103 protein-coding genes, 3 tRNA genes and 1 pseudogene (2 of these 107 only partly in view) are annotated in these 115,343 nt (G+C 56.5%); 55 read left to right on the top strand and 52 right to left on the bottom strand.

Going from position 1 to position 115,343, the window contains the following annotated elements; genetic code table 11:
- The 6 genes from AB7E06_RS01830 to AB7E06_RS01805 form a co-directional block, all read right to left on the bottom strand.
- On the bottom strand, positions 1-73 hold the 5' portion of the coding sequence (locus tag AB7E06_RS01830) for a TRAP transporter small permease (protein ID WP_108727913.1). It extends 434 nt beyond the left edge of the window; 73 of the gene's 507 nt are visible here — the first part of the coding sequence; it begins with the start codon at positions 71-73; the stop codon falls past the left edge of the window.
- A gap of 20 nt (positions 74-93) precedes the next feature.
- Positions 94-1,086, bottom strand: a complete 993-nt coding sequence (gene dctP / locus AB7E06_RS01825; protein ID WP_094195964.1) for a TRAP transporter substrate-binding protein DctP — start codon at positions 1,084-1,086, stop codon at positions 94-96.
- A gap of 48 nt (positions 1,087-1,134) precedes the next feature.
- Positions 1,135-2,460: an NAD(P)/FAD-dependent oxidoreductase gene (locus tag AB7E06_RS01820; protein WP_094195963.1), complete on the bottom strand. Its 1,326-nt coding sequence runs from the start codon at positions 2,458-2,460 to the stop codon at positions 1,135-1,137.
- Positions 2,457-2,822 carry an ethanolamine utilization protein EutQ gene (locus AB7E06_RS01815; protein ID WP_230019153.1) on the bottom strand — a complete coding sequence of 122 codons (366 nt, stop codon included), beginning with the start codon at positions 2,820-2,822 and terminating at the stop codon, positions 2,457-2,459. Before AB7E06_RS01815 ends, AB7E06_RS01820 begins: the two co-directional genes overlap by 4 nt.
- Positions 2,823-3,085: 263 nt before the next feature.
- A complete protein-coding gene (locus AB7E06_RS01810) occupies positions 3,086-4,567 on the bottom strand; it encodes a SulP family inorganic anion transporter (protein ID WP_427954867.1) in 1,482 nt (493 codons plus the stop codon).
- Positions 4,568-4,941: 374 nt separating this feature from the next.
- Positions 4,942-6,996: an ATP-dependent DNA helicase gene (locus AB7E06_RS01805; RefSeq protein WP_094195961.1), complete on the bottom strand. Its 2,055-nt coding sequence runs from the start codon at positions 6,994-6,996 to the stop codon at positions 4,942-4,944.
- A gap of 160 nt (positions 6,997-7,156) precedes the next feature.
- On the opposite strand from AB7E06_RS01805, the gene AB7E06_RS01800 reads away from it, so the two are divergent.
- The 3 genes from AB7E06_RS01800 to AB7E06_RS01790 all read left to right on the top strand — a co-directional run bounded on the left by AB7E06_RS01800 (position 7,157) and on the right by AB7E06_RS01790 (position 10,908).
- Positions 7,157-9,505 (top strand): Tex family protein, encoded by a 2,349-nt coding sequence (locus AB7E06_RS01800; RefSeq protein WP_427954864.1) that lies wholly within the window; start codon positions 7,157-7,159, stop codon positions 9,503-9,505.
- Positions 9,506-9,508: 3 nt separating this feature from the next.
- Positions 9,509-10,021, top strand: a complete 513-nt coding sequence (locus AB7E06_RS01795; RefSeq protein WP_094195959.1) for a hypothetical protein — start codon at positions 9,509-9,511, stop codon at positions 10,019-10,021.
- Between the two features lie 236 nt (positions 10,022-10,257).
- Positions 10,258-10,908: a CatB-related O-acetyltransferase gene (locus AB7E06_RS01790; RefSeq protein WP_094195958.1), complete on the top strand. Its 651-nt coding sequence runs from the start codon at positions 10,258-10,260 to the stop codon at positions 10,906-10,908.
- Positions 10,909-11,197: 289 nt separating this feature from the next.
- Here the strand turns inward: AB7E06_RS01790 and AB7E06_RS01785 are convergent, their stop codons facing one another.
- The 5 genes from AB7E06_RS01785 to AB7E06_RS01765 form a co-directional block, all read right to left on the bottom strand.
- Positions 11,198-12,520 carry a tryptophan--tRNA ligase gene (locus AB7E06_RS01785; RefSeq protein WP_121738434.1) on the bottom strand — a complete coding sequence of 441 codons (1,323 nt, stop codon included), beginning with the start codon at positions 12,518-12,520 and terminating at the stop codon, positions 11,198-11,200.
- 75 nt (positions 12,521-12,595) lie between these two features.
- Positions 12,596-13,687, bottom strand: coding sequence for a cell division protein ZapE (zapE, locus tag AB7E06_RS01780; RefSeq protein ID WP_162496938.1), 1,092 nt, complete (start codon positions 13,685-13,687; stop codon positions 12,596-12,598).
- 217 nt (positions 13,688-13,904) lie between these two features.
- On the bottom strand, positions 13,905-15,332 hold the full coding sequence (lpdA, locus tag AB7E06_RS01775) for a dihydrolipoyl dehydrogenase (RefSeq protein WP_094195955.1): 1,428 nt from the start codon (positions 15,330-15,332) through the stop codon (positions 13,905-13,907).
- Between the two features lie 161 nt (positions 15,333-15,493).
- Positions 15,494-16,711, bottom strand: coding sequence for a 2-oxoglutarate dehydrogenase complex dihydrolipoyllysine-residue succinyltransferase (odhB, locus tag AB7E06_RS01770; RefSeq protein ID WP_094195954.1), 1,218 nt, complete (start codon positions 16,709-16,711; stop codon positions 15,494-15,496).
- A gap of 34 nt (positions 16,712-16,745) precedes the next feature.
- Positions 16,746-19,613, bottom strand: coding sequence for a 2-oxoglutarate dehydrogenase E1 component (locus tag AB7E06_RS01765; protein ID WP_108727918.1), 2,868 nt, complete (start codon positions 19,611-19,613; stop codon positions 16,746-16,748).
- A 520-nt stretch (positions 19,614-20,133) separates the two neighbouring features.
- Here AB7E06_RS01765 and AB7E06_RS01760 point away from each other — a divergent pair.
- Positions 20,134-22,428 carry an NADP-dependent malic enzyme gene (locus AB7E06_RS01760; protein ID WP_108727919.1) on the top strand — a complete coding sequence of 765 codons (2,295 nt, stop codon included), beginning with the start codon at positions 20,134-20,136 and terminating at the stop codon, positions 22,426-22,428.
- 95 nt (positions 22,429-22,523) lie between these two features.
- Here the strand turns inward: AB7E06_RS01760 and AB7E06_RS01755 are convergent, their stop codons facing one another.
- On the bottom strand, positions 22,524-24,287 hold the full coding sequence (locus AB7E06_RS01755; protein ID WP_094195951.1) for an L-lactate permease: 1,764 nt from the start codon (positions 24,285-24,287) through the stop codon (positions 22,524-22,526).
- Positions 24,288-24,507: 220 nt separating this feature from the next.
- On the opposite strand from AB7E06_RS01755, the gene lldR reads away from it, so the two are divergent.
- Positions 24,508-25,287 (top strand): transcriptional regulator LldR, encoded by a 780-nt coding sequence (lldR, locus tag AB7E06_RS01750; protein WP_094195950.1) that lies wholly within the window; start codon positions 24,508-24,510, stop codon positions 25,285-25,287.
- 178 nt (positions 25,288-25,465) lie between these two features.
- Here lldR and gltA read toward each other — a convergent pair whose 3' ends face one another.
- From gltA to AB7E06_RS01715, 7 genes are all read right to left on the bottom strand, one after another.
- A complete protein-coding gene (gene gltA, locus AB7E06_RS01745) occupies positions 25,466-26,770 on the bottom strand; it encodes a citrate synthase (protein ID WP_094195949.1) in 1,305 nt (434 codons plus the stop codon).
- A gap of 18 nt (positions 26,771-26,788) precedes the next feature.
- Entirely contained in the window at positions 26,789-27,049 is a 261-nt protein-coding gene (locus AB7E06_RS01740) for a succinate dehydrogenase assembly factor 2 (RefSeq protein ID WP_003802528.1), read from the bottom strand.
- An 18-nt stretch (positions 27,050-27,067) separates the two neighbouring features.
- Positions 27,068-27,784, bottom strand: a complete 717-nt coding sequence (locus AB7E06_RS01735; protein ID WP_094195948.1) for a succinate dehydrogenase iron-sulfur subunit — start codon at positions 27,782-27,784, stop codon at positions 27,068-27,070.
- Positions 27,785-27,797: 13 nt separating this feature from the next.
- Positions 27,798-29,576 (bottom strand): succinate dehydrogenase flavoprotein subunit, encoded by a 1,779-nt coding sequence (gene sdhA, locus AB7E06_RS01730; protein WP_094195947.1) that lies wholly within the window; start codon positions 29,574-29,576, stop codon positions 27,798-27,800.
- A 3-nt stretch (positions 29,577-29,579) separates the two neighbouring features.
- Positions 29,580-29,963, bottom strand: coding sequence for a succinate dehydrogenase, hydrophobic membrane anchor protein (sdhD, locus tag AB7E06_RS01725; RefSeq protein WP_094195946.1), 384 nt, complete (start codon positions 29,961-29,963; stop codon positions 29,580-29,582).
- The gene (gene sdhC, locus AB7E06_RS01720) at positions 29,963-30,376 is read right to left on the bottom strand and encodes a succinate dehydrogenase, cytochrome b556 subunit (RefSeq protein ID WP_094195945.1); all 414 of its coding nucleotides are present in this window, start codon (positions 30,374-30,376) and stop codon (positions 29,963-29,965) included. The genes sdhD and sdhC overlap by 1 nt, the downstream gene beginning before the upstream one ends.
- 102 nt (positions 30,377-30,478) lie before the next feature.
- On the bottom strand, positions 30,479-31,249 hold the full coding sequence (locus AB7E06_RS01715) for a GntR family transcriptional regulator (RefSeq protein ID WP_094198283.1): 771 nt from the start codon (positions 31,247-31,249) through the stop codon (positions 30,479-30,481).
- A 289-nt stretch (positions 31,250-31,538) separates the two neighbouring features.
- On the opposite strand from AB7E06_RS01715, the gene AB7E06_RS01710 reads away from it, so the two are divergent.
- Complete coding sequence (locus AB7E06_RS01710; RefSeq protein WP_427954856.1) at positions 31,539-32,528, top strand: malate dehydrogenase; 990 nt, start codon at positions 31,539-31,541, stop codon at positions 32,526-32,528.
- Positions 32,529-32,755: 227 nt separating this feature from the next.
- Here AB7E06_RS01710 and AB7E06_RS01705 read toward each other — a convergent pair whose 3' ends face one another.
- Complete coding sequence (locus AB7E06_RS01705) at positions 32,756-33,571, bottom strand: helix-turn-helix transcriptional regulator (RefSeq protein ID WP_427954854.1); 816 nt, start codon at positions 33,569-33,571, stop codon at positions 32,756-32,758.
- 101 nt (positions 33,572-33,672) lie between these two features.
- Here AB7E06_RS01705 and AB7E06_RS01700 point away from each other — a divergent pair, with 101 nt between their 5' ends.
- Complete coding sequence (locus AB7E06_RS01700; RefSeq protein WP_427954852.1) at positions 33,673-35,133, top strand: MFS transporter; 1,461 nt, start codon at positions 33,673-33,675, stop codon at positions 35,131-35,133.
- A 44-nt stretch (positions 35,134-35,177) separates the two neighbouring features.
- Here AB7E06_RS01700 and prpR read toward each other — a convergent pair whose 3' ends face one another.
- Positions 35,178-37,091 carry a propionate catabolism operon regulatory protein PrpR gene (gene prpR, locus AB7E06_RS01695; RefSeq protein ID WP_094195943.1) on the bottom strand — a complete coding sequence of 638 codons (1,914 nt, stop codon included), beginning with the start codon at positions 37,089-37,091 and terminating at the stop codon, positions 35,178-35,180.
- Positions 37,092-37,344: 253 nt separating this feature from the next.
- Here prpR and prpB point away from each other — a divergent pair, with 253 nt between their 5' ends.
- The 11 genes from prpB to efp all read left to right on the top strand — a co-directional run bounded on the left by prpB (position 37,345) and on the right by efp (position 50,323).
- Entirely contained in the window at positions 37,345-38,244 is a 900-nt protein-coding gene (gene prpB, locus AB7E06_RS01690; protein ID WP_346549119.1) for a methylisocitrate lyase, read from the top strand.
- Between the two features lie 104 nt (positions 38,245-38,348).
- Positions 38,349-39,512: a bifunctional 2-methylcitrate synthase/citrate synthase gene (gene prpC / locus AB7E06_RS01685; protein ID WP_094195942.1), complete on the top strand. Its 1,164-nt coding sequence runs from the start codon at positions 38,349-38,351 to the stop codon at positions 39,510-39,512.
- A gap of 88 nt (positions 39,513-39,600) precedes the next feature.
- On the top strand, positions 39,601-40,002 hold the full coding sequence (locus AB7E06_RS01680; protein ID WP_094195941.1) for a hypothetical protein: 402 nt from the start codon (positions 39,601-39,603) through the stop codon (positions 40,000-40,002).
- Between the two features lie 11 nt (positions 40,003-40,013).
- On the top strand, positions 40,014-40,289 hold the full coding sequence (locus AB7E06_RS01675; protein ID WP_094198281.1) for a GNAT family N-acetyltransferase: 276 nt from the start codon (positions 40,014-40,016) through the stop codon (positions 40,287-40,289).
- 139 nt (positions 40,290-40,428) lie between these two features.
- The gene (acnB, locus tag AB7E06_RS01670) at positions 40,429-43,014 is read left to right on the top strand and encodes a bifunctional aconitate hydratase 2/2-methylisocitrate dehydratase (RefSeq protein ID WP_094195940.1); all 2,586 of its coding nucleotides are present in this window, start codon (positions 40,429-40,431) and stop codon (positions 43,012-43,014) included.
- Positions 43,015-43,330: 316 nt separating this feature from the next.
- Entirely contained in the window at positions 43,331-44,491 is a 1,161-nt protein-coding gene (locus AB7E06_RS01665; RefSeq protein WP_094195939.1) for a TRAP transporter substrate-binding protein, read from the top strand.
- Positions 44,492-44,635: 144 nt separating this feature from the next.
- Entirely contained in the window at positions 44,636-45,268 is a 633-nt protein-coding gene (locus tag AB7E06_RS01660; RefSeq protein ID WP_094195938.1) for a TRAP transporter small permease subunit, read from the top strand.
- Positions 45,265-47,187, top strand: a complete 1,923-nt coding sequence (locus tag AB7E06_RS01655) for a TRAP transporter large permease (RefSeq protein ID WP_125276947.1) — start codon at positions 45,265-45,267, stop codon at positions 47,185-47,187. The genes AB7E06_RS01660 and AB7E06_RS01655 overlap by 4 nt, the downstream gene beginning before the upstream one ends.
- A 153-nt stretch (positions 47,188-47,340) precedes the next feature.
- Positions 47,341-48,552 (top strand): DUF2863 family protein, encoded by a 1,212-nt coding sequence (locus tag AB7E06_RS01650; RefSeq protein WP_230019144.1) that lies wholly within the window; start codon positions 47,341-47,343, stop codon positions 48,550-48,552.
- 1 nt (position 48,553) lies between these two features.
- Positions 48,554-49,693, top strand: coding sequence for an elongation factor P maturation arginine rhamnosyltransferase EarP (earP, locus tag AB7E06_RS01645; protein WP_427954846.1), 1,140 nt, complete (start codon positions 48,554-48,556; stop codon positions 49,691-49,693).
- Between the two features lie 72 nt (positions 49,694-49,765).
- On the top strand, positions 49,766-50,323 hold the full coding sequence (gene efp / locus AB7E06_RS01640; protein ID WP_003802564.1) for an elongation factor P: 558 nt from the start codon (positions 49,766-49,768) through the stop codon (positions 50,321-50,323).
- A 161-nt stretch (positions 50,324-50,484) separates the two neighbouring features.
- Here efp and AB7E06_RS01635 read toward each other — a convergent pair whose 3' ends face one another.
- Entirely contained in the window at positions 50,485-51,633 is a 1,149-nt protein-coding gene (locus tag AB7E06_RS01635) for an iron-containing alcohol dehydrogenase (RefSeq protein WP_125276948.1), read from the bottom strand.
- 134 nt (positions 51,634-51,767) lie between these two features.
- On the bottom strand, positions 51,768-53,294 hold the full coding sequence (exaC, locus tag AB7E06_RS01630) for an acetaldehyde dehydrogenase ExaC (RefSeq protein ID WP_427954843.1): 1,527 nt from the start codon (positions 53,292-53,294) through the stop codon (positions 51,768-51,770).
- 242 nt (positions 53,295-53,536) lie between these two features.
- Here exaC and AB7E06_RS01625 point away from each other — a divergent pair, with 242 nt between their 5' ends.
- Complete coding sequence (locus AB7E06_RS01625; protein ID WP_264672571.1) at positions 53,537-55,414, top strand: sigma-54-dependent Fis family transcriptional regulator; 1,878 nt, start codon at positions 53,537-53,539, stop codon at positions 55,412-55,414.
- On the opposite strand, the gene AB7E06_RS01620 is transcribed toward AB7E06_RS01625, so the two are convergent.
- The 8 genes from AB7E06_RS01620 to AB7E06_RS01585 form a co-directional block, all read right to left on the bottom strand.
- A complete protein-coding gene (locus tag AB7E06_RS01620; RefSeq protein WP_094195932.1) occupies positions 55,365-55,841 on the bottom strand; it encodes a DUF1178 family protein in 477 nt (158 codons plus the stop codon). The two genes, AB7E06_RS01625 and AB7E06_RS01620, sit on opposite strands and share 50 nt — an antisense overlap.
- Positions 55,842-55,925: 84 nt before the next feature.
- Positions 55,926-57,611, bottom strand: a complete 1,686-nt coding sequence (locus AB7E06_RS01615) for an ABC transporter ATP-binding protein (protein WP_427954840.1) — start codon at positions 57,609-57,611, stop codon at positions 55,926-55,928.
- Complete coding sequence (locus tag AB7E06_RS01610; protein ID WP_094195930.1) at positions 57,608-59,062, bottom strand: ABC transporter permease; 1,455 nt, start codon at positions 59,060-59,062, stop codon at positions 57,608-57,610. Before AB7E06_RS01610 ends, AB7E06_RS01615 begins: the two co-directional genes overlap by 4 nt.
- 7 nt (positions 59,063-59,069) lie before the next feature.
- Positions 59,070-60,047, bottom strand: a complete 978-nt coding sequence (locus AB7E06_RS01605; RefSeq protein ID WP_094195929.1) for an ABC transporter permease — start codon at positions 60,045-60,047, stop codon at positions 59,070-59,072.
- Positions 60,047-62,233 carry an ABC transporter substrate-binding protein gene (locus AB7E06_RS01600; protein WP_427954837.1) on the bottom strand — a complete coding sequence of 729 codons (2,187 nt, stop codon included), beginning with the start codon at positions 62,231-62,233 and terminating at the stop codon, positions 60,047-60,049. Before AB7E06_RS01600 ends, AB7E06_RS01605 begins: the two co-directional genes overlap by 1 nt.
- Positions 62,227-62,799 carry a thermonuclease family protein gene (locus AB7E06_RS01595; protein ID WP_264672569.1) on the bottom strand — a complete coding sequence of 191 codons (573 nt, stop codon included), beginning with the start codon at positions 62,797-62,799 and terminating at the stop codon, positions 62,227-62,229. The genes AB7E06_RS01600 and AB7E06_RS01595 overlap by 7 nt, the downstream gene beginning before the upstream one ends.
- A 102-nt stretch (positions 62,800-62,901) precedes the next feature.
- The gene (locus tag AB7E06_RS01590; RefSeq protein WP_427954834.1) at positions 62,902-64,503 is read right to left on the bottom strand and encodes an acyl-CoA dehydrogenase family protein; all 1,602 of its coding nucleotides are present in this window, start codon (positions 64,501-64,503) and stop codon (positions 62,902-62,904) included.
- 41 nt (positions 64,504-64,544) lie between these two features.
- Positions 64,545-65,549, bottom strand: coding sequence for a magnesium and cobalt transport protein CorA (locus tag AB7E06_RS01585; RefSeq protein WP_427954832.1), 1,005 nt, complete (start codon positions 65,547-65,549; stop codon positions 64,545-64,547).
- Between the two features lie 92 nt (positions 65,550-65,641).
- Here AB7E06_RS01585 and AB7E06_RS01580 point away from each other — a divergent pair, with 92 nt between their 5' ends.
- From AB7E06_RS01580 to AB7E06_RS01550, 7 genes are all read left to right on the top strand, one after another.
- Positions 65,642-66,022 carry a DUF423 domain-containing protein gene (locus tag AB7E06_RS01580; RefSeq protein WP_125276954.1) on the top strand — a complete coding sequence of 127 codons (381 nt, stop codon included), beginning with the start codon at positions 65,642-65,644 and terminating at the stop codon, positions 66,020-66,022.
- A gap of 58 nt (positions 66,023-66,080) precedes the next feature.
- On the top strand, positions 66,081-67,118 hold the full coding sequence (locus tag AB7E06_RS01575) for an adenosine deaminase (RefSeq protein ID WP_427954830.1): 1,038 nt from the start codon (positions 66,081-66,083) through the stop codon (positions 67,116-67,118).
- Positions 67,111-67,728 carry a DNA-3-methyladenine glycosylase gene (locus AB7E06_RS01570; RefSeq protein WP_427954828.1) on the top strand — a complete coding sequence of 206 codons (618 nt, stop codon included), beginning with the start codon at positions 67,111-67,113 and terminating at the stop codon, positions 67,726-67,728. The genes AB7E06_RS01575 and AB7E06_RS01570 overlap by 8 nt, the downstream gene beginning before the upstream one ends.
- Before the next feature lie 58 nt (positions 67,729-67,786).
- Positions 67,787-68,101 carry an I78 family peptidase inhibitor gene (locus AB7E06_RS01565; RefSeq protein WP_094195922.1) on the top strand — a complete coding sequence of 105 codons (315 nt, stop codon included), beginning with the start codon at positions 67,787-67,789 and terminating at the stop codon, positions 68,099-68,101.
- Positions 68,102-68,107: 6 nt separating this feature from the next.
- Positions 68,108-68,515: a PaaI family thioesterase gene (locus AB7E06_RS01560; protein WP_108727936.1), complete on the top strand. Its 408-nt coding sequence runs from the start codon at positions 68,108-68,110 to the stop codon at positions 68,513-68,515.
- 179 nt (positions 68,516-68,694) lie between these two features.
- Entirely contained in the window at positions 68,695-69,294 is a 600-nt protein-coding gene (gene wrbA, locus AB7E06_RS01555; protein WP_427954825.1) for an NAD(P)H:quinone oxidoreductase, read from the top strand.
- Between the two features lie 14 nt (positions 69,295-69,308).
- Positions 69,309-70,322: a glutathione S-transferase family protein gene (locus AB7E06_RS01550; RefSeq protein ID WP_427954823.1), complete on the top strand. Its 1,014-nt coding sequence runs from the start codon at positions 69,309-69,311 to the stop codon at positions 70,320-70,322.
- Here the strand turns inward: AB7E06_RS01550 and AB7E06_RS01545 are convergent.
- Positions 70,316-71,485, bottom strand: coding sequence for an alpha-hydroxy acid oxidase (locus AB7E06_RS01545; RefSeq protein ID WP_094195918.1), 1,170 nt, complete (start codon positions 71,483-71,485; stop codon positions 70,316-70,318). The genes AB7E06_RS01550 and AB7E06_RS01545 overlap by 7 nt on opposite strands.
- A 275-nt stretch (positions 71,486-71,760) precedes the next feature.
- Between AB7E06_RS01545 and AB7E06_RS01540 the strand changes: the two genes are divergently transcribed.
- The 4 genes from AB7E06_RS01540 to AB7E06_RS01525 all read left to right on the top strand — a co-directional run bounded on the left by AB7E06_RS01540 (position 71,761) and on the right by AB7E06_RS01525 (position 73,760).
- Positions 71,761-71,837 (top strand) — tRNA-Arg (locus AB7E06_RS01540).
- A gap of 528 nt (positions 71,838-72,365) precedes the next feature.
- A tRNA-Arg gene (locus AB7E06_RS01535) sits at positions 72,366-72,442 on the top strand.
- Between the two features lie 515 nt (positions 72,443-72,957).
- Positions 72,958-73,341, top strand: a complete 384-nt coding sequence (locus AB7E06_RS01530) for a hypothetical protein (RefSeq protein WP_094195917.1) — start codon at positions 72,958-72,960, stop codon at positions 73,339-73,341.
- Positions 73,342-73,427: 86 nt separating this feature from the next.
- Positions 73,428-73,760: a hypothetical protein gene (locus AB7E06_RS01525; RefSeq protein ID WP_026484259.1), complete on the top strand. Its 333-nt coding sequence runs from the start codon at positions 73,428-73,430 to the stop codon at positions 73,758-73,760.
- 83 nt (positions 73,761-73,843) lie between these two features.
- Here the strand turns inward: AB7E06_RS01525 and AB7E06_RS01520 are convergent, their stop codons facing one another.
- The 3 genes from AB7E06_RS01520 to AB7E06_RS01510 are packed head-to-tail and all read right to left on the bottom strand — an operon-like array spanning position 73,844 to position 76,720.
- On the bottom strand, positions 73,844-75,280 hold the full coding sequence (locus AB7E06_RS01520) for an NAD(P)(+) transhydrogenase (Re/Si-specific) subunit beta (protein ID WP_094195916.1): 1,437 nt from the start codon (positions 75,278-75,280) through the stop codon (positions 73,844-73,846).
- Complete coding sequence (locus AB7E06_RS01515; protein ID WP_009457776.1) at positions 75,277-75,597, bottom strand: NAD(P) transhydrogenase subunit alpha; 321 nt, start codon at positions 75,595-75,597, stop codon at positions 75,277-75,279. Before AB7E06_RS01515 ends, AB7E06_RS01520 begins: the two co-directional genes overlap by 4 nt.
- A 4-nt stretch (positions 75,598-75,601) precedes the next feature.
- Entirely contained in the window at positions 75,602-76,720 is a 1,119-nt protein-coding gene (locus AB7E06_RS01510) for an NAD(P) transhydrogenase subunit alpha (RefSeq protein WP_395029479.1), read from the bottom strand.
- 655 nt (positions 76,721-77,375) lie between these two features.
- Here AB7E06_RS01510 and AB7E06_RS01505 point away from each other — a divergent pair.
- From AB7E06_RS01505 to AB7E06_RS01495, 3 genes are read left to right on the top strand one after another with little or no spacing between them, the layout of a single operon-like run.
- Positions 77,376-78,425 carry an ABC transporter ATP-binding protein gene (locus AB7E06_RS01505; protein WP_094195914.1) on the top strand — a complete coding sequence of 350 codons (1,050 nt, stop codon included), beginning with the start codon at positions 77,376-77,378 and terminating at the stop codon, positions 78,423-78,425.
- 5 nt (positions 78,426-78,430) lie between these two features.
- Positions 78,431-80,098, top strand: coding sequence for an ABC transporter permease (locus AB7E06_RS01500; RefSeq protein ID WP_094195913.1), 1,668 nt, complete (start codon positions 78,431-78,433; stop codon positions 80,096-80,098).
- A gap of 16 nt (positions 80,099-80,114) precedes the next feature.
- The gene (locus AB7E06_RS01495) at positions 80,115-81,119 is read left to right on the top strand and encodes an extracellular solute-binding protein (protein ID WP_125276961.1); all 1,005 of its coding nucleotides are present in this window, start codon (positions 80,115-80,117) and stop codon (positions 81,117-81,119) included.
- Between the two features lie 169 nt (positions 81,120-81,288).
- On the opposite strand, the gene AB7E06_RS01490 is transcribed toward AB7E06_RS01495, so the two are convergent.
- Positions 81,289-81,477 carry a hypothetical protein gene (locus AB7E06_RS01490; RefSeq protein WP_395029478.1) on the bottom strand — a complete coding sequence of 63 codons (189 nt, stop codon included), beginning with the start codon at positions 81,475-81,477 and terminating at the stop codon, positions 81,289-81,291.
- A gap of 133 nt (positions 81,478-81,610) precedes the next feature.
- The gene (locus tag AB7E06_RS01485; RefSeq protein ID WP_094198279.1) at positions 81,611-82,201 is read right to left on the bottom strand and encodes a phenylacetic acid degradation protein PaaY; all 591 of its coding nucleotides are present in this window, start codon (positions 82,199-82,201) and stop codon (positions 81,611-81,613) included.
- Positions 82,202-82,314: 113 nt separating this feature from the next.
- On the opposite strand from AB7E06_RS01485, the gene AB7E06_RS01480 reads away from it, so the two are divergent.
- From AB7E06_RS01480 to AB7E06_RS01465, 4 genes are all read left to right on the top strand, one after another.
- The gene (locus tag AB7E06_RS01480) at positions 82,315-82,572 is read left to right on the top strand and encodes a hypothetical protein (protein WP_094195910.1); all 258 of its coding nucleotides are present in this window, start codon (positions 82,315-82,317) and stop codon (positions 82,570-82,572) included.
- Positions 82,573-82,791: 219 nt separating this feature from the next.
- Positions 82,792-83,862, top strand: a complete 1,071-nt coding sequence (locus AB7E06_RS01475) for a nitrilase (protein ID WP_395029476.1) — start codon at positions 82,792-82,794, stop codon at positions 83,860-83,862.
- A 210-nt stretch (positions 83,863-84,072) separates the two neighbouring features.
- The gene (locus tag AB7E06_RS01470; protein ID WP_427954814.1) at positions 84,073-84,819 is read left to right on the top strand and encodes an AraC family ligand binding domain-containing protein; all 747 of its coding nucleotides are present in this window, start codon (positions 84,073-84,075) and stop codon (positions 84,817-84,819) included.
- Between the two features lie 18 nt (positions 84,820-84,837).
- Positions 84,838-85,056, top strand: coding sequence for a helix-turn-helix transcriptional regulator (locus tag AB7E06_RS01465; RefSeq protein WP_427954924.1), 219 nt, complete (start codon positions 84,838-84,840; stop codon positions 85,054-85,056).
- Between the two features lie 24 nt (positions 85,057-85,080).
- Here AB7E06_RS01465 and AB7E06_RS01460 read toward each other — a convergent pair whose 3' ends face one another.
- The 10 genes from AB7E06_RS01460 to cysS form a co-directional block, all read right to left on the bottom strand.
- Entirely contained in the window at positions 85,081-85,440 is a 360-nt protein-coding gene (locus AB7E06_RS01460; RefSeq protein WP_094195907.1) for a DUF4870 family protein, read from the bottom strand.
- A gap of 89 nt (positions 85,441-85,529) precedes the next feature.
- Positions 85,530-86,453, bottom strand: coding sequence for a prohibitin family protein (locus tag AB7E06_RS01455; protein WP_094195906.1), 924 nt, complete (start codon positions 86,451-86,453; stop codon positions 85,530-85,532).
- Positions 86,443-86,583, bottom strand: coding sequence for a hypothetical protein (locus AB7E06_RS01450; protein WP_022983530.1), 141 nt, complete (start codon positions 86,581-86,583; stop codon positions 86,443-86,445). The genes AB7E06_RS01455 and AB7E06_RS01450 overlap by 11 nt, the downstream gene beginning before the upstream one ends.
- 172 nt (positions 86,584-86,755) lie before the next feature.
- Positions 86,756-87,316 carry a hypothetical protein gene (locus AB7E06_RS01445; protein WP_230019130.1) on the bottom strand — a complete coding sequence of 187 codons (561 nt, stop codon included), beginning with the start codon at positions 87,314-87,316 and terminating at the stop codon, positions 86,756-86,758.
- Between the two features lie 381 nt (positions 87,317-87,697).
- A tRNA-Ser gene (locus tag AB7E06_RS01440) sits at positions 87,698-87,790 on the bottom strand.
- 60 nt (positions 87,791-87,850) lie between these two features.
- A complete protein-coding gene (locus AB7E06_RS01435; protein ID WP_094195904.1) occupies positions 87,851-89,104 on the bottom strand; it encodes an aspartate kinase in 1,254 nt (417 codons plus the stop codon).
- Positions 89,105-89,274: 170 nt separating this feature from the next.
- Entirely contained in the window at positions 89,275-90,222 is a 948-nt protein-coding gene (tilS, locus tag AB7E06_RS01430; RefSeq protein WP_395029509.1) for a tRNA lysidine(34) synthetase TilS, read from the bottom strand.
- 130 nt (positions 90,223-90,352) lie between these two features.
- Entirely contained in the window at positions 90,353-91,318 is a 966-nt protein-coding gene (locus AB7E06_RS01425) for an acetyl-CoA carboxylase carboxyltransferase subunit alpha (RefSeq protein WP_042483971.1), read from the bottom strand.
- Positions 91,319-91,344: 26 nt separating this feature from the next.
- Entirely contained in the window at positions 91,345-92,016 is a 672-nt protein-coding gene (locus AB7E06_RS01420) for a DNA-3-methyladenine glycosylase family protein (protein WP_094195903.1), read from the bottom strand.
- Entirely contained in the window at positions 92,001-93,452 is a 1,452-nt protein-coding gene (cysS, locus tag AB7E06_RS01415; protein ID WP_395029474.1) for a cysteine--tRNA ligase, read from the bottom strand. Before cysS ends, AB7E06_RS01420 begins: the two co-directional genes overlap by 16 nt.
- A 265-nt stretch (positions 93,453-93,717) precedes the next feature.
- Between cysS and AB7E06_RS01410 the strand changes: the two genes are divergently transcribed.
- From AB7E06_RS01410 to AB7E06_RS01400, 3 genes are all read left to right on the top strand, one after another.
- A complete protein-coding gene (locus AB7E06_RS01410; protein WP_230019128.1) occupies positions 93,718-94,329 on the top strand; it encodes a tetratricopeptide repeat protein in 612 nt (203 codons plus the stop codon).
- Positions 94,330-94,498: 169 nt separating this feature from the next.
- The gene (locus AB7E06_RS01405; RefSeq protein ID WP_199827856.1) at positions 94,499-95,008 is read left to right on the top strand and encodes a peptidylprolyl isomerase; all 510 of its coding nucleotides are present in this window, start codon (positions 94,499-94,501) and stop codon (positions 95,006-95,008) included.
- Positions 94,998-95,804 carry a UDP-2,3-diacylglucosamine diphosphatase gene (locus tag AB7E06_RS01400; RefSeq protein ID WP_395029472.1) on the top strand — a complete coding sequence of 269 codons (807 nt, stop codon included), beginning with the start codon at positions 94,998-95,000 and terminating at the stop codon, positions 95,802-95,804. Before AB7E06_RS01405 ends, AB7E06_RS01400 begins: the two co-directional genes overlap by 11 nt.
- A gap of 1,065 nt (positions 95,805-96,869) precedes the next feature.
- Here AB7E06_RS01400 and AB7E06_RS01395 read toward each other — a convergent pair.
- From AB7E06_RS01395 to AB7E06_RS01385, 3 genes are read right to left on the bottom strand one after another with little or no spacing between them, the layout of a single operon-like run.
- Positions 96,870-97,730: an undecaprenyl-diphosphate phosphatase gene (locus AB7E06_RS01395; protein WP_094195899.1), complete on the bottom strand. Its 861-nt coding sequence runs from the start codon at positions 97,728-97,730 to the stop codon at positions 96,870-96,872.
- Between the two features lie 26 nt (positions 97,731-97,756).
- The gene (locus AB7E06_RS01390) at positions 97,757-99,340 is read right to left on the bottom strand and encodes a TerC family protein (protein WP_094195898.1); all 1,584 of its coding nucleotides are present in this window, start codon (positions 99,338-99,340) and stop codon (positions 97,757-97,759) included.
- A gap of 58 nt (positions 99,341-99,398) precedes the next feature.
- Positions 99,399-100,190, bottom strand: coding sequence for an inositol monophosphatase family protein (locus AB7E06_RS01385; RefSeq protein WP_009457824.1), 792 nt, complete (start codon positions 100,188-100,190; stop codon positions 99,399-99,401).
- Positions 100,191-100,298: 108 nt separating this feature from the next.
- On the opposite strand from AB7E06_RS01385, the gene AB7E06_RS01380 reads away from it, so the two are divergent.
- The 3 genes from AB7E06_RS01380 to AB7E06_RS01370 all read left to right on the top strand — a co-directional run bounded on the left by AB7E06_RS01380 (position 100,299) and on the right by AB7E06_RS01370 (position 102,694).
- Positions 100,299-101,147, top strand: coding sequence for an RNA methyltransferase (locus AB7E06_RS01380; protein ID WP_094195897.1), 849 nt, complete (start codon positions 100,299-100,301; stop codon positions 101,145-101,147).
- A gap of 136 nt (positions 101,148-101,283) precedes the next feature.
- Positions 101,284-102,054: an IclR family transcriptional regulator gene (locus AB7E06_RS01375; protein WP_094195896.1), complete on the top strand. Its 771-nt coding sequence runs from the start codon at positions 101,284-101,286 to the stop codon at positions 102,052-102,054.
- A 523-nt stretch (positions 102,055-102,577) separates the two neighbouring features.
- Positions 102,578-102,694 (top strand): DUF3363 domain-containing protein, encoded by a 117-nt coding sequence (locus tag AB7E06_RS01370; protein ID WP_427954922.1) that lies wholly within the window; start codon positions 102,578-102,580, stop codon positions 102,692-102,694.
- Here AB7E06_RS01370 and AB7E06_RS01365 read toward each other — a convergent pair.
- Complete coding sequence (locus AB7E06_RS01365; RefSeq protein ID WP_427954805.1) at positions 102,691-103,596, bottom strand: LysR family transcriptional regulator; 906 nt, start codon at positions 103,594-103,596, stop codon at positions 102,691-102,693. The two genes, AB7E06_RS01370 and AB7E06_RS01365, sit on opposite strands and share 4 nt — an antisense overlap.
- A 96-nt stretch (positions 103,597-103,692) precedes the next feature.
- Here AB7E06_RS01365 and AB7E06_RS01360 point away from each other — a divergent pair, with 96 nt between their 5' ends.
- Genes AB7E06_RS01360 through AB7E06_RS01350 form a run of 3 tightly spaced genes read left to right on the top strand, consistent with a single transcriptional unit; the run spans position 103,693 to position 106,279 of the window.
- On the top strand, positions 103,693-104,676 hold the full coding sequence (locus tag AB7E06_RS01360; protein WP_249461388.1) for an aldo/keto reductase: 984 nt from the start codon (positions 103,693-103,695) through the stop codon (positions 104,674-104,676).
- Positions 104,673-105,092, top strand: coding sequence for a carboxymuconolactone decarboxylase family protein (locus AB7E06_RS01355; protein ID WP_427954803.1), 420 nt, complete (start codon positions 104,673-104,675; stop codon positions 105,090-105,092). Before AB7E06_RS01360 ends, AB7E06_RS01355 begins: the two co-directional genes overlap by 4 nt.
- Entirely contained in the window at positions 105,089-106,279 is a 1,191-nt protein-coding gene (locus tag AB7E06_RS01350; protein WP_427954801.1) for an MFS transporter, read from the top strand. The genes AB7E06_RS01355 and AB7E06_RS01350 overlap by 4 nt, the downstream gene beginning before the upstream one ends.
- A gap of 35 nt (positions 106,280-106,314) precedes the next feature.
- Here the strand turns inward: AB7E06_RS01350 and AB7E06_RS01345 are convergent.
- Positions 106,315-106,542, bottom strand: a pseudogene (locus AB7E06_RS01345) (integrase); the annotation flags it as partial.
- Positions 106,543-106,990: 448 nt separating this feature from the next.
- Here AB7E06_RS01345 and AB7E06_RS01340 point away from each other — a divergent pair.
- The 9 genes in view from AB7E06_RS01340 to AB7E06_RS01300 are tightly spaced (at most 57 nt apart) and all read left to right on the top strand, a layout consistent with a single transcriptional unit that may run on beyond the window.
- The gene (locus tag AB7E06_RS01340; RefSeq protein ID WP_427954799.1) at positions 106,991-108,400 is read left to right on the top strand and encodes a short-chain fatty acid transporter; all 1,410 of its coding nucleotides are present in this window, start codon (positions 106,991-106,993) and stop codon (positions 108,398-108,400) included.
- A 9-nt stretch (positions 108,401-108,409) separates the two neighbouring features.
- Positions 108,410-109,690 carry an amidase gene (locus tag AB7E06_RS01335; RefSeq protein ID WP_427954797.1) on the top strand — a complete coding sequence of 427 codons (1,281 nt, stop codon included), beginning with the start codon at positions 108,410-108,412 and terminating at the stop codon, positions 109,688-109,690.
- A 57-nt stretch (positions 109,691-109,747) separates the two neighbouring features.
- Positions 109,748-111,430 (top strand): malonate decarboxylase subunit alpha, encoded by a 1,683-nt coding sequence (gene mdcA, locus AB7E06_RS01330; RefSeq protein ID WP_264672559.1) that lies wholly within the window; start codon positions 109,748-109,750, stop codon positions 111,428-111,430.
- 34 nt (positions 111,431-111,464) lie between these two features.
- Entirely contained in the window at positions 111,465-111,815 is a 351-nt protein-coding gene (gene mdcC / locus AB7E06_RS01325) for a malonate decarboxylase acyl carrier protein (protein WP_230019120.1), read from the top strand.
- The gene (locus AB7E06_RS01320; RefSeq protein WP_427954794.1) at positions 111,812-112,714 is read left to right on the top strand and encodes a biotin-independent malonate decarboxylase subunit beta; all 903 of its coding nucleotides are present in this window, start codon (positions 111,812-111,814) and stop codon (positions 112,712-112,714) included. The genes mdcC and AB7E06_RS01320 overlap by 4 nt, the downstream gene beginning before the upstream one ends.
- Complete coding sequence (gene mdcE / locus AB7E06_RS01315) at positions 112,711-113,424, top strand: biotin-independent malonate decarboxylase subunit gamma (protein ID WP_346549099.1); 714 nt, start codon at positions 112,711-112,713, stop codon at positions 113,422-113,424. Before AB7E06_RS01320 ends, mdcE begins: the two co-directional genes overlap by 4 nt.
- Positions 113,424-114,128, top strand: a complete 705-nt coding sequence (gene mdcG, locus AB7E06_RS01310) for a malonate decarboxylase holo-[acyl-carrier-protein] synthase (protein WP_427954792.1) — start codon at positions 113,424-113,426, stop codon at positions 114,126-114,128. Before mdcE ends, mdcG begins: the two co-directional genes overlap by 1 nt.
- A complete protein-coding gene (locus AB7E06_RS01305; RefSeq protein ID WP_427954790.1) occupies positions 114,118-115,080 on the top strand; it encodes a triphosphoribosyl-dephospho-CoA synthase in 963 nt (320 codons plus the stop codon). Before mdcG ends, AB7E06_RS01305 begins: the two co-directional genes overlap by 11 nt.
- Positions 115,081-115,082: 2 nt before the next feature.
- A protein-coding gene (locus AB7E06_RS01300) for an acyltransferase domain-containing protein (protein WP_427954788.1) crosses the window boundary here: on the top strand, positions 115,083-115,343 show its beginning. 669 nt of this gene lie beyond the right edge of the window; 261 of the gene's 930 nt are visible here — the first part of the coding sequence; the start codon lies at positions 115,083-115,085; the stop codon falls past the right edge of the window.

The following is a 115,343-nucleotide window of genomic DNA, read 5'->3' as shown; positions in this document are numbered from 1 at the left end:
ACACAATGGCCAGCCATTCCAGGGCAACCAGGGTCGGCCCGCGCTTCATTGGGATACCCTCACTCACGCTCATACTCCCTTGATCCAAGGTGTTCACTTGAGAGCCGAGGCGTTTTTCTCGATATGCGCCATGATGTTCTCGCCTACTTCAGCGTGCATCGATGGCCAGACTTTGGCGCGGACATGCGTACCCAATGCGGCCAGCTGATCCTTGTCGAGTTCAATGTAGTTTTTGCCCAGCGCCTTCCACTTCTCCACAATAGCCGCGTCCGCTAGCTGGGCCTTGGCAAACTGCTCTTGCATGATGCTGGTGGCGGAGGCTTGAATCACTTCCTGTTGTTCGGGTTTCAGGGCCTCCCAAGCTTCCAGGTTCATGGACAGCACACCAGTAATGAATTGCTGCTTGCTGCGCACGTAATAATCCAAGGTGTCGCGGAAATACTCGTAGTCGTAATAAATGACATTGGCCGCGTCGCCATCGACCACGCCAGTTTGAATGGAAGTGAACACCTCCCCCCAATCAATGGCGGCCGTTTGGTAACCCATGGCTTGCACAGACTGCTGCATTATGGAGATTGGAGGTACCCGTACCTTGATGCTCTTGGCATCCTCCACCGTCAACGCATGTTTGCCTTTGGTAGCAACGCCATTAAAGCCTTCAGGCCAGGCACCAAAGAACTTCAGACCATTTTCCTTGTAAACACTATCCAGCGTTTCATTCAGCCAGCCACCAGGCTGGTAAGCAGCCAGGGCTTCTTCCCAGGTGGTGAACATATAAGGCGTATAGATCACCGCAATGCGCTTGTCATAGGAAGTCATGGGCCAGTTCAACATCAACTGCACATCCCCCGCTATGTGCTGATCGAACACCTCTTCCTGACCTCCTAACTGGTTCTGATAAAAAACGCGTGGCGACAAAGCGCCTTGCGTGCCCTCTTTAATCAACGCGGCCCATTTTTCGATAGCGTCACCGCTAGGCGAACCCTGCGCGCCCGAGTCTGTTGCAATGCGCATGGTTTGTGCGGACACGGTGGCCACACTCAGGCTGAACATCACCGTCAGCAAAGTCTTGCTCAAAAGCGTCATAACTCCTCCTGGGTATCTCTTTTAAATTTGTTGTTCAAACTTCACTTGTCAGGCTTCTGCTCGGTGTCGCCACAACTCCCAGCCCAAACGGGCCCGGACCCCCACATCCAGAAACGGCCGTGGCGGCAAAGCATCGGGTTGCCCCAGAGCCTGCATGTCAGCAATCAAAGGGTTATCCACGCCACAGGCCAGATCCGCCACCAACATGCCGGAGATCGTACCTTTGGTCAGCCCCACCCCGTTCTGACACACCGCGCAGTACACATGTGGCGCCACCTGCCCAAAGCCGGGCGAGCCGTTACGGGACAAGCAGATAAAGCCCGTCCAGGTGTGCTCCATTTCCACGTTCTTCAGATTCGGGAAACGCTCATCAAACAGGGTTTTGTGCTCGATGCGAACACGGCGACGGCTCTGGTCATCGCTACGCAAATTAGGGGCGTACGTCATGTGCTGGCGAATCAGAATGCGCTGGTCATTGGTGCGGCGCATGGTGATACCTACAAACGCATTGGCGGGCGTCAAACCCCAGCTGGGCAAACCGCCCAATTCACGCTGTTCGCTTTCAGTCAGGCAACGAGTCAAGCTGGCATGAGCGGCCATCGGCATCAGCTTGCCGCTATAAAACCCAAACTGCTCCGCGAACACGTTCACGGCCAGAATCATCTTTCCTGCACGAACTTTGCCGCCGGGGGTGTACAGCGTGACGCCATCACCTTGCTGCAAAGACAACACCGGCGTTTTTTCGTAGACGGTGACGTTGGGAGGCATATTGTCAGCCAGGCCACGCGATAAAGCAGCCGGGTTCAGCAGCACCGTGCCTGGGGTGTAAATACCTGTACGGAAATGCTTGAATCCCAGCTTATCGTGCAAAGCCTTCCCGTCCAGCCACTCATGCGGTTCCTTCAAGGACTCCAGCACCTGAAGCGTAGGCTTCAGGGTTGTGCGTACGCCTTCCTCGGAAACCGCCGCATGGAATTTCCCGATGGGGCTCCAATCACACTCAATGCTGTAACGCTCTACCTGAGCTTTCAGATAAGCAATTGCCGTACGCGCCAAGCGCACGTGCGAGCGGGCGGCGTCCAGTTCGCCCATGGAACTACCAACGTTATGAGGGCTATCAATCGCAAAGCCGGAGTTTCGGCCTTGAGCCCCTTCACCCACCTGATCCGCTTCCAGCACCACGATGCTGTCATCGGGACGATTCTCTGCCAGGCGACGAGCTGCGGCCAAACCGGCCAGACCACCGCCAACAATCACCCAATCGGCTTGTATATCTTTACCTAAGGCTGGCTTGGCCATGCGAGGCGCCAGAAGCCGACTCCACCCATTGGTCTTGTCGTTCTCCGGCAGGTGCATAATTTTCTTGGTGCTCATGCGGCCGTCCGTGCGCTGGCCCAGTTGCTGGGATGCAGGCAATAATGGATCAGAGCAGACTCTGCTTCGTAGATCAGGGGAGTACCTGCGGGCAGCCAAACGCAGTCAAGGGGCCCTGCTTTCAAAACACCTTGCGGGGTATGAATATTGATGCTGCCTTCAATTACCGTGACCACTTCGTCGTAAAGCACAGTCCATTCAATTCGCGCCTTGCTCAGACGGGCATAACCAGCACTGAGAGGCGTGCCATCTTGTTCACCCACAATCTCCGCCAACTGCGCCATCTCGGGCTTTTCCTGTCGAGGCTGGAACGCCAAATCATTGAAACGCATCACCCGCGGCATCGTTTTTTCTGTCGTCATTCGCTTCACCAAACATAAGTGGATTCATAACATACATATCTGTATGTTGTGATGGTAGTTAGCTTGATGTAGAGCGTCAATGTCTTGAAGGATGGGGATTACCCTGCGTCGCACCCAGATTCTTGTTTAAGCTTGAATTATTATTTCCAGGCAATTGTGTGGGGCTGGAGGTGCACGACCGGGACTGAAATGTCCCCTTCAGAACCCAGGAAGGAGCAGACGATGGCAGTTAAGGCCGGCGCATCCAGCGCCGGCCACGCTATTTAATGAGGGTTTACGGGACTCGCACCGTCACTGCTGGGGTAACGAGCAAACTGTTCGATCATTGTCGTGCTACTGGCATCGAGCCCCTGCACCTGCACCTGGGCACCACCACGACGCAACTTCAACACAACCCGATCCAAGGCCGCAACCGAGCTTAAGTCCCAAAATCGTGTCTGGCTCACATCAATACAGATATGCGGCACTTTCTCTTGATAGTCGAACTTTGAAAAAAAGTTCTCTGCCGAGGCAAAAAACACCTGCCCGAAAACAATATAAGTACGTGTCTGGCCATCTTGGCTAAGGCTTGAGGTGATGTGCAAAATACGGCGCACCTTGTGTGCAAAGAATACCCCGGAGAACAGGACACCTGTCAGCACTCCTTTGGCCAGGTCGTGGGTGGCAACAGTGACCACCACCGTCGCCAACATGACAACACTGGATGTTCTGGGATGCACGACCAGGTCTTTGATTGAACGCCAATTGAATGTGCTGATGGACACCATCACCATCACGGCAACCAAGGCAGCCATCGGTATCTGCTTGACCCACTCCCCCAGAAAGACAACCAGTATCAACAGCACAACGCCCGCTGTTAAGGTGGACAGTCGGCCACGCCCACCTGATTTCACATTGATCACCGATTGCCCAATCATGGCACAGCCAGCCATCCCTCCTACAAAGCCCGTGGCGATATTGGCAATACCCTGTCCTACACACTCTCTGTCTTTGTTGCTCGTGGTATCGGTCATATCGTCCACGATAGTGGCCGTCATCAAGGATTCCAATAGACCCACAACACATAAGGTGACAGAGTAAGGAAAAATGATTTGCAGTATTTCCCATGTCCAAGGAACCTGCGGGATCAAAAAGCTGGGCAGGCTGTCAGGCAAGGCCCCCATATCACCCACGGTGCGGATATCCAGCTCAAAAACCATATAGACAATACTTAGAACGACAATGGCCACCAAGGGCGAAGGCACTGCCCTGGTGATATAAGGCAATCCATAAATGATGACCAGCCCAGCCGCCGTCATGGCATAAACAGGCCAGGTGACATTCGTCAACTCCGGCAATTGAGCCATAAAAATCAAGATCGCCAGGGCATTGACAAAGCCAGTGATGACCGAGCGCGAGACAAACTGCATAAGCTGCCCAAGGCGAAAAAAGCCAGCCAACATTTGCAGCATCCCTGCAAGAATGGTCGCCGCCAACAAATAGTCGAGCCCATGCTCTTTCACCAGCGTCACCATCACTAAGGCCATCGCCCCGGTCGCAGCCGAAATCATGCCTGGTCGGCCACCGACAAAAGCGATGAGCGTCGCGATAGAAAAAGAGGCATACAGGCCAACTTTAGGATCTACACCGGCAATAATGGAGAACGCAATGGCTTCCGGAATCAACGCTAATGCCACCACCAGGCCAGCCAGCAAATCACCCCGAACGTTGGAGAACCATTCCGTTCTGATTTTTTCAATAAACATAAACACCGCATTTAGCAAAGAAGAGAGACGCGCTTACCGTATCCAGCTAAACAGTCACCGTCTGGACACGCAAGGCAAAAACATGGGCATGCCCGTCGCGGCAAACAGCGACAGACAGAGAAAAGGACAAAGCAAGGAAAGAGCGCTCTTGCCGCGCTAGTGCCCCCTAAGGGGGTGTGACGGAATGAAAGTGTCCGCGAGGCATGGCTGCGCCCCGGTAATTAACCGGTTTCAGTGTGAGGTAAGCAAGGTTAACCATGGCCGTGATTGTACTCAGAAAACAAAACGCATTCCCTGCCCTTGGGAACAGACACCTCACCAGGATTGGCCTGGACTATGTTTGGGGGCAAGAAACCAGTCGGTCGACTGTCTCCTTACGGCTGCTCCAGGCCGTCCTCCATCGTCACTTGCCCTGCTTCATCGCTCTGCCGCTTGGCCTTTTGCTCCCGCAAAAACGCCAGCGCACGAGCAGGATCACGAGTCCGAGCGAAAGGTGGCAAACCACGCCACAGCAATTTGCCGTAGGGTTTCTCGACAATGCGGGTATCGCCCACCATCAGCACGCCCCAGTCGCGCTCGGTACGAATCAGGCGCCCAGCCCCTTGTTTCAAGGCAATGGCCGCTTCGGGCAACTGGTATTCCATAAAGGGATTACCGCCTCTGTCCTTGCATTCTTTGATACGGGCCTCCAGCACCGGATCATCCGGCGGAGCAAAGGGTAGCTTGTCGATCGCAACCAGTGTCAAGGCATCACCGGGCAGGTCAATCCCTTCCCAGAAGCTGGCACTGCCCACCAACACCGCATTGCCACGCGCACGGAACTCGTCCAGCAGAACCTGGCGCGAACGCTCCCCTTGGCGTAGCACATTGCGCTCTATGTCTTCCCGATCAAATCGGTCTCGCAGCATATCCGCAATCCGCTCTACCGAGCGCAAGGTGGTACAGAGCACCAACACACCGCCCTGACCCGCCTTGATCAGCGGAATGAGCGCATCCACGAAAGCCTGGTTGAAATTCGGATGGCTGGGAAGCGGCAAGGTGCTGGGCACATAGAACAGTGCCTGATTCGGATAGTCGAACGGTGAAGCCCAGGCTTCGGTGCGGGCATCGAACAAGCCCAGTTGCCGCTTGAAATGATTGAAATCCCCATGTACCGACAAGGTCGCCGAGGTCAGCACCCAGGACTGCTCCTTGCCTCTGTAACGCGAGAAAATCTTGGCCACCGATAAAGGCGCACTGTGCAAACGCAAATAGTGCTGGCCACTTTCTACCCAACGCACGAATTCGTCGGGCTGGTCTTCATCTTTTTCACTTTCAGGCAGATAGGCGTGGCGGCCCTGGCGATCTGGCTGACTCCACTGGAACAAGCGTGCACGTATCTCCAAGGCACTTTTATGCGCTGCTGCCAGATCAGGATGGCGCTCAGCCACCATAGCCAGCATCTTGATGACCTTATCGAAGGTCTCCAGCAAATTCTCCAGCGCCTCATCAAAAAGCTCAGGCTCGGGCAAGGCCTGGAAAGTGGCGCGGCCACCTTGAGCCGCCAGCGACGCGGTACGCAAATGCAAATCCCGAGCCGCTTGCTCCAGCTTGCGGGCGACCTGGCTCCAGTCCACGGTCTCACGGGCCTGGGCCAGACCCGCCGCTTCTATCTGCCGACACAAATCCGTCAGTTGATACAAGGACACGCTGCTACCCAAAAAACGGGTGGCCACGTCGGGCAGTTGGTGCGCTTCGTCAAACACCACCAGATCCACGCTGGGCAGCAAATCCGTTACACCCTCTTCGCGCAAGGCCAAATCGGCCATGAACAAGGCGTGGTTCACCACCACCACATCGGCATCCTGAGCATGACGGCGGGCCTTCATCACAAAGCAGTCGCGCACAAAGGGACAGTCCTGCCCCAGGCAGTTATCCCGCGTTGAGGTGACCCGGTGCCAAATATCCGCATCTTCGGGGACTTCGGCCAGCTCACCCTTGTCGCCGCTACGGCTGCGCTCTGTAAAGAGCTGGATAGCACGCAGATAAGCGATTTCCGCACGAGACTTCAGAGCCCGGTCATCCTGCCCCAACCGTTCCAAATGGTAATGACAGACGTAATTACTTCTGCCCTTGAGCAAGGCCACATCGACCGGCAAAGCCAGCGCTTTACGCAGGTGGGGAATATCCCGACGGAACAATTGGTCCTGCAAGGTACGCGTTCCGGTCGAGACCAGCGCTTTACCGCCTTGCATGAACACCGGAACCAGGTAGGCCCAGGTCTTGCCTGTGCCTGTGCCCGCCTCGGCGATCAGTACGCCAGAATCGGCGACCGTCTCGCTGATGGCTTGGGCCAGCTCCAACTGAGCCTGCCGCGGACGATAGTGCGGGACAGACTCTGCCAGAGGGCCTTGGGGAGAAAAGATATCGGAATAATCCTGCAACAACATGGGGCAAAACCGCTCAGGGAGAGGTGACGAATGACAGAACTGTCTACAATCACAGTGGAATACATACAAGATGATACCTGCCAATTCTGGGTCGCTGCCGGTCTTTATGGCAAAATGCGGCGCTTGCAGACCCTTTTACAACGATGGACCCATAACTGAAATGACTGTGGAAACCCTCGCCCAGCAACAGGATCACCAACAGATTCTGGCGCTACTGGCCTCTGAACTGAACATCCGCATCCAACAAGCCGCCTCGACGGTTGAGCTCTTGGACAACGGGGCCACGGTCCCTTTTATTGCCCGTTACCGCAAGGAAGCCACCGGTGGCCTGGACGATAATGTCCTGCGCGATCTGGAAGTGCGCCTGATCTATTTGCGCGATATGCAATCGCGTCGTCATGCCATTCTGGAATCGATCCGCCAGCAAGAAAAACTGACGCCCGAGCTGGAGCAAGCCATTTTGGCGGCGGACACCAAGCAGCGTCTGGAAGACTTGTACGCGCCGTACAAGCCCAAGCGTCGTACCCGTGCCCAGATTGCCCGCGAGGCCGGTCTGGAGCCGCTGGCGGACGCCATTCTGGCCCAGAAGGATGCCGACCCTGTGGCGTTGGCCGAAGGCTATCTGAATGCCGAAGCCAAGATCGACACGACCAAAGCTGCTCTGGACGGTGCCCGCGACATTCTGGCTGAACGCTTTGCCGAGCAAGCCGACCTGCTGGAAGCCATGCGCGACTATCTGTGGAAGTCCGCCCACCTGTACTCCAAGGTTGCCGAAGGCAAGGAGCAGGAAGGTGACAAATTCCGCGACTGGTTCGACTTTAACGAAGCGCTGCGCCAACTGCCTTCTCACCGCGTGCTGGCTTTGTTGCGCGGCCGTCAGCAAGGTGCGCTGGACCTGCGCCTGGGCCTGAACCCCGAACAGGATCAGCTCTTGCCCCACCCTTGTGTGCTGAAAGTGGCAGAGCTGACCGATATTGGCGCTGACTTTTCCGCCGACGCCAGCCCACGTGACCACTGGTTGGCCGAGGTCTGCCGCTGGACCTGGCGCGTCAAGTTGCTGACGGCGTTTGAATCCGAGCTGATTGGTCGTCTGCGCGAACAAGCTGAGCAGGAATCCACCCGCGTGTTTGCCGCCAATCTGCGCGATTTACTCTTGGCCGCCCCTGCGGGCAATAAAGCCGTTCTGGGCCTGGACCCAGGCATTCGTACCGGCGTGAAAGCCGCTGTGATCGATGCAACCGGCAAGGTGCTGGATACGGCCACCGTCTACCCCTTTGAGCCCCGTCGTGACCGCGAAGGCGCGATTCGTACCCTGGCCGGTCTGGCTACTCGCCACCAAGTTGAACTGGTCGCGATTGGTAACGGCACAGCGTCGCGCGAAACCGAGAAACTGGTGGCTGACCTGCAGTCGGCCTTCCCGCAACTGCCGCTGACCCGCGTCGTCGTGTCCGAGGCAGGGGCATCGGTGTACTCTGCTTCGGAAATGGCTGCCCAGGAATTTCCTGATATGGATGTCAGCCTGCGTGGTGCCGTCTCCATCGCCCGCCGCCTGCAAGATCCGTTGGCCGAACTGGTCAAGATAGACCCCAAATCCATTGGCGTTGGCCAATACCAGCACGACGTGAACCAGCGCGAACTGGCTCGCAGCCTGGATGCCGTGGTCGAAGATTGTGTTAACGCGGTGGGTGTGGACGTCAACACCGCTTCTGCTCCCCTGCTGGCGCGCGTCTCCGGCCTGAACAACACGCTGGCCAAAAACATCGTCACCTGGCGTGACGAAAATGGTGCCTTCCAAAGCCGCAAGCAGTTGCGTGACGTGCCCCGCTTTGGTGAAAAAGCCTTTGAGCAGGCAGCGGGCTTTTTGCGTATTCCCGGCGCAGCCAACCCTCTGGACGCCTCGGCGGTTCACCCCGAAGCCTATCCGGTTGCCGCCCGTATTCTGGAGCGTCTACAGACCGACGCCAGCGATGTCATGGGTAAATCCGACGCACTGAAAGGTTTGTCCCCTTCAGACTTCACGGATGAACGCTTTGGCTTGCCCACCGTGCGTGATATTTTTAACGAAATTGAAAAGCCCGGTCGCGACCCTCGCCCTGAATTTACGACGGCCAAGTTCCAGGAAGGCATCAACTCCCTGAACGATTTGACGCCCGGCATGATTCTGGAAGGCGTGGTCACCAACGTAGCCAACTTTGGTGCCTTTGTGGACGTAGGGGTACACCAGGACGGTCTGGTGCATATCTCGGCTCTGTCTGATACCTTTGTGAAAGATCCGCGTGATGTGGTTCGCGTGGGTCAGACGGTTAAGGTTAAAGTCCAGGAAGTGGATGTCGCCCGCAAGCGTATCGGTTTGACCATGCGCCTGAACGACGACAGCGCCCCAGTGCGTGGTTCCAACAGCACGAGCAACGCTCCCCAACGCCGCTCTGGAAACAATCGCCCCAACCGGCAAGCTGAACCAGCACCAACCGGTGCCATGGCAGCGGCCTTTAGCAAACTTCGGAGATAAGCCATGACTGAGACCGAGCGCCTTTCCCAACTGACGCGTCTGCTCAATCTGCTGACCGGATTTGATCAGAAGGAAGAGGATATTGCAGCCATCAGCCGGTCCGTGCTGACTGCCAGCGCCAGCCCGGCAGCGATGGGTGAGGCGTATGGAAAGCACGCGCAGAACCTGATGGAACACGATCCGGATGGTGCTCTGATCCTGGCCATCAGCTACGAACTGGATGATTATCTGGCCCTGGCCGATACCGTCGATGAACTGTGGGAAGAAATTCTGGCCGCGTTTGAAAATCAGGACCTGCCCGCCTTTCCCTACGACGACATGCCTTTTCAGGACGTAGATGGCTTTTTCCAATGGGCGAACGAGCAGTTGCAGGAGTTTCACCCCTCCTACTGTCTGCTGGAGTTTGCCCAAAGCTATGACGAGGAGTTTCAACTGATCGTGGTCAAACGCGAGAGCCTGGAAGAAATTCTGAGCCTGTGTGAAAAGCTGGATATTCCGGCCCAGCCAGCCGAATAAGGCGGCTATTCCTGCCGGCCTAAGCCCATCATCAAGCCCTGCATGAATGTTTACGCAGGGCTTGATGCTTTATGGCTGGTTTGAATACAAAGCGCCTCAACGCGCACTGGACGAGTCGCGCCATCAAGGTCAACCAAACGAGCCTCCTAGCCTCGCTTGGCTTCAATACGAACAGCCCACTTTGCCCTTACTGGCGCAAAGCCAGAACCAGCACGGCAAGGTCCAGAAGGAGAAGCATGGTGCAAAAGCACTGGTCGCAGGTCGAACTCCTGCACGAAACCGTATCCAATCCCAATATCCATATACGTGGCACACACAGCTACTACAGCCATGCCTGGACCGGCAGTTTTGAAGAAAGCGTGGTGCGTTACTTGTACGGGGACGAATACAGCCGCAAGACCTGGGACTCTCAATGGCCGGTGGACCAGCTACATATTGGCGACTACGTATGTATCGGTGCCGAGGCCGTGATTCTGATGGGCGGCAACCATACCCATCGCATGGACTGGTTCAGCCTGTATCCCTTCGTGGACAAGATTACGGACGCCTATGTGGGCAAAGGTGACACCCACATCCAGGACGGTGCCTGGATCGGTATGCGGGCCATGATCATGCCCGGTGTCGAGGTTGGTGAAGGCGCTGTGGTGGCCTCGGGGGCGATTGTGACCAAGAGCGTGGCACCGTATACCATCGTGGCCGGGAATCCGGCTGTGCCCGTGCGAAAACGCTTTGATGAGGCAAGCATTGAGCGGCTGCTGGCCTTGAGAATATATGACTGGCCAGAGGAAAAATTCACGGCCTTGCGCGACGTGATCTGTGCAGAAGATATTGCAGCATTGGAGCTGGCCAGCCAGAACTGGGATCAGCGGTCTACGACTCAGACCTGAACCCTTGCCTTAGGGAACTGCAAATGCAGAGCAGCCTTTGTAGCTGAAGCCAATACCCGGGATATCTCTGCCACAGGTTTTATCTTCAACCACCTTTCAAGGTATTGATTAAAAAGTAAAAAACAAAACAGCCCCAAACGTGAGATGAACATCTCGTTTTTGGGGCTGTTTATTTTCAAACGTGCTTCAAGGTAGGGTGCGGTGGCACAAAGAGACCTACTGCATCCAACCTAGGATCAATCCTGGGCAAGTTCTTTGCAAAGAATCAATCCTGCCACCGGCACACGACTTAGTCTCGCATCGAATCCAAAGCGGCTTCGAGTGCATCACGCAGATCTGCCGATACGCGAGCGACTTCCTCTCCGGCACAATGGATTTGCAGTTCCGAGCCATCTTGTTTGACGACCTCGGCGAACGCCGCAGTCTGCAAACCTTTGATCGCCACGCCCGCCTGTTTGGGATCAGCGTAGGAACGCGACAGGAACAACTCATGTCCGGCCGCATCCTGCAGGCGGAAACGGAACGTGCCATCTTCGTCGCGGAAATTCACAAACCGGGCTTTACGGGCCTTGGTTTCAGTCTTGGTAGCCGCCACACTGATCGGGTCACGCAGGCCCACAGCGGCCTTCAGTTCGTGAATAAAAGGTGTTGCATAGGCACGAGCCTTGCGGGCACCCACTTGCAGCAGTTCTTCAATGTCCTGAGGGCGAGCCATCAGAGATTCATAACGCTCGCGCATGGGGGCGATCATGGTTTCCAGAATCTGATGCAAAGCTTCTTTGGCCTCGCCCCAGGCCATCCCTTCGATCAGTTGCTGGCGGAAGATCTGAGTCTGCTCTGGCGTCGCAAAGGCCTTGTACAAGGCGGTCAGGTGGGAGTCATCCGGGTTCTTGGGTTCACCCGGGCCTTTGGAGTCCGTCACAATGCGGGCGATGGCGGACTTCAGCGCTTTGGCACCACCTTCAAACAGGGGAATAGTGTTGTCATAGCTCTTGGACATCTTGCGACCGTCCAGGCCCGGCAACAAAGCCACATCTTCCTCGACCTGCACCTCAGGCAGTACAAACAGCTCTTTGCCGCGACCATACAAATGGTTGAAGCTCTTAGCGATATCACGCGCCATTTCCAGATGCTGAACCTGATCACGGCCCACAGGCACTTTATGCGCGTTGAACATCAAGATGTCAGCCGCCATCAACACGGGATAGCTGAACAAGCCCATGGTCACGCCGTCGTCCGGCTCCATGCCAGCCGCCTCGTTTTTATCCACGGAGGCTTTATACGCGTGCGCACGGTTCATCAAACCCTTGCCCGTCACGCAGCCCAGCATCCAGGACAGTTCGGGAATTTCAGGAATATCAGATTGGCGATAAAACGTTACTTTTTCCACATCCAGGCCGCAGGCTATCCAGGTGGCGGCAATCGCACGGCGCGAAATGGCTACGCGCTCCGGGTCGTCACATTTGATCAGGGCGTGGTAGTCCGCCATGAAGAAAAATGCGTCGACATCGGCTTGCTGGCTAGCACGGATAGCAGGACGAATCGCCCCGGCATAGTTACCCAAGTGTGGAATACCGGTCGTTGTAACGCCGGTCAGTACTCGTGTCGTCATGATAAAAAATACGCTTATAAAACTACGTGTCAGGGTCAGGTATCAGGTGCATTGGCCACCGGCCGCGCCCAAGACCTACAAAATAACTGCCTGGCGCCGTTCTGACTCCAGGTACTCGCGCGATTGCATTTCCATCAACCGCGAGACAGTACGGTGGAACTCATTGGCCATGGGGCCATCTACATACAACTCTTCCTCAGGCACCGCCGCGGACATAATAAATTTGACTTTGTGATCGTAAAAAACGTCCACCAGCCAGGTGAAGCGCCGTGCAGCAGAAGCATCACGGGCTGTCATACGGGGAACGTCGGACAGGATCACGGTCTGGAAACGGTTGGCCAGTTCCAGATAATCATTCTGCGAACGTGCGCTAACGCACAGGGTCTCGAAATCAAACCACACAGCCGAGCCTGACAAGGCCACCGCTTTCACATCACGGTTCTCGATGCTAAGTACAGGCTCTTGGGGGGCGGTGTCCGATAAGGCCGTAAACATGGATTGCAGTTCGGCGGTGGTCTCTGGCCCCAATGGCGTCAGATAGGTTTTCACCTGCTCCAGCGCACGGCGGCGGTAATCCACACCGGTGTCCACGTTCATGATGTCCATATTCTTCTGGATCAGCGCAATGGCGGGCAAAATGCGGTCGCGATGCAAACCTTCCGGATACAGCGTGGAGGGCTCGTAGTTGGACGTCATCACAAAGGACGTGCCGCGCTCGAACAGGCCCAGCAACAGCTTGTACAGAATCATGGCATCGGCCACATCCGAGACATGGAACTCGTCAAAACAGATCAGACGATAACGCTTGGCGATACGCTTGGCGACCTCATCCAATGGGTCGCTCATGCCTTTGACCTGATTCAGTTCTTTGTGTACGCCACGCATGAACTCGTGGAAGTGAATCCGGGTTTTGCGCTTGAGTGGCACCGTCAGGTAGAAGGCGTCCATCAGGAAGCTCTTGCCGCGCCCTACGCCACCCCACAGGTACACACCACGCGGCACTTCCGGGCGGGAAAACATACGACGCAAGGCACCGGAGCGCATTTTGCGAAACTCCACCCACTCGTCGTAATAGCGTTGCAACCGGTCTATAGCTTGCTCCTGTGCCTGGTCGGCACGATAGCCTTTTTCCGCTAAAGCCTGATGGTAATACTCGCGAACATTCATATCACTGAAAATAAAAGAACCTGTCCAGGACAGGTGGTGGTCTGCCAGCATGCACTGCGATCCACTGCAGCACTGCTTTTGATGCAGGGCCTGAGCATACTGCGCGGTCAATTATCTCACGCATCACAGCCTGTACAGACTGCTTTGATCAGCCTTTCGTGACGAAAAAAAGGGCGAGCCTGTGCCCGCCCTTTTCCAACAACACCCTGAAAGTCTATCAGAAGTTCAGAGCGCGTTTGTCCACTGCCAAGGCCGCTTCTTTCAGGGCTTCGGACAGGGTTGGGTGAGCATGGCAAATACGGGCGATATCTTCAGACGCGCCACGGAATTCCATGATTGCTACGGCTTCAGCCACCAGCTCGGAAGCCACAGGGCCCACAAAATGTACGCCCAGGACTTCGTCAGTCTTGGCATCAGCCAGAACCTTCACAAAGCCGGTGGTGTCACCCAGCGCGCGGGCACGGCCGTTGGCCAGGAAGGGGAAGCTGCCCGCACGGTATGCACGGCCTTCGGTTTTCAACTGCTGCTCGGTTTTGCCAACCCAAGCAATTTCGGGGGAGGTGTAGATAACCCAAGGCACGGTATCGAAGTTGACGTGAGGTTGCTGACCAGCCAGACGCTCGGCCACCGCCACACCTTCTTCTTCGGCTTTGTGGGCCAGCATAGGGCCACGGACCACGTCACCCACCGCCCAGATACCTGGCAGGCTGGTGGCGCAATCGTCGTCCACAACCACGAAACCACGCTCATCCAGTTTCAGACCAATAGTATCTGCACCCAGACCGGCGGTATTAGGCACACGGCCAATGGAGACGATCAGCTTGTCGGCTTCCAGCTTGTGCTCGGCACCAGCGGCGTCCACGTAATTGATGGTGACCTGTTTGGCCGTCTTTTTGATTTCGCCAACTTTCACGCCCACATTGATCTTCAGACCTTGCTTGGTGAACGCTTTCAGGGCTTCCTTGGCAACATCGCGATCCACAGCGGACAGGAACTCGGGAGCCCCTTCCAGAATGGTGACTTCGGCACCCAGGCGACGCCACACGCTACCCAGTTCCAGACCAATCACACCGGCGCCGATAACGGCCAGCTTCTTGGGAACCTTGGGCAGACGCAGAGCGCCGTCGTTGGACAGAATCTGCTCTTCGTCGAACTCGGCGCCCGGCAAGGCACGAGCCGAACTACCCGTAGCGATGATGACGTTCTTGGCAACCAGCTCTTCGGCGTTGGCACCGGCCACGTTCACCGACCAGCCGCCATCAACCTTGCCGCCAAAGGAGGCGGTACCGTGGAAGAAGTTAACTTTGTTCTTTTTGAACAGGTACAAGATACCGTCGTTGTTTTGCTTGACGACGACGTCTTTGCGACCGACCAGCTTGTCCAGGTTCAGTGACACACCTTTGACATCCACGCCGTGCTCGGCCAGATGCAGATTGGCATGCTCGAAGTGCTCGGACGACTGCAACAAGGCTTTGGAAGGAATGCAACCTACGTTGGTGCATGTACCGCCAGGAGCGGGTTTGCCTTCAGCGGTGGACCAGGCGTCCACGCAAGCGACGCTCATACCCAGTTGAGCAGCACGGATAGCGGCGATGTAGCCACCAGGGCCGGCACCAATTACGACAACATCAAATTGCTTAGCCATAAAAATTCCATAAATGTGAAAAAGGCAGACTGGACCGTCCAGAAGTCAGGCGGGAAAGAATCAGGCGGTGTAAATCCGCCCCCAGGGCCTTAAACAAAGCCGGCCAAGGCTTAGAAACAAGCACTTGGCCGTAAACATACTAGACTGAAACGACCACGTGCTTAGACGTTCAGCAACAAACGCTGAGGATCTTCCAGCGCTTCTTTCATGGCTACCAGACCCAGAACGGCTTCGCGGCCGTCGATGATGCGGTGATCGTAGGACATAGCCAGGTAGTTCATGGGGCGAACCACGATCTGACCGTTCTCAACCACAGCACGGTCCTTGGTGGCGTGAATGCCCAAGATGGCGGACTGAGGTGGGTTGATGATCGGGGTGGACAGCATGGAGCCGAACACACCACCGTTGGAGATCGAGAAGGTACCGCCTGTCATTTCTTCCAGGGTCAGTTTGCCGTCACGAGCACGGGCACCGAAATCAGCGATTTGCTTTTCGATGTCAGCAATCGACATTTGATCAGCGTTACGCAGGATAGGCACCACCAGACCGCGTGGGCTACCAACGGCCACACCGATGTCGAAGTAACCGTGGTAGATCACATCTTTGCCATCGACCGAAGCGTTCAGCACGGGGTATTTCTTCAAAGCGGCCACAGCGGCTTTCACGAAGAAGGACATGAAGCCCAGCTTGACGCCGTGCTCTTTCTCGAACTGATCCTTGTACTTCTTGCGCAAATCCAGCACCGCTTGCATGTTCACTTCGTTGAACGTGGTCAGCATGGCGTTTTCGGATTGCGATTGCAGCAAACGCTCGGCGATACGAGCACGCAGACGGCTCATGGGCACGCGCTGCTCTGGGCGGCCGTCCAGGGACAACGTAGCAGGAGCAACAGGAGCGGCAGCAGGCTTGCTGGCAGCAGCGGCGTTGGCTTCCAGAGCGTCACCCTTGGTGATGCGACCGCCACGACCGGAACCTTCCACGGAGCTGGCTTCCACACCTTTCTCAGCCAGGATCTTGGCAGCGGCAGGCGAAGCAACCGAGGAAGCGGCGGAGCTGGCAGCAGGAGCAGCAGCGGCTGGGGCAGCCGCAGGAGCAGCTTCTTCAGCGGCAGCGGCAGGAGCAGCAGCGCTGGCCTTGCCTTCGGAGTCGATACGAGCCAGTACGTCGCCGGAGGTAACGGTGCTGCCGTTGGCCTTGACGATTTCGCTCAGCACGCCCGAGGCAGGAGCGGGAACTTCCAGGACAACCTTGTCGGTTTCGACTTCGATCAGGATTTCATCAGCCTGAACCATTTCGCCAGGTTGTTTTTTCCACTCCAGCAAGGTTGCTTCGGAGATGGATTCAGAAAGTTGGGGAACCAGAACGTCAGTAATTGCCATGATTATATTTTCCGTATTTAAAATTTGGGGTGCGTTATTTGGTCAGCATGAAGCCTTTGCGAGCGCCGAAAGCCTGCTCCAGCAGTGCTTTGTGCTGTTCCTGGTGTTTGGCCAGGTAACCAACAGCGGGCGAAGCGGACGCGGCGCGGCCGGCGTAACCCAACTTCTGACCTTCGGTCATGTTCTCGTAGATGTGATGCTGAACGTAGAACCATGCACCTTGGTTTTGAGGTTCGTCCTGAACCCAGATAACTTCCTTGGCGTTGCTGTACTTGGCCAGCTCAGCCTGGAAGGCTTTGTGGGCAAATGGATACAACTGCTCCACACGGATAATGGCAATATCGTTGCGCTCCAGCTCTTTGCGGTGGTTCACCAGATCGTAGTAAACCTTGCCCGAGCAAGCCAGAACACGTTTGACAGCGGCTGCATCAATCGCCTGATCCGTTTCACCGATCACAGGCATGAAGTGGCCTTCAGCCAGATCGCTCAAGGGCGAAGTAGCATCTTTATTACGCAGCAAGGACTTGGGTGTCATGATGACCAAGGGCTTGCGGAAAGGACGGATCATCTGACGACGCAGAACGTGGAAGATCTGGGCGCCGTTGGTGGGCTGAACAACCTGGATATTGTTGTCTGCGCACAGTTGCAAGAAACGCTCGATACGGGCCGAGGAGTGCTCAGGACCCTGACCTTCGTAGCCGTGTGGCAGCATCAGAGTCAGACCGCAATGACGGCCCCACTTGGCTTCACCCGACGTAATGAACTGGTCAATAACAACCTGGGCACCGTTGGCAAAGTCGCCGAACTGGGCTTCCCAGATAGTCAAAATATTAGGTTCTGCCGAAGCATAACCGTATTCAAAGGCCAGCACGGCTTCTTCGGACAAGACCGAGTCGATCACCGTGAAGGTGGCTTGACCTTCGGAGACGTTTTGCAAAGGAATGTAGGTACCGTCGTTCCAGCGCTCACGTTTTTGATCGTGCAGCACAGCGTGACGGTGCGTGAACGTACCACGGCCCGAGTCCTGGCCGGTAATACGGATGGCGTAGCCATTGTTCACCAAGGTTGCAAAGGCCAAGTGCTCGCCCATGCCCCAGTCCACTTGAGCTTCACCGCGTGCCATGGCACGACGATCGTTCAGCATGCGGTTAACCAGTGGGTGAACAGTAAAGCCCTCTGGCACGGTAGTCAGTTTTTCACCGATGCGTGTCAGCTCGGACATCGGCAAGGCGGTGTCAGCCTGGTCAGTCCATTTGGCGCCCAGGAAAGCGGACCAGTCGGTGGCGTACTTGTTCTTGTAGTCTGTCAGAACAGGTTCAACCGTGCGCTTGCCGTCTTCCATCAATTGACGGTAGCTCTTGACCAGATCTTCGGGCTCGTTCTCGGACAGAATGCCTTGAGCAACCAGCTTGTCGGCGTACAGCTTGCGCGTACCGTTGTGCTGACCAATTTTCTTGTACATCAGCGGCTGGGTCATCGAGGGAGTGTCTTGCTCGTTGTGGCCCAGTTTACGGAAGCAGACGATATCAACCACGACGTCGTGCTTGAACTCGCGGCGGAAATCCAGAGCCAGCTGAGTCACGAACACCACGGCTTCTGGATCGTCGCCGTTGACGTGGAAGACAGGGGCTTCAATCATCTTGACCACATCCGTGCAATACAGTGTGGAACGTGTATCGCGTGGGTCAGAGGTGGTGAAACCGATCTGGTTGTTAATCACGATGTGCAGCGTGCCACCGGTACCGTAGCCACGGGTCTGGGCCAGGTTCAGTGTTTCCATGACCACACCCTGACCGGCAAAAGCCGCGTCGCCGTGAACCAGCACAGGCAGAACCTGGCTGCCGTCCTCGTCGCTACGACGATCCTGACGGGCACGAACCGAACCTTCGACCACTGGGTTAACAATTTCCAGGTGGGAGGGGTTAAAGGCCAAGGACAAGTGAACCGGACCGCCACGGGTGGACAAGTCACTGGAGAAACCGTTGTGGTATTTCACGTCGCCGTCGGTCAGACCTTCAGCGTGACGGCCTTCAAATTCGGCAAACAGGTCACCGGGCATTTTCCCCATGATGTTGACCAACATGTTCAGACGACCACGGTGAGCCATACCCACAATGATTTCCTGAACGCCGTTCTCGCCTGCGTGGTTGACGACTTCATCCATACAAGCGATGAAGCTTTCACCCCCTTCCAGGGAGAAGCGTTTCTGACCTACGTATTTGGTGTGCAGGAAGCGCTCCAGGCCTTCGGCCTCGGTCAGCTGCTTCAAGATATTGCGTTTTTGCTCAACGTTGAAAGAGCCTGTGCCATGCACTGACTCCAGGCGCTGCTGGATCCAACGCTTGACCACCGGGTCGGTGATATACATGAACTCTGCGCCCACCGAACGGGAATACGTGTCACGCAAGGCCTTGAGCATGTCGCGCAGCGTCATGGTGTCGGCTTTGGTGAAGTAGGTGTTGGTGGCGGAGTAGACCTGGTCCAGATCTGCTTCGGTCAAGCCGTAGAAAGCAGGGTCCAGTTCAGGGATGCTGGGGCGTTCGGAGCGCTTCAGAGGATCCAGATCAGCAATGCGTGCACCCAGGGAGCGGTAAGCAGCAATCATGGACTGAATCGACACTTGCTTCATGGCAACTGTCAGGTCCGGTGCTTGCGCGCTGGTCAGGAAGGCATTGGCTTTGGCTCGTTGGGCGAAGGACTCGACAATAGGCGCGTGAGCTTGATCGCGGGTGCTGTCGCGGCCGTCAGTAGCTGGCTGATGCTGTAGTTGATCGAAGTACTCGCGCCATTGGTCGGCGACAGAGCCTGGGTTGTCGAGGTAGGACTCGTAGAGTTCTTCGACGTAAGGAGCATTGCTCCCGAACAGATAAGAGTTACTGAGCAGTTCTTTTTGCGATGACATTATTACGCTTCACCTATCCGAGTGTTTCACTCGTGTTGAGATGCAGGAAAACCTTCCGCGACACGGACCTCGCCGGTTAGCGGATAGCAGGAGCAGAAGGCAACGTAGGACGCCTTATACAAGCCGTATCGATCTAGTATAACGCCGCACACAAAAGGCGCAATTAATGACATCTAAAATGCTTAGGGACTACATCAGACCGTTGGCATTAACAAACACATCGATCTATCACAGGGGCGAATTCTTACAAAAGAAGCGCCTCAAATCATGATTGACACCTCTGGCCCGCCCCACATGAAGGAAAAATTCCGATATGCTAAACGGGTGCAGCAAGTACGCGCTTCGCGGGCCCCTTTTCCACCAAACTGAGCCCTGCCTGCCCTTGGTCACCTTGAGGCAGGCAGCCAGCGTTGCCATCACATATGCTGTCTATAACAAATCAGCACCTACCTGGTGACTGTATTTCTTATAAATTAGATTCACTTTTACACTAGAAAATCCTATCAGGAGCTTTACCAACATGGATGCCAACGCCGATCTGGCCAAACTTGCGCTGGACTATCACGCGTATCCCACGCCCGGGAAAATCTCGGTGGTCCCCACCAAGACCCTAGCCAATCAAGATGACCTCTCGCTAGCCTACTCCCCCGGCGTCGCATCTGCTTGCATGGCCATCCACGCCGAAGGCGAAGAAGCCGCCGCCAAGTACACCTCGCGCGCCAACCTGGTTGCCGTGGTCACCAACGGTACCGCCGTGCTGGGTCTGGGCAATATCGGCCCGCTGGCCGCCAAGCCCGTCATGGAAGGCAAAGGCTGCCTGTTCAAGAAATTCGCTGGCATCGATGTGTTCGATATCGAACTGAATGAAACCGATCCGGACAAGCTGGTCGACATCATTGCTGCGCTGGAGCCCACCCTCGGTGGTGTGAACCTGGAAGATATCAAGGCCCCCGAGTGCTTCTATATTGAGAAGAAGCTGCGCGAGCGCATGAGCATTCCCGTGTTCCACGACGACCAGCACGGTACAGCCATCATCTCGTCCTCCGCTGTCCTGAACGGCCTGAAGGTCGTCAACAAGAGCATCGCCGACATCAAGCTGGTTTGCTCGGGTGCGGGCGCTGCTGCCATTGCCTGCCTGGACCTGCTGGTGGCCCTGGGCGTGAAACAAAGCAACATTTTCGTGGCTGACTCGCGCGGCATCATCTGGAAAGGTCGCGACGAAAACATGGAGCCCAACAAGGCTCGTTACGCTCAAGAAACCGATGCCCGCACGCTGGCCGATGCCATGGTGGATGCTGACGTGTTCCTGGGTTGCTCGGCTCCTGGCGTTCTGAGCGCCGATATGGTCAAGACCATGGCCGACAAGCCACTGATTCTGGCCCTGGCCAACCCCGAGCCTGAAATTCGCCCTGAAGTGGCCAAGGCTGCCCGCCCTGACTGCATCATCGCGACCGGCCGTTCGGATTACCCGAACCAAGTCAACAACGTGCTGTGCTTTCCCTTCATCTTCCGTGGTGCCCTGGACGTTGGTGCCAGCGTGATCAACGAGGAAATGAAGCTGGCTTGCGTGAAAGCCATTGCCGAGCTGGCCCAGGTCGAGCAAAGCGACGATATGGCAACCGCTTACGGCGGCGAAGATCTGCGTTTTGGTCCTGAGTACATCATCCCCAAACCGTTTGATTCCCGTCTGATCGTTCAGATCGCTCCGGCCGTGGCCCAAGCGGCGATGGACTCCGGCGTTGCCGCCCGTCCTATCGAAGACATGGATGCCTACCGTCAGAAACTGATCGCCATGACCTACCACACCGGCCCGCTGATGCGTCCGTTGTACATGCAGGCCAAGGCCGCGCCCAAGCGCATCATTTACGCTGACGGCGAAGACGAGCGCGTATTGCGTGCCGTGCAAACCGTGGTGGACGAAAAGCTGGCTCAGCCAATTTTGGTTGGCCGCCCCAGCGTGATCGACATGCGCGTCAAGAAAGCGGGTCTGCGTCTGGAAGCCGGCAAGAACGTACAAATCGTTGATCCTGAAGACGACGATCGCTTCACCGAAACCTGGACCGCCTACTACAAGCTCAAAGCACGTGAAGGCGTCACTCCAGACATCGCCAAGGCCATGATTCGCAAGCACAACTCGCTGATCGGCGTGATGCTGCTGCAACGCGGTGACGCCGACGGCATGATCTGCGGCGTGGCCAGCAACTACGACAGCCAACTGAACTATGTCGAACAAGTCATTGGTCTGAAAAAAGAAGCCCAAACTTTCGCAGCCATGAACGTGCTGATGCTGCCTACACAAACCCTGTTTGTGTGCGACACCCACGTGAACGAGAACCCTACAGCCGAGCAAATCGCCGACATGACGATCCAGGCTGCTGAGGAAGTTCGCCGTTTTGGCGTGGTGCCTCGCGTTGCGCTCTTGTCGCACTCGAACTTTGGCAGCCGCCAGACCGAGTCCTCGCGCAAGATGGCCAAGGCTCGTCAGATCCTGGCTGAACGCGCTCCCGACCTGGAAGTGGACGGCGAAATGCACGCTGACTCCGCCTTGTCCGAGAAGATCCGCCTGAAAGCCTTCCCCGACAGCACGCTGCGCGGTTCGGCCAACCTGCTGATCACGCCTAACCTGGACGCCGGCAACATCACCTACAACATGCTGAAGATGACCGGTAGCAACGGTGTGGCCATGGGCCCCATCCTGCTGGGTGCAGCTCGCCCCATCCACATCCTGACCACCAGCGCCACGGTGCGTCGCATCATCAACATGACAGCCCTGGCTGTTGTGGATGCCCAGCAAGAAGCCCAGCAAAACAGCTAATCCTGTTTAGCTATAAAAAAACCGGATGTCGCATAAAGCGACATCCGGTTTTTTATTCCTTATTCAAGCCCTGTTATGTACGACAGGCGCTCGCGTTACGCCATCGCCGGAGCCATTTGACGGCCCCGAGACAAGCTCAAACCACCGATGGTCACGGCCAGAAAAACAGCGGCAGCCAGCCACCAACCTACGGCACCTGTAATCAAAGCCTGCCCAATCAAGCCGGCCTGAATAACGTAATAAACCATGGGAATCAGGGTCTTGCGCACAATTTCCCCTTCTCGTCCCAACATGCCAACCACGGCGCCCGCCGCCACGACGTTATGCACACAAATCATATTGCCAGCCGCGCCGCCGACTGCTTGCAGGGCCACAACGATGGCAGACTGATCCACACTCAAACCAATTTGCTGGGCTGTCGAGAACTGGAAGTACGAGAACATCATATTGCTGACCGTATTAGAGCCAGCGATAAAGGCCCCCAAACCACCTACCCAGGGTGAAATCGTTGGCCACGCTTGACCGGCAGCAGCAGCCGCACCTTGGGCCAGGACCAAGGGCATGCTGGCAATCGAGCCATCGGCAGCAGCCGAATTGATGAACACTTGCACCATAGGCACAGCCAGCAACAAGGCAGGCGCAGCACTGCCCATGGTGCGCAGCGATTGCGTGACCCCTTGCATATACTGCTGTCCATTCATACGAAAGATGGCGATACATGCCAGGGACACCAGAATCAAGATCGCACCTGGTGAAAACAACAACTGTACCGACGTTGTAATATTCGTACCAAACAACGCTTCAATCTTGATCGTCGCAGACGGACCGGTCAGCCAGGCTTTCACAGCAGGGACAGTCCGGGTAAAAATCAGCAGCAACACAACCAGCACATAGGGCGAGAAGGCTCGCAGCACAGAAAACGTCTGCTTGCTTTCAACATTGTCCATGGCAACCGTGCCCAGCCAATGGGAAGGCCACTGACTGCGATCGGGGAAGTCAAAGGTCTTGGATGGCGCAAACCAGCCCTTGCGTGCTGCCGTCACGACAATCACCAGCCCTACCATCGCGCCCAGCATGGACGGAAACTCTGGCCCCAAAACCACTGCAATCAAGTAATACGGAACAGTGAAAGCCACGCCGGCAAACAAGGCAAATTTCCAGGCGCCCAAGCCTTCCGCGAAGGACCGGCGCTCACCAAAGAAACGCGTCAACAAGCCGCACAGCAACAAAGGAATCACAAAGCCGGTCAAAGCATGAATCAGTGCCACGTTCTCGACAATCTGCTGCAAATACTCCATCGGCTGCATAGGAGCGATGGCCGCGGCCACATCAAGCTTGTTATCGACCCCCGAGCGCACACCGACCAGCATGGGTGTGCCAACCGCGCCAAACGAAACCGGTGTGGACTGAATGACCAGGACCGACATCACGGCCGCCATCGCGGGAAATCCCAAAGCCAGCAGCAAAGGGGCACCGACAGCAGACGGTGTTCCAAAACCCGATGAGCCCTCAATCAGGGATCCAAATAACCAGGCCACAATAATGACCTGCACACGACGGTCAGGTGAAATATCCATAAAACCCTGGCGAATGGCTGCTAGCGCGCCGCCCACCTTGAGGGTGTTCAGCAGCAGGATGGCTCCAAAGACAATGAACAGCAAGGTCAGAGCGATCATCACCCCGTTGAGCGTGGCTGCAGCAACAACCTCGGCCTGGCTGCCCCACGCGAACAAAGCCAGCAAGGCTGTCACAATATAGGCCGTACCCATAGACAGTTTCGCCGAGCGCCCCAGCACCACCATCAACAAAAACACAACCAACAATGGCGCCAGGGCCATCAGGGTGTATAAAAGATTCATCTCCAGTTCTCCTTCGTATCGATCGCACGTTGTGTGGAAAGCGCCCTAAGACCATGGTGTCAGCCTCGGCTTAGTGCAGCCCCCCTCTTGTTGTCGCTTGGAGAATGATAGAGGTATTACCACTTTTTATTTACCGGCATAAACCCTGATATTTTTAGCCTTTTTCACCCCTATACTGGCACTAAAAACAAGAATTGGTCTTACCACTTAGAATTAATTTATGACTACACACGCTAAAACACGTCTCTCAGACCAGATTACGGAAAAAATTATCCAGCTCATCCAGCAAGAGCAACTGCAGCCTGGTGACCGGATTCCCTCCGAGCGCCAGTTAGCCGACCAACTGAATGTGTCCCGCGTACCCATACGGGAAGCACTACGCACACTCAGTTCACAGGGTGTCTTGTTTACGCGTCGAGGAGGCGGCACCTTCGTGCAGAAAAGCGAATTGATCAATTGGCCCGCCCAAGCCATCGCTCCTTTGGAGCAACTCCTTAGCCAGGACCCCTTGTATCGCTACGATGTGCTGGAGGCACGGCGAGCCTTGGAGGCCAGTACGGTTTGGCACGCTGCCATGCGGGCCACACAAGAGGATAAAAAACGGATCAAGCAGTGCTTTGACATCATGGTTGAGCACCAACAAAATCAGGATACCGAGCTATCAGCCCGCGCTGATGCTCATTTTCACTTGGCGATTGCCCAAGCCTCTCACAACGTGGTGCTCTTGCAGATCATGAATGGCCTGTTCCAACTGGTCTTTTCCACCGTCAAGGAAAACCGCCGTGCCATGTTCGAGTTCGACAATGCACGCGAAGTAGAGATACTGACCCAACAGCATGAAGCCGTAATGAACGCTATTTTGGAAGGCAATGCTGATCTGGCCCGAGACCAGATCAACAGGCATCTGGATCATGTGCAGGCCAAAGTCCGGCAGTCAGAAGAAAATAGTGCCCGCGAGCAGCGGCTCTCCCGTTTCAACCACCAGCTCCTGCAGCCCTGAACCCTGGTCTGTACTGGATTCGTTGTATCAAGAGCATGTCTGAACAGTGCCCCGATAAAGAAAAAAAGGGCGAAAAAAAAGTGCACCACATATTGGTGCACTTGCGTAAAACCAGGGGCTCAGTTAGCACAATGACTACTGATACCTGGATTGATCCAGGCCTCTGAGCCCACCGTGATTAACGCTGATCAGGTACGTCGCGCTGGGTTGGGCCCACGTACAGCTGACGTGGACGACCGATCTTGTAATCTGGATCGGACAACATTTCGTTCCACTGAGCGATCCAGCCTACGGTACGAGCCAGGGCGAAGATAGCGGTGAACAAGGATGTTGGAATACCAATAGCACGCTGAACAATACCCGAGTAGAAGTCTACGTTGGGGTACAGCTTGCGTTCGACGAAGTACGGATCTTCCAGAGCAATACGCTCCAGTTCCATGGCCAGTTTGAACAGAGGATCGTTCTCCAGGCCCAGGGCCTCCAGAACTTCCTTGCAAGTCTCTTGCATCAGCTTGGCGCGTGGGTCGTAGTTCTTGTAGACACGGTGACCAAAGCCCATCAAGCGAACGCCCGAGTTCTTGTCCTTGACCTTCTCCATGAACTCGCCAACCTTGTCAATGCCGCCGTTGGCTTGCAACTCTTCGAGCATGTTCAGGCAAGCTTCGTTTGCACCACCGTGGGCAGGACCCCACAAGCAGGCAACACCCGCAGCAATCGCAGCGAAAGGATTGGTGCCAGACGAACCGCACAGACGCACGGTGGAAGTCGAGGCGTTTTGCTCGTGATCTGCATGCAGGATGAAGATACGATCCAGAGCACGCTCAACCACTTCGTTGACCTTGTAATCTTCGCAAGGGGTAGCGAACATCATGCGCAAGAAGTTGCCGGTGTAGGACAAATCATTCTTGGGATAGATGAAAGGCTGTCCCAAAGAATACTTGTACGCCATCGCAACCAAAGTAGGCAGCTTGGCGATCAAGCGGATAGCCGACACATGACGGTGATGAGGATTGGTGATGTCTGTGGAGTCATGGTAGAACGCCGACAGGGCACCGACCAGGCCAGTCAGTATTGCCATGGGGTGAGCGTCCGGACGGAAGCCACGCAGGAAATGCTGCATCTGTTCCTGAACCATGGTGTGGTTCGTGACCAGGGAATCAAACTCCTGCTTCTGATCTGCGTTTGGCAAGTCGCCGTTCAGGATCAGGTAGCACACATCCATGAAATCGCACTTTTGTGCCAACTGGTCGATCGGGTAACCACGGTACATCAACTGGCCTTTGTCGCCGTCAATGTAGGTGATACCGGATTCGCAAGCCGCCGTTGCCATAAAGCCGGGGTCATAGGTAAACATACCTGTCTGACCGTAGAGCTTACGGATATCGATCACGTCCGGACCTACGGTGCCCTTGTGTACAGGGAACTCAACCGAAGGGCTACCGTCGGAGAAGGATAGCGTGGCTTTTTTATCTGACAATTCCATCACTTTTTTCCTCAATGGTTATAGCTTTCGCATAATGTCTACTAGTCGCTGAATGTCCGGTGTGGCGTACTGCCCTTCTGGCTCGGAGCGAGCCAGAAGGACATCCAGCAAAACTGTATCGTCCATTTCGAACAAGCGGGTCAGGGCCGAGACGTCCTGATCAGTCAGCTCGTTTTCGTATTGATCCAGAAAACGGGTGATCATCAAGTCGTTTTCAAGCAAGCCCCGGCGCGCACGCCAACGCAGGCGCGCACGCTCCAATTCCGTCAATGTTCTCATCGGTACATACCCACCTTTTTAGATACCGCGACGCACCAGCATTTCTTTGATCTTGCCGATGGCATGCGATGGGTTCAGTCCTTTTGGACAGACGTCCGTGCAATTCATGATCGTGTGGCAGCGGAACAAGCGGTATGGATCTTCCAGATTATCCAGACGCTCACCCGTTGCTTCGTCACGCGAGTCAGCAATGAAACGATAGGCTTGCAACAAACCAGCAGGACCGACGAACTTGTCAGGATTCCACCAGAACGATGGGCAAGAGGTCGAGCAGCAGGCGCACAGAATGCACTCGTACAGACCATCAAGCTCCTCGCGGGCTTCAGGCGTTTGCAAACGCTCTTTCTCTGGAGGAGGCGCATCGTTGATCAGGAACGGCTTGACCGAATGGTACTGATCGAAAAAGTGGGTCATGTCCACGATCAGGTCACGGATAACCGGCAGACCTGGCAGTGGGCGCAAGACCACAGGTTCTTTCAAGTCGCGCATGTTGGTGGTGCAGGCCAGACCGTTCTTGCCATTGATGTTCATGGCATCGGAACCGCACACACCTTCACGGCAGGAGCGACGCAGCGCCAGGCTGTCGTCCATGTCGTTTTTAATGCGCAGGATCGCATCGAGCAGCATCTTGTCGGTAGGTTCCAGCTCGACTTCGATTTTCTGCATGTAGGGACGCTCGTCCTTATCAGGATCGTAGCGATAGATTTCAAATTTGACCTTACGTTTTTGGCTCATGTCAGTATCCTGCTTAGAAAGTCCGGGCCTTGGGCGGAATCGTTTCGGCTGTCAGAGGCTTCATCTGGACAGGCTTGTACTCCAGACGGCTGCCTTCCGAGAACCACAAGGTGTGACGCAGCCAGTTTTCGTCGTCACGTTCTGGGTGGTCGTTCAGGGCATGAGCACCGCGACTTTCCGTACGATTGGCGGCCGACTTCGTCGTGGCACGAGCCACTTCGATCATGTTGGCCACTTCCAGCGCTTCAATACGGGCGGTATTGAACACCTTGGACTTGTCTTTGAAGTAGATATCCTTGACTTCGGGAACCAGGGAATCGATCTGGTCGACCCCCTTGTGCAGCAGATCCAGAGTACGGAACACGCCGCAGTGGGCCTGCATGGCCACACGGATCTTGTTGCCCACGTCCTGCGCCTTTTCGCCCGACGTACGGGACTCCAGACGGTTGACGCGCTCCAGCGAGAACTCGATAGAGGACTCGTTGATTTCCTGGTGGGAGTGATCTTTCTCGGGGTGCGAATCCACAATATGGTTGCCCGCAGCACGACCGAACACGATCAGGTCCAGCAGGGAGTTCGTACCCAGACGGTTGGCACCGTGCACGGAAGTCGCGGCACATTCACCGATAGCGTACAGACCGTTGACGATCTTGCTCTCGCCTGTAGGTGTCTGGGTTACAACCTGACCGTAATAGTTCGTGGGGATACCGCCCATCTGGTAGTGGATGGTTGGAACCACGGGGATCGGGTCTTTGATGGGGTCCACATTACCGAACTTGATCGCGATTTCGCGAATCGAGGGCAGACGTTTCTTGATGACGTCGGCACCCAAGTGATCCAGTTTCAGAACCACGTAGCTGCCATCGCCACAACCGCGGCCTTCCTTGATTTCCTGGTCCATGGAACGGGACACGAAGTCACGTGGGGCCAAGTCTTTCAGGGTGGGAGCGTAACGCTCCATGAAGCGCTCGCCGTCTTTGTTCAGCAAGATACCGCCTTCACCACGCACACCTTCGGTAATCAGCACACCTGCACCGGCAACGCCAGTGGGGTGGAATTGCCAGAATTCCATGTCTTGCAAAGGCAGGCCGGCACGAGCAGCCATACCCAGGCCGTCACCGGTGTTGATGAAAGCGTTGGTGGAAGCCGCCCAGATACGGCCAGCGCCACCGGTCGCCAGCACCACGCGCTTGCCTTCCAGAATGTAGATTTCGCCGGTTTCCATTTCCAGAGCGGTCACGCCCAGAACGTCGCCAGCTTCGTTACGCAGCAGATCCAGCGCCATCCATTCCACGAAGAACTGGGTACGGGCAGCCACGTTACGCTGATACAGGGTGTGCAACATGGCGTGACCGGTACGGTCAGCAGCGGCACAGGCACGTTGAACCGGTTTTTCACCGAAGTTGGCAGTGTGACCACCAAATGGACGCTGGTAAATCGTACCGTCCTGGTTACGGTCAAACGGCATACCGAAGTGCTCGAGCTCGTACACAGCGTGAGGAGCTTCACGGCACATGAATTCGATGGCGTCTTGGTCGCCCAGCCAGTCCGAACCCTTAACGGTGTCGTACATGTGCCAGTACCAGTGGTCCTCGCTCATGTTACCCAAAGAGGCACTGACACCACCTTGAGCCGCCACGGTGTGGGAGCGGGTTGGGAACACCTTGCTGAGCACGGCAACGGACAAGCCGGCCTGAGCCAATTGCAGGGAACAACGCATACCGGCGCCACCGGCACCGACCACCACTACGTCAAACTGACGGCGGGGCAAAGATTTTGTGATGGAAGCCACGGTTTAGAGACTCCAGATAATTTTTGCAAAAAAGACGACACTGGCGACCAGCCACAGCAAGGTCAACACTTGCAGAAACAAGCGCAGGCCAGCGGGCTTGACGTAATCCATCCAGATGTCACGCACACCGATCCAGGCGTGCCAGGACAAGGACAGAAAGAACAAAGTTGCCAGCAACTGACCCAGAGGCAGGGAGCCGACCGTGAACGAGAACAGGCCGCGCCAGGTCTCGAAATTCAGTTCACTGCTAAACAGAATGCCGCCGATGATGACCACGGTGTAGATGGCCATGATGACTGCGGTAACACGCTGTGCCAGAAAGTCCAAGGTACCGTAGTGGGCACCCACTACCAGGCGGTTTACGCCAATGCGCTCACGATTAGCCATTACCACACCCCAAACAGTTTCAAACCAAACACAACGGTCAGCGCCAAGCTAACCCCGAACACCAGACCGGCCGATTTCTTGGCGGACTCTTTGTCGTTACCCAGGTGCAGGTCCAAGGTCAGATAGCGGATACCGGCACAGAAGTGGTGCAGGTAACCCCAGATGAGGACCAGAAGAATCAGCTTACAGACAGGGTTGTCGACGTAGCTGCGCAAGGTCTCGAAAGACTCTGGAGAGCTGACGCTCAAAGAGAACAGTGGCAATAAAACGAGCGGCAGGCAAAGAAACAGCAATGCACCACTGACACGATGCAAAATCGACGATTTTGCAGCCAGGGGCATGCGGTAGCTCAATATCTGCGGCAAGCTGACATTGCGATACTGCGGACGCTGCTTGGGTGCGGTATCAGACATGATGGCCTCGAAGTAGATAAAAAAAAGTCATAAAATTTTTAACCTTGGTATTTTCACCTATTTGACACTACGGTGCAGTATCAAATACCGTATGCCGCCGAACTAGCTAAGCGTGTTTCGGTAATGAAAGCGCTCGGTCAGGTACAAACCCCGGCGCAATTCCATCGGTCGATCACCATAGGTATAGGACACGCGTTCCACGTGCAGGAGCGGCGAGCCGACAGCGACCTGCAGGACCGAGGCGGCCTCTGCGGTCGCACTGACAGCACCAATCTTTTCATCGGCGCGCACCATGCTCACGCCAAACTTGCTCTCGAACCAGGCATACATCGGGCCCCTGTTCTGCTCAACAGCTTCCAGGGTCAGCCCCTTAAAGACAGAGCCGGGAAGCCAGATATCGTCAAAAATAGTCGGGGCCTGATCAAAGGACAGGACACGACGCAGGTTCACCACCATATCGGAGGTGCGCAAATCCAGCAGCACAGCCACATCCGTGGGCGCTTTCATGCGGCGGACATCCAGAATACGGCTTTGGGAAGCAACGGGTTTGCCATCGTCCGGGGCCAGGCGCAAAAAGCGAAAGCGCACGCGGGCCTCGTGATGGGTGGCCACAAAAGTACCCTTGCCCTGGCGACGAATCAGGAGGTTGTCAGCCGCCAATTCGTCAATGGCCTTGCGTACCGTCCCTTGGCTGACCTGAAAACGGGCGGCCAGCTCCAGCTCGCTGGGGATGGCTTCGCCGGGCTTCCATTCGCCACGATCCAGCCCCTGCAGCAACAAAGCCTTGATCTGTTGGTACAGAGGGCTATAGGCCGCGCTAGGAGCGGATTTTTCGATTTCCTGGGCGCGTAGCGGCGGCACGTTATCAGACATGGGGCTCATAAAAAATGCGCGATCAATACAGCCTGCAGCGCGCATTTGTTCATAAAATAGACAGTGCACTAATTTTCGCATGACCGGCCCCGAATGTCTAACGCTCTTATGTCTTATATAAGATATAAGACGTTTGACGCCGCTATCGTTTTGGTCTAGTCTGCGCAGTGAAAAAAGAGGCTTTTCCTCTTGCGAAAAACCATTTTCCACGCCAGCCGTCCGGTCTGCAAAAGATTTAAACTGTGTTTTTCGTCACCGTCTTCAAACCCAAAAACGGAGTCTCACTCTCATGTCCAAACCCGCAATGCGCGTCGCCGTTACCGGCGCTGCTGGCCAGATTGGCTACGCCCTGCTGTTTCGCATCGCTTCTGGCGAAATGCTGGGCAAAGACCAGCCTGTAATCTTGCAGTTGCTGGAACTCGCCGACGAGAAAGCCCAAAAGGCCCTGAAGGGCGTCATGATGGAACTGGACGATTGCGCCTTCCCGCTGCTGCAAGGCATGTCCGCCCACAGCGACCCTGAAACCGCATTCAAAGATGCTGATATCGCCCTGCTGGTCGGTGCCCGTCCTCGCGGCCCAGGTATGGAGCGTAAAGACCTGCTGGCCTTCAACGCCCAGATCTTCACCGCCCAAGGCCGTGCCCTGAACAAAGTGGCCAGCCGCGACGTCAAGGTTCTGGTTGTCGGCAACCCTGCCAACACCAACGCCTACATCGCCATGAAGTCCGCTCCTGATCTGCCAGCGAAGAACTTCACCGCCATGCTGCGTCTGGACCACAACCGCGCCCTGTCGCAGTTGGCCACCAAATCCGGCAAGGCTGTTGCTGACATCGAAAACCTGATTGTTTGGGGCAACCACTCGCCCACCATGTACCCTGACACCCGCTTTGCCACGGTGAACGGTGAGAAGATTGACGCCATCATCAACGATCAGGCCTGGAACCGCGAAACCTTCATCCCCACCGTGGGCAAACGCGGCGCTGCCATTATCGAAGCCCGTGGCCTGTCCTCGGCTGCTTCGGCTGCCAACGCGGCCATCGACCACGTGCGTGACTGGGTCCTGGGCTCCAACGGCAAATGGGTCACCATGGGTGTTCCTTCGGACGGCTCCTACGGCATTCCTGAAGGCATCATCTACGGCGTCCCTGTCACCACCGAAAGCGGTGAGTACAAGCGTGTTGAAGGTCTGGAAATCGACGCCTTCTCGCGTGAGCGCATGGACCACACCCTGAACGAGCTGCTGGAAGAGCGTGACGGTGTGAAAGACCTGCTGGGTTAATTAAGCCGCCAGTGTCTGCAATCCCCGCCTGATCGGCGGGGATTTTTTTTGCCTGATGCCTACCGTCTAATGTGTGATACCTGACGCCTGATCTCTAACGCCTGCTACTCGATGCTTAGTGCTTGATGCTGAATGCTGGAACTCAACACGTAGAACCAGGATCCTGCTATTAACATCAAAGCAGTACTAAGCACTCACTACTTGCGTTCTACAAGCTCTGCACAATACTAGCGTGGACCGCCCCCATCGCCTTGACCTTGCTGCGAAGGCTGCACGTACACCACCATACGCAAATGGCGGCTCTCATCAATGATGAGCGAGGTTTGCTCAAACTCGCGCCGCTCTCCTTGCACCGTCAAGCAAAGCCGTCCACCGCAAGGCGGCTGCACATCATGCTGCTCCCACCCTATTTTGAACTCGGGTGACACACGCTTGAGCTCATCGGCCAACTCATGAATATCCGTGCCTTCCGTTGCGCGAGCAAAATCACGGCGAAAACCAGACAACATCGCCAAAGCCTGTGCTTCCCAGGGTACAAAGCGTGCGTGCAAAGCGGGGTTCGTAAACATCTGCCACAGCAGATTGCGCTGCCCCTGCGGATACGCCCCCAAGCCCAGCACCTCATCGGCCAAAGAATTAAAGCCCAGGACATCCCAGCGCAGATTCAAAACAAACGCTGGATGAGGCAAATCATGCATCAAGCGTCGCACCAAGGGCGGCAAAACACACCAGGTGACTCCTGGCTCGGCAGGCAGGCGTTCATGGGCCAGCAAAAACAAGTGGCGCCGTTCGGCGGCGTCCAGTTTCAAGACACGAGCCAGATTATCCAAAAAGCGGGCCGACACTCCGATATCACGCCCTTGTTCCAGCCAGGTGTACCAGGTCAGCCCGACCCCTGCCAACGCGGCGACTTCCTCACGACGCAGCCCCGGAGTCCGACGGCGTCCTCCACTGGGCAAACCCACTTCCTCCGGCAAGAGGCGTTCACGGCATGCACGCAAGAAGGCTGCCAAATCCGGACGAGTTCGTTCCAGCGTTCTCATGACTCAAGACCCCATTGCTTTAAGTAATAGCATAAACAGTTAAATTGTAATTGCTTAAAAAGAGTTCAAGAATACACGGGTTTCCACCTCAAACAAGCATCATGAACTCCAAGCCGTATTCCCCAAACACCCATCCAGCCACCAAAAACACCCCGCCCTGGCTGGGCCTGTCCGTGCTACTTCTGGCGGGCTTCGTCACCATTTTTGATCTATTCGTCGTCAATGTCGCTATCCCCAATATTCAGAGCCAACTGGGTGCCAGCTTTAGCCAGATCGGCTTTATCGTGGCGGGCTACGAACTGGCTTTTGGCGTGCTGCTCATTACAGGCGGACGGCTGGGCGATTTATTTGGCCGACGCAGACTCTTTATCATCGGCATGGCGAGTTTTACGCTGGCGTCGGCCCTATGCGGTCTGGCACCCACTGCTTTTTTATTGATCATCGCCAGAGTATTGCAGGGCCTGGCTGCCGCCCTGCTCTTTCCCCAGGTCTATGCTTCCATTCGGGTCAACTTTGAAGGCGATCACAGCCGCCGCGCCTTTGGCTTGCTGGGCATGACCCTGGGGCTAGCCGCCATTGCCGGGCAAATACTGGGAGGCTGGCTAGTTCATGCCGACCTGTTCGGCCTGGGTTGGCGCAGCATTTTCCTGATCAATATCCCCATAGGGCTGCTGGCCATTTCCTTGGCCCGCTATATCCCTGAAACCCGAGCCCCGCACGGCCAAGGGCTAGATAGTACAGGCGTAGTCCTGATCAGCCTTGCCCTGAGCCTGCTACTGATCCCCCTGATCCAAAGTTCGGAGCACGGCTGGCCTGCCTCCAGCCTGGCCGCTCTGGCCGCAGCCGGCTTACTATTCGTCATTTTTTACAAGCAACAAGAAAGGCGCCGATGCGCAGGACACCCACCCTTGGTGGATATGCAGCTTCTGGCACAGCCCCGTTTTGCCTTGGGAGCCCTACTGGTCTTGTTGGTGTACTCCACCGCCAGCTCTTTCTTTCTCTGCTTTGCTCTTTTGCTGCAAAGTGGGCTGGGCTTAAGTCCGTTCCACGCGGGCAGTATTTTCGCCCCCGCCAGCGTGGGCTTTGTGGCAGCCTCTCTCAGTGCACCACGACTTGTTACACGCTACGGCACCCGTGTGATTACGCTTGGCGCTGCTGGCTACGCCGTCTCGTTTGCCTGGCTGATCGGCCAGGTTGCCTGGGCAGGCGCACAGACAGAACCCGTCCACCTGATTCCGGCCTTAATTTTTTTAGGAGCCTGCCAAGGTTTGATCATGACCCCCTTGTTGAATCTGGTTCTGGGTTTTGTAAACGAGGCCCAGGCAGGCATGGCATCAGGCGTCATTTCCAGCATCCAGCAGGTGGGAGCCGCCCTTGGGGTTGCCGTCGTTGGACTGCTCTTTAATGCAGGACAAAACGCTAGCAGCGCTGCCGCATCCCAGGCGGAACAATATGCCTCTGCCTTTGTAATCGGCCTGAGCTACAACCTGCTGGCCTCCGTACTGATCAGTCTTCTATTACTGGCTTTAAGCAGGGCTCATCAAGACGCGCAACAGACCTAAAAAACGGCCTTCTGTGTCCCCCCTCTGGCACACAGGGGCCGACATCACATTTTGCGCAACTTCCGCCACAAAGTGCTGCGACTGATCCCTAGTTGCTGGGCGGCCAGGGCGCGATTCCCACCACACTCTTCCAGCACCTTGGCCAGATGCTCCTGTTCGCTGCGCTCTTGCTGATCGCGCAGCGCTGGCATGGCAGGCTCGGCCACCACCGCCCGCAACTCCGGCGCAATATCTTCCAGCACCACAGCCTGATCGCCTTGCACTGTGCCCAGGACCATCAAACGTTCGATCAGGTTTTCCAGCTCGCGGATATTGCCGGGCCAGGAGTAGTGACGACCCAGCTCCAACAACTCAGCCAGCCAATCCGGATTCAGTGTTACAGCCCCACCCAGACGCTGGGCCACTTTTGCCAAGAGATGCTCCACCAGTTCCGGCAAATCCTGTGTACGCCGACGCAAGGGCGGCAAACGCAGCACCAGAATATTCAAACGATAAAACAGATCCTGACGGAACACGCCTTCTTTAACTTGCGCGGCCAGATCCCGGTGAGTGGCCGCAATCACACGTACATCCACCGGCGTGGGTTCAATCGCCCCAATACGCAGGACTTCTTTTTCTTGCAGCACACGCAGCAAACGAGTTTGCAAGGGCAAGGGCATTTCCCCGATCTCGTCCAGAAACAGGGTGCCAGTGTGAGCCGCTTCCACCAGCCCGACTTTGCCGCCCCGGCTGGAGCCTGTAAATGCGCCTTCTACATAGCCGAACAGCTCGCTTTCCAGCAGGCTGTCGGGGAAAGCGGCACAGTTCACCGCTACAAAGGGCTGTGCGCGTCTGGCACTGGCACTATGAATCCCTTGAGCCAGCAGTTCCTTACCTGTACCACTCTCGCCGATAATCAGGGTGGTCGCCGTGCTTTGTGCACACGCCTGAGCCTGGGCACGCAGCTTGTACATGGGCGAACTTTGCCCCACCAGATCGGATAACTCGTACCGGGCATGACGCGATGCCACTTGCTGACTGCGTGAACGCAAACTGCGGTCCAATCGCTGAATCGCAGCCGGGTCCTGGCATAGCAGCACGGCCCCGCTCAACCGCCCCTGCTCCAAAATCGGCATACGGGTCACAATCGCGGTGCGACCAGCCACTTGCTGCACCGTATCCAGTTGCACTTCCAGGCTGCGCAGCGTACCGGCCAGATCCAGTTCGGGGTACAAGGAACCCAAGCGGCGGCCAATCACGGCTTGGGCGGGTTGGCCCAACCAGGCCTCCATGGCCGGGTTAACGGTTTCAATCCGCTCGTCCCTGTCCACTGACACCACACCGTCACGCAACTGCGCCAGAATCGTATTCAAGCGATCCCGACGGGCCGCTTCAGCGCGCGCAACACGGGCCAGTTCGATAGCGGATTCCAGCGCCTGGCGAACGGCTCCTTGTGAATACAGCAGCACGCCCTCCATTTGATTCTCACGCGCCAGATCCACCACCAGACCGGGGGCCAGCACCCACTCCACGCCCAGTTCTTTCAAATCCTGAACACAGCTACGTGCATCAGCCTCGCTGCGATAGCTGCGTAGCTCCACGGGCAGATCAAAACGCTGCACGAACTCCATTAGTTCCAGCGGCATTTCGCCATAGGTCACCACGGCTTTACGCTCGGCCTGTGCCGAGGCCAGACTGCCCATAATGTCAAAGCCACCCGGATGCACCAGCACCACCGGCAAGTCCAGATGCTCACGCAAATAACTGCCGTTGGAACCAGCGGACACCAGAACGTCGATTGCACCGGTTTGTCGCAAAACCTGCACGGCTTGCACAGCCTCGCCATAGGCTTTGTCCACGATCAGGATTTCGGCCTGGGCGCGGAACTGCGGCACCAACTCTTCCAAGAGAGAACGCAGTCCATGCAGGCCAAAAGCCACCAGACGCAGCCGAGCAGGAGGGGAGGAAGGATAAGGCATGTGATTTCACCCAGGCATCAACAATGCGACATTGTTTCAAATTACGTTTCAATATTGAAACACAAAACAATGAAATACCGTATTTGCAAAAAAGAGGGACACCTGCGAGCGATCAAGACATTCCCGCCTCGTCTGGCTTCAGAGCTTTCATCATCTCCACCGCTGAACTTGGCACAGCATTTGCTTTAGAAGTAATAACCCATCGCAGCATCACGCTGACGACATTTTCTTATCTTGTGATCTGGAGCCCCAAATGAGCCAAAACCAACTGACATCGGCAGGCGCCCGTTTTCGCCAGGCCCTGCGTGAAGAACAGCCTTTGCAAATCATCGGCGCCATCAACGCCAACCACGCTTTGTTGGCCCAACGCGCCGGCTACCGCGCCATCTACTTGTCGGGTGGCGGTGTAGCGGCTGGCTCTTTGGGCTTGCCTGATCTGGGCATCAACACCCTGGATGACGTGCTGACTGACATTCGCCGCATCACCGATGTATGCGATCTGCCATTGATGGTGGACATTGATACCGGCTTTGGTGCTTCGGCCTTTAACATCGCCCGCACGATCAAAAGCCTGATCAAGTTCGGCGCCGCCGCTTGCCACATCGAGGACCAGGTGGGTGCCAAGCGTTGCGGTCACCGCCCCGGCAAAGAAATCGTCAGCACCGGCGAAATGGCAGACCGTGTAAAGGCCGCTGTTGACGCCCGTACCGACCCAGAATTTTTCATCATGGCTCGTACCGACGCGATTGCGGTTGAAGGTGTGGACGCCGCCCTGGAACGTGCCCAGGCTTGCGTGCAAGCGGGTGCAGACGGCATTTTTGCTGAAGCCTGCTACGACCTGGACACATACCGCCGCTTTACCGAAACACTGGATGTGCCTGTGCTGGCCAACATTACCGAGTTCGGTCAGACCCCGCTGTTCACCGTGGAAGAACTGGCGTCGGCCAATGTCGCCATGGTGCTCTACCCCCTGTCCGCCTTCCGCGCCATGAACAAGGCCGCCGAAACTGTCTACCAGGCGATCCGTCGTGACGGACATCAAAAAAATGTCATCGATTTGATGCAGACTCGTGAAGAACTGTACGATCGTATCGGCTACCATGCTTACGAGCAAAGCCTCGACAAGCTGTTCCAGAAAAACAAGAAGTCCTGAGCCCCCACAGGCTCCCGCCCGGCCCTTTGACAGGGCCTTTGCGCGGGTAAAACCCCATTTAGCAGCCAGCCTCGTGCTGGCTGCCCAGCAACCAGGAGACCTTTATGAGCAGTACTGAGAACACCCCTAGCACTGGCTTCAAGCCCAAGAAATCTGTTGCCCTGTCTGGCGTTGTGGCAGGCAATACCGCCTTGTGCACGGTCGGTCGCAGCGGCAATGATCTGCACTACCGCGGCTACGATATCTTGGATCTGGCCCAGGCTTGCGAATTTGAGGAAGTAGCGCATTTGCTGATTCACGGCAAATTGCCCAACCGCGACGAACTGCGCGCGTACAAGCAAAAGCTCAAGCGCCTGCGCGGCCTGCCCCTGGCCCTGCAAACCGCTCTGGAAACCCTGCCTGCCCACAGCCACCCCATGGACGTGATGCGCACCGCCGTATCGGTTCTGGGCTGCGTGCTGCCTGAAAAAGACGACCACAACCTGCCCGACGCGCGCGACATTGCCGACCGTCTGATGGCTTGCCTGGGTTCAGCCCTGCTGTACTGGTACCACTACAGCCACAACGGCGAAATGATTGATGTGCAAACCGACGATGACAGCATCGGCGCGCACTTCCTGCACCTGCTGCATGGCGAAAAGCCCTCGGCCGAGTGGGAAAAAGCCATGCATGTGTCGCTGAACCTGTACGCCGAGCACGAGTTCAACGCCTCCACCTTTACCAGCCGCGTGATCGCCGGTACGGGTTCGGACTTCTACTCCGCGATTGCCGGTGCGATCGGCGCTCTGCGCGGTCCCAAGCACGGCGGTGCCAACGAAGTGGCTTTTGAAATCCAGAAGCGCTACGAGACACCTGACCAGGCTGAAGAAGACATCCGCAAGCGCGTGGAAAACAAGGAAGTCATTATTGGCTTCGGTCACCCCGTCTACACCATCTCCGACCCACGCAACGAAGTGATCAAATCGGTGGCCAAAGAGCTGGCCGTGGCCGATGGCAACACCCGCATGTACGACATTGCCGAGCGTCTGGAAAGCGTGATGTGGGAAGTGAAAAAAATGTTCCCCAACCTGGACTGGTTCTCGGCCGTGTCCTACCACACCATGGGCGTGCCTACCGCCATGTTCACGCCTTTGTTCGTGATCGCGCGTACGGCTGGCTGGGCGGCTCACGTGATTGAGCAGCGCGTGGACAACAAGATTATTCGTCCTACCGCCAACTACATTGGCCCTGAAAACCAAAGCTTTGTGCCTCTGGACCAGCGCCCATAAGTCACAGATCCTGGGCTATTATTCGCCTGTGATCTAACTCACGGCCCCGCTGCATTACGCACGCGGGGCCGTCTTGCTGGTGACTTCCATGCTCTCTGAATTTGTACGCTACGCCCTGCCGCTAGCCGGCACTCTGATGATTGCCTGTGCCCTGACCACACTAGTGTCCGGTGCTTATTTATTGCTGTTCAATCTGCGCCGCAGCAACCAGGTGCTACGCCACCCTTATCTGGACCAGTACCCCTGGGAAAAACTCAGTTTCCCCCTGAAGGCCGGCATACTGCTGGATTATTTTTTACGGCTGAATTTTCCCAAACGCCAAAGCTCGCTGTTTGGCAATGCCAACCGTTTGCTCAGGCACGTCCAGCCCGACGAGGTTCCCATGGGCGTCAAATGGCCCCTGATGGGACTGTGGGGCGGCTGCTTTCTGGGCATGATCAGCATGCTGGCCGTTTGGATTCTAATCGCCCTGCACTCCAACCCCACTTGAAGGAGCCCGCCTTGACCACCGAGATCCACCACGACCCGCAAGCACATCTGTTTTACTGCGATGTTGAAAACCTGCGCAGCGTGATCGAATACGAACTGGATGATGCCATCATGAGCATCACCCATACGCGCGTGCCACCCGAACTGGAAGGCCGCGGCATTGCAGGGCAACTGACCCGCTTTGCACTGGAGACGGCGAAAAACCAACAGTGGAAAGTACGCCCGATTTGCAGCTATGCCGTGGTCTATCTACGCCGCCACCCTGAATACGCCGACTTGCAGGCCTGAACCCAGCAATATTCAGCCTTTCGCAAGTCTTATATAAGATATAAGACCATTGCTTCGCTGTGCGCTTCAAATTACAATTGGGGCAACACGCGATTTATTGCATTTTCATATCAACCATTTACCGATAGGCACCCGCACTATGCTGGACTCTTACCGCGAACATGTTGCCGAGCGCGCTGCTCTGGGCATTCCCCCGCTGCCTTTGTCAGCTCAGCAGACCGCCGAGCTGATCGAGCTCATCAAGAACCCACCTGCCGGTGAGGAAGCATTTCTGGTCGACCTGCTGACGCACCGCGTCCCCGCCGGTGTAGACGATGCTGCCAAAGTCAAAGCCTCTTACCTGGCCGCTATCGCGCTGGGCACAGAAACCTGTGCCTTGATCAGCCGCGAGCGAGCCACTGAGCTGCTGGGAACCATGCTGGGTGGCTACAACATCAGCCCTCTGATCGATCTGCTGGATTCGCCCGAACTGGGCCAGATCGCTGCCAACGGTCTGAAAAACACCCTGTTGATGTTTGACTCGTTCCACGACGTTCAGGAAAAAGCCGAAAAGGGCAATGCCTTTGCAAAAGAAGTGCTGCAAAGCTGGGCCGACGGCGAGTGGTTCACCAGCCGTCCTGAAGTCCCCGAAAGCCTGACCGTCACTGTTTTCAAAGTCACCGGCGAGACCAACACGGACGATCTGTCCCCCGCCCCTGACGCCTGGAGCCGCCCGGACATTCCGCTGCACGCGCTGGCCATGCTGAAGAACCCACGCCCAGGTATCGAACCTGAAGAGCCCGGCAAGAAAGGCCCTGTCAGCTTTATCGAATCCCTGAAAGAAAAGGGCCACCTGGTTGCCTACGTAGGCGACGTGGTCGGTACCGGCTCTTCGCGTAAATCGGCTACCAACTCCGTGTTGTGGTTCACCGGCCAAGACATTCCTTTCGTTCCCAACAAGCGCTTTGGTGGCGTATGTCTGGGCAGCAAGATTGCTCCTATCTTCTACAACACAATGGAAGATGCCGGTGCCTTGCCTATCGAGCTGGACGTTTCCAACATGGAAATGGGCGACGTGGTTGAGCTGCGTCCCTACGAAGGCAAAGCCTTCAAAAATGGCGAACTGATCTCCGAATTCCAGGTCAAGTCCGACGTGCTGTTCGACGAAGTGCGTGCTGGTGGCCGTATTCCCCTGATCATTGGCCGTGGCCTGACCACCCGTGCTCGTGAAGCACTGGGTCTGCCCCCAACCACCCTGTTCCGCCTGCCACAAAGCCCTGCCGACTCCGGTAAAGGCTTCTCCCTGGCCCAGAAGATGGTTGGCCGTGCTTGCGGCCTGCCTGAAGGTCAAGGCGTGCGCCCCGGTACTTACTGCGAACCACGCATGACCACCGTTGGCAGCCAGGACACTACAGGCCCAATGACTCGCGACGAACTGAAAGACCTGGCTTGCCTGGGCTTCTCGTCCGATCTGGTGATGCAGTCCTTCTGCCACACCGCCGCTTACCCCAAACCTGTGGACGTTAAAACTCACCACGAACTGCCTGCTTTCATCAGCACGCGTGGTGGTGTTTCCCTGCGTCCAGGCGACGGTATCATCCACTCCTGGTTGAACCGCATGTTGTTGCCCGATACCGTGGGAACTGGTGGCGACTCGCACACCCGTTTCCCTATCGGCATCAGCTTTCCCGCCGGTTCCGGTCTGGTGGCCTTTGCTGCGGCTACCGGTGTGATGCCTCTGGACATGCCAGAATCCGTACTGGTGCGCTTCAAGGGCGAAATGCAGCCCGGCGTCACGCTGCGTGACCTGGTTAACGCCATTCCTCTGTACGCCATCAAGCAAGGCTTGCTGACCGTGGAAAAAGCCGGCAAGAAGAACATCTTCTCCGGTCGCATCCTGGAAATCGAAGGTCTGCCTAACCTGAAGATCGAACAGGCTTTCGAGCTGTCCGACGCGTCGGCTGAGCGTTCCGCCGCTGCATGTACCGTTCGTCTGAACAAAGAGCCCATCATCGAATACCTGAACAGCAACATCACGCTGCTCAAGTGGATGATTGCCAATGGCTACGAGGACGAGCGCACTATCTCGCGTCGTATCAAGAACATGGAAGCCTGGCTGGCCAACCCTGAGCTGCTGGAACCCGATGCAGACGCTGAGTACGCGGCTGTTATCGACATCGACCTGGCTGAAATCCACGAACCTATCGTCGCTTGCCCCAACGACCCTGATGACGTGAAAACCATGTCCGACGTGTCCGGCACCGTGATCGACGAAGTGTTTATCGGTAGCTGCATGACCAACATCGGTCACTTCCGTGCTGCCTCCAAGCTGCTGGAAGGCAAGCGCGACATTCCAACCCGTCTGTGGGTCGCTCCTCCGACCAAGATGGACCAGCAACAGTTGAGCGAAGAAGGCCACTACGGCGTTCTGGGCGTGGCTGGTGCTCGTATGGAAATGCCCGGTTGCTCGCTGTGCATGGGTAACCAGGCACAGGTTCGCGAAGGCGCCACTGTCATGTCCACCAGTACCCGTAACTTCCCCAACCGTCTGGGCAAGAACACCAACGTGTTCCTGGGTTCGGCTGAACTGGCCGCCATCTGCTCGCGTCTGGGTCGCATCCCGACCCGCGAAGAGTACCTGGCCGACATGGGTGTCCTGCAAGCCAATAGCGAAGACATCTATCGCTACATGAACTTCGACCAGATCGAAGAGTTCAAGGAAATTGCTGACTCCGTAGGTCTGTAAGCCCTAGCGCTTGCAAAAAACGCCTTCGCCGCTTCATGCGGCGAAGGCGTTTTTCTTTGCCCCTTTGAAATGATCCCCCTGTCAAGACACAGACAAAAAAGCCTGGGTATCAAGCGTCAGCCGACGTTGGCCGTGCACATATGCACGATTGGCTGCCCACGGGTATACCCCTACTGTCATTGTGGTTACTCCTTATGTACGTCTGGCGTTTGAATCGCCTATAAAGCTGAAAGCAAACTGAAGAAAAGCTGAAAAACAGTATCGGATTGCTGCAGTTTGCTCTCGAACGCTTACAGCCACTTCGGAGACACACCTCATGAGAAACAGGATCAAAAAAAGCACCGCGCCACACGAACACACTGGCGCATCTCGGCGCAAGTTCCTGGGCGGTGCGGCAGTCGGCACCGCGGCTGCAGCAACGATGGGCTTTCCTGCCATCGCTCGCGCGCAGGGTCCCATCAACTTCCGCTTTCAAAGCACTTGGCCCACCGTCGACATCTTCCACGAATTCGCCCTCGATTTTGCCAAGAAAATCAACGATATGACCGGTGGAGACCTGAAAATCGAAGTCTTGCCCGCCGGGGCAGTGGTACCGGCCTTTGGCCTGCTGGATGCCGTCTCCAAGGGAACGCTGGACGGCGGCCACGGCGTACTGGGTTACAACTACGGCAAGCAAAATGCCCTGGCTTTATTTTCGTCTGGTCCGGCCTTCGGCATGGACGCCAATATGGTGCTGGCATGGCACAAATACGGTGGCGGCAAGGAGTTGCTGGCCAAGCTGTACGATGCCATCGGTGGCAATGTCGTCTCGTTCCTGACCGGCCCGATGCCCACACAACCGTTCGGCTGGTTCAAAAAACCCATCGCCAAGACCGAAGACCTCAAGGGCCTGAAATTCCGTACCAATGGCCTGGCTATCGACCTGTTCACCGAAATGGGGGCTGCCGTCAACGCGCTGCCAGGCGGTGAAATTGTCCCCGCCCTGGACCGCGGCCTGCTCGATGGTGCCGAGTTCAACAACGCCACATCAGACCGCGCCCTGGGTTTTCCGGACGTGTCCAAGGTCTGCATGCTGCAAAGCTTTCACCAGGCCTCCGAAACCTTCGAGATCATGTTCAACAAGGACAAATACAACGCCTTGCCGACACAACTGAAAGCCATTGTCGACAACGCGGTCGAGGCCTCATCGGCCGACATGTCCTGGAAGGCGGTTGACCGTTACTCGCAAGACTACCAGCGCCTGCAAAAGGAAGACGGCGTCAAATTCTACAAAACGCCCGACGCCATCTTGCAGCAACAACTGGTTGTTTGGGACCAGATCATCGCCAAAAAGGCGGAGACCAACCCCCTCTTCAAGGAAATCGACGCGTCGCAACGCGCATTCGCGGCACGTGCCATGGCGTGGGACATGGACACCAACAATAACCGTCGTATGGCCTACAACCACTACTTCGGCCGCAAGGCCCCCCAAGCCTAAAGCTAGCTCCTATCGGCAATCGTACCGCGTCATCCCGTCTACTCGGATGTGGATGACGTCTCCTCCCTGACTCCAGGCCGGCCGCGCCCAAAGCCGCAGTCGACACACATCAGACCCTTTCCGCGCCAGCAAGGTGACCCGACCATGCAGAAAATCCTGGCCTTTATCGACCGGTTCAATACGTGGATAGGCCAGTTGTTCGGCTGGCTAATCCTGGCATTGACCCTGTTCGTTTCCTTCGAGGTTTTCTCTCGATACGTTTTATCCAACCCGCACGCCTGGGCCTTTGACATGATGAACATGCTGTATGGCAGCCTGTTCATGATGGCCGGTGCCTATACGCTCTCCAAGAACGGCCATGTCCGTGGGGATGTGCTGTACGGTTTTTTCCCGCCCCGCCTGCAGGCGGGTCTGGACTTGGTCCTGTACATCCTGTTTTTTATTCCCGGTGTGGTCGCCATGTTCTGGGCCGGCTACTACTTCGCTGCCGAGTCGTGGGCCATCATGGAGCACTCGAACATTACGGCTAACGGACCGCCCATCTACCCGTTCAAAGCCATCATCCCGCTGGCAGGCTTGTGCCTTCTACTGCAAAGCTTTGTGGAAATGGTGTACTGCGTGCGCTGTCTGCGGGACGGGAAATGGCCTTCGCGCGACAAGGACGTTGAAGAAGTCGATGTGGACAAGCTCATGGACATGGTGGACGTCAACAGCGACGATATTAAAAAACTGGATGCCTTTGTCAAAGTCGGCGGCAAAAAAGGGAGTCCGACATGAGAAAAGAAATCTGGTTCGGGCTTACTATCCTGATCGGCATTGTTCTGAGCATTGCCGTGTTCATGCCGGCACCTGCGGACATGACCAATGGTCATTTGGGCCTGCTCATGCTGGCCCTGATTGTCGTCACCATCATGCTGGGCTTTCCCACAGCCTTTACGCTGATGGGGATGGGAGTGATCTTTACCTGGCTTGCGTACCGCAACATGGGCACACAGCAAGCTATCCAGCAGACCCTGGACCTAATGGTTCTGCGCACCTACGCCGTCATGACCAACGATGTCCTGATTGCGGTGCCCTTGTTCATCTTCATGGGCTATCTGGTTGAACGCGCAAACCTGATCCAGAGCCTGTTCCAGGGCATGCACCTGGCCATGGCACGAATCCCTGGTTCGCTGGCGGTGGCCACTATTGCCACCTGCGCCATCTTTGCCACAGCCACTGGCATTGTAGGTGCGGTGGTGACTCTGATGGGGTTGCTGGCCATGCCCGCGATGCTGCGGGCGGGCTACAGCGTACAACTGACAGCCGGCTCCATTACTGCGGGAGGCTGCCTGGGTATTTTGCTGCCCCCCTCCGTGCTGCTAATCCTGTATGGCGCTGTCGCCGGTGTCTCGGTCGTGAAACTGTATGCTGGAGCCTTCTTCCCAGGCCTCTTGCTGGCCGTAATGTACGTGCTGTACGTGATCATCCTGGCCAAGCTCAAGCCCAGCGTCGCGCCCCCTCTTTCGGCGGAAGACCGCATTGTGCCACTGCCCGCCTTCGCGCAAACCATCAAGGAAACCATCACGGACCGTGCTGTGCCCGGCCTGATCAGCGCCATGAAGGGGCCTCGCAATGTCGATGTACCCATGAAGCTGCTGTTAAAAAATCTGGCAGTCGCCCTGCTGCCCGCTGCAATCTTCCTCGCTGTCATGGGCTTTAGCTATCAATCGGTCACCGCGCCCAAGACCGCCGAGCACTACGAACTGCAGGAAATGGGCGGCGGTTTCAGTAGTTTCGACAATGACTACAGTGGCGGCGGGCTGGCAGAACCTCCGGGGGCTGGCGGTCTGTCCGAACCCGAAGGTAGTGAGCCACTCGTTTCGCTGGGTACAAACGAGCTGGGTACAGAGGCTCCCGCCCCGCAGGCAGCAGCCACCGAAGAAGCCAGGACAGCAGAGCGCCAGGCTGCGCCGATGACCTTCTGGATCTTTCTGATCGTGGGCAGTCTGGCCTTGCTGTTCTACTACGCCATGCTGAATTTCGCTCGGCTGGAAATCTTCAAGATGCTGCTCAGCTCTTTCTTTCCGCTGACCATGCTGATTCTTGCCGTGCTGGGCAGTATCATCGTCGGCCTTTGTACCCCCACCGAGGCGGCGGCCTTGGGTGCCTTGGGCGGCATCCTGCTGGCCTTCGCCTATCGCCGCTTGAACTTTTCCATGGTGCGCGAATCGGTGTACCTCAGCGCCAAGACCAGTGCCATGGTCTGCTGGCTGTTCGTCGGCTCCAGTATCTTCTCGGCCGCCTTCGCCTTGCTGGGCGGCCAAGAACTGATCAATAACTGGGTGCTGTCGATGGATCTGACGCCCATCCAGTTCATGATCCTGGCTCAAGTTGTTATTTTCCTGCTGGGCTGGCCACTGGAATGGACGGAGATCATCATTATCTTCATGCCCATTTTCCTGCCGCTGCTGGCGCACTACCAGATCGATCCGCTGTTCTTCGGTCTGCTGGTCGCACTGAACCTGCAGACGGCATTTCTGTCGCCGCCGGTTGCCATGTCGGCCTTCTACCTGAAAGGCGTCTCGCCACCCCATGTCACCCTGAACCAGATTTTCCTGGGCATGCTGCCCTTCATGGGGATCCAGATCCTGGCGATTATCGTCCTGTACCTGTTCCCTGACATCGGCCTCTGGCTGCCCAGGGTACTGTACTGATCTCAGCTAAGTCGCATCACAACAGAAGCCGCCGCATTTCCGGATGCGGCGGTTTTTTGCCTCACGCTCCTTTCTAGGGAGCTTCCCTCATTCACACACCCCGGTCGTAGCAAAGGGTAAACTAAGCTGTCCCTCTACCGGTTTTGTATGTCCATGTCGCAACTCAACTCCAAACTGCTCGCCCAACAACCCAAAGAAATCCAGCGGCTGCTCAATTACACGGACGCGCTGGTTCGTTCTGGCTCGCAGATCGAAGACCGCTACTGGCAAGGGCTGACCGCCAAATTGCTGGACAAGCTCTATAGCGGACGACGTAATACGGCTGTTGAACAGACGCTGGAACTGCTGGGCAGCCAACAGCAAAGTCAGCATTACGAAATTTTAATGGAACTGGCCGAGTCCCACGCCGAATGTCAGCAAATCGAGCATGAAGGCGTGTTGTACGACGCCTTGCTGTTTTCAGCTCCGCTGACCGCCTGGACACGCTATCAATTACCCCAAGGCGAACTCAAGCCCCAACAGCACAAGGAACTGGAAGAGTCCTTACGCGCCACCGTTCTGGCCGAAGGCACGATGTGCGCCCTGCTGCCCAATCTGGTCAATTACGACGAGATGCCGCAAACCTATCAGCAAGCCTACGCCTGGACGCGCAGCCTGACCGCGCAAGCCTTGGGCCGCAGCCAAGACCCTGCCCCTGTAAACAAGCCAGAAGAAGCCAGCAGCCTGCTGGCCGACGCCCGCTTTCTGATTGGCGTAGTCATGGCTCCGGTAGGCCAAGCCCTGTTTCGCTGGCAGCAATCCAGCGACAATCTGCAAGCTGAGCACCTGCGTTGCGTCGAACAATGGGTAGCGCGTTATTCCGCCATCGTCACGCCTTTGTTTACCGGCTGCCAACTGCAGTTTCTGGCTCCTAACGCGTATTACATGAACAACCGCGAGTCGGACCGTGAGATTCGCCCACTGGCTCTGAAGGCTGGCATCACCTGGCTGCAAACGGCGGTCAAGCTCTCGCCCGACCAACTGCGTGCCGTCATCGTCGCCTGCGGTGAAGAGCAGATTGAAGAGTACCGCGTGGGCTTTAGCACCATTTCCTCGCCTACCGTCATTTATGGTTGTATCTGGCCTGTATTAAGTCAGGAAGAGGCCGAGTCCTCTTTCCACAGCGATGACCATGTCGACATCCCGGACGTCATTGCTGCCCTGCTCAGTACCCTGGGCCTGGTCCAGATTCAGCGCCTGCCGGGCCTACACTCCACCGAGACCTGCGACGATTGCAACGCGCCTTTCTTTCCGGACATTAACGGCGAGATGCAGCACCCGGAACTGCCGGACGAAATCGATCTGGACCCCGTACAACTGCACTAAATTGAACACCGCTACTGTTTCCCAGCCTGTATCCATAGACCTGTTTTGCCGTGTTATCGACAATCTGGGGGATATAGGCGTGTGCTGGCGGCTGGCCCGTCAGTTGGCTGCCAGACCCGAGGTCGCCCAGCTACGCCTGTGGGTGGATGATCTGCACAGCTTTAGCCGCATCCAGTCCGAAATCCAAAGCAGCCTGCAAAGCCAGCGTCTACAAGGTGTAGATATCGAACATTGGCACAACGCGCGCCAAGACTACCCCGCGCCACACCCCTTCGTCATCGAGGCCTTTGCCTGCGAGCCGCCCGAGACCATGACTCGGCAACTGAAGGCCGACAGCAATGTGTGGATCAATCTGGATTACCTAAGCGCCGAGCCCTGGGTACAGGGCTGCCACGGCCTGCCCTCCCCGCAAGCAGGTGGGGCGAACAAATATTTCTTCTTTCCCGGCTTTGTCCCGCAAACAGGGGGCCTGCTGCGTGAAAGCGATCTGCTGGCCCGCCGCGACACCTTCTTGAAGGACGATACGGCCTATCAGGCCATGCTGAACCGTCTGGGCGTATCGCAGAAACACGTCCAAGCCCTGCTCCAGGGCGAGATGCAGCAAATGTTCCTGTTCTGCTATCCCGATGCACCCGTGCTGGCTCTGCCCGAAGTGCTGTCCTCGCTACAGCAGAAAACCCTGCTGCTGGTGCCCGAGTCCGTTGCCCAGCACCTCCCGGAATTAGCCAAAGGCCACCTGCTGATCCAACGCATCCCTGCTGTGAATCAGGCCGACTTTGATGTCCTGCTATGGCGTAGCGCACTGAATATAGTACGTGGCGAAGATTCCCTGGTACGTGCCATCTGGGCCGGGCAACCCATGCTGTGGCAGCCCTACGTACAGGAAGAACAGGCCCATCTGGACAAGCTGCAAGCCTGGCTGGATACCGGCAATCTACCCGAGCCGGTTCAAGCCCTGCATCTGGCCTGGAGCAGTGCGGATCAGGCCGGCGCTGCCGCCGCCTTGCGCCGCAGTCTGGAACCGCAGGTGTTGCGTCTATGGCAACAAGAAGCCCGTGCATATAGTACAAAACTGGCTGAACAAGCCGATTTGGCCAGCAGTTTGCTGAGTTTTTACACCCAAGTCGCCCGAAAACGCTAAAATAACAGATTACTTCTTAAAAGCTCCCTGACACTGCGTTTGGCGGAGCCTGTCCCATTCGGAGTTTTTTTAATGAAAACCGCACAAGAACTGCGCGTTGGTAACGTCGCGATGGTCAATGGCGACCCTCTGGTCGTTCAGAAAACGGAATACAACAAATCCGGTCGCAACTCCGCCGTTGTCAAACTGAAGTTCAAGAACCTGCTGACCGGCTCGAACAGCGAAGCCGTGCACAAAGCTGACGAAAAATTTGAAGTTGTCCAGCTTGAAAAGCGCGAATGCACTTACTCCTACTTCGCTGACCCCATGTACGTCTTCATGGACGAAGAGTACAACCAGTACGAAATCGAAGCCGAAAGCATGGGCGACGCTCTGGACTACCTGGAAGAAAACATGTCCGTTGAGGCCGTTTTCTACGAAGGTCGTGCCATCTCGGTTGAACTGCCCACCATCATCGTGCGCGAAATCACCTACACCGAACCTGCCGTGAAAGGCGATACCTCCGGTAAAGTGCTAAAGCCCGCCAAGATCAACACAGGTACCGAAATCAGCGTGCCTCTGTTCTGCAACATCGGCGACAAGATCGAAATCGATACTCGCACTGGCGAATACCGCAGCCGCGTGATGTAAGAAAGACGTCGTGCCGCCCAGTGCGGTACGCGCAAAAAAAGGGGCTGTTTTTACAGCCCCTTTTTCCTGCCTGCCAGATTCACCGAGTGGCCTTCTGGGCAGGGCAACGGCAGACTTGATACCACTAACTTTAACGAACACAGTATTCAGTCCGCCAGCTCTTACCTCGCCCCAAACGCCTCTTCAAAAATACCCACAATCGTCTTCTTATCCGTCTGAATCGGATTAGTCGCTCCACACACATCCTTGAGTGCGTTCTCAGCCAGAACTGAGAAATCTTCCCGCTTCACTCCCAGCTCTTCCAGCGACTTCGGAATCCCCACAATATCGGCCAGCTTTTTAATTGCTGCAATCACATCCAGACCTTTGAGGTCAGGATTGTTGTCCGACAATATCTTACCCAGTTCGTCCAAACGCCCTTTTACCGCTTGCATATTGAAAGCCTGCACATGCGGCAGCAGCAGGGCATTGCAAACACCATGCGGCAGGTCGTAGAAACCACCTAACTGGTGAGCCATAGCATGCACATAGCCCAGCGACGCGTTATTGAATGCCATCCCTCCCAAAAACTGGGCATACGCCATCTGTTCACGGGCTTTTTTGTTATGCGGCTCACGCACCGCGATAGGCAAGTATTTAGCAACCAGCTCGACAACTTTCACCGCACAGGCGTCGGTAATGGGAGTGGCAATGGTCGATACATAGGCTTCGACTGCGTGAGTCAGGGCATCCATGCCGGTGGCAGCGGTTAGCGAGGCGGGCATGCCTTCCATCAGTTCTGAGTCATTCACTGACAAGAACGGAGTAATGTGACGGTCGATGATCGCCATCTTCACGTGACGGGTTTCGTCGGTAATGATGGTAAAGCGTGTCATCTCTGACGCTGTGCCAGCGGTGGTATTAATGGCTAGCAGCGGCAGTTGTGGCTTGGCGGACTTATCGACTCCTTCATAGTCGGCAATCTTGCCACCGTTACTGGCAACCAGGGCCACACCTTTGGCACAGTCGTGGGAGGAGCCGCCGCCCAGGGAGACAATCATATCTGCACCGTGTGCTTTCAGCGCTTCCAAGCCTGCATTGACGTTACCTACAGTGGGATTGGGCTGTACCTGATCAAAAATCGCTGTATCGATACCCTGCGCAATCAGCTTGTCTGCCACCAGTTTAGCCATACCCAATTTGGCCAGGTCAGAGTCTGTGATGATCAAGGCCTTTTTGAAGCCCATCCTCCCAACAATCGGCATAGCCTGATCCAAGGCGCCGGGGCCCAGAACATTGTGTGGGGTCATGAAAAACTCAGAGACAGTCATTGTGCGTACTCCTAATTAACGATAGAAGAAGCTCCTTGCCGCTTCAAGGCAATACGCATTGAAAGCGCGCAAGGAAGGGATCCCCCCATATTGCATGGGGGGAGGTCTAACAGCACTACGAATAGATCAAGAGATCAGAAAAAGCCCAGAGCGTTCGGGCTGTAGCTGACCAGCAGGCACTTGGTTTGCTGGTAGTTATTGAGGGCCATCTTGTGAGTTTCGCGGCCGATGCCCGATTGCTTGTAGCCACCGAAAGCGGCATGAGCGGGGTATAGGTGATAGCAGTTGGTCCAGACTCGACCTGCCTCAACACCACGGCCTACGCGGTAGGCACGCGAGCCGTCGCGGCTCCAGACGCCAGCACCCAGGCCGAACTCGGTATCGTTGGCAATGGCGATGGCTTCTTCTTCGTCCTTGAAGGTGGTCACTGCGGCCACGGGTCCGAAGATTTCTTCCTGGAAGGTACGCATGCTGTTTTTACCCAGCATCATCGTGGGGCTGATGTAATAGCCATTGTCCAGGCCCTGGCCCAGACGATTACGCTCACCACCGGTCAGGGCTTGTGCGCCCTCCTCACGACCGATATTGATGTAACCCAAAATACGCTCCATCTGCTTCTCGGAAACCTGTGCACCCACCATCGTCCCGGCATTGAGTGGATTGCCAGTCTGAATACGTTTGACTCGCTCAACGGCGCGTTCAATAAAGCGTTCGTAGATGGACTCCTGAATCAGAATGCGCGATGGGCATGTGCAGATCTCGCCTTGATTCAGGGCGAACATGCTCAAGCCTTCCAGGGCTTTGTCCAGGAAAGCATCATCAGCCTGCATCACGTCTTCAAAGAAGATGTTGGGGCTCTTGCCGCCCAGCTCCACAGTCGCGGGGATCAGGCGATCAGCGGCGGCGTGCAGGATCTCTCGGCCTACAGGTGTGGAGCCGGTGAAGGCGATTTTGGCGATACGCTTGGAGTTGGCCAAGGCATGGCCGGCTTCTTTCCCGTAACCGGTGACAACGTTCAGCACACCAGCCGGTAGCAGGTCACCAATGATTTCCATCAGCAGCAGGATGGAAGCGGGGGTTTGCTCGGCGGGTTTCAGGACGATGGGGCAACCGGCAGCCAGGGCCGGTGCCAGTTTCCAGGCAGCCATCAACAGCGGAAAGTTCCAGGGGATGATCTGACCGACGACGCCGATAGGCTCGTGAAAGTGGTAAGCAACCGTGGTGCCATCGATATCCGAGAGACTGCCTTCCTGAGCACGCAGGCAACCGGCAAAGTAACGGAAATGGTCGACCGCCAAAGGCAAGTCAGCCGCGCGGGTTTCACGGATAGGTTTACCGTTGTCGATGGTTTCTGCCACCGCCAGACGTTCCAGGTTTTGTTCAATACGGTCGGCAATGCGCAGCAAAACAGCGGAGCGCTCGGCAGGTGCAGTATTGGCCCACTGGTGTCGTACCTTGTGCGCGGCATCCAGCGCCAGGTCGATATCGGCGGCACCCGAGCGGGCGACCTGGCAAAACACCTGCCCGGTGACGGGGGAGACGTTATCGAAATACTCACCCTCGACCGGCGGCACCCAACGTCCACCAATGTAGTTGTCGTAACGGGACTTGAAGGGAAATTCCAGATCCAGGCCCATGGATTTGAGATCGGACAGATTCATGATGTCTCCTTATTGATTTAGTTCGGTGTCACCAGACGTACACCGCAGGGAAAGGTTAGGGGTGCCTTTATCCTGATTTAACTAAAGCAAATAACGTGCCAAACTAGCTAGCGATTGTCCCGACTCGATCCTAAGCCCGCCCGCCTCCATAATGGAACAACCTCCAGTCGCAGGCTGCGACAGCGACTGTCGCAAAAAGTGAGCACTGTCGCAGGATGCGACACCCCTCCCGGAGCACATTCATGACTTCTCTACACGCGTTTTGCCCGCAAACCAACGAAACCATGTGGCGTCAATCCTGGGAGCGCTGCCAAACGATGGAGTCGGACTTAAGTGCAGAGCCCAGAGACATGAGCCAAGGTGCGCTGCGACAGTTGCTGGAACAGCAGCATCACTTATTGCATCACTCTTCGGCAGCCGTACAGGATCTGGCCGCGCTGGTGCATCCGCATCGCAGTCTGGTTTTATTGTGCGACGCCCAAGGCACGGTGTTACAACAAGCGGGCGATCCGCATTTTCTGCAACGGGCCGAGCAGGTTGCCTTGCGTGCGGGTGTAAGCTGGGCCGAGAACCATCGCGGCACCAATGCCATAGGCACCGCCCTGTTCTGCGCACAGCCCATCAAGATTCACGGCAGTCAGCACTATTTGCCTGACAACCGGATTCTAAGCTGCCACGCCGCCCCCATTTATGACCCTTATGGTCAGATTATTGGGGTGCTGGATATTTCCGGGCCTTCAGAGCTGGAGCATCACTACGCCCTGGATTTGGCGCAGTTGTACGCCCGCCAGATCAGCCGCCAAATGCTGGAGTCGCTGTGCACGCCATCCCGCCGCCTGCTGCATCTACATACCGACCCAGGCCTGCTCAATAGCGCTTTCAGTGGTCGACTGGTTCTGGAAGACGACATGATTGTGGCCGCCGATGAGCTGGCCGCCCGCATGTTGCGCCAGGACTGGCAGGAGCTGCCCGGCCAGGATTTACGTTCGGTACTGGAGCAGGCGAAAAGCACAAGTCAGCCTGTCACGCTACACCTGAGCACGGCAACTAAAGCCCCGGCCCCCGCCCGCGCGGTACACGTTCAAACGGAGACAGCGGACACAACTCAGTTGTCTCCACAGCAGGAAAAGGCGCTGGAACCAGCGTTGCGGGCCATGCAAATGGGCTTGTCCATCTTGCTAAGTGGCCCCAGTGGCTCTGGCAAGGAGCGTATGGCACGTGAACTGCATCGCCGCCGCCAGTCGCAGTCCGGCCCTTTTGTGGCAATTAACTGCGCCGCCCTGCCCGAAACCCTGATTGAAGCCGAGCTGTTTGGCTATGAAGCCGGTGCATTTACCGGTGCGCGTCGTCAGGGTTATGCCGGCAAATTGCGTCAAGCACACGGCGGTGTGCTGTTTCTGGATGAAATTGGTGATATGCCGGTCGCTTTGCAAAGCCGTCTGCTGCGGGTTCTGCAAGAACGCGAAGTTCAGGCACTGGGTTCGGAGCGCACACACCGTCTAGACTTCCAGTTGATCAGTGCCAGCCATCAGCCGCTGGAAAAACTGGTACGTGATGGCCGCTTCCGTGCTGACTTGTACTTCCGGCTGCAAGACTATGTCTGCACAGTCCCCAGTCTTAGAGAGCGCAACGATCTGGGCGATTATATTTCCAGAGAGCTGGCCGTTCTGGCACAAGGCCAGATGGCACCCCAGCTCCATCCCGACGCCTTGCAAACACTGCAGAACTACGACTGGCCGGGTAATTATCGCCAGCTGCGATCGGTACTGCTGCAAATCATTGTGCAAGATTCTCCTGGGCGTCTGTGGTTGGCTCAGGATCTGCCTGCCCTGCCATGTTTACATGTCGAGCATCCGCTGCTGGCTCAAGAGCCAGCCGCCCCAGCAGCCCGAAATATCACGAAAACAAGCCCCCCTGCCGCCCCCAAGCCACAAACCCTGAAGGAACAGGAATACGCCGCTGTGCAGCAGGCTTTGGAACAACATCAGGGAAATATTTCACAAGCGGCGCGCGCCTTGGGGCTGCATCGCAGCACCTTGCATCGCAGACTGAAAGAAATGTCGCCGCTTATTACTGCAGGCGGTCATCATCCAGAAAGTCAGGAATCGGCATGGCAATAATGCCGTCGTCGGCCAGTTCCTGATACTCCTGCGCCGTGGCCTGACCACGGATGGCACGCGGTTCAATATCGCCTTCGTGCATACGGCGCGCTTCCTGGGCAAACTGGGTGCCCACATTATCCGACTTGCGTATCACCGAGCGTAGCTCCTGCAAGAGCTGGCCTTGAATCACCCGCATTTGCTCTTCGGTGGGCATGGTTGAGGGCAAAGGCGGCGGAACGGGAGCAGTGTCAGAAGCGGTGCTGCTTTCTTGCGCACCCACATTGATACGTGGAGCCGACAGTTTGCGTTTGACCTCATGGCTGTTGCAGACGGGGCAACACAACAGCCCACGACTGATCTGCTCATCGTAACTTTCGCGTGAGCTAAACCAACCCTCGAACACATGGCCGTGTTCACACTCAAGATCAAAAACCTTCAAGCTCATAATGTGTATATCAATGGGCGAATAAACCGCCATATTGTGACATGGAAGTGGCGAACCAATTATGGCAAGTACGGCATGCGCGGCTTAACGGGGCACAGCGGCCAGCAGACGCTGCGTCAACTCTTCCTGTGGATGGAACAGAACCTGCTGCGCACTGCCCTGCTCTACGATACACCCCTTGGCCATAATAGCAATTCGATCGGCTAGATACTCCACAACCCCGAAATTATGGGTAATGAACAAATAAGCTAACCCCAGCTCCATTTGCAATTCACGCATCAAATCCAGAATCTGCGCCTGCACGGACACGTCCAGGGCCGAGGTCGGTTCATCGCAAATCAGAACAGCAGGTTCAACCGCCAAGGCGCGCGCAATCGCAATGCGCTGGCGTTGTCCACCTGAGAACTCATGCGCGTAACGATCCAGGGCGTTCTTGGGTAGACCGACTTGCTCCACCAACGTTTCAATTCGTTTGCGACGCGCCTTGGCATCCAGCTCGGGGCGCAAGGCAGTCAGGCCTTCCAAGAGAATATCGCCCACCATCATGCGCGGGTCCAACGATCCATATGGGTCCTGAAAAATAATCTGCAGACGTGAGCGCAATTGCCGCAAGGCCTTGCCTTTTACTTGCAGAATATTCTGCCCCTGCATGTGCACCTGACCACTGATCTGCGCCTGGTGATCCAGCAAACGCATCAAGGTACGTGCAACCGTGCTTTTACCGCAACCCGATTCACCAACCAAAGCCAGGGTTTCGCCCTTGTGCAGTTGCAGACTCAAGTCTTTGACCACGGGGATTACGGGCAAGCGTCGCCACCAGGAACCGGCCTGTTTGTAGGACACAGACAGGTTCTGAATATCCAGAACCAGCTCTTTGCCGCTACTGCGCGGCGCTAAGGCTTCAATAGGCGCAATGGCGCGGGACAAGGGCCGTCCACGTTTTTCAAAAGTGGGAATGGCATCGAGCAATTCACGAGCATACGGATGGCTGGGGCGCAGAAAGAACTGGCTGGCCAACCCGGCTTCCACAATTTGCCCGTGCCGCATCAAGGCCACATAGTCGGCGTATTGCTTCACCAGCAGCAAGTCGTGCGTAATCAGTAAAATAGCCAGGCCCATCTCTTTCTGTATATCGGCCAGCAACTGTAAAATCTGTGCCTGAACCGTCACATCCAGCGCAGTAGTTGGCTCATCGGCCACCAGCAAATCAGGCTCTGCCGCCAAGGCAATCGCAATCATGATGCGTTGCTTCTGGCCGCCGGAAAACTGGAACGGAAAATCATCGTAGCGCTGGGCAGCACCGGGGATGCCGACACGCTCCAGCCATTGGATAGCCCTTGCCCTTTCCTGCCCCGCAGGAGCTACAGCATGACGACGAATCACCTCGCTGATCTGCCGGCCAATGGACATGACCGGATTCAGGCTGGTGGACGGCTCCTGAAAAATCACACTGATGCGTTTGCCGCGCACATCCTGCATGTGTTGCTCAGGCAAAGGCGGCAACTCCAGTCCATCCAAGGCAATGTGACCGGACTGCATCCAGGCAGCTTCCGGCAAGAGACGCAGGATCGCCATCGCTGTCATGCTTTTGCCGCAGCCGGACTCCCCCACCAAGGCAAAGGTTTCACCACGCTGCACAGCCAAAGACAGATTGCGTACCACGCTTTGCACACCGGCATCAGACTGCACGCGCAGTTCCAAGCCCTCGATATTGAGCACGGCAGGCGTTGTAGAGGGCTTCACGGCGCAGTCGTTCTCAAGCTCACTCATACTTTGGCTCCTCCTGGGCGACGGACTCGCAACGTCTTGAATCGGCGGGTACGAGGATCAAAAGCCGTTTGCACCGCATCGGCAAAAATGTTCGCGGACAGAACCAGCCCCAGCATCATCACAAAAGCCCCGGCCAAACCCCACCAGATAATCGGGTCGCGGGACAGTTCGCTGCGGGCGGCATCAATCATGCGTCCAAAGGAAGGCATGCTGGGGTCCACGCCTATGCCCAGATAGGACAGCACCGCCTCGTACAGCACCAGACCGGAGAACTCCAGAATCAGAGTGATCAGCACAATGTGCATCACATTGGGCAGGAGGTGACGAAACATGATGCGCAAATGGCCTACGCCAAAAGCCTGAGCGGCCTGCACATAGTCCAGCTCGCGCAGTTTCAACACCTCGGCACGCAGCAGGCGGCACAGGCCCGCCCAGCCGGTCAGGCCCAGAATCAGACACAACATGAACAAACGCAGGTCGGCACGGGCAGCCACGGTGTCGAAGCTATCGGGATGGGTGTCGATATAAACTTGCATCATCAACACGCAGGCGGCAATCAACAAGACGCCGGGAATGGAGGTCAGCGTGGTGTAAATGTATTGAATGACATCATCGACCCAGCCCCGGAAGTATCCGGCGGCCAAGCCCAGGATAATGGCAGGCGGCAGCATGGCAAAGGTGGTCAAGGTGCCAATCACCAACGCGGTACGCACGCTTTTCAAGGCTTGCCAGATGATGTCGTTACCTGTGCGGTCCGTACCCAGCACGTAGTAATTCGTGCTCAGGCTCAGAACCAGACACAGCAGTATCACCAGTGCGCAAGCGCTGAACCAGACAAGCCGCCAATTCACCAAACCCTGCCCCTGCCACCAATAACGCCATGCCGCCCCCCAGCCTGCTTCCATCGATTGCTTGCGCCCCCAAAGCGTCAACAAGAAAGCCAGCACCACACTGGCCAGCAGCCCCCAAGACAGGCCTTTCAGACTGAGTCGGAGAAGGTCCTGTCGGTGCTCCTGAGGCGTGTCCATCCCAACCCCGGCATTGACCAGGCGCGGGAAGTCGCGCACGGGCTTGCCGTCAATCAACATGCTTTCCTTGGTCAACTGAAAGCGGGCCAAGGGAGCCGAATACGTCTTTTCAACTTTTGTCAGACCCGCCGCTTTCAAAACATCATCCAGTGCCGAACGAGCTACAGGCGCATAACTGGGTGTGCTGGCCTCCTGCCCCGGGGCCGCTGGCAAAAGCGGCCGATAGTGAATGGAGTCCAGCAGACCAAGCAGCAGAAAAAAGACCAGAAAAACAGCGGCACACATGGCCGATGGCGTACGTGCCACACTGGCCCAGGCCGAGCGCAAGGCGGGACGCTTGACGACACGCCAGGTATAGACCGCCATGGCCAGAAACAGTGCCAGCACAAAGGTATCGGTCCAGAGAAAGACGAACTGTGGCATGGCGGGCTCAGTTGAAACGAATGCGGGGATCGACCAGGGTGTAGGAGATATCAGCCAGAATCAAACCGGCGATATAAAGCATCGATCCTAAAAACACCATGGCACGCACAATGGAAAAGTCCTGGGCATTGATGGCATCAATGGTGAAACTACCCAGACCCGGAATACCAAAAAAAGACTCGGAAATCAGACTACCCATGAACAACAAAGGCAAGGCCGATACGGTGCCCGTCAGAATGGGCAATAGCGCATTGGGCAACACGTGACGGAACAAAACTGTAGATTCGGTCAAGCCCTTGGAGCGCGCCGTACGAACATAGTCACGGCTGGCCTCCTCCAGGAACAGGCTGCGATAAAAACGCGATTCCGCCCCGATGCGTGACAAAATTCCCACCAGTACCGGCAAAACCAAAAAGCGCCAGTTATCCATCCCTTGCACCCAGCCCGAGAACGGCACCCAACGGAGCACCCGCGCAAACAGCCACTGCCCGGCAATGATGTAGAACAGCCCTGAAATGGACATCAGTACTACGCACAGCACGACGGCTGAAAAGTCCAGTCGGGTTCCCCGGAAAAACACCATCAGCAAGGCAAAGCTGATGCACACCCATAAACCCAAAAAGAAGGTGGGCAGGGCCAAGGCCAGACTGGGGCCCATGCGCTGTTTGATCTGATAGGCAATATCCTGCCCTTGATCAGACAAGCCAAAGTCCAGGCGCAGCAAGGGAACCGAGCGTTCGTAGAAGATCGTATCGGTCAACGCTTTGCTGCCCTCGGCTTGAGCGTTATAAAACAGCGGCTTGTTATATCCGCGCTCTGCCTTCCAGTTTTCAATCGCCGTCTGGCTGACGCGCTGCCCGCCAATGGACAAACGGGCCATATCATCGGGCGTATTCACGGCAAAAAACAGCACAAAGGTCAGCAGATTGACCCCGATCAGAATCAGCACGCCATACAGAATGCGCCGCAGCATATAGGAAAACATCAGTCTTTCTCCTTGCGCAAAGCCACACGGCGACGACGCGCCTGAGCCTGCGAGCGCACCACCCACGCCAGAATCAAAGCCAGCAAGCCCAATGGAATAGCAGGCCACCAGACGGGGCGATTCCAAAGGTCAATGCGCTCGACGCGCTGTTCAGGGTCGATACGGTAATACTGGATGCTGTCGCGCACCATCATGGACGGCTTGGCATTGCGTACCCAGCTTTGGTATGCACCGCCCGCATTGGGGACATAGCCAAACATCCAGGGAGCATCGTGCTGAACCAAATGAATCATCTGCTGCACCACCGCCTGCTTGTCCGGGCCGTCATTCAAAAAACGCATTTGCTCGTACAGACGATCAAACTCTGCACTTTGATAATTGGCAGCGTTTTCACCCCCAAAATCTTTCTTGGCTTGAGGGCCGTACAGCAAGGTGAAGAAGTTTTCTGCATCCGGGTAGTCCGCTACCCAACCCCACAGGAATATCTGCGCCGCGCCACGCTTCATCTTGTCCTGAAAACGGTTGTAGTCGGTGGCACGTACTTCCAATTGCAGGCCCACTTGGGCTAATTGACGGCGCATCCAGTCCACCGTGGCATCCGAACCCATCCCCATCATGGAGTCGTAATACAGGATCAAGGGTTTACCGGTTCGACTGTCCCGTCCATCGGGATAACCGGCCTGCCGCAACAAATCACGGGCTTCGTCCAGGCTGCGGCGTTTCACCACACCATTGTCCCTGGTGTAGACATAAGGGTTGGCGCCCTGGGGCAAGGGCTGATAACCCGGCACGCCCGGCGGCAAGGGGCCATGCGCGGCTTGCCCTTGGTCATTCATGAAAATGGAGACGTACTGCTCCCAGTCGAACACAATGCTGATAGCCAAACGCAGCTTGCGGTTTTTCTCGAACTGCTCGGGTGTGTCGCCCTGGCCGACCACTGGGTCGTGCCAGTTAAAGCCCATATAAAACAATTGCGCTTCGGGAGCCGTACGCAATTGCAAACCGCGCTCCTGATACAGATTGGCTTTGTCGACCGAATCCTGTGCCGCTACGGTCATGGCCACGCCATACTCGCCCCGCTCCACCTGCGGAATGTCGTAATAACCTTGCAGGAACTTGCCCATCAAAGGTACGCCCTCTTTTTCCAAAGAGAACACCACTTTGTCCAGGAAAGGCATGGGTTTACCACAATCTTCCAGCAAACCGGCTGCTTGATCACCCGGCTCGCCCACGCACGGGTAGGGCTCACCCCGGTAATTGGGGTTGCGGCTCAACACATGGCGGCGGTTGGTCAGGGACTCCGTCAGCATGAATGGGCCCGTACCCACCGGCCAACTATCCAGCGTCAGGTTGTGCTGTGCCATGCGTGGCTGGCTATAGAAACGCTCGGCCTCCCAAGCCATAGGAGCAGTGAAAGTCATGGCTAGCCAGTACTTGAACTGCGGATACTTGCCATTGACCTCAATACGCAGCGTGTGCTTGTCCAGGGCACGCACACCCGGCAAGGTAAAGGGGCGCAAATCCAGCCATTGAGGACGCGGCTCCTGCTTGTCAATACGGGCCAGTTCTTCACTGAACTCCTTGAAGCCCCGGATATGCTCGGCCATCACCCCCAAGGCAGGCGAGGCCAAACGCGGACTGGCCAGACGCTTGAAGGCATAAACGTAATCGTGAGCCGTCAGCTCTCGCGAGCCGGTATGGGCAAAGTCGGCAATGCTAAAGGCGTCACTCAAATCCGGCGCCCGCATGGGGTAGTAACGGAACTCACCCTGCTCATCCAAGGCAAAGGCCGGATGTGGCTGAAAGCGAATGCCTTGCTTGATCGGAATGTCGTAACGGCTGATGGCCACCTGCTCACCCGGCGCATCGGCTGGCAGACGATGACCTTGCGCGTCCAGATACACCGGGTCTACCAGCTCGGCCGCCGTCTTGGGGATCAGGCGATACGGCCGATCCAGATAGTGGTAGCCGTACAGCGGCTCGTAAATCGAATAGGTAAATGGGGTCTCGTCACCGGAATAGGACAAAGCCGGATCCAGGTGATTGGGAGAACGAGTCGTGAATGCGCTGTACAGCGTGTTTTCCGCTGCGCTTTCTTCGTGATAAGGGCTGTTCACGGGCTTGGAGCAGGCTGCCAATCCGACACACAACAGGGCCAGCCCGACCCACCGCCAAGGGCTTAACATTGCCCTTGCCGCCAGCAGTCATAGCGCCATTTCCATGGCGGCACAGGATTGGGTTCGGACCAGATGCCAACGCGGTCCTCTTGGGCTTCGCGCTCCAGCCCGTCAATGCGCGGGTCACGCAGGAAGCGGCCACGCTTTTCCCGGTTCGCCATTGCCATACCGGCACGCACCAGTTTCTGATTAGCGGTTTCACCATCGGCCAAGGGCACATCGCATACCGCACGACCATGGCGATCGCTCTCATAGCAAGACAGGGTCAATTGCTTGCCGGACACTAAATCCGACAAGAAGCGTCGCGAGGCCACCGCAAAGGGCTGGCCAGGGCGACGGCTGTCTTTCGTGGTTTCAGGGGCATCAATACTGGCCAGGCGCACACGCACCTGCTTGTTATTACTGGGCAGAATTGTCAGCGTATCGCCATCCGCCACCCGCACCACGCGCCCAGTCAACTCGAAGTTTTGAGCCTGAACAGGCAAGGCCCAGACAGCCATCACAGCCGCCATGCCAGCACAAACGGCTGTGCGCCGAGTCAAAGAAGAAAAGCCGGACAGGGAAAACACAGTCATGATGCGGACAACACTCCAGGCGAGTAGCAGAAACTAGGCTAACAAATTATAGATACTGCGCACCGCCTGTCCAGAGCAATGTCCCTAGTAGGCAGGCCCGCGTCAAGACGCTTGCAGGCGGGGCCAGCTGCGGTGCAAATACCAGCAAGCCTGCTCCACGCCCTCCACCCCGAATACGGCAGCGGGCCCTTGTTGTAAACGATGAGTCGTGAACAAGTCTGCGACGGCATCGGGTGCTACTTGGCGCATCAAGCAGGATTGATACAGGGTAAGCAGTTTTTGCGTCCAGACACGGCCGCCAGCCTGGGAGACTGCGCTCAACACCTCCTGCGCCGCCTGCCCCAGTTCCGCATCATCCCCCGTGCGGGCACGCAAGTCCGCCTGCAAGGCCTCCCATACGCCTTCCTGACTCAAGGCGCGCTGCACATCCAGGCACATCACATTGCCTGAGCCTTCCCAAATGGAATTGACGGGAGCCTCGCGCAACAAGCGCGGCATGGGGCCATCCTCGATATAACCGTTGCCGCCCCAGGTTTCCATGGCTTCGGCACACAGGGCGATGGCCCGACGGCATACCCAGAACTTGGCGGCTGGAGCCAGGACACGCAACACGGACTGCGCGACAGGATCGTTGGCCCGCTCTTGCAGGTCCACCAGAAACAGGGCCAGATGGGTGGCGGCTTCGCTTTCCAGACTCATATCCAGCAGTACCGCCTGCATCATGGGCTGATCGATCAATGGTTTACCAAAGCAGCGTCGATGCTGGCAGTAGTGCAAAGATTGCACCAACGCCTGGCGCATCAGGGCCGCACTGCCCAGCACGCAATCAATACGGGTACGAGCTGCCATTGCGGCCAACAAAGCAATACCACGACCGGCCTGGCCCACACGCCAGGCCAGAGCGCCATCAAAATCAATCTCGGCACTGGCATTGGAACGATTACCCAACTTATCTTTCAGCCTGCGTATATAGCGGCGATTCAAACCGTCTTCGGTATAGCGCGGCATCAGGAAGCAGGAGAACTGCTCGTGCTCACGGGCCAGCACCAGATGTCCGTCCGCTTGTGGCACAGATAAAAACCATTTATGGCCATAAACACGAAAAGCCTGCCCATCGGGGTGCGCTTCGGTGGTGCAACCACGCAGATCAGAGCCGCCCTGCCTTTCTGTCATGCCCATGCCCAGCAGCACACTGCTCTTTTCTACCATCTGTTGGCTGGACGAATCGTACTGATTGATATCCAGCTTGGCCGCCCACTCCTGAAACGGGTCAGACTGCAATAAAGGCGCAGCGGCGCGCGTCATGGTCAAGGGACACAAAGTGCCCGCCTCGATCTGACCATGCAGGTAAAAACCCATGGCCCGTAGCAGGTGCTGGCCGGGCTGGGGCTGATGAGGCCAGATATGCAAGCCCTGCTCCATGCCCAGGCTCAGCAAATGATGCCAGGCGGGATGAAAATCCACTTGATCAATTCGCTGCCCTTGAGCAGACCAACCTCGCCATTGCGGCGGCTGCCGATTGGCCAAGGCTCCTTGCTCACGCCAATAGGCAGAGCCCAGTTTCTGACCATAGTCGGCCAGACTTTGCCGGGCCTCTTGGCAGGCCAATTGAGATTGCCAATGTTGTAGGGCCGGATCCTCGCCAAACAGATCATCATCCATCAAATCCGGCACCTGATTCTGTAACTGCTGTTCCAGAGCCATCTCGCCTCCTTGATTTCGGCCTTGTCGCTCTTTGCTTCAGGCTAGAGCCATTTGGCCTTTTTGAATTTACAGTACAAAAATCCGCACACGCTGCCCATCAAGCCCAAGGCCATGGGGTAACCCAGCGTCCACTCCAGTTCCGGCATGTACTTGAAGTTCATGCCATAAATCCCCGCCACGGCAGTTGGCACGGCCAGGATAGCGGCCCAAGCGGCCAGCTTGCGGGTGGTATCGGTTTGCTGCATCTGCCCGATCATCAACCCGCCTTCAAAGGCAAAAGCCAGGGCTTGTCGCTGACTATTAATAAACTCGGCCGTGCGCGCAATACGGTCTGAAACCTCAGCAAAATAGGCCCTGCTTTCCGCATCGACATATTCAAGTTCGATACGCGACAAGCGACGCGTCAACTCGGCCAGCGGCGACACTGCCGTATGGACACGCAGCAAGTCGCGCCGTAAGCGATAAATACGCCGTACATCGTTTTCCTTGAAACCTCGAATCAGGAATTGCTGCTCAATGGCTTCTACGGCTTTTTCGGTTTGCTCCAACGAAGTCTGATACTGGTCCACAATCAAGTCCAGCAGCTCCGAGGCCACAAAGTCGCTGCCCCGCGCCAGCAAAGCGGGCGTACTTTCTAGGCGGGCGCGCAAGGGCAGGTAATTGCTGTTGGAACCACGGCGCACCGTCAGCAACAAACCGTGGGCAATCAAAATCTGTGTTGTACCCAACAGCGGGCGCAAATCCTTCAGGCCCAGCGTCACCGCAACCACAATCAGGCAATTACTGAACTCCAGCAGCTTGGGACGGCGATGAGGAGCAATCAATTCTTCAACAGCATTGTCTGGCAGACCCAGTTGCGCCCCCACCTCGCGCAAGGTGGCCTCACTGGGGTCTTTCAAGCCAATCCAGATAAAACCATCCTGCAAGGGGTCATGCGCAGCAAGGTGATGAATATCCAAAACCTGAGCTGGCTGGCCAGACTGATAGCGATACGCGGCCACCACAACATCTTGTGCCCCTGGTGGGACCGGAGCTATTTCTTGCATGCTGTCTCCTTACAGACAAAGCGCGTTTTTTTGTTCGATAATAGCACTGGCCTGCCTGCGCGCTGCGACGGCAGCGACTTGCAAGGAAAGACATGAAATCACGATCCATCCTGTGCCTGGGCGCACTGATTCTGGCTCTGGGCGTCGGCCTGGGCGCGTTTGGTGCTCACGCCTTGCGTGCCATGGTTGACGCATCGGCCCTGGCGACCTGGCATACCGCCGTGCTGTATCAATTGCTACATGGCCTGGGCCTGCTGCTGATTGCCGCGTTAGGCTCGCAGCTAAATACAGTCTGGCAATCCCGCAGCGCCATTCTGATGCTGGCTGGCGTGCTGATTTTTAGCGGCAGCTTGTACATTCTGGTGCTCAGCGGCGTGAAATGGCTGGGGGCCATTACCCCTATTGGCGGGGTGGCCATGATCCTGGCCTGGCTCTTTCTGGCAATAGCCGCCTGGCGTGGCAAGGACACCTGACCCCAGAGCCTACGCCTTCGTATAATGGGGCGCATCGTGTGCTTAACAGGAGCGCCCCGTGTCTGATTCCGCTTTTTCTTTACGCGAATTTACCCGCCAACTGCCCAAGGCTGAACTGCACCTTCATATTGAAGGCACGCTGGAACCGGACTTGATTTTCAAGCTGGCCCAGCGCAATCACATTACGCTGCCCTATCCCGATCAGGCCAGCCTGCAAGCCGCCTATCAGTTCACCGATCTACAGTCCTTTCTGGACCTGTATTACGCAGGGGCCGGCGTCCTGATCACCGAGCAGGATTTCTTTGACATGACTTGGGCCTACTTTCTACGCGCCCAGGCCGATGGCATTGTCCATACGGAAATCATGTTTGACCCGCAAACACACACCGCACGCGGGATTGCCATGGAAACCGTGTTTGCCGGAATTGCCCGCGCCGCCCGCCAGGCCAAGTCCGAGCTGGGTATCAGTAGCTATCTGATCTTGAGTTTCCTGCGTCACCTGAGCCAAGCCGATGCTTTTGCCACGTTGGACGCCGCCCTGCCCTTACGTAATCAGTATTCCGACCTATGGATTGCGATTGGCCTGGACTCCTCGGAAAAAGGCAACCCGCCCGCCAAATTCGAGAAGGTCTATGCCCGTTGCCGAGAGCTGGGTTTCCGGCTGGTCGCCCATGCCGGTGAAGAAGGCCCAGCCAGCTATGTCCGCGATGCCCTGCAACTGCTGAACGTGGAACGCATCGATCATGGCGTCCGCAGCCAGGACGACCCGGCCCTGATGCAATACTTGGCCGACCACGCCATTTCCTTGACAGTCTGTCCCCTGTCCAACATCAAGCTCAAGGTTTTTGACAGCCTGCACCAGCACAATCTGAAGCATTTGCTGGATCGCGGCCTGAATGTCTGCGTGAACTCGGACGACCCGGCCTATTTTGGCGGCTATCTGCTGGACAACTATATGCAAACGGCCCAGGCCCTGCATCTGGAGGAAGCGGATTTACGCACTCTGGCAGCCAACAGCTTGCGCTCCTCCTTTTTACCCAAAGAGCAAAAACAGGCCTGGTTGAACAAGCTGGAGCAGATTCCCGGAAATGACTGAGCCCGCGCTGTACCTGCCACGAGCGTTCTTTGCCCGCGATCCACGTTACGTCGCCCTGGAATTGCTGGGAAAAACCCTGGTTTTGAATGACGAACGCGGCAGGCGCTGTGCCACCATTGTGGAAACCGAGGCTTATTTGGGCCCTCAAGATCAGGCTGCCCACAGCCGGCGCGGCATTACCGAGCGCACACGGCTGATGTTTGGCCCGGCTGGCTATGCGTACGTGTATTTGATTTATGGCCTGCACCACTGCATGAATATCGTCAGTGGCATGCCGGGCGACGGCACAGCCGTCTTGCTGCGGGCAGCGCAATGGACCTGGCCCCAGGATGGCCCTTCCCTGTCTGGCCCGGGGCGTCTGTGCAAAGGACTGGGTATCGACAAGGCCTATAACGGTGCCGATGCGTGCGCCCCTACCTTGCATCTACTGGACGCTCCTGCTCTGCCGCCAGAGCAAATCCTGATCGGCCCACGTATTGGCGTGGACTATGCAGGAACCTGGGCCAAGGCCCCCCTGCGCTACTCGATTGCCCGGCATCCGCAGGTATCGGTCAAACCGGGCAAAACCACCACAAAACGCAGTGTCAAAGGCCTTAAACGCCCCGCGTAGAACAGGTATTATTAATCCTTCACGCTGAATGCGTATCAGCTGCTTTTAAGGATTTCCCATGCGACTTTCCGTACTACTTAGCGTCCTTCCCGCCGTTTTGCTGGCAGCTTGCACGGCCACGGGTAATAGCGCACAAACAAGCTCGACCTCTTCGTTCAGCGACGCCCCTGTTGGCCTGTGCAATGCGGACGCCTTGAGCCCTGCTGGCCAGACCGCCAGCCAAAGCCAGGTCGAGCGCCTTGTTAAACAAGCCGGTGCTGCGAAAGCTCGCGTACTGGCCCCAGACCGCATGTACACCACCGACTACGACCCAAGCCGCCTGAACATCCGCGTAGACGAACAAAACAACATTATTTCTGTTTACTGCGGCTGATCCCCAATGACTCACGACCAAAGCCAACATTTGCTGGACACGCTGTTCGCCCCCTGGGTGCAAGCCCTGAAGCTGCGCGTAGAAAACCTGAGCGAAGACGGCGTTGTATTGCGCCTGCCTTTCTCGGATCAACTGACACACGTGGCCGGCGTGGTTTGCGGTCAGGTCTATATGGCTGCGGCCGATACCGCCATGGTGCTGGCCGTCAGCCAAAGCCTGGGCGAGTTTCGCCCCATGACCACGGTTTCGCTGAACACCAGTTTTGTACGCCCGGTCAGCCAAGGGGATGTGCTGGTTCACGCCCAAGTACTGAAACGTGGCAAAAGCATGGTCTTTGGTGATATCAAGCTGCTGGACGATCAAGGCAAGCTGGTGGCTCACGCCACCACCACCTACGCCCTGTTACCAGGCTGACTTTGCCCGGAACTGCCGCTTGCTTAGCAAGACAGACTCTGACACAAAACAGTGCGCCCAACGGTTTGTCAGAGCAGGCTTTGCCCGACTATCATCGTCATAGCACATGTGTCCCAGCCTAGCCGTGGGGCCGTTACCCCGCCCGATTCCTTGTTGATCGCTTTACTGGAGAAGTTCAAATGGCAAAAGTCCTGGTTCTCTATTACTCCGCCTATGGCCACGTAGAAAAAATGGCTCAAGCGGTAGCCGAAGGTGCACAAAGCGCTGGCGCGACGGTGGACATCAAGCGTGTCCCCGAACTGGTCCCGGAAGCGGTGGCCCAAAAAGCGAATTTCAAGCTGGATCAAGACGCTCCGGTCGCCACCATTGCCGACCTGGAAAACTACGACGCCATTATTGTGGGCACCGGCACCCGTTTCGGACGCATCAGCTCGCAAATAGCCAGTTTTCTGGATCAGGCCGGTGGTCTGTGGGCGCGTGGCGCACTCAATGGCAAGGTAGGCGGTGCCTTTACCTCTACCGCCACCCAACACGGTGGGCAGGAGCTGACGCTGCTGTCCATTATTCATAACCTGATGCACTTTGGCATGATCGTGGTAGGCCTGCCCTACAGCTTTGCAGGCCAGACCCTGATCAATGAAGTCACTGGCGGCAGCCCTTACGGTGCCTCCACCATTGCCGGTGGCGATGGTTCGCGTCAGCCCAGCCAGAACGAACTGGACGGCGCGCGCTACCAAGGCCGCCATATCGCTGAAATTGCAATCAAGCTGAAAGGCTAAAACGGAGTACACAGATGGGCATGATGATAGATGGACAATGGCACAGCAACGAGCCTGTCAGCAGCACTCAGTCCGATACCTTTCAACGTGCCCAATCTGCCTTCCGGGACTGGATTACGGCCGATGGCGGCCCCGGCCCGGACGGCCAGGCAGCGCAGCCTGCCCAGGCCAACCGCTATCACCTGTATGTTTCGCTGGCCTGCCCCTGGGCACATCGCACCTTGATCATGCGCGAACTAAAGGGGCTGCAAAAGCTGATTTCGGTCTCGGTGGTAAACCCCATCATGGACAATCAAGGCTGGACCTTTGAACCGGCCGATGGCGTGGTGCCGGACCCAGTCATGGATGCTCAATTCCTGCATCAGCTCTATGCCAAGGCAGACCCACAATTTACCGGGCGCGTTACCGTCCCCGTGCTGTGGGACAAGCAGCGCGGCACGATCATCAATAACGAGTCGGCCGAGATCATGCGCATTTTCAATAGCGCATTCGATACCTTGGGGGCGCGCAGTCTGGATATGGCACCTGCCGAGCTGCTGGGTGAAATCGACCAGATCAATGCCCATGTATATGACACCGTCAATAACGGAGTCTACAAAGCAGGTTTTGCCCGCTCACAAGCGGCCTACGACACCGCGGTTCACGCCCTGTTTGACAGCCTGGATGAACTGGAAGCCCGCCTGAGCCAGCAACGCTATCTGGTCGGTACGCAACTGACCGAGGCTGACTGGCGACTGTTTACCACCTTGATTCGCTTTGATCCCGTTTATGTCGGCCACTTCAAATGTAATCTGCGCCGTCTGATTGATTATCCGAATCTATGGAATTACATGCTGGAGCTGTACCAAATGCCCGGCGTGGCCAGCACGTTCAGCCTGGATCACATCAAGATCCACTACTACAGCAGCCATCATCAACTGAACCCGACCGGCATTGTGCCGGCTGGCCCGGTGCTGGACCTGAACGGGCCCCACGGACGCGGTCATTTGCCGGTCCAGCCAGGGCCCTTGCATATCGGTCTTCAGTAACCGGGACGATCAAAAATATCGGGATTGAGCAAGATGGAGCGGTCTACCTGATTGATATCGGTACGACCGCAAAAAGCCATGGATACATCCAGCTCATTGGCCATCAGTTTCAGTAGGCGGGCCACCCCCGCCTGACCTGCTGCACCCAAGGCATACAGGAAAGCACGGCCAATCATGGCGCCTTGGGCACCCAGGGCTCGGGCGCGCAACACATCCTGACCACTGCGGATTCCCCCATCGACCAGCACCTCAATCTTGTCGCCCACCGCCTTGCTGATCGCAGGCAGGCAGGAAATTGATGACGGTGCGCCATCCAACTGACGGCCACCGTGATTGGACACGATCAAGGCATCGGCGCCGCTATCGACGGCGTAACGGGCATCGTCCGCATCCATAATGCCTTTCACAATCAGCTTTCCGCCCCAGGCATTCTTGATCCACTCAATGTCTTTCCAGTTCAAGGTCGGGTCGAACTGCTCGGCAGTCCAGGTCGACAAGGAGCGCAGATCCGACACGCCCTTGGCGTGACCGACGATATTGCCAAAGCTGCGACGGTGCGTACGCAACATATTGCGGCACCAATAAGGCTTGGTCGCCAGATTCAGCAAATTAGGAATGGTCAGACGCGGGGGTGTGGTCAGGCCATTTTTGATGTCCTTGTGACGCTGGCCCAGCACTTGCAAGTCCAAGGTCAACACCAAAGCCGAGCAATTGGCGGCTTTGGCACGCGCGATCAGGTTCTCAATAAAGCTGCGATCACGCATCACATAAAGCTGAAACCAGAACGGGGCGCGGGTCGCCTGAGCCACATCTTCCAGCGAGCACACGCTCATGGTGGACAGGGTGAAAGGAATGCCAAAATCCCGTGCGGCCAAGGCTGCCAGCATTTCACCATCAGCATGCTGCATACCCGTCAGACCAGTGGGAGAAATTGCCACGGGCATGGCCACATCCTGACCCAAGAGCTTGGTCTTGAGGCTGCGATGGTCAATATCTACCGCCACGCGCTGTTTGAATTTCAGTTTGTGAAAATCCTGCTCGTTCGCATGATACGTTCCCTGCGTCCAGGAGCCGGAATCAGCGTAGTCATAAAACATCTTGGGCACGCGGCGTTTAGCCGCCAGGCGGAAATCTTCAGTGCAGGTAATTTTCGACAGATCCATGACATTGGGCTCCAAAACAATGGCGTAATAATGCGGCTTTGTTTCCTGTGGGGCAAGTCATCCGAAGCAGACTGTTCGAAGTTTCTTCCTTCTCTATTTTTCTGCGTGAGCCCAATCATGAACGTGAGCAGTCCCGGGCAGGGCTACAAGCCTTGCGCCTGGCGGCTTTCCAGCGTTTCCCTATACCGAGAAATCCAAAAAGAGACTATTTTGCTAAAAAGAACAGATATTTTGGTGACAAGCCAAAATGGCCGTGCTATAGTTCTACTTCTTTAGCGGCTGTAGCTCAGTTGGATAGAGTACTTGGCTACGAACCAAGGGGTCGTGGGTTCGAATCCTGCCAGCCGCGCCATATTCAGTAAAAAAGCCATTTCTTCGGAAATGGCTTTTTTGCTTTCTACTCGGATATCAGACGGCAAAAAGATCCACTACGGCACTCATGCCTCCACCCACAATAGCAATCCGAGCAGGCTTGAACAAAGAAATAGAATGAGCAATACCAGTCCTGGCTTTATATAGCCAGGAACTGTTCCTTCACGGCCTTATCGCCTTTCTGGCAACTCAATACCCGCAGCATTCTGCAAACCATACTTTGGTGGTATTGGCTGCAATACTCCTCACGTTCGATTCTGACTCAGCCGCCACCAAGAGTAATGGTTCCCCTCCCCAAGCAGCAAGCCACTCCTGCATCGGCAAAACCATCAATACCATGGCTTAAAGACACTACAAAGTGCCGGGTTAAGTCTGCAGCCCCCTGCTCCGTACGCGCCGTCAAAGCCTTATTTCCCCGTGTTTTCAGAAAAATTTCGTATTTATTTCAAGAAAATGCTTTTTAGGCTTGTCATCCAGATAAATAATCTGCTATAGTTTCACTTCTTTAGCGGCTGTAGCTCAGTTGGATAGAGTACTTGGCTACGAACCAAGGGGTCGTGAGTTCGAATCTTGCCAGCCGCGCCATATAAAGAAAAAAGCCACTTCTTCGGAAGTGGCTTTTTTCGTTTGTCTTTCCGCTTTTTTACCCCACCTGACCTCCCCGTTTTATCTGCTTTTTCCTGTGATTTGCATTTAGCGGACAAAGTCAATTGTTCCCACCCCTCAGCCTTGTCAGGCAGAAAGGCACATCCCCAATCCTAAGTCCCTGTCCAAGCGTTTATAAACTGAACCTCACCAATGCCACAAATTAAATGTAACAATTGAAACTTTATTTTAATTTCAAAAAATAAGGGTAAAACCTCTCTATTATTGCCAAAACGAATTAAAAGAGGGGACATACCATTCCAAGAGCTTATGCCATGGGCTGCGTACAACACGCAGTCACATTCGACAGAAAAAATTGAGCCGTCCGGCCTGTACCTGCTGAAACCGATATCCCGGTGCAGCCTGTCGTTGGCACATCTTGGGCTATTCCCATCTTTGAATAGACCCGAAAAACAAACAAAGCAGATCTGTTCATTAATCTAAAGAGGAAACCCATGACTCGTCGCATGCTCGCTACGCTTTTACTGTCCATTCCACTTGCAGCCTGCCAGACCCTACAGGGTGGTGGAACAGGGGGCGAAGACAAGTTCACTGCCGCCTACATGCAAACACACCTAAAACCAGGCGTGACCACCGTCGAACAAGTGCGCCAGCTCTACGGCAAACCAGATACCACTCAAGAAGGCCCAAGAGGTCCGTCTATGTGGACCTATTCACCCTCTAACAATGCAACCTCTGACTTGCTGTCCTCTGCCATGGGTGCCTTCGGGCTAGGCGCCGCCAGTAGCATCACCGGGGCAACACAAGAAGATGGCCGCAGACTGTATATCCATTTTGAGAACCATAAAGTCTCCGACTACAGCTTATCGCACAACTAAAAATCTCTTAGTTTGAGGCTCGCTATACTCAAAACGCCTGAGCTGTTAGGCCCAGGCGTTTTTACAGCAAGGCAACAAGACTCATCATGATCTCACGTACTATCCATTTTCTGCCCGCCGTCCTGCTTCTCGCCTGCAGCCTGTCGGTCGCGCAAGAGGCCAACCCTACGGCCCAACTGGCCCAGATGGGCGGCGCCATGCATGCGGCCGCCCAGGTCTGTGGCGACTACACTGACACGCAATTACAGGACATGAAGAACAAGCAGAAAGAAGCCATGAAGGATATGGGCCTTAGCGAGGCCGATTTCGATGTGGCATTCGAGCAAGGCCTGCAGCGCGGCCGCAAGGACCTTGAGGGCGCCACCAACACCCAGCGCAATCAGATGTGCGAGCAGTTGCGCTCCGGCCCCAAGTTCTGAGCTCACCCTACCCAACAAGAAAGCGCTCTGACCCGCAAGGAACCAGAGCGCTTTTTTACTGCCTGCGCTAAAACTGAAAGGGTTTACAGCGCTTTGACCATGTCTTCGATGGTCTTTTTGGCATCGCCAAACACCATCATGGTCTTATCCATATAGAACAGTTCGTTATCCAGACCGGCATAACCAGCAGCCATGGAGCGCTTGTTCACGATCACGGTTCGAGCTTTGTAGGCCTCCAAAATTGGCATACCCGCAATCGGCGAAGCCGGATCGTTTTTAGCTGCTGGGTTGACCACATCGTTGGCCCCCAGCACCAGCACCACATCGGTCTGAGCAAACTCGCTATTGATGTCGTCCATTTCAAAGACTTGCTCGTAAGGCATTTCCGCCTCGGCCAGCAAGACGTTCATATGGCCAGGCATACGACCGGCCACCGGATGAATGGCGTAGCGCACATTCACACCCTGGCTGGTCAGCTTGTCCGACAACTCTTTCAAAGCGTGTTGAGCACGAGCCACGGCCAAACCGTAACCGGGCACAATCACCACGGACTCAGCATTGCTCATCATGAACGCGGCATCTTCAGCACTGCCGGATTTCACCGAACGACTGCCCTGATCCGCAGCACCCGCAGCCGCTTCCGGATTGGCACCAAAACCGCCCAGGATCACGTTGAAGAAGGCACGGTTCATGGCCTTGCACATGATGTAGGACAGAATCGCACCGGAGGAGCCCACCAGCGAACCGGCAATGATCAGCATGGAGTTGTTCAGGGAGAAACCAATCCCTGCGGCCGCCCAGCCCGAGTAGCTGTTCAGCATGGACACCACCACGGGCATGTCTGCCCCGCCAATCGGGATGATCAACATCACGCCCAGCAGGAAGGACAAGGCCAGCAGCACGCCAAAGGCCCACCATGCCTGGGTCATCACAAAGATCACACCGCAAGCCAGGGCCAACAGCCCCAGCAGCAGGTTCAGCATGTGCTGACCTTTGAAGGTGACAGGTGCGCCCTGGAACAGTCGAAACTTGTACTTGCCCGACAGCTTGCCAAACGCGATCACCGAACCGGAGAAGGTAATGGCACCGACCAGCGCGCCCAAAGCCAGCTCCACACGGTTACCCATAGGCAGAGCCACCTCGGCCGAACCAATCCCGAAGGCCACCGGCTCCAGCACCACGGCAATCGCAATGGCTACCGCAGCCAGACCAATCATGCTGTGCATGAAGGCCACCAGTTCCGGCATCTTGGTCATCTCGACACGACGCGCCATGACGGTGCCCAGCACGCCGCCAATCACCAAACCAATCAGAACCCGCAGCAAGCCAGAGAGCTCTTTACCTTCAGGGGCCAGGCTATAAATAAGCACAGCGGTAGTGGCAATGGCCAAGGCCATCCCCACCATGCCGAACAAGTTGCCACGACGCGAGCTGGCCGGATGCGACAAGCCTTTCAGGGCCTGAATGAAACACACCGAGGCCAGCAAATAGCACAAGGTAACGGTATTCATGGAAATCATGACTGCCCTTCCTTGGGCGTATTTTTAGCGCCCTTCTTTTTGAACATTTCCAACATGCGGCGGGTTACCAGGAAACCACCAAACACGTTGACCGAGGCCAGCGCGGTGGCAATAATGCCCATCGCCTGCGCCCAAGGGCTTTCGGTCAGGGCCGCTGCCAACATCCCGCCCACAATAATGATGGCCGAGATCGCGTTGGTCACCGCCATCAAGGGCGTGTGCAAAGCGGGTGTCACTGTCCAGACCACGTGGTACCCCACGTAGATGGCCAGCACAAAGATGATCAGGTTAATGACCAGGGGAGAAATAATATCCATGGCGTCAGGCTCCCTGCAGTGGAAAGAGTCGTTTGCCACCCTGTACAACGCGGCTGGCATTCACAATGTCGTCGTCCGCAGGGATATGCAGCTCGTCAGACTGATCCTTGAGCATCAAGCCCAGGAACTGTTGAATATTGCGTGCGTACAAGGCAGAGGCATCCGCGGCCACACGGGCCGGGAAGTTAGTCTCGCCCACCAGGGTCACGCCATGTTTTTCCACAATCTGATCCGCCTCGGTCAAGGCGCAGTTACCGCCACGGGCCGCGGCCAGATCAACAATGACCGAACCCGCTCGCATGGACTGCACCACATCCTCGGCAATCAGACGCGGAGCAGGGCGCCCCGGAATCAATGCCGTGGTGATGATGACGTCGGCCTGTGCGCAACGTGCCGCCACCACCGCCGCCTGCCGTTGCAACCAGGAAGCGGGCATGGGACGAGCATAACCGCCTACCCCTTGCGCCGCCTCACGCTCTTCATCCGTCTCGTAGGGCACGTCAATAAACTTGCCACCCAAGGACTCGATCTGCTCACGCGCGGCAGGACGCACGTCAGAGGCTTCCACCACCGCTCCCAGACGACGTGCTGTCGCAATCGCCTGCAAACCGGCCACACCCGCGCCCAGCACCACAACTCGGGCCGCTTTGACGGTGCCCGCTGCGGTCATCATCATGGGGAAGAATCGGGGATATAAGGTGGCCGCTTTCAGCACTGCGGCATAACCGGCAATATTGGCTTGTGAGGACAGAACGTCCATGCTTTGCGCCCGCGTAGTGCGCGGGATCAGCTCCAGGGCAAATGCCTGGCAGCCCGAAGAGGCCAACCTGTCCAGACCCTCGCTCTCGTAAGGGTCCAGCATACCGACGACCACATGCTCGGCACGTAAACGTGCCGAATCAACATCAGCCGGGCCCACTACCAGCAGCACGGTGGCTTGATAGGGATCGCCTATCGTTGCCCCTGCTGCCTCGTAGTCAGCATCCGAGCTGGCAATACCCTGTCCGGCACCCGCCTCGATAATCACATCATGGCCCGCCTTGCGGTAAGCCTTGATGGTATCGGGCGTGGCCGCTACCCTCTTTTCCCCGGTCCCCCGGGGGCTTAGTACACCCAGTCGCATCTTCAATCTCCAGTTAATTAACTAACTTCTATGATCTCTGACGACGTGCAGTACCCGGATGGGTGAGTCTGTCCCCCAAGGGGACACGACCCAACAACCTCTCCGGCCCGGTCTGTGTCTGTCCACAACACCGGAACACCATCTATAAATTCGGATGTGCATGAGCAGGCCTATTGCAGACCTGCTTGAACAGGATAAATACCTACCCCGTTGTATCCCTCTCCCACCCCTGCCTTTTGCAGGAAACCACCATTCTTTTTGAACTCACTATAAGGGCCTTTATTTGACACAAGAAACCCTAACTCGCACTAGACCGCTTTAGACGAAAAAGCAAGACACATTACTACCACCTGATTATCGCAATAGGATGCTTGTTCTACGGATTTTTTTTGCTTGCCTGCCCGGTAACACTGATGCAATCAGCCTTTGCCTTGGACTTAGACGCCTGATAATTAAAACTACAAGTATTGGCCTGCTGCTAAGATAGCAACTTCTTATAAAACTTGTCATTAATCTGTAATGTTCGCTCAGAATCCCGCTACCGCTAGGTTTACCTCGTCAATAGCCGCTGAGCTGCCTCTTTTTAAAGCCTAGGCAAGCGCTCCCCTGCTTGTCGGTTTACCTGCACTCTTGAGCCCCAGGCTGATCTATCCCCATGGCAGAAATCCACATCGATCGCGTAGTGAAACGCTACGGCAGCAACACCATCATCAATGAATTGAGCCTGCAAATCCGGCATGGCGAGTTCTTCACGTTACTAGGGCCCAGCGGCTGTGGGAAAACCACGTTGCTGCGTATGATTGCCGGTTTCATCATCCCCGATGAAGGCCGTCTGTTTCTGGACAAGGAAGATATTACCTATCTGCCCGCGCACAAACGCGAGACCGGCATGGTGTTCCAGGACTACGCGCTGTTCCCCGATAAAACCGTATTTGACAATGTGGCTTATGGCTTGCGGGTGCGCAAGGTCAGCAGCAGCGACATCAAGAAAAAAGTCGCCTATATCCTGGACCGCGTTGAGCTGGGCGGCATGGCCCAGCGCTACCCGGCCGAGCTGTCCGGCGGCCAGCGCCAGCGTGTGGCCCTGGCCCGCGCCCTGGTGATCGAGCCTCGAGTCTTGTTGATGGATGAACCCTTGTCCAATCTGGATGCCAAGCTGCGTATTCAAATGCGCCAGGTCATCCGCGAATTGCAGCAAGAATCCAACATCACGGCTATTTTCGTGACGCATGACCAGGAAGAAGCCCTGTCCATGTCGGATCGCATTGCCTTGTTGCGCCAGGGCCGTATCGATCAGCTCGATACCCCCGAAGCCATGTACGCCACACCGCGTACCGCCTATGCCGCCGACTTTATTGGCGCGGCCAACCTGATCGACACTCTGGGTGTACATGTGGACGCCGATCACACCACCGTCAGTATTGCCGGCGGACACATTCTGGTAAACAGCCCGCCCCCTGATGGTCAGGTGCTGCTGGCAGTACGCCCCGAAAACATCACCCTGCATACCGAAGCCCAGGCTGGCAGCATCCCCGCTCAAGTCGTGGCACGCCAGTACCTAGGGACTAAAACGGCCTACAGCCTGAAGTTGAGCGACGGCAAACCCATTATTGCTGACGTTGCTGCCGCCCAGGACCCACATCTGTCTGCAGGTGGCTCGGTGAATCTGAGCTTTAGTCCTGAATGCCGTCTGGTCGAGGCCTAAGACCCATGGCTATTGCTGCAAGACCCCTGGCCCTTCGTTCCCCCTGGTTCCTACCCGCCCTGATTTGTCTGGTGGTGCTGGTGTTCTGGGTCGTCTGGCCCCTCGCCTCTCTGTTCTATCAAAGCATTATCAACCCGGCAACGGGCATGCCCAGCCTGCATGGCTTTGAAACCTTCTTCAGCGACCCGCGCTATGTTGAAGCTTTCTTCAACACCATCAAACTGGGGCTGATCTCCACCGTTGGGACCTTACTGCTGGGCGCCCCGCTGGCCTATGTGGTAGCCCGCTACGACTTCCCCGGCAAAGCCATTGTGGCGATCCTGCCTTTAACCACCATCGTGCTACCCGACATTATCGTCTCGCAGGCCTGGCTGATGCTGCTGGGCAATAACGGCGTGGTGCGTCTGGCCCTGGAAAGCATCGGTATTGATCTGCCCAGCTTCTATGGCTGGTTCGGCATGTCCTACGTGCTGATCCTGAACGATTACACCTACGTGTATATCGGCATGCTGGCTGCGCTCAAAGCCATTGATGGCACGCTGGAAGAAGCGGCCGTGAACCTGGGTGCCACCAACTTCAAGCGAGCGCTGAGCGTGACCTTCCCGGTGCTGATGCCTGCCTTGCTGGTCAATGCCATGATTGTGTTCACGCTGGCCGTAGACAACTTCTCCATCCCCATGATTCTGGGTGGTCAGGTTGATGTTCTGTCCTCGCTGACCTACACCACCTTCCTGTCCGAGATGAGCGGCAACCCCACCATGCAAGGCGTGCTGGCCGTGGTGTCCGTGATTCTGGTCGGTGCGGTGTTATTCATTCAGAAACGGGTACTGGAGCGCAAGACCTTCCAGATGCAGCAAGGCCGTGCCCCGCGTCCGGTTCGCGCTCAAGGTCTGGCCGGTATCTTGCTGACCATCGGTGCGGTGATGTTTGTCACCTTCTCGCTGATCCCGGCCTTTATCGTGCTGATGGGTGCTTTCACCAAAGCCAGCGGCCCGGTCATGCAGTACGGCACCTTCACCCTGGACAATATGGAGCGTGCCCTGCGCTACGCCCCCGAGCCCATCTTGAACTCGCTGATGCTGGCCAGTGTTGCCACCGTTGCAGGCACCTGCTTTGCCACGATCTGCAGTTACCTGATCGTGAAAAAACGTTTGTTCGTGGTGACTGCACTGGACTATATGGTGATGCTGCCTTTGGCCATTTCCGGCACCGTGCTGGGTATTGCCCTGATCCAGACCTACAACAGCGGCATGCTGGTGCTGACCGGCACTTGGGTGATCATGGCCGGTGCGTACTTTGTGCGTAAAGTGCCTTTTTCCATTCGCTCGGCCTCGGCCTCGCTCTACAACATTCCCGACTCTATCGAAGAGGCTTCCATCAATCTGGGTGTCAGCCCCTTCCAGAGTTTCTTCAAAGTGGTTCTGCCCTTGATGAAGCCCGCCATTCTGGGCGCGGCCATCCTGATGTGGGTCACTTCACTGGCTGAAATTTCCGCCACTATCGTGCTGTATTACGGTGGTATGGAAACCATGCCCATCCAGATGTTCCGTCAGATCGACGCCGGCTTTCTGGCCCGTGCTTCGGCTTACGGGGTGATCCTGATGGTCGTGATTCTGGTGCCGATTTATCTGGCTATCCGTTTTCTCAAGCTGGATTTGTTTTCCAGCCGCTAATCTAAAAAGGCTCACTATGCTGACTACACGTTTTTTGAAAACTGGTCTGGCACTCTCCTTCAGTGTCGGCGCCCTGTCCCTGTCCGGTACCGCCCTGGCCGCCAATGCCGTGATGTACACGCCCAACAATGTACAAACCATTGATACAGCGCTGGAAATCGCTCGAAAGACTGCTTCTGACCTGTCCATTCAACAAGTGACTTCGGGCGCTGGCGCCTTGATGAAGCGTATCGAAGCCGAATCGCAGAACCCGCTCGGTGACGTGGTATGGGGCACTGGCTACGGCACCATGGCCGCTTTCCAGCAGAACTTCGAGGCTTACGAGTCGCCCGAGAACAAGGCCATTCCTGAAGCCTTCCACGGCAAGGACAGCCTGTGGACCAGCTCCAACGCGCACGTCATGGTCATCATGGTCAACGACCGTCAGCTCAAAGGCTTGGCTGCTCCCAAGACCTGGGCTGATCTGTTCGATCCCCAGTGGAAAGGCAAAGTCATTATTGGTGACCCCGCCTCGTCGGGCAGTGCTTACGACCAGGTTTACGGCATCTACCAACTGTATGGCGCTGAAGGCCTGCAAAAGCTGGCGGCCAACGTGATCGTGTCCAAGAGCTCGGGCCAGGTTTACAAAAGTGTGGCAAACGGCGAGTACCCCTTGGGCGTGACCATGGAATACGCCGCTTACGCCTATGTGGCTGGTGGTCAGAAAGGCATTGAGCTGGTCTACCCTGAAGACGGCACCTTCATCGCCCCTGAAGGCGTAGCTGTCATCAAGAACCCCAAGAACGGCCAGGAAGCAGCGCGCAAACTGGTCGATGTTCTACTGTCCAAAGAGGTTCAGGAAGCCGAACTGGTTGAGAACTTCCGCCGCCCCACCCGCAGCGACATCAATGTGGCCGAACTGACCAAACTACCTAATCTGGATCAGATCAAGATTGCCAGCACCGACCCCTTGAAGGCCGCTGCCGAGTACGAAACAGTCATCGAGGCCTGGAAACAGGCGTTGGCAGCAGCGGGTAAATAAACCAGCCAAGCCCCGAACTGAACAGCGACGCCAAGTGGGCCTACCCCACCAGTTGCTTGATCAGAACTCAAGACAAAACCCTTGGTGTGGGCTTCGCTCCGCACCAAGGGTTTTTTATCACCGCTAAAAAACGACGCCCAAAAAAGAAGCAAGATCCGCTCTAACCCTCTCAGAGTCGTTCAATATGCGGCACCGGCTCACCAAGCTCCATCCATCGAGCCATCGCCGCCGAGACTCGCTGTCCTGTAGCCTCCAAACCCTCTTGCTCCACACAATCAAGACGAATGATGTAGTTTAAAAAGTCCCCGCCTACATTGGCCGCCAAGGGCAGAACCTCCAGCCCCTGTTGTTTCACCATATCAAACACAAGCCGAAAATTAGGGCGCATGGAGTGCCAATAAATAGCCCCGTGCTGATGCAAATCGGCGCATAAATCAGCAACAAGAACGGGATCCTGATGGAAGCAAATCTCCATTCAAGCCCCGCTTCGCTTAATCAACCGGATAAATCTGATCTTCACGCAAACGCGGGCGGTCTGCTTCCACTTCCGTCAAGGGCTCCACGCGTTGCATCGTTGCCAAAGAACGCTGCGCCAATCGCTGGTACATACGCGTGCCGAAGAATTTGCCATCAATGGCTTTCTGATCCAGCTCTTTGACCACCGTCGCCGGGGACCCCGCCACCAGACTGCGGGGAGGCACTTGCATGCCTTTTTTCACAAAGGCCATCGCACCAATAATGCTGTCTGCACCGATGTCCGCCGCGTCCATGACGACCGCATTCATGCCCACCAACACGTTGCGACCAATGACGCAGCCGTGCAGCACCGCGCCGTGTCCGACGTGGCCATCCTCATGCACCACCGTATCCTGATAAGGCGTGCCGTGAATAACACAGGTGTCCTGAATATTGGAGCCGGCCTTCATGATGATGCGCCCGAAGTCCCCTCGCAAACTGGCCAAAGGGCCGATATACACGCCCTCACCAATAATGACGTCACCAATCAGTACAGCGGTAGGATGAACATAGGCCGTGGGGTGAACCACAGGCACCAGCCCATCAATAGAATAAATATTTTGCATACCTGCCTCGTACAAAAAGCCTGCACCCACAGCCGGCCCCAGGTCCGGCCAAAAATACGATCATAGCTGCTACAGACCGATATAATGCGCCGTACTCTTTCTTTTTGCACCCTATGAGCATGTTGTATTACTGGCTGGCTTTTTTCTTGGGCATGGTGTTTTACGCCGCCTACTTGTCGCAGTCCTTTTTGCTGTCGCAAGGCATCCTCTATATGAAGGAAAAAGATCAATCGCCACCCCTGCTCTGGCTGTTCACCCGCTTGATCGGCTTTATTCTGCGCGCCATTCCCGGCTTGCTGATGCGCCCCATTCCCCTGATTCTGTGGGTCTTGGGCATGGGGCTGACGGTGCAATACAGCTTCGCACCTTAGGCCGGATAGTTCACTCCCTGCTTGTTCACTGCATGGACGGCCGGATCAGGATGAACCCCTCCTGACCCCATGCTTGCGACTCCCAGTCAAGCATCCTGCGCCTGTCAGTCAATTCAGCGCCGCCCACCCCTCCTACACTGACGCAAACCAAAATGGCCGGGCTCAGTAAGCAGCGCGGTCTGACGATCAGAATCGCGGATACCGCGACAAGGAGGATGTATGCAGACAAGAAAAATCGTCCGGGCAGCCGCCGTACAGGCCGCCTCTCCCAACTACGATCTGGCAGCAGGGGTTGATAAAACCATTGAGCTGGCTCGTCAGGCCCGCGATGAGGGCTGCGACCTGATCGTGTTTGGTGAAACCTGGCTACCAGGCTACCCCTTCCACGTCTGGTTGGGCGCACCGGCCTGGTCGCTGAAATACAGTGCCCGCTACTATGCCAACTCGCTCTCGCTGGACAGTGCGGAATTTCAACGCATTGCCCAGGCCGCACGGACCTTGGGCATTTTCATTGCCTTGGGCTATAGCGAGCGCAGTGGTGGCAGCCTGTATCTGGGCCAATGCCTGATTGACGACAAAGGCGAGATGCTGTGGTCGCGCCGCAAACTTAAACCCACACATGTCGAGCGCACCGTGTTTGGTGAAGGCTATGCCCATGATCTGATTGTGTCCGACACCGAGCTGGGCCGCGTCGGTGCGCTGTGCTGCTGGGAGCACCTGTCTCCCTTGAGCAAGTACGCGCTGTACTCCCAGCACGAAGCCATTCACATTGCCGCCTGGCCGTCTTTTTCGCTGTACAGTGAACAGGCCCATGCTCTCAGCGCCAAAGTAAACATGGCTGCCTCGCAAATCTATTCGGTCGAAGGCCAATGCTTTACCATCGCCGCCAGCAGTGTGGTCACTCAAGAGACGCTGGACATGCTGGAAGTGGGAGAGCACAACGCCTCCTTATTGACCATGGGCGGTGGCAGTTCCATGATTTTTGCGCCAGACGGACGCACACTGGCCCCCTACCTGCCGCACGATGCCGAAGGCCTGATCATTGCCGACCTGAACATGGAAGAAATTGCCTTCGCCAAGGCAATCAACGACCCCGCAGGTCACTATTCCAAACCTGAGGCTACCCGTTTGGTACTGGATTTGGGGCACCGTGAGCCCATGACACGGGTTCACTCCCAAAGCCTGATCAAGGAAGAGGCCTGCGAACCACTCACACCCAGTACGATTGCACCAGTTGCCGTCAGCCAGATCCAGGAATCGGACACACTGTTGGTGCAGGAACCGTCCTGATCGCCCAGAAAGCAAGGCCCGGACAGACTGCCCAGGCCTTGCTTTCTATTGCCTTCTCGTTGCGGTCACCGCCTCATCCTGGTCGGAAATTATCGTCACCCGCCGCTATTTCTGGTCTGGTGCAAACCAAAGATCTTGCCCGATACTTAGTCAGTCCAGTTGATCGCAGTCCTGCCGTCAGCATTCGGATACACGACGCAGAGGTCATCAATGGAGCAATGGTCCACCACGGCAATTCCCCCTACCCGGCGCGCGCCCTACTGGATGGAGGCCGTCAATAAGGCCTATGTACAACTGGAGTGCACCGTCCCCTCCCGTTCCTCTGCCCCCTTCTTCGGTGCCATCACGCGCCATGAACTGGCCGCTGTCAGCCTCTCTCATATCACCTCGACCACACAGACAGTCCTGCGCACGCCGCTGCAAATCTCCAGAGCATCCGAGGACATTTTTCTGCTCAGCATACAAGTGGCCGGAGCGGGAAAGCTGGTTCAGGATGACAAGACCGCTTACCTGCAACCCGGTGAATTGGCCTTGTACGACTCCACCCGTCCCTATCAGCTTCTGTTTGATCAGGACTTTGAGCAGTATGTACTTTCCTTGCCCGGCTCCATTTTGCGCAATCGTTTGCACAATGCCGAGGACATGACAGCCTGCAAAATCACCAGCGCGCAATCGGGCACGGCACGCTTGCTCTCCCATATGGTCAGCGAGCTAACCGACTGCCCCCCTTCCGGAGGTCCCAGTGTAGATACGTCGCTTGCTGACAGCTTGGTCAGCATTCTGGTGGCGACGCTAGCAGAGAATCTGGGCGGCCTGCCTTTACAGGACAACACAGGGTCTGTACGGCGCGACCGCATCAAAGCCTATGTGCTGGAGAATCTGCGCGATCCTCAATTGAATATAGGCAAAATTGCCAAACGCTTGGACCTGACGCCCAGCACCGTACACCGCGCCTAGGAGGGCGAGGCCAACTCACTGACAAGCTGGATCTGGTCCATGCGCTTGCAAGGCGCTGAACAGGATTTACGCCAACTGGCCCATCAGCACAGGACCATCACAGAAATTGCTTACCACTGGGGGTTCAGCAGCTCTGCCCATTTCAGCCGGGCATTTCGACGGCACTTCGGAGTGCCGCCGAAAGAGGTCCGCGAGAATATGCGGGCCCTGGCCCAAGCAGACTCAAAGCCTATCTGATCAGACGGCCCGGCGTTCTGGCAATCAGGCAATGGCCTTGCCGTCATTCAATGCCAACAGGCCTTTGACCAGGCGGTACACGATCCACACGCCCACAATCACGATAGTCACAAAACCGACCAGAATCGCCATCAGCAAGAACGACAGCACCACGCCAACCAGGCCCCACCAGAAAGTACGGATTTGCCAATCGAAGTGCGACTCCAGGTAAGTGCCGCGAACCTCATCACGTTTGATGTAATTGATGATGATGGCGACCAAGGCGGTAATACCGCCAAACATGGACAAGATGTACAGGGCGTAATTGATTAATGTCAGGTTACGTAGGTTGACCAACTGCTTGGTACCCTCGTCTTGTGGAACCGGATTCATATCATCATTCATTGATCACTCCTTGGAAAAACAAACGGTAGCGTTACCTTTGCTGTAACGCTACCGGAGAAACGCTGTTCGGGCTAACGACTGTCAATAAATTAACGCAGTCCGATAAAGGGCATGGCAGAACCGGGAACCAGACTTTCTGGTAGTTTACCGTCCCACTTTTCCACTGCATTCAAGTTGACCAGATTGGTGTTCTGGGCCAATGCCTGAGCCTTGGCAGAAATCGCCTTGGCCTCAGCTTCACCACGCAGACGAATACCATCGGCTTCAGCCATGTAGCGTTCGCGTTGAGCGCGAGCCTCTGCTTCGGCCTGCACCACCTGGATTTCAGCCTGAATAGAAGCGGTTTCTTTTTGCTGGCGCGTGGTTTCAATTTGAACCTGGGCCAACATGCGGTTTTCAATCGACTGCTCGTACGCTTTGGAAAAAGACACTTCCTCAACCTGTACACCCATCATCTGCATGGGGGCAGACTCCAGAGTCACGCGCATGGCCTCGTTAATGTCAGCACCGAGTTTTTCACGATTCTGAATGGACTGAGCGGCGGTGTACTTACCGAACACGTTCTTGATTACGTCCAGAGCCTTGCGCTCCAGCAAGCGGGCCTCCAAAGCTTCCAGCGAACCGTATTCGGAGTACAACTGGGCCACATCGGTTTCAGGCACTCGATACGTTACCGAGGCCACCATGGAGGCAGACTGCTGGTCAAAACTATACGCCTCAAGCTGCATGCGAACCGTGTGATCACGTACCGAGATCTTGCGTACCGTATCAAAGAACGGAACCTTAAAGTCCAAGCCAGGTTCGGCCACGCGCACCAACTTACCGTTACGCAGCACCACGCCACGTTCACCCTGATCGACCTGCAAGAACGAGCCCATGGAGGCCACAATCAGGATCAGGAAAATAACAACAGCGGCCCCCAGAAAGCCCAGTCCCTTGGAGAAATTGGTCGTGCCACCTTCTGACTTCGCTTTAGCAGCCAGTTTCGTTAATGGATTTTTATCAGTGCTCATCACGGCTTCCTTTATGTGGCTGACGCGTCTGGTCTTTTAATTGACGACGTTCCACCATCAGTTGCCGTATGCCTTTGGCAATCAGGTAGGCCAGCACAGCGGCCCCCAACAAAATCAAGATGATACGCATGACGCTTCAGTCTTCCCACTAGATTTCAAACAGACGGCAATTATCCCCGATTCCCTATGCCATGCTCAGAAAATAAGCGTCAAAATATGACAAATGAGCCATATTGCCGGTAAGAAATCATCAACGGACGCCCTTGCAGCATCCTAGGCAGCGCGATACGCGGCCTGCGCCTTTATTCCAAAGAAGCCAAGGCCGCATCCAGATCAGGCATATGCGCCTGCACAGGAGGCACATCACTGCGAGTGGCAATCAAGCGCAAAATATGATTTTTGCTGATCTGGAAAGTACGCATTAACTGCTCCAGCTCGGCAGTAGAGTATTGGCGGGCATTATCACGCAAAGCCGCCTCCAGCGCGTCTAACTGTTCATAGACCAAGTCCAGATCTTCGCGCTCTTGAATATACAGACGCGTCAGCCAAATACGCTGCCCCACAGCGTCCCATTGCTCCAGCCCCGAAAACCCATGCTTTTGCGTCAGGCTGTTTAATTGGCGGTACAGATCCGAACCGCGCCTTATCTGAGTGACATCGAGCACAGGAGGAAAACCGTCGGGCAGCCCCCCATCCCAAACAGGCTCGCTGCGCTCTACCGTTTGGAGCACTGGCAAAATATCGTGCAGGCTTTGCACATAACGAGTCACGACCTGGTCATCCAATGCCAGCTCAGTTGAGGACGCCAAAAACGGCAGGCCCATCAAGGCCATGCCACAGATACAGAGGACTCGTTTAATCATCGCTCGCCCTAAAAAACAAGACAGCCGTCTTGAACGACGCAAAACACTTTGTTTGATTGTAAGCACGAGATTCACTGCTTTTCTTGGCCTGTGCCAAAAACGACACAGCATTTCACTCTTTAATAGTCTTGCTCTAAAAAGACTTGCCCTGTTTGAATTCCATACTGTCTGAAATTTGTCAGCCGGACTATCCGTGAAATTGGCTTCACTCTGTCCCAGAATAAAGGTAACAATTATTTTTTTATTTTGGCTTCGGAACAAGCTTGAACGCAGCGTCGACAACGTGCCTGATCGCTCTTTCCCGGCAGGCTTGGGCACACACGAACAAGCGGCGGGCAATAAAAAAAGCCCTTGAAAACAAGGGCTTAATTTAATTTCAGCTGGCGGAGACGGAGGGATTCGAACCCTCGATACGGGTATAAGCCGTATGCTCCCTTAGCAGGGGAGTACCTTCAACCTCTCGGCCACGTCTCCAGCTCTAGGAAAGAAGTAACTATAGCATTTTTAAAAAACCAATGCAAATAGCTATAGGGATTATTTTTCCTGATCCAGCTCGAACGTCTTGTGCAGAGCACGTACGGCCAATTCCATGTACTTGTCAGCAATGATGACCGAGGTCTTGATCTCGCTGGTGCTGATCATCTGGATATTGATGCCCTCTTCGGACAAGGCGCGGAACATGGAGCTGGCAATACCAGCATGGTTACGCATGCCGATACCAACGATGGACACCTTGCACACGGCTTCGTCAAACACGATTTCGCCAGCGCCCACAGCAGGACCGACCTGGTTCATCAACAGTTCCTTGGTGCGCAGCGCATCGTTGCGGCTGACGGTAAAGGAGAAGTCAGTTGTGCCTTGAACCGACAGGTTCTGCAAAATCATATCGACTTCGATGTTGGCTGCGGCGATAGGGCCCAGAATGGAATAGGCCACGCCGGGGGTGTCAGGGACGGCGCGCAGGGTGAATTTGGCTTCATCACGGCTGAAGGCGATGCCAGAGACAACGGCAGCTTCCATTTTTTGGTCTTCCTCGAAAGTAATCAGCGTGCCCGAAGACATTTCTTCTTCGAGCGGAATCATGGGGTCGGTCATGGAGGACAGGACGCGCACAGGCACCTTGTACTTGCCAGCAAATTCCACGGACCGGATTTGAAGAACTTTGGAGCCCAAGGAGGCCATTTCCAGCATCTCTTCAAAGGACAGCACTTTCATGCGTCGAGCTTCTGGCACAACGCGTGGGTCAGTTGTGTAGACACCGTCCACATCGGTAAAGATCAGGCATTCACTGGCCTTCATGGCAGCGGCCATCGCCACCGCAGAGGTGTCCGAACCGCCACGACCCAAGGTCGTGATGTTGCCTTCTTCATCCACACCTTGGAAGCCGGTCACAACGACCACACGGCCTGCGTCCAAATCCTGGCGGATGCGGGTGTCATCAATAGAACTAATGCGGGCACGGGTGTAGGCATTGTCGGTTTTAACGGGAACTTGCCAACCGGCGTAGCTGCGGGCGGGAACGCCCTGGGCAGCCAAAGCCATGGCCAACAAAGCGCTACTGGCTTGTTCACCCGTGGCAGCCAGCATATCCAGCTCGCGCGGATCAGGCTGAATGCTCAGTTCTTTGGCCAGGCCTAGCAAACGGTTGGTTTCACCGGACATGGCCGAAGGAACCACCACAACTTGGTGCCCGGCGGCATGCCATTTGGCAACCCGACGCGCCACATTCTGGATGCGCTCGATCGAGCCCATCGACGTGCCGCCATATTTATGTACGATCAGGGACATCTTTTACTCTGCATCAAAGGGCTAAGGTCTGGGATAGACACAAAACCCGACTATTTTAACGACTTTCTGTGCCCCAAGCGCAGGCTCTACCAGATACGCACGCAAAAAACACATACTTTGCCGACTCAACACCATAGCCCACGCTCCTGCCACAGGCCACCCCAAACTACTTACTTGTTAGATTGATCTGCCCCCAGACTGTTTTTCTGCTCACCTGAGCAGGCAGATTCAATTTGCACCCGACCACGCACACAGCGGATCAGATTCGGTCCTTGCTTCCATATCAAATTTCTGTCGTGACCTTGGGCATGGACACCGCGCAGCTGACGCAACAACTCCGCCAGACGAGCATGCGTGGGTAAACCCGCACCCTGCGCTTGCAACCAATAACGGATCACCATGCTTTGTCGGGCCGGTTCCAACTGACGCCAGGCGCTCAGGCTGAAACTGCGGCCTGCCTCATCCGGCTCCAGAGCTTGCCAATCCTGGCGGGCCACACTGTCCAATACGTCCTGCGTCTCGCGGCTTAACTGGGCTTGTCGTTGCAAACGGCGTTGCCAACCCGGCCAGCGTGCATCCAGCACGGGCGTGAGCAAGTCGCGCACTGCACCACGGATGTACTCAGGATTGATATTGGTAGGGTCTTGCACTGCGTGCCAGCCTGTGGCCGCTGCAAAATTTTCACTGGCTTGAAGAATAAGAGCCCTGGGCTGTTCCAGCCAGGGTCGCCAGTAATTCAGATCATCGCGCTGCATATGGGGAGCCATCGCACCCAGGCCGGTTGTGCCCGTGCCTCGCAGCAAACGCATCAAAACGGTTTCAGCCTGATCGTCCTGATGATGAGCCAGCAGCACATGCTGCAAGCCAACAAAATGCGCCAGTTCAGCCAGACCCTGATAGCGGGCATCACGCGCGGCAGACTCCATACCATCCGCGCTTAGTCGGCGGGACTGCACCTGGACCCGCAAGCTGTGACAGGGTCGCTGCAAACGCGCAGCCAAATCATGCACATGCGCTTGCCATTGATCGGCAATGGCTTGCAGGCCATGATGAATATGGAAAAAATGAAGTGTGACGTTGCGGCGGCTGGCCCAAAGATGAGCATGTACCGCCAGCATTGCCGAGTCCGCACCACCACTTAAGGCAACAGCGACACTATCGCCACTTTTAAAACTTAGGTGATGATCAAGCGCCTCCAGCAGCGGGGTTGAGGGGCTAAAGCCCCCCAGCTGACTGGAAGACAATGGATCAGGCACGAACTTCCTGATAACGCCCGTAGGCCAAGAGACGTTCCATACGCTGCGCCAGCAATTGTTCGGTGCTCAGGCCTGAGACCTGACGCAAGGCGTCAGCCAAAGCGCGGCCCAATTGGCGTGCCATCATAGTGGGGTCGCGATGCGCGCCACCGATAGGTTCATTGATCACGCGATCAACCAGACCCAGTTCTTTCAAACGCGGGGCAGTGATGGCCAGCGCTTCAGCCGCCACAGGAGCCTTGTCCGCGCTACGCCACAAAATTGAGGCGCAACCTTCGGGCGAGATGACGGCGTAGGTGGAGTATTGCAACATGGACACCACATCTCCCACAGCAATGGCCAACGCGCCGCCCGAACCGCCTTCACCAATAATGGTGGAGATGATAGGCACACGCAGTTTGGCCATGGCAAACAGGTTATGGCCGATCGCTTCGGACTGGCCACGCTCTTCAGCACCAATACCGGGGTAAGCACCGGGGGTGTCCACGAACGTGAAAACCGGAATGCCGAATTTTTCTGCCAGATGCATCAGGCGCAAGGCTTTGCGATAACCTTCGGGGCGCGGCATGCCAAAGTTGCGGCGGGCGCGCTCTTTGGTATCACGACCTTTCTGATGACCAATGACCATGCACGGTGTGCCGTTGAAACGGGCCAGACCACCCACAATAGCCAGGTCATCCGCGTACATGCGGTCGCCATGTAACTCATGAAAGTCCGAGAAGATCTGGTTTACATAGTCCAGCGTGTAGGGACGTTGCGGATGGCGAGCAACCAGGGCCGTTTGCCAAGGCGTGAGCTTGGCGTAAATGTTTTTGGCCAGCGTCTGGCTTTTTTGCTGCAGACGGCTGAGTTCCTCTGAAATATCCACAGCGGAATCAGATTGCACGTAGCGGAGCTCTTCGATTTTGCCTTCGAGCTCGGCCAAAGGCTGCTCAAATTCCAGGAATGTATTTCGCATGTCGGTTCTTAAGGTTTAGGCCTAATTTAATATCGTACCGCAACTGTGTTCAGACTGCGCCACAGATGCCAGGTGGCCACCGTGCACCACGGTGCCCACGCTTGGGCAACTTCACGCGCCTCGAACCGGGATACCGGCTCGCCGCTGAAATAGTGCAGAGAGATTGCCTTGAGCAGGCCCGCATCATCCAAAGGGAGAACATCGGGTCTGTGCAAGTTGAAAATCAGAAACATATCTGCCGTCCAGCGACCCACGCCACGAATGGCGCACAGATCAGCAATAACGGCTTCGTCAGACAGGGACTGCCATGCCTGGGGGTCGATTTTACGAGCATCAAAGTGCGTCGCCAAATCAACAATGTATTCAGCCTTGCGTTTGGGCAAACCCAACCCATGCAAGGCCTCGTAGCCCAGTTCCACAATCAGTTTGGGCGAGAGCGCCTGACCGCAACCGTCCAGCAGCTTACGCCACAACTGGTCCGCTGTACGCGAGGCCAGTTGCTGGCCCACGATAGAGCGCACCAAGGTGGTGAAAGCCGGTGCCTGATGTTGCAAACAATAGTCGCCGTGCTGGGGGATGAGCTTGCGCAAGATACGATCGCGCCTCATCAACTGGGCGCACGCGTCGTCCCAGTAATCAGGTTTGCCCACCAAACGAACTTGGGGGCCGGATTGGACGCCGTTTAGGCCCTGCGCCATTGTGTTGCTCCACCTGGCCGATCTTCCAGCTCAACGCCCTGCTCTTTAAGCTGATCACGAATAGCATCGGCACGGGCAAAGTCCCGGTTCTGTTTAGCCTGGCTGCGTTCAGCCAGCAGCGCGTCAATCTGGGTATCACTCAAGGAGTCGGCACCAGCCACATTGCCCGCTTGGCCAAAGCGTGTGCTGGCGCGCCAATAAACGGCCGGCTCCACTTGCAAAAGACCAATCACCCCACCGAGCGCACGCATCAAGCCGGCTGCCTGCGCATCCTTGTCACGGTTGGCCTGACCAGCCAGCTCGAACAGGACGGCAATGGCTCCAGCGGTATTGAAGTCGTCATTCATGGCTTCGGCAAAAGCCAGCGCAGGGCCTTGAGTCCAATCAATGTCCACTTCGGCCGCAGGAACGTGTTGCAAGGTCTGGTACAGACGATCCAGCGCCTGTTGGGCGTCGCGCAGATTGTCCGGCGCGTAGTTTTGCAGACTGCGGTAATGGTTGCGCACAATAAAGAAGCGCAGCATTTCCGCTTCACGCGGATTGGCGATGTAGCTGCTTTCTTCGTCGGCCAGACCTTCAGGAGCCACGGTATCGCGGATGCGACGGAAATTGCCCAGGGACTTGGACATTTTTTCCGAGTCCACCATCAGGGGACCGCAGTGCATCCAGACATTGGCCAACTGGCCACCAAAGGCACCTTCTGTTTGGGCAATTTCGTTTTCGTGATGGGGGAACTTCAAGTCCGGGCCACCGCCATGAATATCCAGGGGCTGACCCAGCAGTGCCTTGCTCATGGCCGAGCACTCAATGTGCCAGCCCGGACGGCCCAGACCATAGGACGATTCCCACTTGGATTCGGCAGGCTCGTCTTCTTTTGCCGCCTTCCACAGCACAAAATCCAGGGGGTCGCGCTTGGCCGAGTTCAGGGCCACACGCTCACCGGCACGCAGATCGTCCAGGGAGCGGCCCGACAATTTGCCATAGCCGGGGAACTGACGCACCGCGTAGTTCACATCACCGTCCTCGGACTGGTAGGCCAGACCGTTCTCTTCCAGCTTGGCAATAATGCCCAGCATATCGGGCACGTACTGTGTAGCACGCGGCTCCGAATCGGGACTTTGCACACCCAGGGCCTTTTCATCGGCATGCATGGCCGCAATATAAAAGTCCGTCACTTGTGACATCAGTTGCTTGCGCTCGACGGCACGGCGGATGATCTTGTCATCAATATCGGTAATGTTGCGCACATACGAGACGCGATAGCCGCTTGCTCGCAGCCAGCGCTGCACGACGTCAAAACTGACCAGCATACGAGCATGCCCCAAATGACAGAAGTCGTACACCGTCATACCACAGACGTACATACGTACGTGGCCCGGTTCAACCGGAGAAAACACCTCTTTAGAGCGTGACAACGAGTTATAAATGCGCAACATGGCCTGTAATCGTCATAAAATCGGAACCTTGTGCCAGAACAATTTGCCCTTGGATCAGGTTCCGTATTTCCCGCCCGGCAAGAGGCAAGGTTAGAATGATGGTCAACAAGTATAGCAAGCAGACCTCGTTAAAGGCAGCAATCTACCAACCTTCCTGGTCTTCAAGCCAGATTTTATAGGCGCCCCCTCTGTGCTCAGTACACCTAGACGGACTCGGTTTTTCGCTCCGTGCACCCTGGCCTTTTTGCTGGCCCTCGGTCTCAACGTGAGCGCCCAATCCTTGCCCGATTTACCCCCGCCCGCCGTGCGGGTGAACGATCCCCTGCTCGATATCGCCCCCGAACCTGAACGTGGCTGGAAGGGACTGGCCCGTGCACTGGACGTGCTCGCGCCCAGTGTGGATACCTCGTTGCCGCTTAGCTCAGCTCAAATCAGTCAGCGCATCAGCACCCTCATTGCCCAAGGCCGTCATGCTGACGCCTTGCAAGCTATTGAGAAACAGCTGGAGCAGCGCAAAGACCGTGGCGAACCCGGGGCCAATGTACAACTGCTGTTTTTGAAAGCACGTGCCCTGTCGGCCAGTGGTGACCATAATGGCGCAATCCGCCTCTATCAGGATATGACCACCTATTATCCGGAGCTTCCCGAGCCCTGGAATAATCTGGCGGCTGAGTACATTGCACAAGACAAGCTGGATATGGCACTGGAGGCCCTGAAAATGGCCTTGACCGCCGATCCGTCCTACGCACTGGCTCGCGCCAATATGGGTGAAGTCCAATTGATGCTGGCCAATGACACCTATCGTCAAGCCGCCGCCAGCGGTGTGCCCAAAGCAGCCCAGCGCGCGCAACAAACTGGCCAAATTCTGCAACAATAAGATTTTTATTTGACGGGATTGTCCCTCTCTTATGTTTGCAAGCACATTTAAATGGTGTGATCAGGCTCGTCGCTTGCGCACCCTGCTTATTGCTGCCTGTATGGCTATGCCTATGATGAGCAGTCCGGCTATGGCAGCAGATTCTTCCACTTCTTCTGAAGGCACTTCTATGAGCACCTCCCCACGCGTCCAACTGCAGACGAATCAGGGCACCATCCTGATCGAACTGAACGCAGAAAAAGCCCCCAACACCGTTGCCAACTTTGTGGACTATGTGTCCAGCGGTTTTTACGACGGCACCGTGTTTCACCGTGTGATCAACAACTTCATGATCCAGGGTGGTGGCTTTGAGGCCGACATGAAGCAAAAATCGACCAATGCTCCTGTCAAAAATGAAGCCGACAACGGTTTGAAGAACGACAAGTACACCCTGGCCATGGCTCGTACGTCCGACCCACACTCGGCTACGGCTCAGTTCTTCATCAACGTGGCTGACAACGACTTCCTGAACTTCACCGCACCGACCGCCAATGGCTGGGGTTACGCCGTATTTGGCCGCGTGATCGAAGGCATGGATGTGGTCGACAAAATCAAGACCGTGCGCACGGGCAACAAGGGCTTCCACCAAGACGTGCCCGTTGAAGACGTCGTTCTGGAAAAAGCCACGCTTGTCGAATAAGCTCACGCTTGCGGGCACTATCTGGATTGCTGCGGACCTGCACCTGGGTCCGGACAATCCAGACACCGTCCAGGATTTCCTGCAGTTTCTGCACTCCGCCCAGCATCAGGCACACGTCTTGATTCTGGGCGGTGATATTTTCAATGCCTGGATCGGTGACGATCAAATTGCCCACCCTGCTCCCTGGCTTGCTCAAGTCAGTGAGGCGCTGCGCTCTTTTGCGCAGCAACATCCGCTTTATTTAATGCGTGGCAATCGTGACTTCCTACTGGGCAAGGCCTACGCCCAACATGTCCACGCCACGCTCTTGCCGGATCAAGTGATCCTGGATACCTCTGCCGGTTTGATTTTGATGTCCCACGGTGACGAGTATTGTCTGGACGATCTGGCCTATCAACGCTTTCGCTATTGGGTACGCAAACCCTGGCTTCAAAAGCTGTACCTGGCCTGCCCGTTAAGCCTGCGCCAACGTATTGCAGACTCTGCCCGTGCGGGTAGCCAGCGCGGCAAGCAATACAAATCCAAAGAGATTATGGATGTGCAGCCTGCGGCGATTGTCGCGGCCTGCGAGGCACACTCTGTGCACGCCATGGTGCATGGCCACACACATAGACCCGCCGTGCATGACATTCCCGGCTTTGAACCGGTACGCCGATGGGTACTGCCGGATTGGGAGTCTGACTTCTCTAAAGAAGAACGGCGTGGCGGCTATATCAGTATTGAAGGCACACAGCTTTGTTTGCACCAATGGGGTAAAAAGGATCAGTGCCAGACACTGGGACCTCAGCAAGTTTGACTTCGTTGACTCCGGCTATAGGCAGTTGGTTTTAAGTTGGGTTTTTTCGTCCGTTCATGGGATGAGAAACTGCTTATTTCTTGTGAGCGACAGCGACAGGCCGCAGGAATCAAGGTGGCTGCATAAGCATTTTTGAGGGGGCCGTTGGGCTCGACTTGGCGGGTCTCCGGCCCGTGCTGTGCACGGGTTCCCTGGTCTCTTGCAGTATCCAGGCGCCCTGTGAACTCGCGGGGTGGCTCGTCCCCCGGACGAACCACAAACGCCCCGCTCAAACACCACAGGGCTTGCATCCTGGATACTGCAAAAGCCTGCGGCCAGAGCCCTGACTCGCCCATCGAACCCAACGGCCCCCTCAAAAACACAAAAGAGACCGTATTTCTTGCGGCCAAGATGCCTTCTCCTGCTTCCTAGCAAGTGACAGTCAACAACTGGAGTCCTGCAACAAAACAGCCCATGAATAACGCAAGGCTGCTTGCCCCCACCTCACTGTGAGCCTCTCGGTTCGTCTCCCCCGGTATCCGGGGCGGTTTAGACAGCTTGCCGCAGGCGGTGTTCGGATACGGGATGCAAGCGCCCTTCTGTTTGAGGGGGGCGCTTGTGTCTTGTCCAGGGGACAAGACACCCCGCGAGTTAAGGGCGCGCCCGTATCCGAACACTGACAAGGGTACCGGTGCGCAGCACCGGCAAGTAGTCAGCCCGGACACCGGGGGAGACGAACCGAGAGGCGTCTTGCTGAGACCAAACTCCCCTCAGCAGCAGCGTATCAAAAGCCAAGCCAGGCCAGATCAACTAGCTGGCGACAAACCCGCTATTTGCTAACTAACCCTTGAACACAACTATCGCCAAAAAAGTGCCTATCCAGTTAGCACACCCATCAAGAGACAGACAGATAGGTAGATAGATAGATAGGTAGGTAGGTAGGTAGGTAGGTAGGTAGGTAGGTAGGTAGGTAGGTAGGTAGAGTGTGTGCGTGGAAGGAGGCTATTTACTGAACTTCCCTGAAAAAAAATCCCCGCCGACAGCTAAGCCAAGCGGGGATCTCCAAACGTCTAAAGCGACAACGGGCTACGTCATCAGCCACACAAACAACACTCCACCCAGGGCAATCCGATACCAGGCAAAGGGTCGATAAGTACGGCTGGATACAAAGCGCAGCACCGCCTTCACCAGGAACAGCGCACTAAAGAAAGCGGCAATAAAGCCTACAATAATCGCGCTGCTCTGATCTGTACTCAAGGACGCACCGTTGCGGTACAGGTCATAGACCGTGGCGGCCAACATCGTTGGCATAGCCAGAAAGAAAGAAAATTCCGTGGCCGTCTTGCGCTGAATACCGGCCAGCATACCGCCGATAATCGTCGCCCCCGAACGCGACGTACCTGGCACCATGGCAATGCACTGGGCAAAACCAACGACCAAAGCCTGCTTCCAGGTGATCTGCTCCAAGGCAAAGGCCGTGGCCTTTTGCGAAGTGGCAGTTTCACCCTGATCGCCGTCTGCCGTGTGCTTTGCATACTGTGGCTTGCGCTCGACCCACAGCATCAACAAGCCCCCCAGCACCAGTGTGAACACAAACACAATCTGGTGATGGAACAAGGCTTTCACGTATTGAATCGTCAAGGCACCAATCACCGCAGCGGGCAAAAAGGCGATTAGCAGATTGCGGGTGAACATCATCTCGGTGCGATCACCACGCAAGGTTCCCATGATCAGTTGAATCAGACGCGCACGGAAAATCCAAACCACGGCCAAAATCGAACCAAACTGAATAACCACCTCGAACACCTTGGCATCGCCCGAGGAAAAATCAATCCAGGAACCCAATATCAGCAAGTGTGCCGTACTGGAGACAGGAATAAATTCAGTAATACCTTCAACAATCCCCAGAAACAGGGCCTTCAACAAATAAATGGTTTGCTCGGTCATGTTGTGTGAATCAAAGCCAATAAAAATTAAGATGCCAAGAAGGGATCGATTTGTTCATCGTCGTAGGGCACGCGTTCCAAACTGACCTGGGAAATGCGACGCCCCTCCAGCTCCTGAACCTTGAAGCGATACACGGCATCGCGCTGTTCAAGCTCACAGACATCACCGACCTTGGGTAACTGTCCAAAACGCGTCAGCAAATAGCCGGCCAAGGTGGCGTATTCTTCCTCTTCATCCACCAGTCCATCCACGCCCAGCATCTGTTCCAGATGATGCAGGTCCGTGGAGCCATCCAATAGCCAGTGGTCCTGGGATTCCTGAACAATATCGGGGGCTTCATCCTCGCTGGGAAAGTCACCCGCAATGGCCTCGAAAATATCCAAGGGCGTCACCAGCCCTTCAATCGCCCCAAACTCGTCCGTTACCAGGACCAATTGACCGCGGCTTTGCTTGATGGTTTCCATCAAGTCCAAAATTCCGATGGACTCATACACAAAGACTGGCTGACGCAATTGATCCACACGGATATGACCATGAATCAGCAGATCTGCCAGTAACTCTTTGCTTCGACCAATGCCAATAACCTCATCGAGCGAACCACGACAGACCGGCACCATGCTATGAGGTTCCTGTGTCATTTTGTCGCGCAGAACTTCGGGGGAGTCCTGAATATTCACCCATGTAATGGCATTACGCGGCGTCATCACCGAATGCACGGTGCGCTCGGACAAGGTCAGCACACCGCTAACCATATTGCGCTCTTCCTGGCCAAATACCATTTGTGCCGATGCCCCTGGCAAATCCGGCCCAATGGCCGCCTCTCCCGAAGCGGGGCGCTTGCCCAACATGCGCAGCACAGCCTCGGCCGTACGCTCGCGCATGGGGCGACCCGCTTGCAACATACGCAGCTTGCGACGCGCCAACTGATTAAACATTTCGATCAGGATGGAGAAGGAAATGGCCGCATACAAGTAACCCTTGGGTACATGTATGCCAAAGCCTTCGACCAGCAAGGAAAAGCCAATCATCAACAAAAAGCCCAGGCACAAAATAACTACCGTAGGCCGACTGTTGATATAAGCCGTCAGCGGTTTGGAGGCCACCAGCATGATGCCAATGGCAATAATCACCGCCGCCATCATGACAGGCAGGTGATCGACCATCCCCACGGCCGTAATGACCGCATCCAGAGAAAATACGGCATCGAGCACCACAATCTGCGCCACGATGACCCAGAAGCTGGCATACATGCGCGACCCGGAGGCGTGAGCACTGCGGTTTTCAATACGCTCGTGCAGCTCCAGCGTACCTTTGAGCAGCAAGAAAAAGCCGCCCACTATCATGATCAGATCGCGACCTGAGAAATCCAGACCAAACACGGATACCAAAGGATCAGTCAACTGCACCAGATGAGACATGACCGTTAACAGGCCAAGACGCATCAGCAGGGCCAAGGACAGGCCCAGCACACGAGCACGATCACGCTGCGCGGGCGGCAACTTATCGACCAAAATTGCAATGAACACCAGGTTATCGATGCCCAGCACAATTTCCAGAATTACCAGTGTGAGCAACCCAACCCAAACGGTCGGGTCCATCAACCACTCCATCTCAGCTCCTTGGCGCTGTGACTAAAAGAACACCCCGGCGGTGCCGGGGTCTAGGTTCTTAATCTTGCAGGTGCGACAGCATCTGGATAAAGATCTTCGGGCTGGCGGCAATCACATTGCCGGTTTCTTTCCAGGTTTGCTCGCCTTCAAAGTCGCCGACCAGACCACCCGCTTCAGTCACCAGCAAGGTGCCGGCGGCCAAATCCCAGGGTTGCAGGTTGACGGCGCAGAAACCATCCAGACGGCCGGCGGCCACATAAGCCAAATCCAAAACCGTTGCACCCACGCGACGCACAGCCGCACATTCGGCCAGCATATCGGCAAATGGGGAGGTGGGTTTCACGCCCGCGCCCGAATCTGGCACGTGCGCACCGATCAAGGCATCGTGATAACGAGTCTGGCCCGATACACGAATACGACGGTCGTTCAGGAAAGCACCACCGCCACGGCTGGCCGTGAACATTTCGTTGCGATTGGTATCGTAAATAACGGCATGGGCAGCCTGACCACGGTGCATCAATGCAATTGAAATCGCGTAGCACGGAAAGCCGTGAATAAAGTTGGTGGTGCCATCCAGCGGATCAATGACCCATTGGTATTCAGGGGTGCCTTCGCCTGCGGGTTCCAGCGGTGGGCGCTCGCCCGTTTCCTCTCCGATAAAACCGTGATCGGGGTAGGCTTCGCTCAACACTTCAATGATGGCTTCCTCTGCTGCGCGATCCACTTCCGTGACATAATCTTTAGGGCCTTTACGCGCAACCGACAGGTGCTGGAGGTCTAGACTGGCGCGAGAGATAATGGTGCCGGCACGGCGAGCCGCCTTGATGGCGGTATTGAGCATCGGGTGCATGGAAATTCCGTTTTTTTAACAATAATTGAGCCTGCCTGGCGTGCCCTGTTGCAGGGCAAAATCGCGTGAGCAGACACAGGAAGCGTAGCTTCAAAGTAGCTATTTTAAATGACTCAGACGCAAGCATCGGCATTTGATGATAATTTTCACCGGGTTCGCTTCATTATGGTGCAACCCAGCCACCCTGGAAACGTGGGCGCAGCGGCGCGAGCGATCAAAACCATGGGCTTTGGCGACTTATGTCTGGTTGACCCGCTCGACCCGGACGTTGCACAAAACCCTCAGGCAATCTCACTGGCCAGCGGTGCCGTAGACGTTTTGGAGCAGGCCACGATTGTGCCTACCCTGGCGCATGCGCTGGAGCCGGTCACCCTGGCTTTTGCCCTGACTGCCCGCCCCCGCTACCTGGGACCGCCAGCCGCCGATATACGCCAGACCGCCGAACTGAGCCGTGAACATCTGCGCCAGCACGCCGGCACAGTGGCCATTGTGCTGGGTACCGAACGCGTGGGCCTAACCAACGATCACATCAGCCAGTGCCAGTACGTCTGCCATATTCCAGCCAATCCTGAATACAGTTCGCTCAATGTCGCCCAGGCTTTGCAACTGGCCGCCTGGGAATTGCGCTACGCCCTGCTGGCTGAAAGTGGTGCTAGCCTCCTGCCCAATACCGATGGCAAGGCAGACCCCGGCAAGGAACTGGCGCCTCAAGCCAAGGTGCAAGCGTTGCTGCAACACTGGGAACAAGCTATCGAAAGCGTCAAGTTCCTGGACCCCAAGCATCCCAAAAAACTGGTGCCCCGCATGCAGCACTTGTTTGGGCGAGCCCAACTCAGCCTGGACGAAGTCGATATGTTGCGCGGCCTGTGTACCGCCATGATCAAGACCGCGAAAACGGCAGGTCACCCTATTCCCGAGCAGCGTAAAGACGAATCGGCCGGCCCGGAACAGCGCTAAAGCTTGCGCTCCGCCCCACTTGCCCGCTGCTTGTAGGGGGCTCTACCGGAAATGAGCGATCACACAGTGGACACTTTCTCGGCTGGCGTATATTCTTACTGAGTTACTTTTCGGTAAGCATTAGCTGTTTTCAAGCATGAACACTCCCGAGACCGTAGAACCGCAGGATCAGGCTGGGCCGCGTACCCTGCAACGCGGCTTGCTGGTGCTCAAGACTTTGCAAAATCATCAAGGCAAAGGGCTGAGCGTCACTGACTTGTCACGCGCCACGCAATTACAGCGCCCCACCATCTACCGGCTGCTGGCCGCTCTGATCGATCACGGGCTGGTCCAGAACAGCAGCCATAGCCGTCGCTACAGTGCCACGCGCCAGGATCAGGGCCTGTTTGGGCTGGACCCGCGAGTCACCATCATGCAGCCCATCATGCAAGAGCTAGCGCAACTGACCGGCGATGCCGTTTTTCTGGTGGGCCGCGATGGCGACGACTCCATTAGCCTATGGCGCGAAATCGGCCCCTACCCGGTACAGATTCTGGCCACTTATGTCGGCAAGCGTCAGCCCTTGGGCGTAGGTTCCGGTGGCATGGCCTATCTGGCCACACTGGGAGACGAGGCCATCGAGCAAATTATCGAGCGCAATGCCAATCAGTTGGACCAGTACGGCGGCATGACCCAGCGCGAGATGCGCCAACTGGTCACCAATACCCGCATTCGCGGCTACTCGGTTGTCGGTAATTACGCTGTGCGCGGTGCCTTGGGTGTGGGCTGCGCCCTGTGCGACCACAAAGGCCGCCCCATTCTGGCCATGAGTGTCACGGCGATTACCGAACGCATGCCTGCGCCGCGTCAAAAAGAAATTGCCGGTCTACTGCGCGAGGCCCTGGATTCCGTGGCCGACAAGTTTTAGGCCTGGGTGGATTTCCGTCTCTGAGCGGTGCTGGGACCGTTAAAACCCTCATCAGCACACGGCGCTCCCTGTGTGCTTTTTTACTGCTTTTTTACTCTCCCGCCCTTATTCCCTCTGCTTGCTTTTCCAATCAACACAGATGGCTCCCCCAAGCCCAGCCTGTCAAAACGAGGGAAACTACGCCGACGACAAGCCTGGCCCCTTCCCAAGCAGCACCCATCCCAAGATGACTCCTGGAAAATGTCCACTATCAAGATTTTTCTTGCTGGCGCAATGGAACAATAGCTCATACAGGGCAATGGGTTAGGCGAGTTCCCGGCCCTTTCCCGTTTTCTGCCTTCAATGTGCTGAGTGCCACATAGGGGCATCGTGATAGGAAACTTTGAAGCAACGCACTCTGAGGCAGGCCGCGCAGGACATTGCCGCCGGAGTAAGTCGGAAACATCGACCTATCGCCGATGGTTAAACGTGTAACCGGCCTAGCCCGTGCGCGCTACGCGATACTGGGCTACGACATGGGTTCATCCTTGTGCCATGGCGGCCAACGATCGAGCAACGGCTGGGGCGGCAACTCGCCACGACGGTGTGCGCCAGCAGGGTGTCCTGGGATGTTGGAAAGCAACGTGGTCGAAGTCTCTAGCGCTCGGGGACACGGCCGACGAGTTCTGATCGTTGTTCTTCAAATACATGGATTAAATGATCGGCGACTGCTCGGACGCGCCTTGAGTGCGCCAGGTTGGAATGGATAGCCAGCCAGATTGGCTGATCTGCCCCCAGTTCGGACAGCAGGCAGATAAGCCCCGCCTGTCGGGCCAGAAAGTGCGGGAGCACCGCCAGCCCAATGCCAGCCGTCGCGGCAGCCATCTGTGCTGACAGCGTGTTGGCTTTCATTTGGCACGGTCGTCCTCGCAACATGCGAGCGATCCATTTTGCGGCCGGCAGATGGCTATGGGACTCGGCCCAGCCAATGAAGCTATCGTCATCGAAGGTGGCCGCATCAGCTCCGGCGCTACGCGCATCGACGTATCCACGAGCGCCGTAAAGGCCGAATCCCAGGGTGCCCAGGCGCTTGATCGTGACGTTACCCGCTTCTGGTTTGACCATCCGCACAGCCAGATCGGCATCCCGCCGGTGCAAGTTCACGGTCTGTACACCGCTGACGATCTCCACACGCAGCTCAGGATGGGTGGCAAACAGCTTCGGCAACGAGGGGACGATGAGCGCGTTGGCCAGATTCTCTGCGGTGGCAAGGCGCACGCATCCAGCCACTTGCCCTTGCTGCTGTGCGGCTTCTCCGAAAGCCTGCCCGGCATGTTCCAGTGCTTCAGCATGCTCCAGCAGGGCTTCACCATCATCCGTGAGGCTGTAGCCACTCTGATGTCGGCTGAACAGCGGTACGCCTAGCGCCGCTTCCAGGCGATCCAGTCGCCGTGACACGGTAGCAACGCCCATCTCAAGCGCGGTGGCCGCACCGCTCAAGGTGCCTGCACGCGCAATAGCCAAAAAGATACGGGCGTCATCCCATTGGATTTGAGCATTCATTTGTTTTCCGAATGTGGAAAATAAGATTCCTATTTTATCTATTTTCCAATCACTTTTGGAAGATCATACTTCCCCCATCTTGTAAGGGGAAGTGCAATGCAAAGACGAAAGCTTGGACACGATCTGGAGGTTTCCGCCCTCGGCCTTGGCTGCATGGGCATGAGCGAGTTCTATGGCCCGCGCGACGATGAGCAGGCGCTACATCTGCTGGGTCAGGCAATCGGCATGGGCGTGGACTTCCTCGATACCGCCGACATGTATGGCCCACATCACAACGAAGAGTTGATAGGCCGCTTCCTTGCGACACGCAAACCGAAGGTGCAGATTGCGACCAAGTTTGGCATCGTGCGCAGGCCCGGCGAATATCGACGCAGCATCGACAACAGCCCAGATTACGCACAGAAATGTTGTGAAGCCTCGCTGCGTCGCCTTGGTGTCGAGCAAATCGACCTGTACTACGTCCATCGAATAGACCCTGCACAGGCGATTGAAGAAACGATGGAGGGCCTGGCCCGACTCGTACAGCAAGGTAAGGTCGCACGTATCGGCTTGTGTGAGGTCAGCGCGGCCACCCTGCGACGTGCGCATGCCATACATCCAGTGGCAGCAGTCCAGACCGAATATTCGTTGTGGACACGGGACGTGGAAACCGAGGTTCTCCCGACCTGCCGCGAACTGGGTATAGGCCTGGTGGCTTATTCGCCATTGGGGCGCGGCTTTCTGACGGGTCGGTTCCAGCAAGATGCGACCTTCGAGGAAGGCGACTTTCGCGCTAGCCTGCCACGCTTCCAGCCAGAGAACATCACCACCAACCGTTCTCTGGTCGATGTCATTTCATCCATCGCCGTGCGCAAGACATGCACGACGGCACACATCGCTTTGGCATGGCTATTGGCTCAAGGCAATGACATCGTGCCCATTCCTGGTACGCGTCGCGTCGCCCATCTGCAGGACAACTTGGGCGCGTTATCGGTTCGCCTGGAGCCAGAGGATCTGGCTGAACTGAGGCGTGCGCTCGACGCAGTACCAGTCGCCGGAGACCGCTATACCGAAGAAGGTATGAAAGGGGTCAACGCATGAGCAGCCCTCGTTCTGAACGGCTCGAGCAGGCTTTTGCGTTGCTGGCCCAACTTGACCCGCAGGCCCCCGAAAAGGTCGCCAGAAACCTCGACGAACTGTCTGACGACTTTGCCGAACTGGTGCTGGGGTTCGCCTTTACCGATGTAGTATCGCGCCCAGGCATCGACTTGCGCACCCGCGAAATGCTGACCGTCGCTGCACTGATGGCGATGGGCAACGCACCGGGGCAACTCGAATTCCATATCCGGGCCGCACTGAATGTCGGTGTCAGCAGGAACGAAATCGTGGAAATCCTACTACAGATTGCCGTCTATGCAGGTGTCCCGGCATGCATGAATGGCATCAGTGCAGCACGGAAAGCGTTTGCCTCACATGCACAGGCCCAGCAGAGCCCAGCAACTGGAGGGACAGCATGAATCAGTTCGCGTCCCCTCCAAATCAGGAGAGCATTTCATGGCGCACCTGGCTGGCTCTCATTGCGCTTGGCATTAGCGCATTCGCTATCGTGACGACTGAACTAGCCCCGATTGGCTTGCTTTCGCCGTTGGCGACCGAGTTTGGACAAACTGAAGGCCAGGCAGGATTGATCGTGACGGCGTATGCCTGGATAGCAGCGCTTACTGCGCTGCTATCCGCCATTTTCCTGGGGCGAGTGCCACGCAAACCGCTCTTGGTCGGCTTGATGCTGGTCTTGACCGTCTCCTGCGCGATCGCAGCTTTCAGTGCACAGTTTTCTATGCTTCTGGGGGCGCGGATGATAGGGGCGCTGGCACACGGCGCTTTCTGGGCAATGATTGGCTCCATTGGTGCGCAATTAGTGCCCGCACGGCAGGTTGGATTGGCAACGTCGATTATTTTCGGTGGCGTATCCGTTGCCAGTGTGCTGGGTGTACCACTGGTCAACCTGCTGGCTCAACTCGATGGATGGCGAACGGCATTCATGGTGATAGCGGCACTGTCTCTGGTAGCGACCATCGCCATCGCTTGGAGCGTGCCACGCTTGTCGGCGTCAACATCCATCGGCCTGGATGCACTGACCAGCGTTCTCAAAAATCGAACATTCCAGGGAATCTATCTGACGACGGCTTGCGCAATCACCGCTCACTTCGCTGCCTTTACGTTTATCGAGCCTCTGCTTTCAAGTGCTCTGCGCATTCGTGTCAATCTCATCAGCACGCTACTACTGGTGTTCGGCATCGCAGGCATCGTGGGTAACTTGATTTCCGGGAAGTTGATTGACCGTCATCTCAAGCGTCTGGTTCTGATCTCCTTGGCACTGATGACCGCAAGCGTACTCGCAATCGGATGCCTACCCGTTGCAAGCTCTGCCTTCATCGTCGGTGTGCTGCTGCTGGGATGGGGTGCTGGCGTCGCGATCGTCTTTGTCGGCTTTCAAACCTGGATATTGAGATTGGCCGGATCGTCAGCGATGCCCGCCTCAGCCATCTATGTCGCCATTTTTAACGCGGCTATTGGCGCAGGTGCGCTGCTGGGAGGAATAGTGCTGTCCATGACAAGCCTGAGTGGATTGATGGTCATTGTTGGCAGTGCAATGGCAGCCAGTCTTATTCCGGTGATATTAATAAAAGCGCCCACTTCTTAGCTTGGCGGGTCTCAATAAAAAAGCCAAAGAGGACTCGCAAACTCGAATTGCAGCCGCACTGCCAGCAGGATGACGGCGTTCTCCAGCTCCTCAGTCTTGTCCAGTTGGCGAAACAACTTGCCCATGCCCTGGTCGCTGCTGAGGTGGGTGGCCTTGCCGTTGGGGAGTATCGGAACGTGGCGGCACGGATTGGTACTGCCGGGCCGATAGCCCCAAACTTCGACCAGATTGAACATGCGGCGAATGACGCGGTTCGCGTCGGCGCAGTCCAACGAAATGCGGCACTGGAGTCATGGTGAAACAAAAAAAACCGCCCAGTTTCAAACAGCGCCCTGCCCCCATTCAAACTGATCCTCAAATCCGTTCGTTTTAGCTAAATATCTCCACACCAGGGAAAACTGCCGGCCTTATAGCCGCCGTTGCCTGTCCACAGGCTCACCCCCCTCTCTTTCCCTAGGGTTAACGCGCCATCGTTTCGCCGCGCGTAAATAAACCGACATTTGCTTTATTGATCCCCTGCCGGGCCTGTCGCTATCTTGTGGGCACAACGATAAGCCCCCTAAGGGGCACGCCATAAAAACAAGGAAGGCGAGATACAGGCAACAGTCAACACCGAGGAGTACGCGCTAGCGGGACTGTGTATCCAGCATCCGAATCCAGAAGCCGACCCACTAGCCAGGTCGGGGAGACAAAAACAAGGATAAGTTCATTATGAACACCACTGCTACCATCTCGGCCAAACCCAGGCCAAACTTGCTGACCCGCTTTACCAATATCTGCGTGCGTTACGTAGAAAAGTGGATGCCGGACCCCTATCTGTTCGCCGTCATCCTGAGCTTGCTGGTTGTAGGACTGATTACCCTGTTTGTTGATGGTGCCACCCCCGGAGGAATGGTGGATGCCTGGTATCGCGGGGTATGGGGGCCTAAAAGTATTTTTACCTTTGCTCTGCAAATGGTGCTGATTCTGGTGACAGGCTACACCCTGGCCGAAGCACCACCGCTAAAACGCGCCATTATCTGGCTGGCATCCCGTGCCCGAACCCAAGTTGAGGGTGCCCTGTTGTGCTTTGCTGTAGGTTCAATCTTCTGCCTGTTGAACTGGGGCCTGGGGCTGGTTGCTGGCGCCCTGGTCGCACGCCAGGTTGCCCGCCGCCTGCCCCATGTCCACTTTGGTTATCTGATTGCCTCGGGCTATATGGGCTACCTGCTCTGGACTCAAGGTCTGTCCAGCTCGATTGCCCTGGCCAATACTGACCCCAACAGCCCCATCAACGTCATCCATCAACTGACCAGCATGACGGTGCCTTTTAGCCTGACCATTTTCCAGCCCTATAGCTGGATCCCGGTCGTGGCCCTGATCATCCTGCTGTTTCTGACAATCTGGCGTATGGAACCCGACTACGCCTTGCCTCCCGACCCCGCTGTCTTTGCAGATATTGAAAAGGATCTACCCAAAACCAAACCCAACACTCCAGCCGAAAAACTGGAAAACCTATGGATTCTGAACGTACTGTTCTTTTCTGCGGGTATGTACTACTTCGTGCGCAGCGGTTTTGCGCTGAACATCTCATCCATGATCATGCTGTTCACCGTTACCGGTGCTCTGCTGCACTGGACCCCTATCCGTTTTATCAAGTCCTTTGTCGAGTCCGCCAAAACAGCAGGCCCGCTGATTTTGCAATACCCACTGTACGGCGGCATCATGGGCTTGCTGGCCTATATCCCCATGCAAGGAGGTCATGCTCTAGAGGAAATACTGTCCTCGGCGCTGGTGACCGGGGCCAATGAATACACCCTGCCCTTTCTGACCTTTATCGCCTCCATCATCATCTCGCTGTTTGTTCCTTCCGGTGGCGGACACTGGGGGGTGCAAGGCCCCATCGCCGTGCAATCGGCCTTGGCCATGGGTCAGGACAGCCCCGCCTATCTGGGCCTGATGTCCATGGCAGTGGCCTTTGGCGAAGCAGTGGCCAATATGATCCAGCCTTTCTGGCTCCTGCCTGTGCTGGCCATTGCACGCTTGAATGTACGGCAAGTCATGGGCTTTACCGTCGTGGCCTTTCTGATTGGCACCGTCGTGTTGACGATTGCCATTCTTATTGCCCCCTTCACGCTCTAAGGACTTGCCATGTCTGTGAATGATTTCGCTACCCGAAACATGACATCCAGCCAGAAGGCGGCAGAAGCAGCGATTGCCCGCTACGAGCAAACCGAGGATCTGATTCAGGCCTTTGCCCATCTGGACAAGGAGCAGGTACGGCGCATCGCCCAAGAACAGGAGAGCAACACGGGCCCCTTGAAGGGGCTGGTCATCGGCATCAAGGATTTGATCAATACCAAGGACGCGCCAGCCACCTATGGGTCACCCATTTATCGCGACAACCGCCCCACCCAGGATGCCGCCATTGTGCAAGCCCTGATGGCGGCCGGTGCCGTGCCATTTGGCAAAACCGTCACCACGGAGTTTGCCTTGTTCAGCCCGCCCAAGACACGCAACCCCTGGAATCTGGAGCATACCCCGGGCGGTTCCTCGTCCGGCTCGGCCGCTGCCGTGGCCGCCAATGTGGTTCCGGTGGCCTTGGGCACCCAGACAGCGGGGTCCGTGGTGCGTCCTGCCACCTTCTGCGGAATTTATGGCTTCAAGCCCAGCTTTGGTGCCCTGTCCAGCAGCGGGCTGAAAACCATCAGCCCCTCTTTGGATACCCTGGGGATTTTGGGCCAGCGCCTGGAGGATGTGCGCCGTGTTTTCAACGCACTGCGCAGTACGCCAGAAGTATCGCAAGTCCTGCTGCAAGCCCCTTTGCGCCTGAGCTTTTTGCACACACCCTGGTGGGAGGATATTGCAGAGGATCTGCGTGATCGACTGGAAGCAAGCGTCGGCCATCTGAAAACGGATGATGGCCAGTTTGAGGTTCAGCTTAGCGACAAGGACAAGCTGTTTGGCGAACTGACCTACGCGCAGCAAGCCGTCATGGGGGCTGAGGTACTGGCTCATTTAAGCCATGAACGCCAGCACCACCTTGAACAGCTCTCGCTGGCTTTACAAACCTATCTGGAGAAATCTGCACAGATCCCGACTGCCGAGCTGACCCAGGCCCAAGCCGTAATCAACCAGGTCAAGCGTCAGCCCGAACTGATCTTCGGCGAGGCGGACCTGATCCTGAGCGCCGCTGCCCTGGGCGAGGCACCTACTCGCGACACCACGGGCGACCCCGTGCTGTGCCGTGCCTGGACGGCGCTGGGCATTCCGTGCATCAACCTGCCCCTCGGTTTTGGCAACCACGGGCTTCCGTTAGGACTGCAAGTGGCCGCCCGCCCCGGGCAGGACGACCTACTGCTCGAGGCGGCCACCCGCATTGCCCATCGTCTAGGCACCTTAACAATCGCGCTGCCTGAACTACGATCCTGAAGGGCCAGGCAACTTGTTTAACGAATCACATCGACAGAGGTATGACAGGGAAACCCAATGACGGACAGCAACTGGAATCTTAAGAATCAAGCCCGCCAGCAAAGACTGCAACGTGCCCGCCGCGCACTGGGAGACTCTTTGCAAGGCAAACTATGCAGCACGGATAAAGCCAGCGCCTTGCTGGAAGCCGTATTACAAGTAGGAGATCGAGTCTGCCTGGAAGGCAATAACCAGAAGCAGGCCGATTTTCTGGCCGACGCACTGGTAGGAGTCGACCCAGCGCAGATTCATGACCTGCACATGGTGCAATCCGTGCTGGCTTTGCCCCAGCATCTGGATGTGTTTGAAAAAGGCATTGCCAGCCGCCTGGACTTCAGTTTTTCCGGCCCGCAAGGTGCGCGCCTGGCCAGGCTGGCCTCGGCAGGACGGCTGAACATCGGTGCCATTCATACCTATCTGGAGTTGTTTGCCCGTTACTTTGTCGATTTGACCCCAAATGTCGCGCTCATCGCGGCCCAGGCCGCCGATGAGCACGGCAATCTGTACACCGGCCCCAATACCGAAGACACCCCGGCCATTGTGGAGGCCACCGCGTTTTCCGGCGGCATTGTCATCGCCCAGGTCAACGAGCTGGTCGACAGCAAGACCACCCGCCTGCCGCGCGTGGACATTCCCGCCGACTGGGTGAACTTCGTAGTGCCCGCTCCACGCCCGCACTTTATTGAACCGCTGTTTACCCGCGACCCCGCCCAGATCAGCGAAATCCAGGTCTTGATGGCCATGATGGCCATCAAGGGCATCTACGCAGAGTACGGCGTGCAACGCCTGAACCACGGCATCGGTTTTGATACCGCCGCCATTGAATTGCTGCTACCCACTTACGGGGAGTCGCTGGGCCTGAAAGGCAAGATTTGCCAGCACTGGGCCTTGAATCCTCACCCTGCCCTGATCCCGGCCATTGAAGCCGGTTGGGTGCAATCGGTACACTCCTTCGGCTCCGAGCTGGGCATGGAAAACTATCTGCGTGCCCGCTCCGATGTGTTCTTCACCGGCCCGGATGGCAGCATGCGCAGCAACCGCGCTTTCTGTCAGGCGGCCGGCCACTACGCCTGCGACCTGTTCATCGGCTCCACCTTGCAGATCGACCTGCATGGCAACAGCTCCACCGCCACGCTCGGCCGTATTGCTGGTTTTGGTGGCGCACCCAATATGGGCGCGGATGCACGCGGTCGTCGCCACACCAGCCCCGCCTGGTTGAAGGCCGGTCAACAAGCCCGCGAAGGTCGTCAGGGTGCAGCCGGTACGCCGCGTGGTCAAAAGCTGGTGGTGCAAATTGTGGAGACCTTCCGCGAACACATGACCCCCGCTTTTGTAGACACTCTGGACGCCTGGACCCTGCAAGAGCAAACCGGCATGGATCTGCCTCCCATCATGGTGTACGGCGACGATGTCACCCACATCCTGACTGAAGAAGGCATCGCCAATCTCTTGCTGTGCCGTACCGACGAAGAACGCGAGCAGGCCATACGCGGCGTTGCGGGCTACACACAAGTAGGTCTGGGACGCGATGCCCGCATGGTGGAGAACCTGCGCGATCGCGGCATCATCCGTCGCCCCCAGGATCTGGGCATAGACCCACGCCAGGCCACACGCAATCTGTTGGCCGCACGCAGCATGCGGGATCTGGTTCAGGCCTCCGGCGGGCTATATCAACCGCCGGCACGCTTTCGTAACTGGTAATGGCCCGCCACGCTATTTGCATTAGGAGATCACGATGACAAACCGTCCTCATGGCCTGGAAACCCTGGCCTACCGTTTCAAAGGACAAGAGCCCATCGCCACCTTCCAGCCGGTGCTGGTGGGCGTCGTAGGCTCGGGCAATCTGGAAGTGCTGGCCGAGCCCAAGGACAGCCCCGACTGCACCATCCATATTCACACCTCGGCACGCGGCTTCTCCACGATCTGGGATGCGGTGGTACGGGACTTTCACCAGCGCCATCCGCTGGCCGGTATTCACTTTGACATCAACGATATGGGGGCCACCCCGGCCGTGGTCAGCCTGCGTCTGGACCAGGCCGCCAGCGAAGCCCTGGCACGCAGCCAAGCACAAGGAACACCGTCATGAGCAGTTATCTGGAATGTTCTGCCCGCCAGCGCGTCCAGGCTCTGTTTGACGCGAACAGCTTTCACGAATGGCTGCCCCCCGCACAACGCTTGAGCAGCCCTCACTTAGCCCAATTGGGGGTGCCTTCTTCCTTTGATGATGGCGTGGCCATCGGCCATGCCTTGCTGGAAGGACAGACCGTTTATGTGGCCGCACAAGAGGGCGAGTTCATGGGCGGTGGCGTGGGCGAAGTTCACGGCGCCAAACTGGTGGGCCTGCTGCGCCGAGCCTTGATCGACCGCCCTGCGGGTGTGGTACTGCTGCTGGAGTCCGGTGGTGTGCGCTTGCACGAAGCCAATGCCGGTTTGATTGCTGTCTCCGAAGTGATGCGCGCTTTGCTGGATACGCGCAATGCCGGTGTGCCGGTGATTGCCTTGGTGGGTGGGCAAAACGGTTGCTTTGGTGGCATGGGCATTGTGGCCCGCTGCACCAACCACCTGATCATGAGTGACGTAGGCCGTCTGGCCATGTCTGGCCCGGAAGTGATTGAAGCCTCGCACGGCGTTGAAGAATACGACTCCAAAGATCGTGCTTTGGTCTGGCAAACCAGTGGCGGAAAACACCGCTGGTTAACGGCGGATTGCGACGATCTCGTGTCCGATACCGTGGCCGCTTTCCGCACCGCTGCCGTGCAAGGCTTGAAGAATCCGGCGCGTGGCCCGGTGACCCTGGAAGAGCTGGAACAGGAACATCAGTTGCTGGCACAACGCGCGGCCCTGCTGCCCGTAGAGCAATGGGATCACACTGACAATCAGGCCCAGACCTTGTGGCAAGCGCTGGGGCTGGAACAAAGCGATCACGTCGGGCAGATGGACGCGGCCGCCGTCAAAGCATTACGCCGCCAGGAGGCGCTGTCATGAAATGGGAAACACTGGTGCAATCGCTGTTCGATACGCAGCACAGCATCACCGAACAGAATTTGTTCTTGCAAGGCAATGCCGAGTTTGATGGCCAGACCCTGGCCGTTATCGGGACTACCGAACACGCCCCCATCGGCGTGGCTCTGGCCCTGACCCAGGCACAGGCCGTGCTGGACATCATCAAGAACCATCCAGGCCGCAGCCTGCTGCTGTTGGTCGATACCCAAGGCCAGCAACTGCGCCGCCGCGATGAGCTGCTAGGCATCAACCGCGCTATGGCTCACTTGGGCATGTGCCTGGATCTGGCCCGACGCAAAGGCCACAAAGTCATTGGGCTGGTATATGACCAGGCTCTGTCCGGTGGTTTCATCACCTCCGGCCTGATTGCCGATGCCTGCTATGCCGTGCCTGAAGCCGAGATCCGCGTCATGCGCATCCCTGCCATGGCCCGCGTCACCAAACTGCCCGAAGCCATGTTGGAAGAGCTGGCGCAATCCAATCCGGTCTTTGCGCCTGGCGTCGGCAACTACGTGGCCATGGGAGGTATTGAGTCTGTCTGGGAGAGCAGTTCGCCAGAGCAACTGCGCGCTTCATTACGTGCGGCACTGGCCCAGTCCAATAATCAGGATCGCCGCGCCAGCGAGGGTGCCGAACGTGGTGGCCGCCGTCTGGCTGCGCAGATCATTGAACAGGTCTTGCAGGCATCCTGATGACCGCCCAACTGCCCGCTCGCCGTCACCACCTGATCACGCTGGACAGCACTGCCTGGGATCAGGTGCTGGCTGATCTGGAGCCGAGCAGCCACGCCTATCAATGCCTGTGCAGATGGCAGGCCCGTGACTGGCCTCTGGTCGTCAGCCGTCAGCCGGGCGAGCTGCGTAGCGGGCAACTGCAAGTGGGTATTCCTTTGCCGACCGATTGGGGGCGGCAAAGGCTGTCCCTGATCGTTCCCCAGGTTCGGAGCGTGAGCTGGGGCAGTTTCCCTCCCGCCCATGAAGCCCAAACCTTACTGCCGGTTTCCTTGGCACAAGACTGGCTGAGCTTATGCCAACAGATGCAGGCACACGGCTGCACCGCTCAAATTTATGGTAGTTATGGCTGGGAACTGATCACCGGACAAGGCTATGTACGTGAAGGCTCGGATCTGGATTTGCTGCTGCCCGTGCAGTGCGCCACGCAGGCCGATCATCTGGTGCAGCTATTACGTGCAGCCAACGAATGGCCCGGTTTCCCCCGTCTGGATGGCGAGCTGCTGTTTCCCAACGACGACGCCATTGCCTGGCGTGAATGGCAGCAATGGCGCAGCGGTGCCAGCCGCAAAGTCATGATCAAACACACGCATGGTTTACGTATTCAGGCGCACTCGGACTGGCCCGAGCACGCCCCTAGCCTGGAGTCCTCTCATGCTGCTTGATGCCATTGAAACCAGGGCATTGGCGCAGTTACCCACTGCCCCCGACTCCATGGATCCATCTCGTTCCTGGAGTTGCACGGCCATAGGCCGGGCAGCCGTTCTGGCGCTGTATGACGAGCTGATTCTGGCCCCCAAACCGGGGCTGGTTTCCCTGATCGACAGCGGCAGCCATGACGATATGGATGCCAGCACCTTTTATCGCAGTCTGTTTGCTCTGCGCCATTATTTTTCTGACATGGCGGCCCTGGGCCAACAGCGTGTTCCATTCAGCCAGCTGCAAACTCGCGGGATTGCAGCGGAGGCTCGCATGCAGGCCGCCACGGGGGGCATCAATACCCACCGTGGCGCCATTTTCATGCTGGGCCTGTTGTGCGCAGCCGCAGGCGCCTGCCTTCCTTTTCGCACCCTGACTCCCGCCACGATTCGGGACCAACTTCAAACATTATGGGGGGCGGCTTTACAGGCCCGCAGCCAGCAAGCGTCGTCCGCACTGCCGGGCGGACGGGCGGTACGCCGCTATGGCTTGCAAGGCGCGAACCAGGAAGCCGCCCAAGGCTTTCCCACCTTGTTTGAAACGGCCTGGCCCGCCTGGCAAGTCGCTGTCAACATTTTGTCTCCGCACAGCACACCAGTGGCAGAACAGCAGTTGCAGACCGTCGGTTTGCATACCTTCTTTTCTGTTATGGCGGTCCTTGACGATAGTAATCTGGCCCATCGTGGCGGACTGGAGGGACTAAACTACGCGCGCCGCTGCGCCGCACAATACTTACAAGCGGGCAGTGCGTTCACCCCCGACGCAATGCAACGCGCCCAAGACTTGCATCAAGCCTTCATGAAACGCCGCCTGTCCCCCGGAGGCGCAGCCGACACCTTGTCGGCCTGCTGCTGGCTGGACCGATTGCAAGCGTATGCACCCGGCGGGGCCAGCCAGCGCCGCCCTACTGGAGCCTGAGCATGAAAATCGCCCTGCTGTTTTCCGGGCAAGGCATGCAATACGCAGACATGCTGCCCTGGATGAACCCGGCCCATCCCCTGCTGCTGCAAATGCAGGAGCAATTGCACGTTCCCGACTGGCGCGCTGCCATGCGCGATAGCAGTTGGGCCAGCACCAATGCCCATGCGCAAGTCGTGCTGACGGCATGCGCACTGGCCGCCTGGCAGCAATTGCAGGAGCAAGTCCCTGCCCTGCAATCCTCCAGTCAATCTTTGGCCGCC

Origin of the sequence: Alcaligenes sp., assembly GCF_050255915.1 — a bacterium.
Classification (GTDB): Bacteria; Pseudomonadota; Gammaproteobacteria; order Burkholderiales; family Burkholderiaceae_B; genus Alcaligenes; species Alcaligenes aquatilis.
The sequence above is the reverse complement of the archived record's forward strand: the minus strand, read 5'-3'. Positions and strand labels throughout refer to the sequence as shown.

What these genes read in the sequence shown, in the direction of transcription:
- efp (WP_003802564.1), top strand. Translation starts at nt 49,766, where the DNA reads ATGAAAACCGCACAAGAACTGCGCGTTGGTAACGTCGCGATGGTCAAT.
- AB7E06_RS01650 (WP_230019144.1), top strand. Translation starts at nt 47,341, where the DNA reads ATGTCGCAACTCAACTCCAAACTGCTCGCCCAACAACCCAAAGAAATC.
- exaC (WP_427954843.1), bottom strand. Translation starts at nt 53,294, where the DNA reads ATGAATCTGTCCGATCTCAAATCCATGGGCCTGGATCTGGAATTTCCC.
- AB7E06_RS01595 (WP_264672569.1), bottom strand. Translation starts at nt 62,799, where the DNA reads ATGACTGTGTTTTCCCTGTCCGGCTTTTCTTCTTTGACTCGGCGCACA.
- AB7E06_RS01405 (WP_199827856.1), top strand. Translation starts at nt 94,499, where the DNA reads ATGAGCACCTCCCCACGCGTCCAACTGCAGACGAATCAGGGCACCATC.
- AB7E06_RS01655 (WP_125276947.1), top strand. Translation starts at nt 45,265, where the DNA reads ATGAGAAAAGAAATCTGGTTCGGGCTTACTATCCTGATCGGCATTGTT.
- AB7E06_RS01435 (WP_094195904.1), bottom strand. Translation starts at nt 89,104, where the DNA reads ATGTCCCTGATCGTACATAAATATGGCGGCACGTCGATGGGCTCGATC.
- AB7E06_RS01525 (WP_026484259.1), top strand. Translation starts at nt 73,428, where the DNA reads ATGATCTCACGTACTATCCATTTTCTGCCCGCCGTCCTGCTTCTCGCC.
- lpdA (WP_094195955.1), bottom strand. Translation starts at nt 15,332, where the DNA reads ATGGCTAAGCAATTTGATGTTGTCGTAATTGGTGCCGGCCCTGGTGGC.
- AB7E06_RS01425 (WP_042483971.1), bottom strand. Translation starts at nt 91,318, where the DNA reads ATGCGAAATACATTCCTGGAATTTGAGCAGCCTTTGGCCGAGCTCGAA.
- AB7E06_RS01390 (WP_094195898.1), bottom strand. Translation starts at nt 99,340, where the DNA reads ATGGAGTGGTTGATGGACCCGACCGTTTGGGTTGGGTTGCTCACACTG.
- AB7E06_RS01530 (WP_094195917.1), top strand. Translation starts at nt 72,958, where the DNA reads ATGACTCGTCGCATGCTCGCTACGCTTTTACTGTCCATTCCACTTGCA.
- sdhD (WP_094195946.1), bottom strand. Translation starts at nt 29,963, where the DNA reads ATGGCTAATCGTGAGCGCATTGGCGTAAACCGCCTGGTAGTGGGTGCC.
- AB7E06_RS01705 (WP_427954854.1), bottom strand. Translation starts at nt 33,571, where the DNA reads ATGAGAACGCTGGAACGAACTCGTCCGGATTTGGCAGCCTTCTTGCGT.
- AB7E06_RS01455 (WP_094195906.1), bottom strand. Translation starts at nt 86,453, where the DNA reads ATGAGCACTGATAAAAATCCATTAACGAAACTGGCTGCTAAAGCGAAG.
- AB7E06_RS01520 (WP_094195916.1), bottom strand. Translation starts at nt 75,280, where the DNA reads ATGATTTCCATGAATACCGTTACCTTGTGCTATTTGCTGGCCTCGGTG.
- lldR (WP_094195950.1), top strand. Translation starts at nt 24,508, where the DNA reads ATGACTACACACGCTAAAACACGTCTCTCAGACCAGATTACGGAAAAA.
- mdcC (WP_230019120.1), top strand. Translation starts at nt 111,465, where the DNA reads ATGACAAACCGTCCTCATGGCCTGGAAACCCTGGCCTACCGTTTCAAA.
- AB7E06_RS01490 (WP_395029478.1), bottom strand. Translation starts at nt 81,477, where the DNA reads ATGGTGAAACAACAGGGGCTGGAGGTTCTGCCCTTGGCGGCCAATGTA.
- AB7E06_RS01470 (WP_427954814.1), top strand. Translation starts at nt 84,073, where the DNA reads ATGGAGCAATGGTCCACCACGGCAATTCCCCCTACCCGGCGCGCGCCC.
- AB7E06_RS01375 (WP_094195896.1), top strand. Translation starts at nt 101,284, where the DNA reads ATGAACACTCCCGAGACCGTAGAACCGCAGGATCAGGCTGGGCCGCGT.
- AB7E06_RS01660 (WP_094195938.1), top strand. Translation starts at nt 44,636, where the DNA reads ATGCAGAAAATCCTGGCCTTTATCGACCGGTTCAATACGTGGATAGGC.
- AB7E06_RS01365 (WP_427954805.1), bottom strand. Translation starts at nt 103,596, where the DNA reads ATGAATGCTCAAATCCAATGGGATGACGCCCGTATCTTTTTGGCTATT.
- AB7E06_RS01305 (WP_427954790.1), top strand. Translation starts at nt 114,118, where the DNA reads ATGCTGCTTGATGCCATTGAAACCAGGGCATTGGCGCAGTTACCCACT.
- AB7E06_RS01820 (WP_094195963.1), bottom strand. Translation starts at nt 2,460, where the DNA reads ATGAGCACCAAGAAAATTATGCACCTGCCGGAGAACGACAAGACCAAT.
- AB7E06_RS01550 (WP_427954823.1), top strand. Translation starts at nt 69,309, where the DNA reads ATGGGCATGATGATAGATGGACAATGGCACAGCAACGAGCCTGTCAGC.
- AB7E06_RS01460 (WP_094195907.1), bottom strand. Translation starts at nt 85,440, where the DNA reads ATGAATGATGATATGAATCCGGTTCCACAAGACGAGGGTACCAAGCAG.
- AB7E06_RS01755 (WP_094195951.1), bottom strand. Translation starts at nt 24,287, where the DNA reads ATGAATCTTTTATACACCCTGATGGCCCTGGCGCCATTGTTGGTTGTG.
- AB7E06_RS01765 (WP_108727918.1), bottom strand. Translation starts at nt 19,613, where the DNA reads ATGTCATCGCAAAAAGAACTGCTCAGTAACTCTTATCTGTTCGGGAGC.
- AB7E06_RS01615 (WP_427954840.1), bottom strand. Translation starts at nt 57,611, where the DNA reads ATGAGTGAGCTTGAGAACGACTGCGCCGTGAAGCCCTCTACAACGCCT.
- mdcA (WP_264672559.1), top strand. Translation starts at nt 109,748, where the DNA reads ATGACGGACAGCAACTGGAATCTTAAGAATCAAGCCCGCCAGCAAAGA.
- AB7E06_RS01480 (WP_094195910.1), top strand. Translation starts at nt 82,315, where the DNA reads ATGAGCATGTTGTATTACTGGCTGGCTTTTTTCTTGGGCATGGTGTTT.
- AB7E06_RS01760 (WP_108727919.1), top strand. Translation starts at nt 20,134, where the DNA reads ATGGATGCCAACGCCGATCTGGCCAAACTTGCGCTGGACTATCACGCG.
- AB7E06_RS01815 (WP_230019153.1), bottom strand. Translation starts at nt 2,822, where the DNA reads ATGACGACAGAAAAAACGATGCCGCGGGTGATGCGTTTCAATGATTTG.
- AB7E06_RS01590 (WP_427954834.1), bottom strand. Translation starts at nt 64,503, where the DNA reads ATGGCTCTGGAACAGCAGTTACAGAATCAGGTGCCGGATTTGATGGAT.
- prpC (WP_094195942.1), top strand. Translation starts at nt 38,349, where the DNA reads ATGAGCAGTACTGAGAACACCCCTAGCACTGGCTTCAAGCCCAAGAAA.
- AB7E06_RS01790 (WP_094195958.1), top strand. Translation starts at nt 10,258, where the DNA reads ATGGTGCAAAAGCACTGGTCGCAGGTCGAACTCCTGCACGAAACCGTA.
- AB7E06_RS01620 (WP_094195932.1), bottom strand. Translation starts at nt 55,841, where the DNA reads ATGAGCTTGAAGGTTTTTGATCTTGAGTGTGAACACGGCCATGTGTTC.
- AB7E06_RS01380 (WP_094195897.1), top strand. Translation starts at nt 100,299, where the DNA reads ATGACTCAGACGCAAGCATCGGCATTTGATGATAATTTTCACCGGGTT.
- AB7E06_RS01795 (WP_094195959.1), top strand. Translation starts at nt 9,509, where the DNA reads ATGACTGAGACCGAGCGCCTTTCCCAACTGACGCGTCTGCTCAATCTG.
- sdhC (WP_094195945.1), bottom strand. Translation starts at nt 30,376, where the DNA reads ATGTCTGATACCGCACCCAAGCAGCGTCCGCAGTATCGCAATGTCAGC.
- AB7E06_RS01360 (WP_249461388.1), top strand. Translation starts at nt 103,693, where the DNA reads ATGCAAAGACGAAAGCTTGGACACGATCTGGAGGTTTCCGCCCTCGGC.
- AB7E06_RS01740 (WP_003802528.1), bottom strand. Translation starts at nt 27,049, where the DNA reads ATGAGAACATTGACGGAATTGGAGCGTGCGCGCCTGCGTTGGCGTGCG.
- wrbA (WP_427954825.1), top strand. Translation starts at nt 68,695, where the DNA reads ATGGCAAAAGTCCTGGTTCTCTATTACTCCGCCTATGGCCACGTAGAA.
- AB7E06_RS01395 (WP_094195899.1), bottom strand. Translation starts at nt 97,730, where the DNA reads ATGACCGAGCAAACCATTTATTTGTTGAAGGCCCTGTTTCTGGGGATT.
- prpR (WP_094195943.1), bottom strand. Translation starts at nt 37,091, where the DNA reads ATGCCTTATCCTTCCTCCCCTCCTGCTCGGCTGCGTCTGGTGGCTTTT.
- odhB (WP_094195954.1), bottom strand. Translation starts at nt 16,711, where the DNA reads ATGGCAATTACTGACGTTCTGGTTCCCCAACTTTCTGAATCCATCTCC.
- AB7E06_RS01475 (WP_395029476.1), top strand. Translation starts at nt 82,792, where the DNA reads ATGCAGACAAGAAAAATCGTCCGGGCAGCCGCCGTACAGGCCGCCTCT.
- AB7E06_RS01585 (WP_427954832.1), bottom strand. Translation starts at nt 65,549, where the DNA reads ATGCAAGAAATAGCTCCGGTCCCACCAGGGGCACAAGATGTTGTGGTG.
- acnB (WP_094195940.1), top strand. Translation starts at nt 40,429, where the DNA reads ATGCTGGACTCTTACCGCGAACATGTTGCCGAGCGCGCTGCTCTGGGC.
- AB7E06_RS01625 (WP_264672571.1), top strand. Translation starts at nt 53,537, where the DNA reads ATGACTTCTCTACACGCGTTTTGCCCGCAAACCAACGAAACCATGTGG.
- mdcE (WP_346549099.1), top strand. Translation starts at nt 112,711, where the DNA reads ATGAAATGGGAAACACTGGTGCAATCGCTGTTCGATACGCAGCACAGC.
- cysS (WP_395029474.1), bottom strand. Translation starts at nt 93,452, where the DNA reads ATGTTGCGCATTTATAACTCGTTGTCACGCTCTAAAGAGGTGTTTTCT.
- AB7E06_RS01605 (WP_094195929.1), bottom strand. Translation starts at nt 60,047, where the DNA reads ATGTTTTCCTATATGCTGCGGCGCATTCTGTATGGCGTGCTGATTCTG.
- AB7E06_RS01700 (WP_427954852.1), top strand. Translation starts at nt 33,673, where the DNA reads ATGAACTCCAAGCCGTATTCCCCAAACACCCATCCAGCCACCAAAAAC.
- AB7E06_RS01505 (WP_094195914.1), top strand. Translation starts at nt 77,376, where the DNA reads ATGGCAGAAATCCACATCGATCGCGTAGTGAAACGCTACGGCAGCAAC.
- mdcG (WP_427954792.1), top strand. Translation starts at nt 113,424, where the DNA reads ATGACCGCCCAACTGCCCGCTCGCCGTCACCACCTGATCACGCTGGAC.
- AB7E06_RS01570 (WP_427954828.1), top strand. Translation starts at nt 67,111, where the DNA reads ATGACTGAGCCCGCGCTGTACCTGCCACGAGCGTTCTTTGCCCGCGAT.
- AB7E06_RS01735 (WP_094195948.1), bottom strand. Translation starts at nt 27,784, where the DNA reads ATGAGCCAAAAACGTAAGGTCAAATTTGAAATCTATCGCTACGATCCT.
- tilS (WP_395029509.1), bottom strand. Translation starts at nt 90,222, where the DNA reads ATGCTGGCGGTACATGCTCATCTTTGGGCCAGCCGCCGCAACGTCACA.
- AB7E06_RS01495 (WP_125276961.1), top strand. Translation starts at nt 80,115, where the DNA reads ATGCTGACTACACGTTTTTTGAAAACTGGTCTGGCACTCTCCTTCAGT.
- AB7E06_RS01510 (WP_395029479.1), bottom strand. Translation starts at nt 76,720, where the DNA reads ATGCGACTGGGTGTACTAAGCCCCCGGGGGACCGGGGAAAAGAGGGTA.
- AB7E06_RS01485 (WP_094198279.1), bottom strand. Translation starts at nt 82,201, where the DNA reads ATGCAAAATATTTATTCTATTGATGGGCTGGTGCCTGTGGTTCACCCC.
- dctP (WP_094195964.1), bottom strand. Translation starts at nt 1,086, where the DNA reads ATGACGCTTTTGAGCAAGACTTTGCTGACGGTGATGTTCAGCCTGAGT.
- AB7E06_RS01635 (WP_125276948.1), bottom strand. Translation starts at nt 51,633, where the DNA reads ATGACTGTCTCTGAGTTTTTCATGACCCCACACAATGTTCTGGGCCCC.
- AB7E06_RS01335 (WP_427954797.1), top strand. Translation starts at nt 108,410, where the DNA reads ATGTCTGTGAATGATTTCGCTACCCGAAACATGACATCCAGCCAGAAG.
- AB7E06_RS01680 (WP_094195941.1), top strand. Translation starts at nt 39,601, where the DNA reads ATGCTCTCTGAATTTGTACGCTACGCCCTGCCGCTAGCCGGCACTCTG.
- AB7E06_RS01710 (WP_427954856.1), top strand. Translation starts at nt 31,539, where the DNA reads ATGTCCAAACCCGCAATGCGCGTCGCCGTTACCGGCGCTGCTGGCCAG.
- AB7E06_RS01715 (WP_094198283.1), bottom strand. Translation starts at nt 31,249, where the DNA reads ATGTCTGATAACGTGCCGCCGCTACGCGCCCAGGAAATCGAAAAATCC.
- AB7E06_RS01805 (WP_094195961.1), bottom strand. Translation starts at nt 6,996, where the DNA reads ATGTTGTTGCAGGATTATTCCGATATCTTTTCTCCCCAAGGCCCTCTG.
- gltA (WP_094195949.1), bottom strand. Translation starts at nt 26,770, where the DNA reads ATGGAATTGTCAGATAAAAAAGCCACGCTATCCTTCTCCGACGGTAGC.
- AB7E06_RS01560 (WP_108727936.1), top strand. Translation starts at nt 68,108, where the DNA reads ATGACTCACGACCAAAGCCAACATTTGCTGGACACGCTGTTCGCCCCC.
- AB7E06_RS01810 (WP_427954867.1), bottom strand. Translation starts at nt 4,567, where the DNA reads ATGTTTATTGAAAAAATCAGAACGGAATGGTTCTCCAACGTTCGGGGT.
- AB7E06_RS01320 (WP_427954794.1), top strand. Translation starts at nt 111,812, where the DNA reads ATGAGCAGTTATCTGGAATGTTCTGCCCGCCAGCGCGTCCAGGCTCTG.
- AB7E06_RS01355 (WP_427954803.1), top strand. Translation starts at nt 104,673, where the DNA reads ATGAGCAGCCCTCGTTCTGAACGGCTCGAGCAGGCTTTTGCGTTGCTG.
- AB7E06_RS01350 (WP_427954801.1), top strand. Translation starts at nt 105,089, where the DNA reads ATGAATCAGTTCGCGTCCCCTCCAAATCAGGAGAGCATTTCATGGCGC.
- AB7E06_RS01545 (WP_094195918.1), bottom strand. Translation starts at nt 71,485, where the DNA reads ATGGATCTGTCGAAAATTACCTGCACTGAAGATTTCCGCCTGGCGGCT.
- zapE (WP_162496938.1), bottom strand. Translation starts at nt 13,687, where the DNA reads ATGAATGTTCGCGAGTATTACCATCAGGCTTTAGCGGAAAAAGGCTAT.
- AB7E06_RS01800 (WP_427954864.1), top strand. Translation starts at nt 7,157, where the DNA reads ATGACTGTGGAAACCCTCGCCCAGCAACAGGATCACCAACAGATTCTG.
- AB7E06_RS01340 (WP_427954799.1), top strand. Translation starts at nt 106,991, where the DNA reads ATGAACACCACTGCTACCATCTCGGCCAAACCCAGGCCAAACTTGCTG.
- AB7E06_RS01450 (WP_022983530.1), bottom strand. Translation starts at nt 86,583, where the DNA reads ATGCGTATCATCTTGATTTTGTTGGGGGCCGCTGTGCTGGCCTACCTG.
- AB7E06_RS01515 (WP_009457776.1), bottom strand. Translation starts at nt 75,597, where the DNA reads ATGGATATTATTTCTCCCCTGGTCATTAACCTGATCATCTTTGTGCTG.
- AB7E06_RS01385 (WP_009457824.1), bottom strand. Translation starts at nt 100,190, where the DNA reads ATGCACCCGATGCTCAATACCGCCATCAAGGCGGCTCGCCGTGCCGGC.
- AB7E06_RS01600 (WP_427954837.1), bottom strand. Translation starts at nt 62,233, where the DNA reads ATGTTAAGCCCTTGGCGGTGGGTCGGGCTGGCCCTGTTGTGTGTCGGA.
- AB7E06_RS01785 (WP_121738434.1), bottom strand. Translation starts at nt 12,520, where the DNA reads ATGACGACACGAGTACTGACCGGCGTTACAACGACCGGTATTCCACAC.
- AB7E06_RS01445 (WP_230019130.1), bottom strand. Translation starts at nt 87,316, where the DNA reads ATGATTAAACGAGTCCTCTGTATCTGTGGCATGGCCTTGATGGGCCTG.
- AB7E06_RS01580 (WP_125276954.1), top strand. Translation starts at nt 65,642, where the DNA reads ATGAAATCACGATCCATCCTGTGCCTGGGCGCACTGATTCTGGCTCTG.
- prpB (WP_346549119.1), top strand. Translation starts at nt 37,345, where the DNA reads ATGAGCCAAAACCAACTGACATCGGCAGGCGCCCGTTTTCGCCAGGCC.
- AB7E06_RS01665 (WP_094195939.1), top strand. Translation starts at nt 43,331, where the DNA reads ATGAGAAACAGGATCAAAAAAAGCACCGCGCCACACGAACACACTGGC.
- AB7E06_RS01500 (WP_094195913.1), top strand. Translation starts at nt 78,431, where the DNA reads ATGGCTATTGCTGCAAGACCCCTGGCCCTTCGTTCCCCCTGGTTCCTA.
- AB7E06_RS01610 (WP_094195930.1), bottom strand. Translation starts at nt 59,062, where the DNA reads ATGCCACAGTTCGTCTTTCTCTGGACCGATACCTTTGTGCTGGCACTG.
- AB7E06_RS01420 (WP_094195903.1), bottom strand. Translation starts at nt 92,016, where the DNA reads ATGGCGCAGGGCCTAAACGGCGTCCAATCCGGCCCCCAAGTTCGTTTG.
- AB7E06_RS01565 (WP_094195922.1), top strand. Translation starts at nt 67,787, where the DNA reads ATGCGACTTTCCGTACTACTTAGCGTCCTTCCCGCCGTTTTGCTGGCA.